The sequence below is a fragment of the Streptomyces sp. NPDC043427 genome, from assembly GCF_056436655.1.
This window is the reverse complement of record NZ_JBWKCC010000007.1, coordinates 134,187-248,135: the sequence shown is the minus strand read 5'-3', so window position 1 is coordinate 248,135 and position 113,949 is coordinate 134,187. Positions and strand designations below refer to the sequence as shown.

The 113,949-nt window shown below is 71.4% G+C and carries 102 protein-coding genes, 2 pseudogenes and 1 riboswitch (1 of these 105 cut by a window edge); of the genes and pseudogenes, 31 read left to right on the top strand and 73 right to left on the bottom strand.

The features are described 5' to 3' along the window. The 3 genes from AC067M_RS15650 to AC067M_RS15640 all read left to right on the top strand — a co-directional run. Positions 1-312 carry the 3' portion of a hypothetical protein gene (locus tag AC067M_RS15650; RefSeq protein ID WP_478697534.1) on the top strand. It extends 18 nt beyond the left edge of the window, so only the last 312 of its 330 coding nucleotides appear in the window; its start codon lies beyond the left edge, outside the window; it ends in the stop codon at positions 310-312. A gap of 46 nt (positions 313-358) precedes the next feature. Continuing rightward, positions 359-556 carry a DUF4236 domain-containing protein gene (locus tag AC067M_RS15645; RefSeq protein ID WP_478697533.1) on the top strand — a complete coding sequence of 66 codons (198 nt, stop codon included), beginning with the start codon at positions 359-361 and terminating at the stop codon, positions 554-556. A gap of 64 nt (positions 557-620) precedes the next feature. After that, on the top strand, positions 621-2,150 hold the full coding sequence (locus tag AC067M_RS15640) for a helix-turn-helix domain-containing protein (protein ID WP_478697532.1): 1,530 nt from the start codon (positions 621-623) through the stop codon (positions 2,148-2,150). Positions 2,151-2,400: 250 nt separating this feature from the next. Here AC067M_RS15640 and AC067M_RS15635 read toward each other — a convergent pair whose 3' ends face one another. The 10 genes from AC067M_RS15635 to AC067M_RS15590 form a co-directional block, all read right to left on the bottom strand. Next, positions 2,401-4,161: an ABC transporter permease subunit gene (locus tag AC067M_RS15635; RefSeq protein ID WP_478697531.1), complete on the bottom strand. Its 1,761-nt coding sequence runs from the start codon at positions 4,159-4,161 to the stop codon at positions 2,401-2,403. Next, positions 4,162-5,685, bottom strand: coding sequence for an ABC transporter substrate-binding protein (locus AC067M_RS15630; protein ID WP_478697530.1), 1,524 nt, complete (start codon positions 5,683-5,685; stop codon positions 4,162-4,164). A gap of 436 nt (positions 5,686-6,121) precedes the next feature. Next, entirely contained in the window at positions 6,122-7,042 is a 921-nt protein-coding gene (locus tag AC067M_RS15625; RefSeq protein ID WP_478697529.1) for a carbohydrate ABC transporter permease, read from the bottom strand. After that, positions 7,039-8,415 (bottom strand): carbohydrate ABC transporter permease, encoded by a 1,377-nt coding sequence (locus tag AC067M_RS15620; protein ID WP_478697528.1) that lies wholly within the window; start codon positions 8,413-8,415, stop codon positions 7,039-7,041. Before AC067M_RS15620 ends, AC067M_RS15625 begins: the two co-directional genes overlap by 4 nt. Positions 8,416-8,424: 9 nt before the next feature. Then, positions 8,425-9,780 carry an ABC transporter substrate-binding protein gene (locus AC067M_RS15615; RefSeq protein WP_478697527.1) on the bottom strand — a complete coding sequence of 452 codons (1,356 nt, stop codon included), beginning with the start codon at positions 9,778-9,780 and terminating at the stop codon, positions 8,425-8,427. Positions 9,781-9,868: 88 nt separating this feature from the next. After that, complete coding sequence (locus AC067M_RS15610) at positions 9,869-11,545, bottom strand: glycoside hydrolase family 13 protein (RefSeq protein ID WP_478697526.1); 1,677 nt, start codon at positions 11,543-11,545, stop codon at positions 9,869-9,871. Positions 11,546-11,985: 440 nt separating this feature from the next. Beyond that, entirely contained in the window at positions 11,986-12,957 is a 972-nt protein-coding gene (locus AC067M_RS15605; RefSeq protein WP_478697525.1) for an ROK family protein, read from the bottom strand. Between the two features lie 190 nt (positions 12,958-13,147). Beyond that, the gene (locus AC067M_RS15600; RefSeq protein WP_478697524.1) at positions 13,148-14,476 is read right to left on the bottom strand and encodes an FAD-dependent oxidoreductase; all 1,329 of its coding nucleotides are present in this window, start codon (positions 14,474-14,476) and stop codon (positions 13,148-13,150) included. Further along, positions 14,473-15,165: an SDR family NAD(P)-dependent oxidoreductase gene (locus AC067M_RS15595; protein WP_478697523.1), complete on the bottom strand. Its 693-nt coding sequence runs from the start codon at positions 15,163-15,165 to the stop codon at positions 14,473-14,475. The genes AC067M_RS15600 and AC067M_RS15595 overlap by 4 nt, the downstream gene beginning before the upstream one ends. Beyond that, entirely contained in the window at positions 15,162-15,941 is a 780-nt protein-coding gene (locus AC067M_RS15590; RefSeq protein ID WP_478697522.1) for a sugar isomerase domain-containing protein, read from the bottom strand. Before AC067M_RS15590 ends, AC067M_RS15595 begins: the two co-directional genes overlap by 4 nt. Positions 15,942-16,192: 251 nt before the next feature. Here AC067M_RS15590 and AC067M_RS15585 point away from each other — a divergent pair, with 251 nt between their 5' ends. Further along, complete coding sequence (locus AC067M_RS15585) at positions 16,193-16,882, top strand: GntR family transcriptional regulator (RefSeq protein WP_478697521.1); 690 nt, start codon at positions 16,193-16,195, stop codon at positions 16,880-16,882. Between the two features lie 65 nt (positions 16,883-16,947). Then, positions 16,948-17,898 carry a phosphotriesterase family protein gene (locus tag AC067M_RS15580; protein ID WP_478697520.1) on the top strand — a complete coding sequence of 317 codons (951 nt, stop codon included), beginning with the start codon at positions 16,948-16,950 and terminating at the stop codon, positions 17,896-17,898. Positions 17,899-18,274: 376 nt separating this feature from the next. Here AC067M_RS15580 and AC067M_RS15575 read toward each other — a convergent pair whose 3' ends face one another. The 3 genes from AC067M_RS15575 to AC067M_RS15565 form a co-directional block, all read right to left on the bottom strand. Next, positions 18,275-18,949: a hypothetical protein gene (locus tag AC067M_RS15575; protein ID WP_478697519.1), complete on the bottom strand. Its 675-nt coding sequence runs from the start codon at positions 18,947-18,949 to the stop codon at positions 18,275-18,277. Between the two features lie 48 nt (positions 18,950-18,997). Further along, positions 18,998-21,037: a serine/threonine-protein kinase gene (locus tag AC067M_RS15570; protein ID WP_478697518.1), complete on the bottom strand. Its 2,040-nt coding sequence runs from the start codon at positions 21,035-21,037 to the stop codon at positions 18,998-19,000. Positions 21,038-21,293: 256 nt separating this feature from the next. Beyond that, positions 21,294-22,325, bottom strand: coding sequence for a diaminopropionate ammonia-lyase (locus tag AC067M_RS15565; protein WP_478697517.1), 1,032 nt, complete (start codon positions 22,323-22,325; stop codon positions 21,294-21,296). A gap of 449 nt (positions 22,326-22,774) precedes the next feature. Here AC067M_RS15565 and AC067M_RS15560 point away from each other — a divergent pair, with 449 nt between their 5' ends. Then, the gene (locus AC067M_RS15560; protein WP_478697516.1) at positions 22,775-22,906 is read left to right on the top strand and encodes a hypothetical protein; all 132 of its coding nucleotides are present in this window, start codon (positions 22,775-22,777) and stop codon (positions 22,904-22,906) included. Positions 22,907-23,016: 110 nt separating this feature from the next. Here the strand turns inward: AC067M_RS15560 and AC067M_RS15555 are convergent, their stop codons facing one another. The 3 genes from AC067M_RS15555 to AC067M_RS15545 all read right to left on the bottom strand — a co-directional run bounded on the left by AC067M_RS15555 (position 23,017) and on the right by AC067M_RS15545 (position 26,264). Further along, positions 23,017-24,543 (bottom strand): serine/threonine-protein kinase, encoded by a 1,527-nt coding sequence (locus AC067M_RS15555; protein WP_478697515.1) that lies wholly within the window; start codon positions 24,541-24,543, stop codon positions 23,017-23,019. Between the two features lie 147 nt (positions 24,544-24,690). After that, the gene (locus AC067M_RS15550; RefSeq protein WP_478697514.1) at positions 24,691-25,995 is read right to left on the bottom strand and encodes a glycoside hydrolase family 43 protein; all 1,305 of its coding nucleotides are present in this window, start codon (positions 25,993-25,995) and stop codon (positions 24,691-24,693) included. After that, positions 25,992-26,264 carry a hypothetical protein gene (locus AC067M_RS15545; protein ID WP_478697513.1) on the bottom strand — a complete coding sequence of 91 codons (273 nt, stop codon included), beginning with the start codon at positions 26,262-26,264 and terminating at the stop codon, positions 25,992-25,994. The genes AC067M_RS15550 and AC067M_RS15545 overlap by 4 nt, the downstream gene beginning before the upstream one ends. Here AC067M_RS15545 and AC067M_RS15540 point away from each other — a divergent pair. Continuing rightward, positions 26,263-27,348: pseudogene (locus AC067M_RS15540) on the top strand (alpha-N-arabinofuranosidase); the annotation flags it as partial. The gene AC067M_RS15545 and the pseudogene AC067M_RS15540 overlap by 2 nt on opposite strands. A gap of 144 nt (positions 27,349-27,492) precedes the next feature. Here the strand turns inward: AC067M_RS15540 and AC067M_RS15535 are convergent. Together AC067M_RS15535 and AC067M_RS15530 are read right to left on the bottom strand one after the other, a co-directional pair. Further along, positions 27,493-28,113, bottom strand: coding sequence for a hypothetical protein (locus tag AC067M_RS15535; RefSeq protein WP_478697512.1), 621 nt, complete (start codon positions 28,111-28,113; stop codon positions 27,493-27,495). Positions 28,114-28,252: 139 nt separating this feature from the next. After that, positions 28,253-29,290 carry an aldo/keto reductase gene (locus tag AC067M_RS15530; protein ID WP_478697511.1) on the bottom strand — a complete coding sequence of 346 codons (1,038 nt, stop codon included), beginning with the start codon at positions 29,288-29,290 and terminating at the stop codon, positions 28,253-28,255. A gap of 119 nt (positions 29,291-29,409) precedes the next feature. Between AC067M_RS15530 and AC067M_RS15525 the strand changes: the two genes are divergently transcribed. Beyond that, the gene (locus tag AC067M_RS15525; RefSeq protein ID WP_478697510.1) at positions 29,410-29,988 is read left to right on the top strand and encodes a TetR/AcrR family transcriptional regulator; all 579 of its coding nucleotides are present in this window, start codon (positions 29,410-29,412) and stop codon (positions 29,986-29,988) included. 71 nt (positions 29,989-30,059) lie between these two features. On the opposite strand, the gene AC067M_RS15520 is transcribed toward AC067M_RS15525, so the two are convergent. Beyond that, the gene (locus AC067M_RS15520) at positions 30,060-30,515 is read right to left on the bottom strand and encodes a DUF6299 family protein (protein WP_478697509.1); all 456 of its coding nucleotides are present in this window, start codon (positions 30,513-30,515) and stop codon (positions 30,060-30,062) included. Positions 30,516-30,750: 235 nt separating this feature from the next. On the opposite strand from AC067M_RS15520, the gene AC067M_RS15515 reads away from it, so the two are divergent. Beyond that, complete coding sequence (locus AC067M_RS15515) at positions 30,751-30,945, top strand: DUF5999 family protein (protein ID WP_478697508.1); 195 nt, start codon at positions 30,751-30,753, stop codon at positions 30,943-30,945. Between the two features lie 28 nt (positions 30,946-30,973). Here AC067M_RS15515 and AC067M_RS15510 read toward each other — a convergent pair whose 3' ends face one another. Then, complete coding sequence (locus tag AC067M_RS15510; RefSeq protein ID WP_478697570.1) at positions 30,974-31,375, bottom strand: RidA family protein; 402 nt, start codon at positions 31,373-31,375, stop codon at positions 30,974-30,976. After that, the gene (locus tag AC067M_RS15505; protein ID WP_478697507.1) at positions 31,372-32,616 is read right to left on the bottom strand and encodes an acyl-CoA dehydrogenase family protein; all 1,245 of its coding nucleotides are present in this window, start codon (positions 32,614-32,616) and stop codon (positions 31,372-31,374) included. Before AC067M_RS15505 ends, AC067M_RS15510 begins: the two co-directional genes overlap by 4 nt. A 184-nt stretch (positions 32,617-32,800) precedes the next feature. On the opposite strand from AC067M_RS15505, the gene AC067M_RS15500 reads away from it, so the two are divergent. Both AC067M_RS15500 and AC067M_RS15495 read left to right on the top strand, forming a co-directional pair. Next, positions 32,801-34,393 carry an AMP-binding protein gene (locus AC067M_RS15500; protein WP_478697506.1) on the top strand — a complete coding sequence of 531 codons (1,593 nt, stop codon included), beginning with the start codon at positions 32,801-32,803 and terminating at the stop codon, positions 34,391-34,393. A gap of 31 nt (positions 34,394-34,424) precedes the next feature. Then, a complete protein-coding gene (locus AC067M_RS15495) occupies positions 34,425-35,237 on the top strand; it encodes a PaaX family transcriptional regulator (protein WP_478697505.1) in 813 nt (270 codons plus the stop codon). A gap of 11 nt (positions 35,238-35,248) precedes the next feature. On the opposite strand, the gene AC067M_RS15490 is transcribed toward AC067M_RS15495, so the two are convergent. Both AC067M_RS15490 and AC067M_RS15485 read right to left on the bottom strand, forming a co-directional pair. Then, complete coding sequence (locus AC067M_RS15490) at positions 35,249-37,666, bottom strand: bifunctional salicylyl-CoA 5-hydroxylase/oxidoreductase (protein ID WP_478697504.1); 2,418 nt, start codon at positions 37,664-37,666, stop codon at positions 35,249-35,251. Then, entirely contained in the window at positions 37,651-38,478 is an 828-nt protein-coding gene (locus AC067M_RS15485) for an enoyl-CoA hydratase family protein (RefSeq protein WP_478697503.1), read from the bottom strand. The genes AC067M_RS15490 and AC067M_RS15485 overlap by 16 nt, the downstream gene beginning before the upstream one ends. Positions 38,479-38,774: 296 nt before the next feature. Here AC067M_RS15485 and AC067M_RS15480 point away from each other — a divergent pair, with 296 nt between their 5' ends. Continuing rightward, positions 38,775-39,227: an ATP-binding protein gene (locus AC067M_RS15480; RefSeq protein WP_478697502.1), complete on the top strand. Its 453-nt coding sequence runs from the start codon at positions 38,775-38,777 to the stop codon at positions 39,225-39,227. An 18-nt stretch (positions 39,228-39,245) separates the two neighbouring features. Here AC067M_RS15480 and argF read toward each other — a convergent pair whose 3' ends face one another. Then, positions 39,246-40,253, bottom strand: coding sequence for an ornithine carbamoyltransferase (gene argF / locus AC067M_RS15475; RefSeq protein ID WP_478697501.1), 1,008 nt, complete (start codon positions 40,251-40,253; stop codon positions 39,246-39,248). Between the two features lie 82 nt (positions 40,254-40,335). Next, the gene (locus tag AC067M_RS15470) at positions 40,336-41,559 is read right to left on the bottom strand and encodes an arginine deiminase (RefSeq protein WP_478697500.1); all 1,224 of its coding nucleotides are present in this window, start codon (positions 41,557-41,559) and stop codon (positions 40,336-40,338) included. A 100-nt stretch (positions 41,560-41,659) separates the two neighbouring features. On the opposite strand from AC067M_RS15470, the gene AC067M_RS15465 reads away from it, so the two are divergent. Continuing rightward, positions 41,660-41,902 carry a hypothetical protein gene (locus tag AC067M_RS15465; protein ID WP_478697499.1) on the top strand — a complete coding sequence of 81 codons (243 nt, stop codon included), beginning with the start codon at positions 41,660-41,662 and terminating at the stop codon, positions 41,900-41,902. Between the two features lie 28 nt (positions 41,903-41,930). Here the strand turns inward: AC067M_RS15465 and AC067M_RS15460 are convergent, their stop codons facing one another. The 4 genes from AC067M_RS15460 to AC067M_RS15445 form a co-directional block, all read right to left on the bottom strand. Further along, positions 41,931-44,495 (bottom strand): polynucleotide kinase-phosphatase, encoded by a 2,565-nt coding sequence (locus AC067M_RS15460; protein WP_478697498.1) that lies wholly within the window; start codon positions 44,493-44,495, stop codon positions 41,931-41,933. Then, positions 44,492-45,961, bottom strand: coding sequence for a 3' terminal RNA ribose 2'-O-methyltransferase Hen1 (locus AC067M_RS15455; protein WP_478697497.1), 1,470 nt, complete (start codon positions 45,959-45,961; stop codon positions 44,492-44,494). The genes AC067M_RS15460 and AC067M_RS15455 overlap by 4 nt, the downstream gene beginning before the upstream one ends. Before the next feature lie 165 nt (positions 45,962-46,126). After that, on the bottom strand, positions 46,127-47,029 hold the full coding sequence (locus AC067M_RS15450; RefSeq protein ID WP_478697496.1) for a DUF4232 domain-containing protein: 903 nt from the start codon (positions 47,027-47,029) through the stop codon (positions 46,127-46,129). 131 nt (positions 47,030-47,160) lie between these two features. Next, on the bottom strand, positions 47,161-48,084 hold the full coding sequence (locus AC067M_RS15445) for an LLM class F420-dependent oxidoreductase (protein WP_478697495.1): 924 nt from the start codon (positions 48,082-48,084) through the stop codon (positions 47,161-47,163). Between the two features lie 241 nt (positions 48,085-48,325). Here AC067M_RS15445 and AC067M_RS15440 point away from each other — a divergent pair, with 241 nt between their 5' ends. Then, entirely contained in the window at positions 48,326-48,508 is a 183-nt protein-coding gene (locus AC067M_RS15440) for a hypothetical protein (protein ID WP_478697573.1), read from the top strand. An 84-nt stretch (positions 48,509-48,592) separates the two neighbouring features. Here the strand turns inward: AC067M_RS15440 and AC067M_RS15435 are convergent, their stop codons facing one another. The 4 genes from AC067M_RS15435 to AC067M_RS15420 form a co-directional block, all read right to left on the bottom strand. Continuing rightward, positions 48,593-49,054, bottom strand: a complete 462-nt coding sequence (locus AC067M_RS15435; protein WP_478697494.1) for a DUF6099 family protein — start codon at positions 49,052-49,054, stop codon at positions 48,593-48,595. Between the two features lie 183 nt (positions 49,055-49,237). Beyond that, positions 49,238-49,564, bottom strand: coding sequence for a nucleotide pyrophosphohydrolase (locus AC067M_RS15430; protein ID WP_478697493.1), 327 nt, complete (start codon positions 49,562-49,564; stop codon positions 49,238-49,240). Next, entirely contained in the window at positions 49,561-50,745 is a 1,185-nt protein-coding gene (locus tag AC067M_RS15425) for an AAA family ATPase (protein WP_478697492.1), read from the bottom strand. The genes AC067M_RS15430 and AC067M_RS15425 overlap by 4 nt, the downstream gene beginning before the upstream one ends. A gap of 159 nt (positions 50,746-50,904) precedes the next feature. Then, complete coding sequence (locus AC067M_RS15420; protein WP_478697491.1) at positions 50,905-51,294, bottom strand: cell division protein SepF; 390 nt, start codon at positions 51,292-51,294, stop codon at positions 50,905-50,907. A 257-nt stretch (positions 51,295-51,551) separates the two neighbouring features. On the opposite strand from AC067M_RS15420, the gene AC067M_RS15415 reads away from it, so the two are divergent. Further along, complete coding sequence (locus AC067M_RS15415; protein WP_478697569.1) at positions 51,552-53,237, top strand: hypothetical protein; 1,686 nt, start codon at positions 51,552-51,554, stop codon at positions 53,235-53,237. A gap of 6 nt (positions 53,238-53,243) precedes the next feature. Here AC067M_RS15415 and AC067M_RS15410 read toward each other — a convergent pair whose 3' ends face one another. Next, on the bottom strand, positions 53,244-53,681 hold the full coding sequence (locus AC067M_RS15410; RefSeq protein ID WP_478697490.1) for a YceI family protein: 438 nt from the start codon (positions 53,679-53,681) through the stop codon (positions 53,244-53,246). A 3-nt stretch (positions 53,682-53,684) separates the two neighbouring features. On the opposite strand from AC067M_RS15410, the pseudogene AC067M_RS15405 reads away from it, so the two are divergent. Both AC067M_RS15405 and AC067M_RS15400 read left to right on the top strand, forming a co-directional pair. Beyond that, positions 53,685-53,993 (top strand): annotated as a pseudogene (locus tag AC067M_RS15405) (MarR family winged helix-turn-helix transcriptional regulator); the annotation flags it as partial. Between the two features lie 89 nt (positions 53,994-54,082). After that, on the top strand, positions 54,083-57,208 hold the full coding sequence (locus AC067M_RS15400; RefSeq protein ID WP_478697489.1) for an FAD-binding and (Fe-S)-binding domain-containing protein: 3,126 nt from the start codon (positions 54,083-54,085) through the stop codon (positions 57,206-57,208). Positions 57,209-57,217: 9 nt separating this feature from the next. On the opposite strand, the gene AC067M_RS15395 is transcribed toward AC067M_RS15400, so the two are convergent. Continuing rightward, positions 57,218-57,871, bottom strand: a complete 654-nt coding sequence (locus AC067M_RS15395) for a sigma-70 family RNA polymerase sigma factor (RefSeq protein ID WP_478697488.1) — start codon at positions 57,869-57,871, stop codon at positions 57,218-57,220. A gap of 156 nt (positions 57,872-58,027) precedes the next feature. Further along, positions 58,028-58,687 carry a hypothetical protein gene (locus AC067M_RS15390; RefSeq protein ID WP_478697487.1) on the bottom strand — a complete coding sequence of 220 codons (660 nt, stop codon included), beginning with the start codon at positions 58,685-58,687 and terminating at the stop codon, positions 58,028-58,030. Between AC067M_RS15390 and AC067M_RS15385 the strand changes: the two genes are divergently transcribed. The 4 genes from AC067M_RS15385 to AC067M_RS15370 all read left to right on the top strand — a co-directional run bounded on the left by AC067M_RS15385 (position 58,686) and on the right by AC067M_RS15370 (position 62,215). Then, positions 58,686-58,892: a hypothetical protein gene (locus tag AC067M_RS15385; RefSeq protein WP_478697486.1), complete on the top strand. Its 207-nt coding sequence runs from the start codon at positions 58,686-58,688 to the stop codon at positions 58,890-58,892. The two genes, AC067M_RS15390 and AC067M_RS15385, sit on opposite strands and share 2 nt — an antisense overlap. A gap of 116 nt (positions 58,893-59,008) precedes the next feature. Beyond that, the gene (locus AC067M_RS15380; protein WP_478697485.1) at positions 59,009-59,446 is read left to right on the top strand and encodes a Fur family transcriptional regulator; all 438 of its coding nucleotides are present in this window, start codon (positions 59,009-59,011) and stop codon (positions 59,444-59,446) included. A gap of 35 nt (positions 59,447-59,481) precedes the next feature. Next, positions 59,482-61,701, top strand: a complete 2,220-nt coding sequence (katG, locus tag AC067M_RS15375; protein ID WP_478697484.1) for a catalase/peroxidase HPI — start codon at positions 59,482-59,484, stop codon at positions 61,699-61,701. 376 nt (positions 61,702-62,077) lie between these two features. After that, positions 62,078-62,215 carry a hypothetical protein gene (locus AC067M_RS15370; protein ID WP_478697483.1) on the top strand — a complete coding sequence of 46 codons (138 nt, stop codon included), beginning with the start codon at positions 62,078-62,080 and terminating at the stop codon, positions 62,213-62,215. A gap of 26 nt (positions 62,216-62,241) precedes the next feature. Here the strand turns inward: AC067M_RS15370 and AC067M_RS15365 are convergent, their stop codons facing one another. The 17 genes from AC067M_RS15365 to AC067M_RS15285 all read right to left on the bottom strand — a co-directional run bounded on the left by AC067M_RS15365 (position 62,242) and on the right by AC067M_RS15285 (position 83,142). Further along, positions 62,242-63,477, bottom strand: a complete 1,236-nt coding sequence (locus tag AC067M_RS15365; protein ID WP_478697482.1) for an MFS transporter — start codon at positions 63,475-63,477, stop codon at positions 62,242-62,244. 2 nt (positions 63,478-63,479) lie between these two features. Then, positions 63,480-64,373, bottom strand: a complete 894-nt coding sequence (locus AC067M_RS15360) for a dihydrodipicolinate synthase family protein (RefSeq protein ID WP_478697481.1) — start codon at positions 64,371-64,373, stop codon at positions 63,480-63,482. Between the two features lie 34 nt (positions 64,374-64,407). Beyond that, on the bottom strand, positions 64,408-65,724 hold the full coding sequence (locus AC067M_RS15355) for an aminotransferase class I/II-fold pyridoxal phosphate-dependent enzyme (protein WP_478697480.1): 1,317 nt from the start codon (positions 65,722-65,724) through the stop codon (positions 64,408-64,410). Between the two features lie 146 nt (positions 65,725-65,870). Then, positions 65,871-67,097 carry an MFS transporter gene (locus AC067M_RS15350; protein ID WP_478697479.1) on the bottom strand — a complete coding sequence of 409 codons (1,227 nt, stop codon included), beginning with the start codon at positions 67,095-67,097 and terminating at the stop codon, positions 65,871-65,873. Positions 67,098-67,481: 384 nt separating this feature from the next. Further along, on the bottom strand, positions 67,482-68,000 hold the full coding sequence (locus AC067M_RS15345; RefSeq protein WP_478697478.1) for a glycosyltransferase family 2 protein: 519 nt from the start codon (positions 67,998-68,000) through the stop codon (positions 67,482-67,484). Positions 68,001-68,095: 95 nt separating this feature from the next. Further along, complete coding sequence (locus AC067M_RS15340; RefSeq protein WP_478697477.1) at positions 68,096-69,082, bottom strand: glycosyltransferase family 9 protein; 987 nt, start codon at positions 69,080-69,082, stop codon at positions 68,096-68,098. Further along, positions 69,079-70,488, bottom strand: coding sequence for a D-glycero-beta-D-manno-heptose 1-phosphate adenylyltransferase (gene rfaE2 / locus AC067M_RS15335; protein WP_478697476.1), 1,410 nt, complete (start codon positions 70,486-70,488; stop codon positions 69,079-69,081). The genes AC067M_RS15340 and rfaE2 overlap by 4 nt, the downstream gene beginning before the upstream one ends. Next, complete coding sequence (locus AC067M_RS15330) at positions 70,485-71,102, bottom strand: D-sedoheptulose-7-phosphate isomerase (protein WP_478697475.1); 618 nt, start codon at positions 71,100-71,102, stop codon at positions 70,485-70,487. Before AC067M_RS15330 ends, rfaE2 begins: the two co-directional genes overlap by 4 nt. A 114-nt stretch (positions 71,103-71,216) precedes the next feature. Next, on the bottom strand, positions 71,217-72,485 hold the full coding sequence (locus AC067M_RS15325; RefSeq protein ID WP_478697474.1) for a glycosyltransferase: 1,269 nt from the start codon (positions 72,483-72,485) through the stop codon (positions 71,217-71,219). Next, entirely contained in the window at positions 72,482-73,450 is a 969-nt protein-coding gene (locus AC067M_RS15320; RefSeq protein WP_478697473.1) for a glycosyltransferase, read from the bottom strand. The genes AC067M_RS15325 and AC067M_RS15320 overlap by 4 nt, the downstream gene beginning before the upstream one ends. A 5-nt stretch (positions 73,451-73,455) precedes the next feature. Continuing rightward, positions 73,456-74,631 carry a glycosyltransferase family 9 protein gene (locus tag AC067M_RS15315; protein ID WP_478697472.1) on the bottom strand — a complete coding sequence of 392 codons (1,176 nt, stop codon included), beginning with the start codon at positions 74,629-74,631 and terminating at the stop codon, positions 73,456-73,458. Continuing rightward, positions 74,628-75,227, bottom strand: a complete 600-nt coding sequence (locus tag AC067M_RS15310; RefSeq protein ID WP_478697471.1) for a D-glycero-alpha-D-manno-heptose-1,7-bisphosphate 7-phosphatase — start codon at positions 75,225-75,227, stop codon at positions 74,628-74,630. Before AC067M_RS15310 ends, AC067M_RS15315 begins: the two co-directional genes overlap by 4 nt. Next, positions 75,227-76,315 (bottom strand): glycosyltransferase family 2 protein, encoded by a 1,089-nt coding sequence (locus AC067M_RS15305; RefSeq protein WP_478697470.1) that lies wholly within the window; start codon positions 76,313-76,315, stop codon positions 75,227-75,229. The genes AC067M_RS15310 and AC067M_RS15305 overlap by 1 nt, the downstream gene beginning before the upstream one ends. Continuing rightward, on the bottom strand, positions 76,312-78,027 hold the full coding sequence (locus AC067M_RS15300) for a carbamoyltransferase family protein (RefSeq protein WP_478697469.1): 1,716 nt from the start codon (positions 78,025-78,027) through the stop codon (positions 76,312-76,314). The genes AC067M_RS15305 and AC067M_RS15300 overlap by 4 nt, the downstream gene beginning before the upstream one ends. A gap of 39 nt (positions 78,028-78,066) precedes the next feature. Beyond that, entirely contained in the window at positions 78,067-79,029 is a 963-nt protein-coding gene (locus AC067M_RS15295) for an NAD-dependent epimerase/dehydratase family protein (RefSeq protein ID WP_478697468.1), read from the bottom strand. 649 nt (positions 79,030-79,678) lie between these two features. Beyond that, positions 79,679-81,022: a class I SAM-dependent RNA methyltransferase gene (locus AC067M_RS15290; RefSeq protein ID WP_478697467.1), complete on the bottom strand. Its 1,344-nt coding sequence runs from the start codon at positions 81,020-81,022 to the stop codon at positions 79,679-79,681. Between the two features lie 74 nt (positions 81,023-81,096). After that, complete coding sequence (locus AC067M_RS15285) at positions 81,097-83,142, bottom strand: APC family permease (protein ID WP_478697466.1); 2,046 nt, start codon at positions 83,140-83,142, stop codon at positions 81,097-81,099. 332 nt (positions 83,143-83,474) lie between these two features. Between AC067M_RS15285 and AC067M_RS15280 the strand changes: the two genes are divergently transcribed. The 3 genes from AC067M_RS15280 to AC067M_RS15270 all read left to right on the top strand — a co-directional run bounded on the left by AC067M_RS15280 (position 83,475) and on the right by AC067M_RS15270 (position 85,933). Next, positions 83,475-84,365 (top strand): class I SAM-dependent methyltransferase, encoded by an 891-nt coding sequence (locus AC067M_RS15280; RefSeq protein WP_478697465.1) that lies wholly within the window; start codon positions 83,475-83,477, stop codon positions 84,363-84,365. A 222-nt stretch (positions 84,366-84,587) separates the two neighbouring features. Then, entirely contained in the window at positions 84,588-85,256 is a 669-nt protein-coding gene (locus tag AC067M_RS15275) for a potassium channel family protein (protein WP_478697464.1), read from the top strand. Continuing rightward, positions 85,256-85,933 (top strand): potassium channel family protein, encoded by a 678-nt coding sequence (locus AC067M_RS15270; protein WP_478697463.1) that lies wholly within the window; start codon positions 85,256-85,258, stop codon positions 85,931-85,933. Before AC067M_RS15275 ends, AC067M_RS15270 begins: the two co-directional genes overlap by 1 nt. A gap of 287 nt (positions 85,934-86,220) precedes the next feature. Here AC067M_RS15270 and AC067M_RS15265 read toward each other — a convergent pair whose 3' ends face one another. The 7 genes from AC067M_RS15265 to AC067M_RS15235 all read right to left on the bottom strand — a co-directional run bounded on the left by AC067M_RS15265 (position 86,221) and on the right by AC067M_RS15235 (position 93,003). Next, positions 86,221-86,958, bottom strand: coding sequence for a DUF3159 domain-containing protein (locus tag AC067M_RS15265; protein WP_478697462.1), 738 nt, complete (start codon positions 86,956-86,958; stop codon positions 86,221-86,223). 3 nt (positions 86,959-86,961) lie between these two features. Beyond that, positions 86,962-87,360 carry an OB-fold nucleic acid binding domain-containing protein gene (locus AC067M_RS15260; protein ID WP_478697461.1) on the bottom strand — a complete coding sequence of 133 codons (399 nt, stop codon included), beginning with the start codon at positions 87,358-87,360 and terminating at the stop codon, positions 86,962-86,964. Positions 87,361-87,426: 66 nt separating this feature from the next. Then, positions 87,427-88,110 carry a response regulator gene (locus AC067M_RS15255; RefSeq protein WP_478697460.1) on the bottom strand — a complete coding sequence of 228 codons (684 nt, stop codon included), beginning with the start codon at positions 88,108-88,110 and terminating at the stop codon, positions 87,427-87,429. Continuing rightward, entirely contained in the window at positions 88,107-90,680 is a 2,574-nt protein-coding gene (locus tag AC067M_RS15250; protein WP_478697459.1) for an ATP-binding protein, read from the bottom strand. The genes AC067M_RS15255 and AC067M_RS15250 overlap by 4 nt, the downstream gene beginning before the upstream one ends. A 406-nt stretch (positions 90,681-91,086) precedes the next feature. Next, positions 91,087-91,851, bottom strand: coding sequence for a DUF3710 domain-containing protein (locus AC067M_RS15245; RefSeq protein WP_478697458.1), 765 nt, complete (start codon positions 91,849-91,851; stop codon positions 91,087-91,089). 1 nt (position 91,852) lies between these two features. Then, a complete protein-coding gene (dut, locus tag AC067M_RS15240) occupies positions 91,853-92,413 on the bottom strand; it encodes a dUTP diphosphatase (RefSeq protein WP_478697568.1) in 561 nt (186 codons plus the stop codon). A gap of 5 nt (positions 92,414-92,418) precedes the next feature. Then, on the bottom strand, positions 92,419-93,003 hold the full coding sequence (locus tag AC067M_RS15235) for a PaaI family thioesterase (protein WP_478697457.1): 585 nt from the start codon (positions 93,001-93,003) through the stop codon (positions 92,419-92,421). 58 nt (positions 93,004-93,061) lie between these two features. Between AC067M_RS15235 and AC067M_RS15230 the strand changes: the two genes are divergently transcribed. After that, complete coding sequence (locus AC067M_RS15230; protein WP_478697456.1) at positions 93,062-93,526, top strand: DUF3093 domain-containing protein; 465 nt, start codon at positions 93,062-93,064, stop codon at positions 93,524-93,526. A 16-nt stretch (positions 93,527-93,542) separates the two neighbouring features. Here AC067M_RS15230 and AC067M_RS15225 read toward each other — a convergent pair whose 3' ends face one another. From AC067M_RS15225 to AC067M_RS15210, 4 genes are all read right to left on the bottom strand, one after another. Then, positions 93,543-94,499 (bottom strand): hypothetical protein, encoded by a 957-nt coding sequence (locus tag AC067M_RS15225; RefSeq protein WP_478697455.1) that lies wholly within the window; start codon positions 94,497-94,499, stop codon positions 93,543-93,545. 13 nt (positions 94,500-94,512) lie between these two features. Then, complete coding sequence (locus tag AC067M_RS15220) at positions 94,513-94,809, bottom strand: DUF4193 domain-containing protein (protein ID WP_003993510.1); 297 nt, start codon at positions 94,807-94,809, stop codon at positions 94,513-94,515. Between the two features lie 395 nt (positions 94,810-95,204). After that, on the bottom strand, positions 95,205-96,437 hold the full coding sequence (locus tag AC067M_RS15215) for a sensor histidine kinase (protein WP_478697454.1): 1,233 nt from the start codon (positions 96,435-96,437) through the stop codon (positions 95,205-95,207). Positions 96,438-96,443: 6 nt separating this feature from the next. Beyond that, a complete protein-coding gene (locus AC067M_RS15210; protein ID WP_007385219.1) occupies positions 96,444-97,097 on the bottom strand; it encodes a response regulator transcription factor in 654 nt (217 codons plus the stop codon). Between the two features lie 415 nt (positions 97,098-97,512). Between AC067M_RS15210 and AC067M_RS15205 the strand changes: the two genes are divergently transcribed. After that, positions 97,513-97,686, top strand: coding sequence for a hypothetical protein (locus AC067M_RS15205; protein WP_166662622.1), 174 nt, complete (start codon positions 97,513-97,515; stop codon positions 97,684-97,686). A 72-nt stretch (positions 97,687-97,758) separates the two neighbouring features. Here AC067M_RS15205 and AC067M_RS15200 read toward each other — a convergent pair whose 3' ends face one another. Then, positions 97,759-98,574, bottom strand: a complete 816-nt coding sequence (locus tag AC067M_RS15200) for an inositol monophosphatase family protein (RefSeq protein WP_478697453.1) — start codon at positions 98,572-98,574, stop codon at positions 97,759-97,761. Positions 98,575-98,582: 8 nt separating this feature from the next. Then, on the bottom strand, positions 98,583-99,710 hold the full coding sequence (locus tag AC067M_RS15195) for a ferrochelatase (RefSeq protein ID WP_478697452.1): 1,128 nt from the start codon (positions 99,708-99,710) through the stop codon (positions 98,583-98,585). Between the two features lie 217 nt (positions 99,711-99,927). Between AC067M_RS15195 and AC067M_RS15190 the strand changes: the two genes are divergently transcribed. From AC067M_RS15190 to sepH, 3 genes are all read left to right on the top strand, one after another. Further along, positions 99,928-101,166, top strand: a complete 1,239-nt coding sequence (locus tag AC067M_RS15190) for an MFS transporter (RefSeq protein WP_478697451.1) — start codon at positions 99,928-99,930, stop codon at positions 101,164-101,166. Then, a complete protein-coding gene (locus tag AC067M_RS15185) occupies positions 101,126-102,445 on the top strand; it encodes a D-arabinono-1,4-lactone oxidase (protein WP_478697450.1) in 1,320 nt (439 codons plus the stop codon). The genes AC067M_RS15190 and AC067M_RS15185 overlap by 41 nt, the downstream gene beginning before the upstream one ends. 479 nt (positions 102,446-102,924) lie before the next feature. Next, positions 102,925-103,956, top strand: a complete 1,032-nt coding sequence (gene sepH / locus AC067M_RS15180) for a septation protein SepH (RefSeq protein WP_478697449.1) — start codon at positions 102,925-102,927, stop codon at positions 103,954-103,956. Between the two features lie 68 nt (positions 103,957-104,024). Here sepH and AC067M_RS15175 read toward each other — a convergent pair whose 3' ends face one another. After that, positions 104,025-104,876: a sulfurtransferase gene (locus tag AC067M_RS15175; protein ID WP_478697448.1), complete on the bottom strand. Its 852-nt coding sequence runs from the start codon at positions 104,874-104,876 to the stop codon at positions 104,025-104,027. 298 nt (positions 104,877-105,174) lie between these two features. On the opposite strand from AC067M_RS15175, the gene AC067M_RS15170 reads away from it, so the two are divergent. Then, entirely contained in the window at positions 105,175-105,978 is an 804-nt protein-coding gene (locus AC067M_RS15170) for a VOC family protein (protein WP_478697447.1), read from the top strand. A gap of 31 nt (positions 105,979-106,009) precedes the next feature. Here AC067M_RS15170 and AC067M_RS15165 read toward each other — a convergent pair whose 3' ends face one another. Genes AC067M_RS15165 through AC067M_RS15150 form a run of 4 tightly spaced genes read right to left on the bottom strand, consistent with a single transcriptional unit; the run spans position 106,010 to position 111,378 of the window. Further along, a complete protein-coding gene (locus AC067M_RS15165; RefSeq protein ID WP_478697446.1) occupies positions 106,010-106,660 on the bottom strand; it encodes a thymidine kinase in 651 nt (216 codons plus the stop codon). 48 nt (positions 106,661-106,708) lie between these two features. After that, positions 106,709-107,905 (bottom strand): alkaline phosphatase family protein, encoded by a 1,197-nt coding sequence (locus AC067M_RS15160; RefSeq protein WP_478697445.1) that lies wholly within the window; start codon positions 107,903-107,905, stop codon positions 106,709-106,711. After that, entirely contained in the window at positions 107,905-108,501 is a 597-nt protein-coding gene (locus AC067M_RS15155) for a DUF5998 family protein (RefSeq protein ID WP_478697444.1), read from the bottom strand. Before AC067M_RS15155 ends, AC067M_RS15160 begins: the two co-directional genes overlap by 1 nt. A gap of 42 nt (positions 108,502-108,543) precedes the next feature. Then, on the bottom strand, positions 108,544-111,378 hold the full coding sequence (locus tag AC067M_RS15150; protein WP_478697443.1) for a bifunctional acetate--CoA ligase family protein/GNAT family N-acetyltransferase: 2,835 nt from the start codon (positions 111,376-111,378) through the stop codon (positions 108,544-108,546). 177 nt (positions 111,379-111,555) lie between these two features. Here AC067M_RS15150 and AC067M_RS15145 point away from each other — a divergent pair, with 177 nt between their 5' ends. Continuing rightward, positions 111,556-111,837: an HPr family phosphocarrier protein gene (locus tag AC067M_RS15145; RefSeq protein WP_016432192.1), complete on the top strand. Its 282-nt coding sequence runs from the start codon at positions 111,556-111,558 to the stop codon at positions 111,835-111,837. Positions 111,838-112,030: 193 nt separating this feature from the next. On the opposite strand, the gene AC067M_RS15140 is transcribed toward AC067M_RS15145, so the two are convergent. Together AC067M_RS15140 and AC067M_RS15135 are read right to left on the bottom strand one after the other, a co-directional pair. Further along, positions 112,031-112,723, bottom strand: a complete 693-nt coding sequence (locus tag AC067M_RS15140; RefSeq protein WP_478697442.1) for a GntR family transcriptional regulator — start codon at positions 112,721-112,723, stop codon at positions 112,031-112,033. Between the two features lie 188 nt (positions 112,724-112,911). After that, a complete protein-coding gene (locus tag AC067M_RS15135) occupies positions 112,912-113,685 on the bottom strand; it encodes a M23 family metallopeptidase (RefSeq protein ID WP_478697441.1) in 774 nt (257 codons plus the stop codon). Positions 113,686-113,699: 14 nt separating this feature from the next. Further along, positions 113,700-113,866: riboswitch (cyclic di-AMP (ydaO/yuaA leader) on the bottom strand. Between the last annotated feature and the right edge of the window lie 83 nt (positions 113,867-113,949).

Genomic DNA, 113,949 nt, shown 5'->3' with positions numbered 1-113,949 from the left:
CTCGACCCCGCACTGATCGGCCGGTGGAGCAGCACCCCCTTCGACATCGGAGTGATGGAGACCTCCGAGATCGAGTTCCGGGCCGACGGGAGCGGGAGCGGGACGCTGTCCAACCTGGCCGGCGAGTACACCGGGGAGTTCCGGTGGAGCTGCCCGGAGGTGGGAATCGTGGAGCTGCGCGAGGATGGGCAGGTGACGCGCCACCACTACAGCGTCGGGCCCGTCATACCGCCGTGCGCCGACGAGGCGGTGACCACGGTCACCTTCGAGGAAGTCGTCCTGTACGCGCCTCAGTTCGTCAAGTGTGGGTAGCCGAGAGGCGAGGGCACGTACACCGAGCTCTTCGAAAGGAGGCACGATGCCCCTCACGTTCCGTAAGAGCTTCCGCATCCTTCCTGGCGTGCGGCTGAACATCAACAAGCGCTCCTGGTCCATCACCACCGGCGGGAAAAACGGTCCGCGTCACACCCGCAGCAGCACCGGACGTCGTACGACATCGATGGATTTGCCCGGACCTTTCGGGTGGCGTCGCACACGGAGCACCAGGGGGCACTGACGCCCTGTCACCCGAATGGACCCCTCAAGAGGCGCCATCTCATATCTGAGATAACCTCGACCTCATGGCAGACGACTACCTCGTACGCATCGGCAAGCTCATCCGTGACGCCCGGCAACATCGTGGCTGGACACAGGCCCAACTTGCGGAGGCGCTCGGAACCAGCCAGAGCGCCGTCAACCGCATCGAGCGCGGCAACCAGAACATCAGCCTTGAGATGATCGCCCGCATCGGTGAGGCCCTGGACAGCGAGATCGTCTCCCTGGGCTACGCCGGACCGATGCATCTGCGGGTCGTCGGCGGCCGTCGGCTCTCCGGCGCCATCGACGTCAAGACGAGCAAGAACGCCTGCGTGGCCCTGCTGTGCGCCTCGCTGCTCAACAAGGGGCGCACGGTGCTGCGCAGGGTCGCCCGCATCGAGGAGGTCTACCGCCTGCTGGAGGTCCTCGGCTCCATCGGCGTCCGTGCCCGCTGGATCAACGAGGGCGTCGACCTGGAGATCGTGCCGCCGGCCGAGCTGGACATGGCGGCCATCGACGCCGAGGCGGCCGTGCGCACGCGGTCCATCATCATGTTCCTCGGCCCGCTGCTGCACCGTATGGACCGCTTCAAGCTGCCCTACGCCGGCGGCTGCGACCTCGGTACCCGGAGCATCGAGCCGCACATGATCGCGCTGCGCCGGTTCGGCCTGGAGGTGGCCGCCACCGAGGGCCAGTACCACGCCACGGTGAACCGCTCCGTGCGCCCGGACCGCCCGATCGTCCTGACCGAGCGCGGCGACACGGTCACCGAGAACGCGCTGCTGGCCGCCGCCCGGCACGACGGTGTCACGGTCATCCGCAACGCCTCCTCCAACTACATGGTCCAGGACCTGTGCTTCTTCCTGGAGGCGCTCGGCGTCCGGGTCGAGGGGATCGGCACCACCACTCTCACCGTGCACGGCGTGCCGGACATCGACGCCGACGTGGACTACTCCCCCTCCGAGGACCCGGTCGAGGCGATGAGCCTGGTGGCCGCGGCCGTCGTCACCGAGTCGGAGCTGACCGTACGCCGGGTTCCGATCGAGTTCCTGGAGATCGAGCTCGCCGTCCTCGAGGAGATGGGGCTCGACCACGACCGCACGCCCGAGTACTTCGCCGACAACGGCCGTACGCGCCTGGTGGACCTCACCGTCCGGCCCTCCAAGCTGGAGGCGCCGATCGACAAGATCCACCCCATGCCGTTCCCCGGCCTGAACATCGACAACGTCCCGTTCTTCGCGGCGATCGCGGCCGCCGCGTCGGGCAAGACCCTCATCCACGACTGGGTCTACGACAACCGCGCGATCTACCTGACCGACCTCAACCGCCTCGGCGGACGCCTGCAGCTCCTCGACCCCCACCGCGTCCTGGTCGAGGGCCCCACCCGCTGGCGCGCCGCCGAGATGATGTGCCCGCCCGCCCTGCGCCCCGCCGTCGTCGTCCTCCTCGCGATGATGGCCGCCGAGGGCACGTCCGTCCTGCGCAACGTCTACGTCATCAACCGCGGCTACGAGGACCTCGCGGAGCGCCTCAACACGATCGGCGCGCAGATCGAGATCTTCCGGGACATCTGAACGCCTTGCGAAAATCTGCCGTCACACCCCTTCTGACCTGTATGAATGCGGGGCGAGAGGGGGCGTGACGGCGCCTCTGGGACTTCTCTGTCCCTTTTGGCCGGGCCCGAGGGCTTCCGGTCTACGCGCACTCCACGTGATGCGTCATCGAAAACATGTCCAGTGGGCGACACCGATGGAACCTGCAGGTCAGGGTGGATTTTCAGGGCCGGCGAGCGGGAGACCGGAATCCCTGAGCGTCAGATGAGCGTCACGGCCGGGATCCGCGCCGTCCCAACGCCGTTCCGGACACCGAGAGAACGGAGAGCAGGACGAGTGCGCATGCCGGGCCGAATACGGTCCAGGGTGCCAGTTCCACGTACGGCTGGTTCTCCGACAGCAGGCGGCCCCATTCCGCGGTGGGCGGCTGCTCGCCCAGACCGAGGAATCCGAGGGAGGCCAGCACGAGGACCGTGGTGGGCAAGCGCAGGAGGGCGTTGCGCAGCACGGCGGGCAGTACGGCGGGCAGCAGGTGATGGCGGAGCAGATATCCCGGGCCGGCGCCGAAGGAGATGGACGCGAGCATGTGGCCGCTGGCCCGTTCCTGTTCGAGCAGGGCCGCGGCCTGGGCGGCGTAGGGGGTCCAGCCGACCAGGCAGACCGCGCACGCGGCGCCCCAGGCGGACGGTCCGGTCACCGCGGTCGTCAGGAGTCCGGCGAGGACGGCCGGCAGCGTGGAGACCACTTCCGTGAGGCCCGCGCCCACCTGTGCCGCCATGCCGAGCAACAGCCCGGTGACGGTGCACACCGCCGTCACCGCGAGGGCCACGCCCACCGTGCGCAGTGCCCCTTGGCCCAGCCGGGCCAGCAGATCGCGGCCGAGTGAGTCCGTACCCAACGGGTGTGCGGCCGAGGGCGGGAGCAGCCGGGCCGCCGTGTCCACGTGCAGGGGATCGCGCAGCAGTCCGGCGAGGACCAGGGTGAGCAGGGCGACGGCACAGGCTCCGGCGGCCCAGCGGGTGGAGCGCCCTCGTGGGAGGGCCGGCGCGTGCAGTGCGGGCAGGGCGCCGTCCCGCAGGGCGGGACCGAGGAGGGCGCGCCGCATGGCCTGGATCAGCAGACCGGCGGCGATGCCCAGCAGGACCAGAACCAGTGTCGCGGTCTGCAGGGGCGGGAGATCCTGAGCGATGGCGGCGTCCAGGGCGAGGCGGCCGAGCCCCGGGATGTTGAAGATCTTTTCCACCGCGACAGCACCGCCGACCAGGGCCACGACGGTCGGCAGGAGTTGCGGAAGCACCCCGGCCAGCGTGCGGCGCAGCGCATGCCAGGCGACGCGGCCTGGAGCGAACCCGTAGGCGTGCCAGGTCCGGGCCCACGGCTCGTTGAAGGCGGCGGGCAGCGACTGGTCGAGCAGACCGCCGATCATCGCCCCGGACGGGACACCGAGGGCGAGCGCGGGCAGCACCATCGACGGCGGCCCCTCCCACCCACTGGACGGGAACCAGCCCAGCCACACCCCGCACACGGTGGCGAGCAGTGAGGCGAGCAGAAACTTGGGCAGCGCGGCGAGGACGGCGGCCCCGGTGGCCCCTCTCCTCCGGCGCAGCCGCCGCCGGGAGCCGAGATACAGCGTGCGGCCACTGACCAGTGCGGCGACTGCGATCGTGACCACGAGCGCGCCGAGCATCAGTGTGAAGGAGACCCCGAAGGCGGCCGTCACCTGCGGCACAACCGCTTCGCCCGACACCCAGGAAGTGCCCGCGTCGCCCCGCGCCAGCCCGCCCAGCCATTGCGCGAGGTGCGCGAACGGCCCCTCGTCCAGGCCCAGTTGTTCACGTACGGCGGCCAGTTGCGCGGGGGTCGGATCCTGGTCGGCGGAGCGGGCCCGCAGGACCGTCAGCGCGGGGTCGTTGCCGGACAGCCAGGGCAGCAGGCTCACGGCCGTCAGCAACGCCGCCCCGGCGGCGAGGCGGCCGATGCCCGCCCGCCACCGCGCCGTGCGGGCATCGACAGAGACCGACGTGACGCTCATCTACTTCAGGCGGGTGTCGACGTCGATCAGGGAGCGCTCGCGAGGATCGAGGAGCACGCCCTCGACCTCGGTGGCGACGCCTTGGACGACCTTCTCGTGGACCAGGGGCACGACGGCGTCGGTGCGCAGGATCTCCGCCTCGGCCGACATGATCTTCTGCTGTCGCTTCGCCGTGTCGCCTTCCTCGGCGGCGGACTTGATGGCCTGGTCCACCTTGGAGTCCTTCAGACCGGCGATGTTGTACACGCCGTCGCTCGTGTAGTCGCTCGCCAGATACGCGACCGCGTCGCCGGTGTCGAGGAGCGTCACGCGAGAGAAGACGAGCGCGTCGTACTTGCCGGCCAGCAGGTCGGCCTCCATCTGCGTGTACTCGCGTACGTCCTGCTTCACCGTGAACCCGGCCTTCTCCAGCTGCTGCTGTACGACGGTCGCGGCCTCGGGCAGTTCCGCGCGGTTGGTGTAGGTGGCCAGGCGCAGGGTCTTGCCCTTCGCCTTGGACTTGACCTGCGCGGTGGTCGCGGCCTCAGCGCGGCCGGTGACGTCGACGCGCTTGCCGGCTGCCCAGGACACGGCGGGCCCGAACAGGCCCTGCGCGGGGTCGGCGTACCCGCCGAAGACCGAGTCGACGAGCGCGGCGCCGTTCACGGCCTCGCGGGCTGTCGCGCGCAGCGCGGGGTCGGTGAACAGGCCGCTGCCGGTGTTGAGGATCAGACTGTCGGTCCGGACGGACGGCACCTCGTGACGGGTCTTCTCGTCCAGCAGCTTCGCCTGGGCGGTGGGGATCCACTCGGCGATGTCGACGTCGCCGCCGCGCAGGGCGTTGGCGCGGGCGGTGCCGTCGGCTATCCAGGTCACGTCGATGCCGGACGCCTTGGCCTTGCCGCCCCAGTAGCTGTCGTAACGGTCGAGTGTGGCCCTGGACTTGCCGGTGAGCTTCGCTATCTCGAAGGGGCCCGTTCCGGTGCCGACCGGGCTGACCGTGCCGTCCTTCGCGTACGCCTTCGGCGAGAGGATGCCCAGTGCCGGGCTGGCCAGCCGCAGCGGGAGCACCGGGTCGGCCGCCTTGGTGCTGATGGTGACGCTGTCAGCGTCCTCGGCCTTCGCGGTGAGGGTCACGTCACTGAGCACGCGGGGCTTGGGCACGGCGGCACCCGCGTGGTCGAGCGCGCTGACGACGGACTCGGCTGTGACCTGTGCGCCGTCCTGGAAGGTGGCCTTGCGCAGCTCGAAGGTCCAGGTGGTGTCGTTCGTCTGCTTCCAGGACTTCGCCAGCGCGGGCACGGCGGCGCCGTTCTTGTCCAGCGCGGTCAGGCCCTCGGTGACGGAAAGCTTGCTCAGCACGGTGGCGTCGTTGCTGTACGGCGACAACGCCTGCACCGGCGGCACCGCGAGAGCCACCCTCAGCCGCCCCGCCGCCCCGCCTTCTGCATCCGTACCCGAGCCTCCTTCGCCGGACACGAAACAGCCGGCCAGCAGCGGGGTGAGAGCAAGCGCCGCGAAGAGGCCACGGGAGGTCGTACGCATGAGGGTCCTGTCGTCCGGGAGAAGACGGTGAGCACCCAGCCACACCAGATGGGGCAGCAGGGCGAGGGCAGCATATAAGGCAAGCCTTACTTGACCTCATCTGGGTAAGTGAAATCTTAACCAATGAGATCAATCCACAAGGCCCCCTGGCCAAGATCGACTGGGCCATCCGGACACCGACGCCTTCAGTGGTGCGTACGCCGTGCTGTCCGACGTCGAGCTGGCCCTTGAGGGGTGTCGTTCACCGACTCGATCAGCCGCCGCAGACGGTCTACGTCATGCACTCATCAAACCACCGCCCGCAGGCGGGTGGGTACGGTGCCGGCTCTGGATGCCGACTCGGCGTCGGCAGGACCAGAGGACCGGCCGCCGGGGTGGCGGCACGGCCAACTGGGAGGGGGCTGTCTCGACGGGCCTGGAGACGCGAGAGCGGCCGCTACTTCAGCGCTCCTGCCATGACGCCGTTGACGAACTGCCGCTGGAAGGCGAAGAAGACCACCAGCGGGATGATCATGGAGAGGAAGGCACCGGAGGACAGGACCTCGATATTGGTGCCGAACTGACGGGTCTGCTGTTGCAGGGCCACCGTGAGCGGCGCCGAGCCCGGGTCGGCGAAGATGAGCGCCACGAGCATGTCGTTCCAGACCCACAGGAACTGGAAGATGCCGAGCGAGGCTATCGCCGGCCCGCCCAGCGGAACCACCACTCGGATGAAGAGCCACAACTCGCCCGCCCCGTCGAGACGGGCGGCCTCCAGCAGTTCGCGCGGGATCCCCGCGAAGAAGTTACGGAGCAGGAAGATCGCGAACGGCAGGCCGAAAGCGACGTGGAAGAGGACGACGCTGACGATGCTGCCAAAAATCCCGAGCTTCCCGAACAGGCTGGTGACGGGCACCAGCGCGACCTGCAGCGGCACCACGAGCAGGCCGACGACGAGCAGGAAAACCCAGTCCCGGCCCGGGAACTCGACCCACGCGAAGACGTACCCGGCGAGCGAGCCGACGACCACGACCAGCAGCGTGGCAGGGACGGTGATCAGCAGACTGTTCAGGAACGAGTGCGTGATCGTCGAGTTGTCCAGCAGGTTGGTGTAGTTGTGCAGGGTCAGCTGCGCGGGCTTGGTGAGGACCGTCCACCAGCCGGACGCCTGGATGTCCAGGGGCCCGCGCAGCGAGGAAAGCAGCAGGCCGACAGTGGGCAGAAGCCAGAACAGGGCGACCGCCAGCAGGACGAGCCGGGTGGATCCGCCGGCCAGCCGGCGAGCCGCACGGGCGGCAGCGCCCGGTCCCGTGCGGCCGGAGGCGGCCCCGGCGCCCCGGGCGGTCCGCGCGGCCTCAGCGGTCTGAAGGGTGGTCACCGTGACGTCTCCTTTCGGAACCGCTTGATGTTGAGGAACATGGCCGGCGCGACCAGGGCGAGCAGGAGCACGGCGAGCGCGCTGCCGGTGCCTTGATCGTTGCCGCCGCCGAAGGAGGACAGGTAGAGCTGCAGGGCCAGTACGTTGGCGTCCTGCTGGCTGGCGCCGGGCGCGATGACGTACACCAGGTCGAAGATCTTCAGCACGTTGATCACCAGCGTCACCAGGACCACGCCCAGCACCGGCGCCAGGAGCGGCACCGTGATGCGGCGGAAGACCTGCCACTCCTTCGCACCGTCGACCCGTGCGGCCTCCAGCAGCTCCCGGGGGATGCCGGCCAGTCCTGCAGCGATGAGGACCATGGCGAAGCCGGTCCACATCCAGACATAGGCGCCGATAATCGACCAGGTGACCAGGGTCGGGCCGAGCCAGTCGACACCCGCGTACTGGGCGGTGAAGTTCGTCGCGGGCAGGCGCAGTTGGATCGGTGACGCGCCGATCCGGGATGCGGGCAGAGTGAAGGTGCCGTCCTTGGCGGCCGTCGCCGTGGCGAGCACACGCCCGTCACGCACAGCCTCCACCCGGACGCCGGCCAGTGCCTTCTCCCCCCGGTCGATCTTCCCGGGAGTGCCGCCGCCCGGCTGGAAATCCAGCCAGACCGTGCCGCACAAGGCGCCCGACGGGCACGAAGCCGGTGCGGCGGCCTGCGTCGCGCCGGCCAGGGTGCTGGGCTGCACTCCGACGAGCGCCAGCGCGGCCGGACCGTCACCGGGGCTGACGGCTTTGCCGGTGTAGGGGCCGCCGACCGGGCCCGCCAGGGTGCTGCCGGGGCCCGCCACCCTCGGATGGGCCCCGGGGTACGCCGATGCTTTGAAGAAGGTGTCGTGGACGCCGGTCACCATCGCGTTGGCCACGCCCTTGCCGGGGTCCTGGTCGTAGACCAGGCGGAAGATGATGCCGGCGGCCAGCATGGAGATGGCCATCGGCATGAAGACGACCAGTTTGAACGCGGTGCCCCAGCGGATCCGCTCGGTGAGCACGGCGAAGATCAGACCGAGCCCGGTGGCCGCGACGGGTGCGACCACGACCCAGATCGCGTTGTTCTTGATGGCGACGAGTGTCTGGTGGTCGGTGAAGACACCGGTGTAGTTGGACAGCCCGACGAAGTGGGTGAAGCCGTCGGGGCCGAAGAGACTGCGCACGACCGACCACACGATCGGATACACCACGAGCGCGCCGAGCAGGATCAGCGCGGGCAGCAGGAAGAACGCCGCGATCCACGTACGGCCCAGGGGCGTCCGCTTCCCGCCGCGGGCGGGTGCCCCCGCCGCCGCGGGGGCGGCGGGGGACGGAGGGGTGAGTGTCTGTGTCATGACGGCCGCTCAGCCGGCCTTGGCGAACGCCTTCGCGGCGTCCCCCTCCAGCTGTTTCTGCGCGCCCGCCACGTCGGAGGGCTTGGCGAGGAAGTCCTGCAGGTCCTTCCACTCTCCTTGGCCCTTGGTTCCGCCGAACGCGGCCGGCGCCTGATCGGACATGTCGACCCGGATGTTGTCTCCCGCCTTGATCAGGTTCTTCGCTATGTCCCGCACGATGTCGTCGCGGTAGTCGGAGAAGGCGACCGCCTTGTTCGGTGACAGGAAACCGCCCTGCTGCACGTCGATCGCCGCCGCCTCAGGAGAGACCAGGAAGCGCATCAGGGCCTGCGCGCCTTTGCCGTCCTTGAGGGCGACCGCGACGTCACCGCTGCTCAGCACCGGTGCCTTGCCGCCGTCCACGGACGGGAAGGGAAAGACCTTGGCGTCGGTGCCGACCTTGGCCGTGGTCTCCTGGGTGATGTTGGTCGCGATGAACTCGCCCTCGTAGACCAGCGCGGCCTTGGGCGGCTTGGCGAAGACCTGGTCGACCGACGTGGGGAAGTCGGTCTGCAGCGCCCCGCGGGTGCCTCCGGCGATCAGATCGGGCCTGCCGAAGAGCTGGCCCAGCGTGGTCAGCGCCTTGGTCACCGACGGGTCGGTCCACTTGATCTGATGCTTCGTCAACTTGTCGTACATGGCCGGGCCGGCCTGGCTGAGGTAGATGTTCTCGAACCAGTCGGTCAGGACCCAGCCGTCGCCGCCGCCTATGGAGAACGGAGGGGTGCCGGAGTCGGAGAGCGTCTGGCCGTCCTTGAGCAATTGGTCCCACGTGGTGGGGGCGGTGGTCAGTCCGGCCTGCTCCCAGGCCGCGGTGTTGTACCAGAACAGCGACTTGTTGGTGACCTTGAAGAACACGCCGTACGGGGTGTTCTTGTACGTGCCGAGGTCGCGCCAGACCTTGCTGTAGTTCTGGTCCAGCTCCTTCGTCACGGCCGGCTGGAGCGGCTTGAGCCAGCCGGCTTCGGCGAACTGCTGGAGCACTCCGGGCTGCGGCAGCAGGGCCACGTCCGGCGGAGAGCCGCCCTGGATCTTGCTGCCGACGAAGGTCGACACGTTGTCGCCGGTGGGCACGAAGGTGGTCTTCGCTCCCGTCAGTTTGTCGAAGCGGGCCAGTACCTTGAGGAAGTTCTTCTGCTCGGCGCCGGTCCAGACGCCGGCCACCTGCAGGTTCTGCCCGTCGAGCCGGGGCAGGTTCAGCGTGGAGGCGCCTTTGGCACCGGTGGCCGCAGGGTCGCCGGCGGCGTCCTTGTCCGAGGAGCCGCACCCGGCGGCCCCGATCATCAGGACGGTAACGGCCGTCAGTGCTGCCGCTCTGCCATTCATTCGGTCACTCCTTTGTGAAGGACGGGCGGAACTTGAAGCGAGGGTCGGAAGGTGTAGCGGGGCGGAACTGGGAGCGGGGAATGGCGGGTCAGCCGGGGAGTCCGTCGGCCTCCCACCAGGCGGCGGTGCTGCCGGGGAGCGTCCCGGGCGGGCAGGGACCGCTCGCGAGCAGCGGGGTGCCGGGGACCGGGGCGGGACAAGGGGCGTCGCCGAAGTTGACGGCGCACACCAGTCCGTCACCGCGGACGAAGGCCAGGACCTGCGGCGGAGATTCCAGCCAGCGCAGGGTTCCGGTGCCGAGCGACGGCAGGCTCGCGCGCAGCCGAAGCGCGTCGTGGTAGAGGTGCCAGAAGGATTCGGGGTCGGCCATGAGCCGTTCGGTGGTGTGTGCGGCGAACCAGGCGGGCTGAGGCAGCCACGGCGTGGCGACTCCTTCGCCCGAGGTGAAGCCGAACGGGGACAGGTGCCCCGACCACGGCAGGGGTACGCGGCAGCCGTCCCGGATTCCCACGCGGCTGCCGCTGCGGTGGAAGATCGGGTCGGTGAGCACCTCGTCCGGCAGGTCGACGACCTCCGGCAGGCCGAGCTCCTCGCCCTGGTAGATGTAGGCGGCGCCGGGCAGGGAGAGCATCAGCAGCGCGGCGGCGCGAGCGCGGGCGGCGGCCGCGTACCGGGTGACGGTGCGGACCTGGTCGTGGTTGTTGAGCACCCAGGTGATGGTCGAGCCGGTGTCGGCGATGTCCCGTAGAGCGTCCTGGATGACCCGGCGAAAGGTGCCGGCGTCCCACGGGGCCGTCAGCATGTGGAAGAAGAACGCCTGATGGAGCTCGTCGGGGCGGACGTAGGCGGCCTGTTCGGCCGGGGTGCGCACCGACACCTCTCCGACGAGCAGCCGGTCGATGCCGTCCTGTGCGGTGTACTCCTCGCAGATGGCACGCCAGGTGCGCCAGACTCCGTGTGTCTCGGGCTGGTTCCACGCCAGGGGGTTGACCGTGTCGCGGGCCCGCGCGTCGGCCGCCGGATCCGGGGAGTCCGGTAGTCCGGGATGCTTGAAGAGGCCGGTGGCCACGTCGATGCGGAACCCGTCGACACCGCGCTCCAGCCAGAACCGCAGCACCTGCTCGAAGGAGGCGCCGACCTCGGGGTTGCGCCAGTTCAGGTCGGGCTGCTCCGGCCCGAACAGATGCAGGTACCACTGGCCCGGCGTGCCGTCGGGCTCGGTGACCCGGGTCCAGGCGGGCCCGCCGAACATCGAGTACCAGTTGTTGGGCGGGAGTTCGCCGCCCTCGCCACGGCCCTCGGCGAAGTGGAAACGAGATCTGGCCGGGCCGCCGTCCGGGCCTTCGGCCAGGGCCTGGAGGAACCACGGGTGCTTGCTGGAGCAGTGGTTGGGGACGATGTCGATGAGCACCTTGAACCCCAGGCGGTGCGCGTCGTCCACCAGGCGTCCGAACTCCGCCAGGTCTCCGTAGACCGGGTCGACGTCGCAGTAGTCGGCGACGTCGTAGCCGTGGTCGTACTGCGGAGAGGGATAGAACGGGTTGAGCCAGATGCCGTCGACACCGAGTCGTTCGAGGTACGGCAGGCCGGCGCGGACACCGGCCAGGTCGCCGATGCCGTCCCCGGTGCTGTCCAGGAAACTGCGGACGTACACCTCGTAGATGACGGCCGTGCGCCACCACTGCGGTCGCGCGGCGTGCTGGGACCGTTCGGAGGGGCCCGGTTCGTTCTGTACCGAGCCGTCGTCCACGTATGCGTCGATCATCGGGAAACCGTCCTGGGCTGGGCGTGAGGGAGACCGACCGCCGCGCGGGGAGAACGGCGGTCGGTGAGAAGGGCGCCGGATCCTGCGCTACGGAAGGCGGGTGGGAAGGCGCGTCGGCAAGCAGGGGCGGGGAAGCTGCGGGCACGTTTTCTCAGGCGGGCGGAGACGGGCGGCTGGGCGTGCCCGCCCGCCGGATGAGACGAAAGGCGATGCTCCGGCCGCTGCGTCCACGAGGCCGTTCACCGGGCTAGGGTCTTTCGTTTGGATCAGGCCGGATCAGGGAGCGGGGGCCGGTGCCGTGCATCGCAAGGCGGAGGAGGGCGGCAGGGCGGAGCCCTGCCGACCGACGACAACGCGGCGAGGCGCGGTGCCGGACCCCGCGAGCCCGGCCTGATCCAAACGAGAGGCCCTAGGCCCCCACCGACGGGTGCGCAAGGCCGTCAGTGCACGGATAACTGAGGCAGCGTCGAATGGGCGGCGAGAGGCTGCCTCGTGGGGTTCAGGGCCGCCCCCATCGCGCCGGCGTGCGGGCCGAGCTCGGCGGCGAGGAGTGTCACCGGCCCTATCAGTGACCGACGGTCACGCAGTGCCAGCTCGACGGCCGGTCGCATCACGTCGAAGGCAGGCGCGACGCCACCGCCGACGACAACGGTCGAGAGGCCGAGTTGGGCCAGCACGCTCCCCAGTACCGTGCCTACGGCCATGGCGGCGTTCTCGAGGATCTCTTGGGCCGTGGTGTCACCGGACCGTGCGGCCCGGACCAGGTCCTCGGGTGTCGCCGGCCGGTCCTGTCTCCCGGTCCCGCGAGAGGCGAGGGCCTGGGACCAGAGGGTCGCGAGTGCTCGGCCGCCCGCCACCGTTTCCAGGCAACCGCGAGCCCCGCATCCGCAAAGCTCACCGCCCGGCTCGGCGGTCATGTGGCCGATTTCGCCGATCCTGTCGCCGGGCCCGCGCAGGACGCGACCGTCCAGGGCGATCGCACCCCCGATTCCAGTGCCCATGGTCATGAACACCACGTCGGTGTGACGGCGCGCGGAGCCCAGAGCGAGTTCCGCCGAGGCGAACGCGCGTGCGTCATTCATCAGCAGGACGGGCTTCGCGGTCGCGTGCTCGAGCGTGTCCGCCAGCGGGAAACGCTGCCAGTCACCGTCGATGTTCGGGATGGTGGTGGTGGAGCGCAGGTCCGGGCTGAGGTGACCGGGCAGTGCCACGCCGATGGCCTCGACGGTGCGTGCGCCCGCTACCTCGGCGATGGTGGCGGCGACCTGCGCGGGGCCGGCGGCGGGGGTGGGCAGCGTGCCCCGCGCGACGACGGCCGTGCCGGCCCGGTGCACCCACTTGATGTTCGTGCCCCCGATGTCCACCCCCAGGGCGGACCCTTCGAGGCGAGGACCGCCCCTGGTCACCACCATGCGATCTCCTGAAACAGGATCAGTATTGCCTGTATAGACTTAACGGGAAGCTAGGTTGCGCACATCAGCGAGTCAATCAGTTGAGCCGTAAAGATACGGAAACTTTGGCTGACTGAGCCGACGCGGCCAACACTCAAATGGCGCCGACGTTCAAGCAAACGACCTGTCTAGCCTTTTCCGGCAGAGCCGGTCAGTCGGGAGAGATCAGGGCCCCGTCGACAGCGAGATGCTCACGCAGTTCCACGACGTCCACATCGCGAGGCCGGTATCCATCGGACACCGTCAGCGCCGCCGCGGTCCCCGCGGCCTGCCCCATCGCCATGCACTGTCCGATGGAGCGAACCGAGGCGTGGGCGTCATGGGTGGCCGACAGGCACCGGCCCGCGACGAGCAGACCGTCGACGCCGCGGGGGAGCAGAGATCGGTAGGGAATACCGTAAGTGCGGCCGGTGGGCGTCTCGTCACCGGAGCCGACGTACTGCCAGATCGTCCGCTGCCCGGCGGCATGGTCCTCGATCGGAGCGCCGCAGCGCGCGATGGCGTCCTCGAACTGACGCGCGCTCAGGACGTCCTCCTTGCCCAGGACGTACTCGCCGATCAGGCGGCGGCTCTCCCGCACGCCGATGCGCGGCGCGGACGCGATGAGGAAGGCCCGTTCATACCCCGGCACCTGCTCGACGAGGAACCGGGTGTACTCGACGACCTGGCGGCGCCCCTCCTGCTCGGCCGCCGAAAGCTGCCACGGGTCGGTCGGGTCGGCGCCGCTCACGCGCGTCACGTTGGTGTGGACGACGCCAGGTTCGGTGGTCCGGTGCACGGACCCTTCGCGCCGGGGCAGTTCGTACGCCCCCGAGTCCGCGTGCAGGGCCATCAGTCGGTGCAGTTCCGCCGTCGGTGTCGCCGCGGCGTCGACACCGGCGAGCCGGAAGGTCTGGGTGAGCGGTTGCACGACGCGGTCCTCGGCGGGCCGCTCCAGCGCCGCCCCCGCACGCCAGGCGACGTCGGCGTCACCGCTTGCGTCGACGACGACCCGGGCGCGTATGTGTCCGGGGCCGGCGACCGTCTCGACGACCACCCCGACGACGTGCTGATCCTCCATCACCACCCGTGACGCCCGGGCGTGGAACAGAACCCGTACCCCGGCACCGGCGGTGAGTTCGTCCCAGACCAGCTTGAGGGTCTCGGGATCGTAGGTGATGCCGGTGCCGGCGCCGTAGGTGTTGGGGCGTTCGAAGGCCGCCTTGCGATCGGTGAGCGCCTGGCACACTTCCCAGCCGACGCCGCCGACGACGCGCTCCCCCGTGCCGGGCGCGTAGAAGCCGTAGAAGGTGTCGAGAACGCTCGCCCCGGTACCGCCCAGGTGAGCGGCGCTCTCCACGAGCAGAGTGGAGGCGCCCCGCCGGGCGGCCGCGACCGCTGCCGCAGAGCCCGCCGACCCACCGCCGACGACCACTACGTCGCCGTCCCACAGGAGCGGATGACGCCGGGCCTCCGCCTGGCTGATGCGTGTGCCGTTCACCTCAGGTGCCACCCTCCGTCTACGGGGACCACCGCGCCGGTCGTGCGGGAGGCGGCGTCCGACAGCAGCCACACGGCGGTCTCGGCGATCTCTTCGGGGCTGCAGGCGCGTGCACCGAGCGGCATCAACCGCGGCATGCGGTCCTGGATCGCGGGATCGGCCATGGCGCGCGCGGCCATCGGGGTGTCCACCAGGCCGGCCGCGACGATGTTGACGCGCACGCCCTTGGGGGCTCCGGTGAACGCGGCCGAGCGCACCAAGGGCACGAGGGCGCCCTTCGCGCTGGCGTAGGCCGCGGTGAGGAAGTCCTCGTCGAGCGTGTTCGCCAGAGCCGAGCCGATGACGACGATCGACCCGCCCGAGCCGGACAACTGCCTTAGGCCGGCGCGCAACAGGTAGAACACCGAGTCGAGATCGACCCGGTGCACTTCGCGCCACGCCTCGTCGCCGCACTCGTCCACCGGCCCGTCGCCGAGACGCCGACCGGACATGCCAACCGCGTGCACGATGCCGTCGAGACCGTCCAGGGCCTCGGCTGCCCGCGCCACGGCCGCGTCGGCACCCGTGGACACCGTGATGTCGTACGTGTCGCGGTCGGCCTCGAAGACCTGGGCACCGGCGGCCCGCGCGGCCTTGACGCACGCGGCGCCGATTCCGCCCTGGGCACCGGCCACCAGCAGGCGCTTCACCGTGCGCCGTCCGCGGTGCGCAGAGCGGCGGCGGAGCGTCGGGCGAACTCGAGGTAGGCGCCCTCGAACAGTTCGTTGCTGCGGTCCGCGCCGACCAGGCGGGAACTGGTGATGACCGGCGGCATGGCACCCCGCTCGGCCAGCAGCTCGGCGACCCTGACCTTGATCTCGTTGACCACGGCGATCGCGGTGAAGGTACTCACCGGGCCGACCGGGACGTCCAGGCCGGGGACCTGGCAGATGGCGTCGCCGACCGGTGATCCCAGATCGATCACGACGTCGGCGTGGTCGGCGAGCCGGGATCCGCTCGGATGCCGTGGTTCGGTGGCGTTCGTCTCCTGCAGCGACGTGGCCGCGATGACGGGCAGACCCGCCTTCTTCGCGCCCATCGCCATCTCGATGGGGACGGCGTTGAGCCCGCTGACACTGAAGATGAACATGCTGTCGCAGGGGCGCAGCCGGAAGTTCTCCAGGATCTGGTCGGCGAGCCCCTCGACGCGCTCGATGAACATCGCCTGCCGCTGTCCGTTGGCCCCCACCACCTGGGTGTGGAACGTCATCGAGAGCTCCACCAGGGGCTGGAAACCGGGGTAGGAGCCGTAGCGGGGAAAGATCTCCTCCACCGGCATGCGCGAATGACCGGTGCCGAAGGTGTAGACGACGCCGTCGTCGGCGATCGACCTGGCCGCGATCTGGGCCGCGGCCTCGATGGCGCCGGCCTGGGACTCGGCAAGCCGCTCGACGATCCCGACTGCGGTACGGATCCACGAAGACACGGGCAGAAACCTCTCGGTGCGAGGGCGGAGACGTTGCGCCCTACCGCGGAGCAACGTTCGGCGAGATATGTATAGACAGGTAGTACATCTCGGGACGCTAGGGCGGCGACCGCTCCAACGTCAAGCACTCGTACTCGCTGATCTTCGCTTCCTACGGGGACGGGCCAGTGTGGACGCGTGCTGGGCGACGGCCTATGCTGCGGAAGGCATACCGGTATAGACAAGGGAGGAAAGCCGTGGCTCGGCGGCCCATGCCGCGACATGAAGCGGTCGAACGGCACATCCGCGGCCGGATCGCCGGGTTGAAGCCCGGAGATCAGATCGAGTCCGACGCGGAACTGTGCGACCTGTTCCAGGTCAGCCGGATGACCGTCCGCCAGGCGACCCAGCGCCTGGTCGCCGAGGGTGCGATCTACCGGATCTCCGGTGTCGGCACCTTCGTGGGGGAACCGCAGGTCCACCGCCAGATGGGCCGACTGCGCTCCTTCACCGAGGAGATGGCCCTGCGCGGCATGACGGTGTCATCGACCGTCCTGGCGAGCGAACGGCGCGCGGGCACCCAGGAGGAGACCACCGCGCTCAGGCTCGCCCTCCAGTCCAACGTCGTTCATGTACGGCGGCTGCGGCTGGCCGACGACCAGCCGATGGCGATCGAGAACGTCGTGCTGCCGCCGTCCTGCGCCTGGCTGTTGCGCGAGGACCTGGCCCACGGCTCACTGCACCAGGCGCTCACCGAGAAGGGTTTCGCCCCTTCCCGCGCGACCGGAACCCAGATCGCGGCCATCGCCACCGACGACGACGCCGCTCTCCTGGACTTGCCCGTCGGCGCGCCCATCTTCGTCGAACGCCGACTGGTCACCACCGCCGACGGCACACCCGTCGAACTCACCGAGTCCCGCTATGCGGGATCCCGTTTCGTGTTCCACATCGAGCTGGCCTAGCCACTGGGGCCCTGGCCGTCGGCATGCCGGCTTCGAACGCCTGCACTTGGCAAAGGAGAACAACATTGCCTGTCGTCGAGACGGTCCTTGGCCCTGTCGCCGCTGCCGAACTCGGCGAGGTGGATGCCCACGAGCACGTCTTCCTGCGCACCCCGGTCAATCCGGGTGACGAGTTCCTCGACACCGACAAGGCGGCGGCCGAGCTCTTGCGTGTCGCGGCGAGCGGCATGCGCACCGTCGTCGACCTGACACCGGTCGGCCTCGGACGCCACCCCAGCCAACTCGCCGAGGTCTCCCGCACAAGCGCCGTTCACATCGTCGCCGCGACCGGCTACCACCGCAGCGCGCACTATCCGGCCGCTCACTGGACCCGCCACGCCGACGACGCGACGCTTCTGGACGTTCTCCTGGACGACCTCCGGGTCGGCATGGACAGCCACGACTGGGACTTCCCCCGCCCCGTCCCCAGCACTCACAAGGCCGGGATCATCAAACTCGGTGCTTCGTACCACCGGATCGACCACCACGAGGAACGCTGGTTCGCCGCGGGAGCGGCGGCGGCCCGGCAGACGGGCGTGGCCGTGGCGGTCCACACCGAGGTCGGGACCGCCGCACATGCCGCCCTGGACCTCCTGGACAAGCACGGCGTGCCGGCCGGACGGGTCCTGCTCGCCCACACCGACCGCAACCCCGATCCGGAACTCCACCTCGACCTGATCGCTCGCGGTGCCCACCTCGTCTACGACACGATCGGGCGAATCAAGTACCGGCCTGACTCGGTCGTCCTGGACCTGCTCGAGCGCATGGCCGAGGCCGGCAAACTGGGCCACATCTGCCTGGGGACCGATGTCGGACGCAAGTCCTCGCTCAGCGCCTACGGCGGCGGGCCGGGGATGGACGTACTCGGCCGGGACTTCGTCCCGCGGTTGCGCCGGCGCCTGGGCGCCGCGGCGGTCGACACCGTGCTGCGGGATGCCCCCCAGTCGCTGCTGGCCAAAAAGACCTCTGCCCTGTGAAGGCCCGCGCGCCTGTGGAGGCCTCCGCACGGGGTTCAGCGTCCTGGCTGTGCCGAGCCGGCCGAACAGGCTTGGGCATTGCACTCGCAGCGACCTGACGTGCCATCAGAACGAGCGTCACCCAACCGTCGAGACTGCCGTGCACGGTCCCTGCCGGGATCGTGGCACCACGCTCACCATGACGCGCAGGTCATCGCCCCTTTTCGACGGGCTCAAGAATCGCCACGCACTCCAATGGGCACCTCCTCGGCGCCGGGTTCGGCTGGATCGCCGGGCGCCACGTCGCGAACCGGGAGCGAGGACCCGGCGTGCACCGCACGGCCGGGGTGGGCGATCGGGCCTTCGCCCGGCGCGGTGACCGGCCGGCCGTGCGGGATCAGCGGCAGGTGTAGGTGAAGGACGCGGACGCCGTGTGCCGGCTGGGGGACTCTATGATCAGCCGCGCTGTCGCCTTGCTGGTGCCCTTGCCGTGGAAGGTCCACAGCAGGCGGAGGCGCGTCTCGTCCTGCCCCCTGCCCAACCGCTCTTCGCGCGGGCCCGAGGAGGTGCCGTCACTGCGGTTCCACTCGTAGGTGAACGCGCCGGCCGCCCCGTTGGTGTTCACCACCGCGACCACCTCGGCTGTTCCGTCACATCCGAGGACGCTGCTCGTCTGCGCCGTCACCTGAGTGATCCGCAGGTCCGCCGTCTGCCGTTGCCACAACAGCCAGGCCAGCACGACGGCCAGGACGGCCGCCGCCAGGCGGTATCTGCGTAGCCGGTGCAGCCGGCCCGGCGGCCCCTTCTGGCTCTTGCGCTTCGCCGTACCGCGCCAGACGTCGACGGCGGTATCCGTCAGCCCCAGGGGCGGGACGCCCGGTCCGAAATGCAGGACGTCGGACTCGGGCGCGGGCTCGGCGCTGGTCCAGTGGGCGTCGAGGGCGGTCGGGACGTAGGTGACGTCGTCGACGTCTCTGATGGTCGGTTGCACATCCGGATCCTGCAGGGTCGGCTCCAGGCCCGGATCCGGTAACTCCCACGGCACCACCGGACGCTCGCCGCGGTCCGTCATCCTCGCCCCTCCGTTCGGCTCGCTGTCACAGACCCCGGTCGACCGACGTCAGCCGGGCTCGCCCTCCACGGCCGCCGGATCCCCTTGCCGCGGGGTCACAGCTGACATCGAACCCGAGCCGGTGCCCGTGCCGGTGCCGGTGCCGGTGCCCGTGCCGGTGCTGCCGGCGGAGTTGCCGAATTCGGTGCTGCTCTGGCTGGTTGTGCTGTGTGACAGGGTGCTGGAGCTGGGGCCCGAGCTCCCGGGTGAACCGGTACCCGCGCCCGAACCGGTGTCACCGCCCGAGCCCACGCGCTTGCCGGATCCGGTGCCGCCCTCTGACGCGGGATCACCGTCGCTGGTCCCCGCGTCCGAGTGGCCGTGCCTCGCACCCAGGTCCGCGCCCCCTCCGGTGCCCGTGCCCCCCTGGTCGGATCCGGCATCGCTTGTGGCTCCTGTGCGGGAGTCCGCGCCGCCATCACCGCCGGCGTGACCGGTGCCGGTGTTGTCCGTCCCGCCGTTCCCCTCGCCGGTGTTCCCCTCGTCGGGGGAGTCCGTGTCGCTGTGGTCGGTGTCGTTCACCGTGTTCGTGTTCTCGTGCGTGTGGTCGGTGTCGTCCTGGGTGCCGGTTCCGGCGTCCTCGTGGCCGCGGTGTTCGGTGTCGCCGTTGCCGGCCCCGTTCTCCGTGCCGGTACCCCCGTCGGTGTTCGTTCCGGTGTCGCCGTGGCCCGTGCTGTTCTCCGTGCCGGAGCCGGGATCACCCTTGTGCGTCCGGGAGTCCGTGCCGCTGTCCCCCGCCCCACCGCCGGACCCCGAGCCGGAGCGGGTGCCGCCATCGGCGGGCGCGATGTCGGCGCCGCCGTCTCCGCGGCCGCCACCGCCCTGGGCGCCAGATGTGCCGGCCCTGTCGGAGTCCGAGACCGACTCGGTCGTGTCGCCGTGCTCGGTGCCCCGCGCCTCCGTCGCCGAGCCGGTGTCCTTCCGTGCGTCGACCCTGGTGACGGCCTGGGCGTGAGCGCCGGCGTGCGCTTCGGCCCCGCCCGCCCAGCCGCTGGGCATCAGGCTCAGCAGCCCCACCACCGCCACGGCGGCCGCGCCGGTGAGCACGTCGCCCCGCCTGCGCAGCCGACTGCGACGCCGTGCGGTCAGCACGGTGCGGGCCAGTTCGGCCGAGGAGCCCACCAGACGGGCGTCCAGGCGTGAGATCGCCAGCGGCACCAAGGCCGCCGCCACCGCGGCCAGTCGGCTCTGGCCGCGTTCCTCCCAGTCGGGTCCGTACGCGTTCTCTGCCGCCCACTCCAATTCCCGCAGGAAGTCGAGGGCGCTGGGGGGCCGGAGCGCCGGGTCCTTGGCCATGCCGTGCCGGACGAGCCCGCGTACCTCTTCCGGCACCCGGTCCATCGGCACCGGCTCGTTGACGTGCTGGCGCTGGAAGTCCCATGGTTCCGGCCCCTCGAACGGGCGCACGCCGGTCAGGCACTCGTAGAGGGTGGCGGTCGCCGCGTACACATCGCCGGCCGGGGTGGCGGCCTCCAATTTCCACTGCTCGGGGGGCATGTACGCACAGGTGCCGCGCAGGCTGTGGCGGTCGCCGATGCGCGCGGAAATTCCGAAGTCCACCAGCTTGGTCCGGCCATCCCAGTTCACCAGCACGTTTTCGGGCTTGTAGTCGCGGTGCACCACGCCGACGCCGTGCGCGGCGGCCAGCCCGAGCAGGGACCCTTTCAGCACGACGAGCGCGGCCTCGATGTCGGTGGATCCCTCCTTTTTCAGCAGCGCACGGAGTGCGGCGCCGTAAACCAGTTCCATGACGATTGCCGCGCCCTGCTCGGCTTCGACGTACTCGTAGAGCCGCGTCACATGAGGCGATGTCAGGCCACCGAGAAGCCGGGCCTCGGCTCGCAAGGCAGTGCGAAATTCCACCTTCGAACACAGTTCGTCATTGAGGTACTTGATCGCGACGTTCCGGCCGGTCCCGGTATGGCGGGCGATCATCACCCGACCGCCACCACCATTGCCCAGTTTCTTCAAATCGACATAGCCGGGGACGGTCCATGAATCGTCATCCCCTTCGACTTTCCACCCGTCACGATCGGTCGCCCCTGCCATACTTCCCCCTGGCGTTCAGTTGTTCGAGGTCCCCCGGAAGAGGCGCCCAAGAGAAGATTCTTCCAGCGGGAAAAGATCCAATACAGCAAGAAATTTCACAGTTCTGCAACCGTCATCACTGACGTCAATTCAAGGAATAGTGACAAGAGTGGCCTTCTGTGCAGCGGATCGGAACTGTGTGGCACTTGTGACGATTGCGGGGGGCGGCATTTCAGGGGCGGTGGTTCAACGCAGGGGGCTTTCAGGTTTCGCGTGTTCAGTGGTCGGCGGTGGAGTGCGGATTGGCGGCCGTGCCTTCGGTACTCAGCAGCACGACCACCGAGGTTGCATCGAGCCCCAGTGCCGTACGTCGTTCGTCGGCGCTCTCACCGGTGAGTGCCGCGCGGAGACCGGCGAGTGCCGCGGCCCCGCAGGGGCCCGAGGAGACGCCGAGGGCCGCGAGGCGGGCGGCCGCGCGGGCGCTGTCGGTGTCCGCGACGGCGATCGCGGCGTCCAGCCCGCCGCGTAGGTACGGCCAGGCGATGCTCGACGGGGTGCCGCAGTTCAGACCGGCCATGCTGGTTTCGCGAGTGGTGACGCTGACGGGGGCACCGAGGACGAGGCTTTCCAGGACGCAGGCCGCGGCCTCCGGCTCCACCGACAGCAGCGCCGGAGCATGCCCCAAGGGGCGACTGCGGTAGTGGGTGACCACGGCCTGGGCCAAAGACCCAACTCCCACGGGTATGGCGACGAGGTCCGGTCCTTCGACGACCCCTTCGGCCGTTAGTTGTTCGTCGATCTCGGCGCAGAGGGTGGAGTAACCCTCGACGATCCACCCCGGGATCTGCTCGTAGCCCGGCCAGGCGGTGTCCTGGACCAGGACCGCGTCCGGCACGGCAGCCGCCTCGGCCGCCAGGCGTACGGCCTCGTCGTACGGCCCTGAGACCTCGGTGACCTTCGCCTGTTCGGCGACGATGGCCGCCACGGCCTGCGGATGCACGCCCCGGGGAACGAAGACGTGGGCGTGCTGTCCGAGCAGGCGGGCCATGCGGGCCACGGCGCGGCCGTGGTTGCCGTCGGTGGCGGTCACCAGGGTGACCGGGCCCGGTTCTTCGTCACCCATGGCCCGCTCGGTAAGGGTGCGGTGGACCGCCCAGGACGCACCCAGCGCCTTGAACGCGGGCAGCCCAAGGCGGCACGACTCGTCTTTGACCAAAACCCGGCTGACCCGCAACTCCGATGCCAGCGCAGGAAGTTCGGTCAGTGGGGTGGGTGAGTAATCGAGCAGCGTGGTGTGGAACTCACGCACTCCGGCAGGGGCGGGTTCACACCGCCAGCTGCGGGCGCTGGGCCGCGCGAGCCACGACAGGGTACGAGGGGATGAGGAGGTCTCAGGCACACGATCAGGGTGCGGCCCCCTCCTGCAATCGGTCCAGCGAATGTTTCCGACCAATACCGATCAGAGAAAGGACGTCGGACGCGTCGGACGAGTCCGGCGGTGGGGCGTCGCCCGCCCCGGGGAGCTGCCCGGAGACGTGCGCGGCCGCCGTTGGTGCGCAGGCGTACGTGCTCGATGACGTGCGCGCTTCCGCTCGGCCGGAGCAGGCTGCGGTACAGGCCCGCGTACTCGGCGAAGTGCGTGGCCAGGATGAGCAGGGCGCTCCGTGTGCGGGTGGGACGTACTCACGCGCGCAGCTCCTCCATCAGGACGCCGCGCAAACGAACCGCACGGCAGTCAACGGTTGGCCAGGACTTGTGGTGCGGCGCAACGGGGAGATCGACAGCGTCGTGGCGATGCGGATCGAGGACGGCCTCATCACCGGGTTCTATTACGTACGCAACCCCGCGAAGTTGTCGCGTGTGGAGCAGGAGACCTCGCTGAGCCGCTGAGCCTGGACACGCCGCGTGAGGTGATCCCTGAGAGGGGGTCACCTCGCCCTCCGCCCACTTGGCGACTAACAGGCCCGCCCTGGTATGCGGCGGCCGGCGTCAGGCGGTGCTCAGTTCTCGTGCGTCACACTCACCCGCACGGTCAGCGTGCCTCTGTTGTCCTCGGAGCAGGAACCGGCGGTGTCGTTCATGCCCAGTTGGAGCGTGCCGCTTCCGGTGGCCTTGAAGTTCAGCTTCCGTCCGACGGTGTGGACAGGGGTGTTCTTCTCGCCCGCGAGGACCGCCAGCAGAGCTGCGAACGGTGCCGTGGGCTTGACCTTGCAGTCCTTCGCGCCCTCGAGCAGCTTGTCGGTTTCCGTGTCGTAACCGGCCGAGCCGGTCATGGGCATGTTCCGGTGATCGGCCGTCCATTCTCCCGAGACGAACCGCACGGTGACCCGGTCTCCCCGCTGCACGGACACACCGGTCACCGGCTGCCAGCCGGTCGCCGACTGGACGACCTGGCTGACCGTGGTCGTCGTCGGGTCCTCCTTGAACGGCAGCACCCCGGCGAGGTACAGCCCTCCCACGGCCCCCGCCGCCAGCACCGCCGTACCGGCCAGTGCCCACCACAGCCGCTTCGGGCCCGCCGAGCGGGATGTGGTGCGCTGAGTCGTCGGAACGGGCTCCCCCTGCGCGACGATGTGCTGCCGTCCCCTGGTGACGGTGTCCGCGTCGGCCAGCGGGGCCGAAGCCTGGAGCCCGCGCATGGTCGCCGGTGGCAGCGGGCCGGTGCCCGCCTCCCCCACCGCGACGCGCCGCAGCTCGGAACGCAGGACGCCCGCCGAAGGGCGCTCGTTCGGGGCCTTGCGCAGCAGTGCCTCGACGAGGGGGCGCAGGGGACCCAGCCGCTCGTGCAGGACGGGTTCCTCGTACGCCACCGCGTGCAGGGTCGCGGGCGCTGCCGGCCTGCGGAACGGGGACTGACCGCCGCAGACCGTGGCGAGGGTCACGCCCAGTGACCACAGGTCGGAGGCAGGGCCGGCCTCCGATCCCGTCACCCGCTCTGGCGCCATGAACTCCAGGGAGCCGACGAGTTCACCGGTGGTGGTGAGGAAGTCGCCGTCGTCCAGGGCCGCGATGCCGAAGTCGGTGAGGACGGCGTTGCCGTCACGGCGCAGCAGGACGTTGGCGGGTTTGACGTCGCGGTGCAGGGCGCCGACCGCGTGGACCGCTTCCAGTGCGTCGAGCAGTTGCAGCCCGATGGCGGCCGTGCGCTCCGGCGCGAACGGTCCGGTCTCGGCGATCCGGCTGGCCAGCGAGGGCCCCTCGACGAGTTCCATGACGATCCACAGCCGGCCCTCGGACTCGACCAGGTCGTGGACGCCGACCACGTGCGGGTGCGGCACCCGGGCGACGGCACGCGCCTCACGGGTCGCCCGGCGCAGCCGTATGCGGTGTTCCTCGTCGCCGACGGTGAGGATGTGTAGTTCCTTGACGGCCACCGGACGGTCCAGCAGCTGGTCGTGGGAGCGCCAGACCGTGCCCATGCCGCCTCTGCCGAGGACTTCGTGGAGCTGATACCGGTCGGCGATCAACCGCTCCGAACCGCGTCCGGGATTCGCCGTCGCCTGCTGATCACCATCTCCGGCTGTCACGCGCTCGCTCACGTTTCCTTCCCGGCGGGATGGGCGCCCACCGGCCGTCGTCCGTTCGAACGCCTGAGCATAGCGGAGTGCACAGGAGCCGCCTGTGGTCAACTGCCCTGCTCTGAAGAGCCTTTGGGACCCTCGCTGAGCGCTGGTTCAGTAACCGACGTGGAACGTGGCCTCCTCGCGCTCCGTCGCCGTGAGGACCGGATCGACCCGCAGTGCGTCGTCGGCGTGCCGGATGTAGCGGTCCGGGGAGTTGTGCGAACGGAACGACGACCAGGTGGAGTCGGCCAGGCCCGGGGTCCGGTGGAACGTGACGTGCTGGTCGAAGGTGACGGTGCCGTCGTGGGCGTCCAGCCTGAGGGTGTGGTCGTGGTGGTGCCGTAGGTAGCGGGTCGGGTCGGTCAGCGACTGGAAGGAGACGCCCGAGGCGTCGGCCAGGCCGGGCACGAGCTTCCACTGGGAGTCGGTGTGCGGGTCGAACGGATAGGTGTCGAGGCGGGCCACGTGGTCGGCGTGGCGGACGTAGCGGTCCGGGTGGCGGTAGGACTTGAGCCGGTTCCAGGCGGGTTCGCCGTAGTGGGCGACGAGGTCGTCGTACTCGGCCCGGGTGATCGTCTCCATGGCGCAGTGCTTGGAGTTGAGCGGCTGGGTGTAGTCGCGCTGGTTCACGGCGGTCCAGGTGCCGGACGCCAGGTCGGTCGTCTGCCAGGCGTAGAAGACGCCGTTGGGGGTGTAGGTGTCGCCCCACATGAACCAGGTGTTCGAGCCGCGTGGTCTGATCACGGCGGGGGCCTCGGTGCCGCCCTGGGCGACGGCTTCGCTGAAGGCGGTGAAGCTGCCCGGGTCGAGGGACGTGGACCGGGCGCCCACCAGCGTGTGGTCCGAACTGGTCTTGAAGTACATGTAGTTGACGCCGTCGACGTCCAGGGTCATGTTGGCGTCGATCACGTCGTAGCCGGGGTCGAAGAAGACCTGCGGGGGCGACACCGTCCTGAAGTCGGTCGTGTAGTTGACCATGATCACGTTGTGGCCACTGGAGTCGACCGAGGAGTAGAGGATCGCGTACTGGCCGCGGCCCGCGTCCCAGTAAGCCTCGGGTGCCCAGCTGTGGGTGACCATGTCGTGCAGCTTCAGCCGCCGGTAGCCGGTGAATCCGCGCAGGTCGGCGGAGTCCCAGACGTGGATGTACTGACTGACGTAGTCCCAGTCGAAGCCGACGAGGTCGGTGGCCAGGACGACGAAGGTGCCGTCCCGCTTGCGCAGGACGAACGGGTCGCGCAGTCCGCCGGCGCCTTCGGTGGGCGTGACCACCAGGTTGTTCTGGTTCAGCGGCGTCCAGTGGCGGGAGTCGGTGCTGACCGCCAGGTGCAGGCCGTGGTCGGTGCCGAGCCCGTCCGGGGACTCGGTGAAGTACGACATGACGTAGGCGGAGTCCGGGTGGGGACGTGCGCTCATGTGGTCTCCGTGGCACATGTGGGCGTGAGAAGAAGGTTGGGGCGCCAGGCCGCCAGCGAGCCGTCCGTGTTGCGCCGGACCGGGTTGCGCCAGCGGTGGCCGCGCTCCGCGGCGGCGCGGACCGCGTCCTCGTCGATGGTGATGCCGAGGCCGGGCGCGGGCGGGCGGTCGATGTAGCCGTCGCGGAAGGTGAAGGGTGTGGTGTCGGCGAGGTAGTCCAGCAGTCCGCTGCTGTCGCCGTAGCCGATGCCCAGTGCCTGTTCCTGCAACCACCCCGGCGGCACCGAACTGTCCGAGCGCCGCGTCGCCCACGGCGGCAAGGAGCCGTACGGCATCCGGATGTGGTGTCTGGGCAACGAGATGGACGGCCCCTGGCAGACCGGGCACAAGACGCCCGAGGAGTACGGCCGCCTCGCCGCCGAGACCGCCCGCGCCATGCGGCAGATCGATCCCGGGCTGGAGCTGGTCGCCTGCGGCAGCTCCAGCTCCTCGATGCCGACGTTCGCGTCCTGGGAGGCGACCGTCCTCGAGGCCACGTACGACCTCGTCGACCACGTCTCCCTGCACGCCTACTACGAGGAGACCGACGGCGACCGCGACTCCTTCCTGGCCTCCGCCGTGGACATGGAGCACTTCATCGCGTCGGTCGTCGCCACCTGCGACCATGTCCGCGCCCGTCTCAAGGCGAAGAAGCGCGTCAACCTCTCCTTCGACGAGTGGAACATCTGGTACGGGAGCCGGCCCAACCCGCACCCGGTGGAGGACTGGCAGCAGGCGCCCCGTCTGCTGGAGGACATCTACACCGTCACCGACGCCGTGGTCTTCGGCTCGCTGGTGATCGCCCTGCTGCGGCACGCCGACCGGGTCACCGCCGCCTCGCTCGCCCAGCTCGTCAACGTCATCGGGCCGATCATGACCGAGCCGGGCGGCCCGGCCTGGCGGCAGACCACGTTCTACCCGTTCGCCCAGGCGTCGACGTACGGACACGGCCGGGTGCTGCGCGTCGAGGTGGACAGCCCTACATACACCACCGCCAAGTTCGGCGAGGTGCCGCTGCTGCACGCCACGGCGGTCACCGACGACGAGACCGGCGCCGTCACCGTCTTCGCCGTCAACCGCAGCCAGACCTCCGGCCTGCCGCTGGAGGTCGACCTGCGGGGCGTCGACGCCCACACCGTGGTCGAGCACCTCGTACTGGCCGACGCCGACCCCGAGGCCCGCAACACCCTGGACCAGCCCGACCGCGTCACCCCGCACCCCGCCACCGGGACCACCGTCACGGACGGCGTACTGCGCGCCGAACTCGAGCCGATGTCCTGGAACATGATCCGGCTCTCACGCCCGCGGACCTGACGCACCGGCAACACACCCTTCTCCGGGTTCGACGAGCCCAGGTGCCGGAAACATCGCGTTCACGACAACCGGCGCTGCCGGCGGCCACCTGAGGCGGCCCACCGCGTGCCGAACCGGTGCCGCGGGGGGGGAACAGCGGTCCGGCTACTGGGCCGAGACGAGGAAGTAGTTGACGGCCACGTCGATACCGAAGGCCGTCCCCGCGGGGAGCACGCTGCCGCTCACGGACCCCAGCGTGCTCAGGCGGCTGCCCACGATCTCACGTGCGGCGTCGGCCAGTTCCGTGGCGCTCCGCCCGCGCAAGGAACGGGCTATCTCCGGCCCGTATTTGACCACTGGTGTGAGCTGGACGGGCGCGCTCGCCGGATGGGTCAGCAGCAGGAGAGCGAAGAGGCGCGTCCGACTACCGCCGGCGGCACGGGCCTTGTCCAGATCACCGGCTATTTTCCGCGCGTACTTTTCGACCGTCGGCCGGCCCTCCTGCGCGAAGTCGAAGGTGTAGGCGGCTGTCGTCTCCAGGAGGGCGAGTGCTTCATGACTGTTCTCGTCAAGTATGGCGAGGTCGCTGCGAGCACGGTCCCCGTGGGGACTCCACTCGCGGGCGGTGACGCATCCGGGCAGGTCGGTGTGCAGGGCCCACGCCAGGCGGTCACGGACCGGGTGCTCCGGTTTCGAGGTGAGGGCAAGGTAGGCAAGCTCGTTGGGAGCGAAGGACTCGCCTGCTCTCCTGAGTGCCTGGGTGAGCAGTTCGGCGGAGATCAGCATGAGGTTGTCCAGCCTACGAGGCGGCGCCGGACCTGACGCCACCGCGAAGGCCAGTGGCTACGGCCAGTCGGGGCGACCAGGGTCTTTCGTTTGGACCAGGCCGGACCCCGCGAGCCCGGCATGATCCAAACGAGAGGCCCTAGCGGCGGCGCGATGCCCGCTCGAGGGCGGACGTGCTGGTGTGCCACATGTTGTCGGCGATGTTGACGGTGTGTCCGGGGGGCACGATCTCGTCGATGCGGTCGAGCAGGTCGTCGGGCAGGTGGATGCCGTCGGCCGCCAGGTAGGAGTCGAGGTGGTCCATGGTGCGGGGGCCGACGATCGCGGAGGTGACCGCCGGGTGACGGGTGACGAACGCGATCGCCATCTGGATGAGCGACATCCCGGCCTCGTCGGCGAGCGCCCCGAGGGCGTCGGCGGCGTCGAGCTTCGCCGCGTTCGCCGGGGACGTGGCGTCGTAGAGGCCGGCGAAGCGGCTCTGCCGGACGTTCGAGCCCGGCCCGGCGACCTCGTGGCCCTTGCGGTAGCGGCCGGTCAGCCAGCCGCCGGCGAGCGGGCTGTAGGTCAGCACGCCCATCCCGTGTCGCCGACAGGTCGGCAGCACGTCGTACTCGACGGCGCGGGCCAGGAGGGAGTATGGCGGCTGCTCGGTGCGCAGCCGTTCGCGGCCGCGGCGCTCGGCGGTCCACTGCGCCTCGACGATCTCGGATGCGGGGACCGTGGAGGCGCCGAACATTCGGATCTTCCCGGCGTGGACCAGATCGGACAGGACTCCCAGGGTCTCGTCGATGTCGACCGCAGCGTCGAGACGGTGGACCTGGAAGAGGTCGATCCAGTCGGTCCCCAGCCGGCGCAGCGAGCCCTCGACCGCCTGTGTGATCCACCGACGCGACGTGCCCCGCTGGTTGGGGTCCTCCCCGAAGGGCAGTCCGGCCTTCGTGGCGAGGACGACGTTCTCACGCTGTCGGCCGGCGAGCGCCTTTCCGACGATCCGCTCCGACTCGCCGGCGGAGTAGAAGTCGGCGGTGTCGATGAAGTTGATCCCGGCGTCGAGGGCGCGATGGATGATCCTGATCGAGTCGTCGTGGTCGGTGTTGCCGAAGGCGCCGAGCATCATCGCGCCGAGGCACAGCTGGCTGACGGAGACGCCGGTGCGTCCGAGGGGCCGGTAGTCCATGGAAGAAACTCCTGAGTCGCCGCGAATCGCGCGCGGCAGGTGGATAGAATCGGGCTCCCCACAGAAGCGGACAGCCTGTCCACTTGAACGTACCGGATAACCTATCCATTTAGGAAGTCATGACCTCGGACCAGCAGCCTTCACCGACCAGGCGTGCCGACGCCGAGCGCAATCGCGAGAAGATCCTCGCGGCCGCCCGCGCCGCGTTCGCCGAACTCGGCGCCCAGGTGTCGATGGCCGAGATCTCGCGCCGGGCCGGGGTCGGCATGGCGACGCTCTACCGCAACTTCCCCGGCCGCCGAGAGCTTCTGGAGGCCCTCTACGTCGATGAGGTCAACGCCCTCTGCGAGGCGGCGGCGACCGTCGGTGGCGAGACGCCGGGAGCGGTGTTCACGGCCTGGCTGCACCGGTTCTTCGCCTACTTCACCAGCAAGCAGGACATCGCCTCCGAGCTGCTGGTGCACTCCGACAGCGACGACTCCGTCTTCAGCCGGAATCGCTCCCGGGTACTGGCCGCCGGCGGACCGCTCCTCGTCGCCGCGCAGGAGGCTCACGAGGTCCGCGGCGACCTCACCCTGGAGCAGATCTGCGACATGATCATCGCCATCGCCACGATTCACGGCGACGCGGGTTACGTCGAGCCGATCCTGCGGGCGGCGCTCGACGGTCTGCGCCCGGGGAAGGAGGGGGAAGTCTGAGGGGGCGCAGGGAAGCGGAACCGCGCCCCTTCGGGAGGGGCGCGGGGGGTGTGGGGGTGTGGTCTGGGGGATCAGACCGCGGTCAGCGTGACAGCCTGCTCATGGGCCGCATGGAGGAGGGGCAGCGGAAGGCCGCCCACGGGGTGGAGTTCCAGGGTCCTGGCGTACACCCGGGCCGAGCCGGGCTTGAGGGTGTCGGCCGAGGCGAGTGAGGGGCGGCCGGTGTTCTGCCAGCGGTGTTCCGCGCCGTCGCACACCGCACGGCTGCCGCCGATGCCGTAGCGGATGTCCGGGGAGGCCTGGGACACGGAGGAACTGATGAACACGGTGCCCGTGTTGCCGAGGCAGCGGTAGGTGCCGGAGAGGGTGACGGTGCCGTCAGCTGCGAGGGTGCCGGTGGGGTCGACGGTCAGGGTGCCGGTCTCGTAGGAGGCCGCGGCGGGGGCGGGGACGGCGAGCAGGAGCAGGGCGGCACCGGCGGCCGCGGCGAGGGCGGACCGTGGGGAGCGCAGGGGGCGCAATGACATGGGGAGACCTCCTGTGATGGGGGTTCCACTGGTACCGGGCGCGTGCGCCGACAGCCGTGATCGTCATCCTTCGGTGGCGAGTCCGGCACGGCCGTCGTGGAACGGTCGTGGAGTTGTCCTGGTGTTGTCACGCTTGGCGTCCGGCCGTTCCAAGGGCTTCGCGACAGGAGGATGGTCTGTTCACAGGGATACGGACTCCTACGGCCGTCCGGCCCCATCGACGTGGAGGTGCGTCATGTGTTCCCACCAGCCCTCGTGCCCCTCGGCCGACGCCTACGCCCCGCACGTCGTCGCCGGCCACCCCGAGCAGGGGTGGAACCTCCTGTGCGACGGCACCATCGCCTTCGACGACACCGGTGAGCTGCTGCCCGACGGCCGGGTCGTCGCACCGCACCGGGTGCCGGTCGAGCGGCTGGCCGCGGCGGCCTGATCGGCCGGCGCCCTGGATCACGGCCCGGTCAGTCCCCCAGCACCGCGAACCCGTCGAGTTCGACGAGTGCCTGCTCGTCCCACAGGCGTACGATCCCGACGACCGCCATCGCCGGGTAGTCCCGGCCCGCCAACCTCCGCCACACACGGCCGAGTCGGGGGGCGTGGGCGCGGTACGCGGCGACGTCCGTGGTGTAGACGGTGACGCGGGCGAGGTCGGAAGGGGTGCCGCCGGCGGCCGTCAGAGCGGTCAGCAGGTTGGTGAGCGCTCGCTCGAACTGCTCCGGCAGCGACTCCCCCACGACCTTGCCGTCGCCGTCCAGTGCGGTCTGGCCCGCCAGGAAGACCACGCGGGAGCCGGTGGCGACGACCGCGTGGGAGAAGCCGGTGGGCGGCGACAGCTCCGGCGGGTTGACGCGTTCGGCGGTCACAGGGTGGCCTCCCACGCCTTGTACAGCTCCTTCGCGATGATGCCCCGCTGCACCTCGCTCGCCCCCTCGTAGATGCGCGGCGCGCGCACCTCCCGGTAGAGGTGTTCCAGGACGTGGCCGCGTTGCAGTGCCCTCGCGCCGTGGAGTTGGACGGCCGTGTCGACGACGTACTGGGCGGTCTCGGTGGCGAGGAGTTTCGCCATCGCGGAGCGGCGGGGGACGTCCGGGTCGCCGGTGTCGTACGCCGTCGCCGCCGCGTACACCATCAGCCGCGCCGCCTCTGTCCGCAGCGCCATCTCGGCGACCTGGTGGGCGACCGTCTGGAGGTCCCGCAACTTGCCTTCGAAGGCGTCGCGTCGTGCGGTGTGGGCGAGGGTCGCGTCCAGCGCCGCCTGCGCCATGCCGACGGCGAAGGCGCCGACGCTGGGCCGGAAGAGGTTGAGGGTGCCCATGGCGACCCGGAACCCGCGGTCGACGTCGCCCAGCACGTCGTCCGCCGTGACCGGGACGGCGTCGAAGTCCAGGGCGCCGATCGGGTGCGGGGAGAGCATGTCCAGGCCGTTTCCGGTGAGGCCGGGCCGGTCTGCGGGCACCAGGAACGCGGTGACGCCCCGGGCGCCGGCCCCGGGGGTGGTCCGTGCGAAGACGGTGTAGAAGTCGGCCTCGGGAGCGTTCGAGATCCAGCGCTTCTCCCCGGTCAACCGCCAGCGCCGGGGGCCGTCGGGCTCGGCGGCGGGGGCGGGAGCGGTTGACCGCAGGCCGGCGCTTCGCACCCCCGGTGACAGGCGCGGCCCCGCGCTGTTCACCACTCCCGCGCCCCCCGGGCACCCGTCCGCCCGCTCCGCCCGTAGCCGCAGTGCTGCCGCGTCCGACCCCGCCCCCGGCTCGCTCAGTGCGAACGCGGCCACTGCTGTGCCGTCGTGAAGGTGGGGGAGCCAGCGGTCGCGCTGGGCCGGGGTGCCGTGGGCGTGGACGGGGTGGGCGCCCAGGCCCTGGAGGGCGAGGGCGGTCTCGGCCTCCGTACAGGCGTAGGCGAGGGACTCGCGCATCAGGCAGAGGTCCACGGCGCCGGAGGTGAACAGGCGGGACAGCAGGCCCAGTCGGCCCAGTTCGGCGACGAGCGGGCGGTTGACGCGGCCGGGTTCACCCTTCTCCGCGAGCGGGCGCAGCCGGTCGGACGCCAGCGTGCGCAGCTGTGCGCCCCAGGCGATCCGTTCCGGTTCGAGCGAGAATGCGGGCATCGCCGGTCCTCTCTCCCTGCGGCCGTACGGGCAGCCACACCTCGACGATATCGCGCCCCGTTGACTGTCGTCACCAACGCGATACGCTCGGTGCGCGAGCCCAGCACGAGAAAACGGGTCCGGCACCACGAGACCGCCCCACCCCGACCGCGCGAGCCCACCACGACCCAGGGGGCGAACCGCCATGAACGTCTCGGCCCACGTCGACACCTTCGCGCGCGACCACCTCCCGCCACCAGAGCAGTGGCCCGAGCTGCGCTACGACCTGCCGGAGCTGCGCTACCCCGCACGGCTCAACTGCGCCGCCGAGCTCCTCGACCATCACGCCGACCCGGACCGCGTGGCGTTCCGTACGGCCGCCACGACCTGGACGTACGGCGAGCTGCGCGCCCACGTCGACCGGCTCGCGCACCTCCTCACCGGGGACCTGGGCATCGTCCCCGGCAACCGGGTGCTGCTGCGCGGCCCCACCTCCCCGTGGCTGGCCGCCTGCTGGCTGGCGGTGCTGAAGGCGGGCGCGGTCGCCGTCACCGTGCTGGCCCAGCAGCGTCCGCAGGAGCTGACGACGATGTGCGAGATCGCGCACGTGCGGCACGCGCTGTGCGACATCCGGGCCGTCGACGACCTCGCCAAGGCGGAGATCCCGGGCCTGCGGATCACGACGTACGGCGGGGACGCCCCGGACGACCTGCTGAGCCGTCCGGCGCCCGGGACGCCGTACCGGGCCGTGGACACCGCGGCCGACGACGTGGCGCTGATCGCGTTCACGTCGGGGACCACCGGGCGTCCGAAGGGGTGCATGCACTTCCATCGGGACGTGCTGGCGATCGCCGACACCTTCTCGCGTCACGTCCTGCGCCCCCGACCCGACGACGTGTTCGCGGGCAGCCCCCCGCTCGGCTTCACCTTCGGCCTGGGCGGGCTGGTCGTCTTCCCGCTGCGGGCCGGCGCCAGTGCGCTGCTGCTGGAGGAGGCGGGCCCCCGGCAGCTGTTGCCCGCGGTCGCCGCGCACCGCGTCTCCGTGCTGTTCACTGCCCCCACCGCCTACCGGGCGATGCTGGACGGGCTCGACTCGCACGACCTGTCGTCCCTGCGCCGGTGCGTATCCGCCGGGGAGAACCTGCCCGCCGTCACCTGGCGGGCCTGGCGGGAGCGGACCGGGCTGCCGATCATCAACGGCATCGGGGCCACCGAGCTGCTGCACATCTTCATCTCCGCCGCCGACGAGCACATCAGACCCGGCACGACCGGGCTCCCCGTACCGGGGTGGCACGCGCGCGTGGTCGACGAGGAGGGGCGGGAGAAACCCGACGGCGAGCCGGGGCTGCTCGCCGTGCGCGGGCCGGTCGGATGCCGGTATCTCGCCGACCCGCGGCAGGGGGAGTACGTGCGCGGCGGCTGGAACATCACCGGCGACACCTACGTCCGTGACGGCGACGGCTACTTCCGCTATGTCGCCCGCGCCGACGACATGATCATCTCCGCCGGGTACAACATCGCCGGGCCGGAGGTCGAGGAGGCACTGCTGCGGCATCCGGACGTGGTCGAGGCGGCGGTGGTCGGGCGGCCCGACGAGGCGCGCGGGCATGTGGTGGTGGCGTTCGCCGTCCTCAGGGAGGGCGCGGCGAGGGACGCGGAGGCGCTGCGGGCCTTCGTCAAGGGCGAGCTGGCGCCGTACAAGTGTCCGCGGGAGATCGTCTTCCTGGACGCACTGCCGCGCACGGCGACCGGGAAGCTCCAGCGGTTCCGTCTGCGGACCGGAGGTGACCAGCGGTGACGGTGACCAGCAGTGATGCCGACGACCTAAGATGATCAACGTGTCCGACCAGCATGCTCCACGGTCTCTGATCGTCACGCTCTACGGCGCCTACGGCCGCTTCATGCCCGGCCCGGTGCCCGTCGCCGAGCTGATCCGGCTGCTCGCGGCGGTCGGCGTGGACGCGCCCTCCGTACGCTCCTCGGTGTCCCGGCTGAAGCGGCGCGGCCTGCTGCTGCCGGCCCGCACCGCGCAGGGCGCGGCCGGGTACGAGCTGTCCGAGGAAGCGCGGCAGATGCTCGACGACGGGGACCGGCGCATCTACGCCACGGCGCCGTCGGAGGACGAGGGCTGGGTCCTCGCGGTGTTCTCGGTACCGGAGTCGGAGCGGCAGAAGCGGCACGTGCTGCGCTCACGCCTGGCTGGTCTCGGCTTCGGTACGGCGGCGCCCGGCGTGTGGATCGCCCCGGCCCGCCTGTACGAGGAGACCCGGCACACCCTCCAGCGGCTGCGCCTGAACCCGTACGTCGACCTGTTCCGGGGCGAGCACCTCGGCTTCGCGCCGACCGCCGAGTCGGTCGCCCGGTGGTGGGACCTGGCGGCGATCGCCAAGGAGCACGAGGCGTTCCTCGACCGCCACGCGCGCGTGCTGCACACCTGGGAGCGGCGGCCGGACACCCCGCCCGAGGAGGCGTACCACGACTACCTCCTCGCCCTGGACTCCTGGCGCCACCTGCCCTACGCCGACCCCGGTCTGCCCGCCCGGCTGCTCCCCGCGAACTGGCCGGGCGTGCGCTCGGCGGCGGTGTTCCTGAGGCTGCACGAGCGACTCAGGGACGCGGGGGCGGTCTTCGTCGAAGGGTGAGCGGCGGTGCGTCAACTCCCCAGTTCCAGCCGGGGCTTGGGTGCGTCCGTCCGGCCCGTCTGCGGTGGCCTGCTGCCCGCCCGGTACGGCGCGGGCCAGGCGACGCCCGGTCCGTCGTAGCCCTGCTCGGCGGCCGCGTGCAGGGTCCAGTGCGGGTCGTAGAGGTGCGGGCGGGCGAGTGCGCACAGGTCCGTACGCCCGGCCAGGATCAGCGAGTTGACGTCGTCCCAGGATGAGATCGCGCCGACCGCGATCACCGGGATGCCCACCTCGTGCCGGATGCGGTCGGCGAACGGCGTCTGGTACGACCGCCCGAACTCCGGCCGCTCCTCGGACACCACCTGCCCGGTCGACACGTCGATGGCGTCGGCGCCGTGCGCGGCGAAGGCGCGGGCCATCTCGACGGCCTCCTCGGCGGTGGTGCCGCCCTCGGCCCAGTCGGTGGCGGAGATGCGCACGGTCAGCGGCCGCTCCTCGGGCCACACCGCGCGCACGGAGTCGAAGACCTCCAGCGGGAAGCGCAGCCGTTTCTCCAGTGAGCCGCCGTAGGCATCGGTCCGTCGGTTGGTCAGTGGGGAGAGGAAACCGGACAGCAAGTAGCCGTGGGCGCAGTGCAGTTCGAGCAGGTCGAAGCCGACCCGTGCGGCCCGCCAGGCTGCGGACGTGAACTGCTCGCGGATGTCGGTGAGTTGGGCCCGGGAGAGCTGTCGGGGGACCTGGCTGCCCGGCTTGTACGGCAGTGGGGAGGCGGCCACCAGCGGCCAGTTTCCCTCGGGGAGCGGCTCGTCGATGCCCTCCCACATCAGCCTCGTCGAGCCCTTGCGGCCGGAGTGGCCGAGCTGCACGCCGATCGCGGTGCCCGGCGCCCGGTCGTGCACGAAGCGGATGATCCGGCGCCACGCCTCGGCCTGGCGGCCGGTGTAGAGGCCGGTGCAGCCGGGGGTGATGCGGCCCTGCTCGCTCACGCACACCATCTCGGTCATCACCAGACCGGCGCCGCCGAGCGCCCGGGCGCCCAGGTGGACGAGGTGGAAGTCGCCGGGGACGCCGTCGGTGGCCTCGTACATGTCCATGGGTGAGACGACGACCCGGTTGCGCAGGGTCAGGCCGCGCAGCCGGAACGGGGTGAACATGGGAGGCGTGCCGGGCGGGCAGCCGAAGGAGCGCTCCACGGCGGAGGTGAAGTGGGCGTCGCGCAGCCGGAGGTTGTCGTGGGTGACGCGTCGGCTGCGGGTGAGCAGGTTGAAGGCGAACTGGCGGGGCGGCTGGCGCAGGTACAGGCCGACGTTCTCGAACCACTCCAGGCTGGCGTGGGCGGCCCGCTGGGTGGAGGCGACGACCGGCTTGCGCTCCTGCTCGTAGGCCGTCAACGCCTCGGCCACAGTGGGCTGTTCGTCCAGACAGGCCGCCAGTGCGAGGGCGTCCTCGACGGCGAGCTTGGTGCCGGAGCCGATGGAGAAGTGGGCGGTGTGGGCGGCGTCGCCGAGGAGGACGACGTTTCCGTGCGACCAGCGCTCGTTGACGACCGTGCGGAAGGTGGTCCAGACGGAGTTGTTGGACTTCAGAGGGCGGCCGCCGAGGGCGTCGGTGAAGATCTTGGCGCATCGTTCGACCGACTCGCGCTCGTCCATCGCGTCGAACCCGGCCGCCCGCCACACCTCCTCGCGCATCTCGACGATCACGGTGGAGGCGCCGCATTGATTCGGTGGACCGGAGGCCCGCGTCGAGGGGTGGTGGTCGGGCGACGGGCGGGCGTAGGGGTAGCCGTGCAGTTGCATCACGCCGTGCTCGGTCTCGGCGATCTCGAAGCGGAAGGCGTCGAAGGCGAAGTCGGCGGCGAGCCAGATGTAGCGGCAGCGGTGGGTGGTGATCCGCGGCCGGAAGACCTCGGCGAAGGCTTCGCGGGTGGAGCTGTGCACGCCGTCCGCCGCGATGACGAGGTCGTACGTCTCCGCCAGCCATGCGGGGTAGGGCGCTTCCGTGGAGAAGCGCAGCTCTACGCCGAGGGAGCGGCAGCGGTCGTGGAGGATCTCCAGGAGGCGTTGCCTGCCGAGGGCCGCGAAGCGGTGTCCTCCGGAGGTGTGGCGGGTGTTGCGGTGGGTGATCTGGATGTCGTCCCAGCGGATGAAGTCCTGTTGGAGGGCCTGGTAGACCACTGGGTCGGCATGTTCGATGCCGCCCAGGGTTTCGTCGGAGAGGACTACTCCGAAGCCGAAGGTTGTGTCGGGGGCGTTGCGTTCCCAGACGGTGATTTCGCGGGTGGGGTCGAGGCGTTTGAGGAGGGCGGCGGTGTAGAGGCCGCCGGGGCCGCCGCCGATGATCGCTATCCGTTGGGGGTAGCTGGTCCTGTCGGGCGACTGCGGGCCGGATGTGGCTGGTCGCGCAGTTCCCCGCGCCCCTGAGGTGGATGCAGTCACCGTCCGCTCCATTTGGGAGGGCGCTTCTCGGTGAACGCCGCGTGGAACTCCGCGTAGTCGTCACCGTTCATCAGCAGGGCCTGGGTGGCGGCGTCCAGCTCGACCGCCGCCGCCAGCGGCATGTCCAGTTCCGCCGTGAGCAGGGCCTTCGTCTGGGCGTATGCCAAAGCCGGGCCCTCGGCCAGGCGGTGGGCCAGTCGGTGGGCGGCCTCGTCGGCTTGGCCCTCCTTCGTCAGTTCGCTGATCAGGCCGATGCGCTCGGCCTCGGGGGCCCGTACCGGGTCGCCCAGCATGAGGAGGCGGGTGGCGTGGCCGAGGCCGACCACTCGGGGCAGGAGGTAGGCCGCGCCCATGTCGCCGCCGGAGAGGCCTACGCGGGTGAAGAGGAAGGCGAAGCGGGCGGTGGGGTCGGCTACGCGGAAGTCGGCGGCGAGGGCGAGGACGGCTCCCGCGCCGGCCGCGACGCCGTGGACGGCGGCGATCACCGGGAACGGGCATTCCCGTACGGCCCGTACGACCTGCCCGGTCATCCGGTTGAAGTCGAGGAGCTGGGCGGTGTCCATGGACAGGGTCGCGCCGATGATCTCGTCGACGTCACCGCCGGAGCAGAAGCCGCGCCCCTCGCCGGCCAGCACCAAGGCGCGTACCGACCGTTCGCGGGACAGCTCGGCGAGCAGGTCGCGCAGGTCGGCGTAGGCGCCGAAGGTGAGCGCGTTGAGCTTGTCCGGGCGGGCCAGGGTGACGGTGGCGACGCCGTCGGTGTGCTCGACGCGCAGATGGTGCCAGTCGGAGGTGTGGGGGGCGGAGCCGGTGAAGGGACTCATGACGTGCGGCCTCCTCGGACGGTGGCGCGGGCACTGCCTCACAGGAGCTCTGTCCCACGAAGTTATCACTCCTCTGTGACTGTCGTCACGACTGCGCGATAGCGTCGTCACGATGTGGCCGAACCCCGTCAGATCGGCGACAGGGCGGTAACAGCGGGAGCGCTCGTGAGCGGCGGATCGTTGCCGTGGGTAAGCCGCCGGTACCGGGGTCGAGGGATTCCGGGACGGCGCCGACCGAGTCAGTCGGCCGGTTGCGCCGTACCATTCATAAAGTTGAAAGCAGGACAGCCTGCGCCATGAACGGACCCGCCTTGCAAGAACGCCCCTCCGCCCCCGCCTCCTGGCGCATCGCGCTGCCCCACTCCGCCGCGGCGGTCCCGGTGGCGCGCGCTCTGGTCCGTACGGCGCTGGCGGAGCTGGAGCACGGGGCCGACAGCGACACCGCGGAGCTGCTCACCGCGGAGCTGGTGGCGAACGCCGTGGAGCACACGGCCGGCCAGTCCCCCATAGAGCTCGTGGTGGAGCTGCTGCCGACCGGCTGCCAGGTCGAGGTGCACGATCCGGACCCGGCGCCGCCCGGCGATCTCACCCGCCCGCACGGCGGACCGCCCGACCCCTGGCAGGAGCACGGGCGCGGCCTGCTGCTGATCCGCGCCCTCAGCTCGTCCTGCGGCCACCGGCCCACGGAGACGGGCAAGGCGGTGTGGTTCAGGCTGCCTATGGTGCCGCATCAGCGGCGCCACCCGTAGCCGGCCCGCCGGAGTCCGTCAGGCGAGGGTCGCGACCAGGACCGCCTTGATGGTGTGCAGGCGGTTCTCGGCCTCGTCGAAGACGACGGAGTGGGCCGACTCGAAGACCTCGTCGGTCACCTCCAGGGAGTCCAGGCCGTAGGTCTCGTGGATCTCCCGCCCGACCTTGGTGCCGAGGTCGTGGAAGGCCGGAAGACAGTGCAGGAACTTCACGTCCGGGTTGCCGGTGGCGCGCAGGACGTCCATGGTCACGGCGTACGGCGCCAGGGCGCCGATGCGCTCGGCCCAGACCTCCTTGGGCTCGCCCATGGAGACCCACACGTCGGTGGCGACGAAGTCGGCACCCAGGACGCCCTCGCTCACGTCCTCGGTGAGGGTGATGCGGGCACCGCTGCCCTCGGCGAGCTTGCGGGCGTCGGCGACGACGTCCTCGGCGGGCCAGTACTCACGCGGGGCGGCGATCCGGACGTCCATGCCGAGCAGAGCGCCGGTGACCAGGTAGGAGTTGCCCATGTTGAAGCGGGCGTCGCCGAGGTAGGCGAAGGTGATCTCCGCAAGGGGCTTGGCGCAGTGCTCGGTCATGGTGAGCACGTCGGCGAGCATCTGGGTGGGGTGCCAGTCGTCGGTGAGACCGTTGTAGACGGGCACACCCGCGAAGGCGGCGAGTTCCTCGACGTTGGCCTGACTGTCCCCGCGGTACTCGATCCCGTCGTACATCCGGCCGAGCACCCGCGCGGTGTCCCGCACGGACTCCTTGTGCCCGATCTGCGAGCCGGAGGGGTCGAGGTAGGTCGTCGAGGCGCCCTGGTCGGCGGCGGCGACCTCGAAGGCGCAGCGGGTGCGTGTCGAGGTCTTCTCGAAGATCAGCGCGATGTTCTTCCCCCGCAGGTACGGCGTCTCCGTCCCGGCCTTCTTGGCGGCCTTCAGCTCGGCGGCCAGCTCGATCAGACCGCGGAACTCCTCGCCCGAGAAGTCGAGTTCCTTGAGGAAGTGGCGGCCGGCGAGGGCGGTCGGGACTGTCGCCATGGGGGCGCTCCAGGGTTACGGCAGGAACAAAGACCTTGGAACTCTATACGATACTCAGCATTTATATACAGGCACGGTCTCGCTATACGGGATCCCGTACCACCGGACAGCTCATGCAGCGCGGCCCTCCCCTCCCCCGCCCCAGTTCGCTGCCGGGGATCTCGATCACCTCGATACCCTGCTTGCGCAGATGGGTGTTGGTCGTGGAGTTGCGTTCGTAGGCAATGACGACGCCCGGCTCGACGGCCAGGACGTTGCAGCCGTCGTCCCACTGCTCGCGCTCGGCCGCGTGCACGTCCTGGGTCGCGGTCAGCACCCGGATCTCGCTCAGCCCGAGGGCGGCGGCGATCGCGCGGTGCATGTGCTCCGGCGGGTGGTCGGTGACCTTCAGTTCCTTGTCGCCGGCGCCCGGTTCGATGGTGTACGAGCGGAGCATGCCGAGCCCGGCGTACTGGGTGAAGGTGTCGCCGTCGACCATGGTCATCACGGTGTCGAGGTGCATGAAGGCGCGCGCCTTCGGCATGTCCAGCGCCACGATCGTCTGCGCGGAGCCCGCCGCGAACAGCTTGTGGGCGATCATCTCCACGGCCTGGGGCGTGGTGCGCTCGCTCATGCCGATCAGGACCGCCCCGTTGCCGATCACCAGCAGGTCCCCGCCCTCGATGGTGGAGGGGTAGTCGGCCTGCCCCCTCGACCACACGTTGAACGTTTCCTCGCGGAACAGCGGATGGTGCCGGTAGATCGCCTCGAAGTGCACGGTCTCGCGCTGCCGGGCCGGCCAGCGCATGGCGTTGATGGAGACGCCGTCGTAGATCCAGGCGGAGGTGTCCCGGGTGAAGAGGTGGTTGGGCAGGGGGGCGAGCAGGAAGTCGTCGAGCTCCATCACGTGGAACCGGACGGAGGTCGGCTCCGCGTGCGCGTCGAGGAACTCCCGCTTGGTCATCCCGCCGACGAGACTGTCGGCCAGCTCGGGCGCGGGCATCTCCTCGAAGGCGGCTCTGAGGTGGTCGGTGGCGAGCGGCCCGTACTCCTTCTCGTCGAAGATCCGGTCCAGGACGAGCGATCTGGCCTCCGGGATCTCCAGGGCCTCGGCGAGCAGGTCCCCGAAGAGATGGACGGCGACACCGCGGTCGCGCAGCACGTCGGCGAACCCGTCGTGCTCGGCGCGCGCCCGGCGCACCCACAGCACGTCGTCGAAGAGCAGGGAGAACTTGTTGCTCGGGGTGAGCCTCTTGAGCTCGAGATCGGGCCGGTGCAGGATGACGCGGCGCAGCCGCCCGGCCTCGGAGTCGACTTGGAATCCCATGCCTCCATCCTGACCACAGGGCGGCCTCTTCACCCACTGCACGGAGGGTTCCGGGACAGCTTGTTTTCGTCTCACCGACGACAAGAAGGAGGACGCGCGTGTGGTCGGGATCCTGATGAGCACCCGGGGTCTCACCGAACTCATCGCGCTCAACGCGGGACTGGAGGCAGGGCTGGTGAGCACGCAGCTCTACTCGGTGCTGGTCTTCATGGCGCTGACCACCACGGTCCTCACCCAGCCGTTGCTCGAGCTGGTCCGCCGCACGGGTCGACGGGAGCGCACCGGCCGGGCCCCGCGGGCCGTGGCCGACGGGACCGCGCGCCCCTGGGCGGACATCGGCTGACGTCCACCCGGGCGGCGATCTCATCTGCTCACAGGCGGGGGTCCACCGGCTCCGACTCCAGGGCCAGTACGCCGAACACCGCCTCGTGCACCCGCCACAGCGGCTCGCCCTCGGCCAGCCGGTCCAGGGCCTCCAGTCCGAGCGCGTACTCGCGGATCGCCAGGGAGCGCTTGTGGTTCAGGAAGCGCCGGCGCAGGCGAGCCAGGTTGTCGGGGCGGGTGTATTCCGGACCGTAGATGATCCTCAGGTACTCGCGGCCCCGGCACTTGATGCCGGGCTGGACCAGACGGCCGTGCTCGCTGCTGCGGACCAGCGCGCCAAGTGGCTTGACGACCATGCCCTCGCCGCCCCGGCCGGTCATCTCCAGCCACCAGTCGACGCCCGCCCGCACCGACTCCGGATCGCCGGTGTCGACGTACAGGCGCCGGGTTGTCTGGAGCAGGCCGCTCGCGTCGTGCTCCACCAGCCGGTCGAGCAGGGCGAGCTGCTCGTCGTGGGGCAGGGCGGCGAGGCTGCGGCCCTGGACGGCGAGTATCTGGAACGGGGCCAGGCGGACGCCGTCCAGGCCGTCCGTGGTCCAGCAGTAGCGCCGGTACGCCTCCGTGAACGCGGCAGCGTCCGACGCCCGTTCGCGCTGGCGGGCCAGCAGGTCGGACACCTCGACGCCGCGGGCAGCGGCGCCCTCCAGCGCGGCCAGCGCGCCGGGGAACACCGCTCCGGACGCGGCGCCCACCGCCGCGTACTGCGAGCGCAGCAGCCCGGAGGCCTTCAGCGACCACGGCATCAGCTCGGCGTCGAGCAGCAGCCAGTCCGTGTCGAGTTCGTCCCAGAGGCCGGCCTCGCCGATCGCCGCCCGCAGGCGGCCGAGGATCAGCTCCGTCACCGCCTCGTCGTCGAAGAACGGACGGCCCGTGCGCGTGTAGATGGACCCGGTGGGCGCCGTGGGGCCCTCCACGCCGAAGCGCTTGCGGGCGGCCTCCGCGTCCCGGCAGACCAGGGCGACCGCCCGCGAGCCCATGTGCTTCTCCTCGCACACGACCCGCTCGACGCCGTCCTCCTTGTACTGCGCGAACGCCTCCTCCGGGTGCTCCAGGTAGCCGTCGACACGCGAGGTGGCGGTCGGCGCCATGGTCGGCGGCAGGTACGGCAGCAGCCGCGGGTCCACCGCGAAACGGCTCATGACCTCCAGGGCCGCGGCCGCGTTCTCCTCCCGGACCGACACCCGGCCCGCGTGCCGGGTCTCGACGACCCGGCGGCCGTGCACGTCCGCGAGATCCAGCGGCCGCCCGTCCTGCCCGCCGGGCGCCTCCGCCTTCAACGGCTTCGTCGGCTCGTACCACACCTGCTCGGCCGGTACGTCGACCAGTTCGCGCTCCGGCCAGCGCAGCGCGGTCAGCTTGCCGCCGAAGACGGCGCCGGTGTCCAGGCAGATCGTGTTGTTGAGCCAGGTGGCCTCCGGGACCGGGGTGTGGCCGTAGACCACGGCCGCCCTGCCCCGGTAGTCCTCGGCCCACGGGTAGCGCACGGGCAGGCCGAACTCGTCGGTCTCGCCGGTGGTGTCGCCGTACAGGGCGTGCGAGCGGACCCGGCCCGAGGTACGGCCGTGGTACTTCTCCGGCAGACCGGCGTGACAGACGACCAGTCGGCCGCCGTCGAGGACGTAGTGGCTGACGAGCCCGTCGATGAACTCCCGTACCTGCTTCTTGAACTCCTCGCTCTCGCCCTCCATCTGCTCGATGGTCTCGGCGAGGCCGTGCGTGTGCTGGACCTTGCGGCCCTTCAGGTAACGCCCGTACTTGTTCTCGTGGTTGCCGGGCACGCACAGCGCGTCGCCCGACCCGACCATCGACATCACGCGGCGCAGTACGGCGGGGCTGTCGGGGCCGCGGTCGACGAGGTCGCCGACGAAGACGGCCTGGCGGCCGTCCGGGTGGACGCCGTCGACGTAGCCCAGCTTGTCGAGCAGCGACTCCAGCTCGGAGGCGCAGCCGTGGATGTCGCCGATGATGTCGAAGGGGCCGGTGAGGTGGGTCAGGTCGTTGAAGCGCTTCTCGGTGACGACGGTGGCGTTCTCGACATCCTCCACACCGCGCAGGACGTGGACCTTGCGGAAGCCCTCGCGCTCCAGGTGCCTGAGGGAGCGGCGCAGTTCGCGGGTGTGGCGCTGGATGACCCGGCGGGGCATGTCGGCCCGGTCGACGCGTGCCGCGTTGCGCTCGGCGCACACCTCCTCCGGGACGTCGAGCACGATGGCGATGGGCAGCACGTCGTACTGTTTGGCCAGGTCGATCAGCTGTCGGCGGGCGTCCTGCTGCACGCTGGTCGCGTCGACGACCGTGCGCCGGCCCGCCGCGAGACGCTTGCCCGCGATGTAGTGCAGGACGTCGAAGGCGTCCCGGGTCGCGCTCTGGTCGTTCTCGTCGTCGGAGACGAGGCCCCGGCAGAAGTCCGAGGAGATGACCTCGGTGGGCTTGAAGTGCTTGCGGGCGAAGGTGGACTTGCCCGAACCGGAGGCGCCGACGAGGACGACGAGGGAGAGGTCGGTGACGGGGAGGATCCGCCCCTGCTTCTGGGAAACGTGAGTCTCGGTCATGCTGCCTTCGCCTCCTTCGCGTTCACGTTCTTGATGGCGAACACGGCCATCTGCGTGGGCGGGCCCACCTCGGGGTCGTCCGGTCCGACCGGCACGAACTCCACGTCGTAGCCGTGCCGTTCGGCCACCGATTCGGCCCAGGTGCGGAACTCCTCGCGTGTCCACTCGAAGCGGTGGTCACCGTGCCGGACGTGCCCGGCCGGGAGGCTCTCCCAGCGGACGTTGTACTCGACGTTCGGGGTGGTCACGAGGACCGTGCGCGGGCGGGCCGAGCCGAACACCGCGTACTCCAGGGCGGGCAACCGCGGCAGGTCGAGGTGCTCGATGACCTCGCTGAGCACGGCGGCGTCGTAGCCCTTGAGCCGGTTGTCGGTGTAGGCGAGCGAGCCCTGCATGAGCTTCACGCGGGAGGCCTGCCGCTCGCCCATCCGGTCCAGCTTCAGGCGCCGGGAGGCGATGGTGAGCGCCCGCATCGACACGTCCACGCCGACGATCTCGGTGAACCGGACGTCCTTCAGCAGCGCCTGCACCAACTGGCCCTGTCCGCAGCCCAGGTCGAGCACCCGGGCGGCGCCGGACGCGTGCAGCGCGGCGACGATCGCGTCCCGGCGCTGCACGGCGAGCGGGGTGGGCTTCTCCTCGGTCTCCGCCTCGGCCTCAACCGCGTTGTCGATCTCCTCGACCTCGCTGTCGTCCGCCTCCGCGAGCCGCACCAGTTCCAGCCGCTCCATGGCCTGCCGGGTCAGCGACCAGCGGCGGGACAGATACCGGCTGGTGATCAGCTTCTGCTCCGGGTGGTCGGGCAGCCAGCCCTCACCGGCACGCAGCAGCTTGTCGACCTCGTCGGGGGCGACCCAGTAGTGCTTGGCGTCGTCCAGGACGGGGAGCAGCACGTAGAGGTGGCGCAGCGCGGCAGCGAGGGTGAGGTCCTCGGACTCCAGGACGAGGCGTACGTAACGGGACTCGCCCCACTCCGGGAACTTGACGTCCAGCGCCACGGGCTCGACGGTGACCGCCCAGCCGAGCGGCTCGAAGAGCTTGCGTACGAGGTCGGGGCCGCCCCGGGCGGGCAGCGCGGGCACCTCGATGCGCAACGGCAGCGGCTGCTCGGCGCGCTCGGGCCGGGCGTTGCACACGCCCCGCATCGCGCTGGAGAACACGCCGCTCAGCGCGACGGCGAGCAGTGAGGAAGCGGCGTACGGGCGGTCGTTGACGTACTGCGCGAGCGCCGCGTCCGGGGCGCCGCCCCGGCCCTTGCCCTTGCCGCGCCGGACCAGTGCCACCGCGTCCACCTCCAGCAGCAGCGCCGCCGTGCAGCGCTCGGCGTCCGCCTCTGGGTAGAGGACGTGCGCCTTGCCGTAGGAGGTGGAGAACGCCTGCGCCTTCTCGGGATGCTTGTGCAGCAGGAAGCCGAGGTCGGTCGCGGGGCGTTCGGGGGTGCCGGCGGTACTGATGGTCAGGAACATGCGGAGGGCCCCTCCGGCGGGTCGATGTCGTGGACGAGTTCGCTGGTGCCGTGCGCGCGAAAGCCCCCAGGACGGTGATCCTGGGGGCTCGGCAGGACGACTCGTCCTACGATCGCACACCCCGGCCGACCGGCGCTTTCGTTTAATCGAGCCCGTTGTTCGGGCCTACTCCTCCGGGATCTTCCAGGGGCTCACGCCCAGCTTCCCGGTGGTGCCGAGGTCGAGGTGCGGGGTGACCGTCACGGGTGCGGCGCCGGGCTTCGCCACGACCCGGACGTAGGGGGCGTTGACCGGGGTGCCGAACTGGGTGGTGTTGCGCCACTGGATGACGGACCGTGCGCGCTCGCCGGGCTTGAGGGTGACGAGCCGGGGCGGGGCGTCGGCTCCGGGGTCGGCTGCGATGCCGCCGCTGCCGTGCAGGATCTTCACTCCGTCGACCTGCTTGTGCTCCTCGTCGAGGAGCGTCAGTTCGGGATAACCCTCGATCTTGTACGCGCGGGTCCCGCAGTTCTCCAGCCACAGCCCCACGACCCGCAGCCCCATGGCCGCGTCGCCCTGGTCCGCCGTGACCCGGATCCCGGAGGACGGGCACGCGCCCGGGTCGGCGGGCGCCTCGTCGGCGGGGACGCTGGTGACCTCGGAGACCTTCACCTGGGTCACGGAGGACGCACCCGACATCACCGACCCCATGTCGACGCTCCGGCGCACCGTCTTGCCCGGGGCGACATCGCGCACGGTCTCCCGCTTGTTCGTCATCACCCCGCCGCTGGAGGAGATGAAGTCGAACAGGATGCTGTACGTCCGCGCCTCGGCGCCGTCGTTGCTGACCTCGTAGGTGGCGGACACCTCAGGGGCGGCGGAGACCGCGTAGTCGGGGGCGGCGCGCGACGGGATACGCAGGGCGACGATCCGCACGCCGTCCTTGCCCGGGTCGGAGACCGGCGTCTGCCCGGCGGGCACGCCGCTGCCTCCACTTCCGGCACTCGGTGAACCGGCGTTTTCGGATCCGCATCCGGCGACCAGCAGGACGGCGGCGAGGGCGGGGAGTAAGCGGGTGGCTCTTCGCATCCGGCCACCTCATCAGCGCGGGACCCCTCCCACTGTGGCGGAGGCCATAGTTCCGGTCACAGGCCTGTCACAGAGGGGGCGATTCCCGGTCGGCGGGGCCCCACCGACCGGGAATCGCCCGTGGCGCGGTGCTACGACAGCTGCGACTGGACCTGGGCGGAGATCAGCTCCAGGTGGTCGAGGTCGTCCAGGTCGAGGATCTGGAGGTAGATCCGCCGGGAGCCGATCTCCGCGTACCGGCCGATCTTCTCGACGACCTCGGCGGGGGTGCCGGCCAGACCGTTGGCCTTCAGTTCGTCGACCTCGCGGCCGATGGCGGCGGCACGGCGGGCGACCTCCTGGTCGTCCTTGCCGACGCAGGCCACCAGGGCGTTGGAGTAGACGAGTTCGTCGCCGCTGCGGCCGATCTCCTCGGCGGCCGCCCGGACCCGACCGAACTGGCGCTCGCTGTCCTCGACGGAGCAGAAGGGCATGTTGAACTCGTCGGCGTAGCGGGCGGCGATCCGTGGGGTGCGGGTCGCGCCCTGGCCGCCGATCAGGACCGGGATCTTCTTCTGCGCGGGCTTGGGCAGCGCGGGCGAGTCAGTGAGGTCGTAGTACGTGCCGTGGAAGTCGAAGGTCTTGCCGGCCCCGGTCTTCCACAGCCCCGTGACGATCGCCAGCTGCTCTTCGAGGCGGGCGAACTTCTCCTTGGGGAACGGTATGCCGTACGCGGTGTGCTCCTCCTCGAACCAGCCAGCGCCCAGGCCGAGTTCGACCCGGCCGCCGGACATCTGGTCGACGCCGGCGACCTGGATGGCGAGCACGCCGGGCAGCCGGAAGGTGGCGGCGGTCATCAGCGTGCCGAGCCGTATGCGCCGGGTGTCGCGGGCGAGGCCGGCCAGGGTGATCCAGGCGTCGGTGGGGCCGGGGAGGCCGTCCACGGAGCCCATCTTCAGATAGTGATCAGAGCGAAAGAAGGCGTCGAACCCGAGGTCCTCGGTGGCCTTGGCCACGGTGAGCAAGGTGTCGTAGGTGGCCCCCTGCTGGGGCTCGGTGAAGATGCGCAGATCCATGCCTTCCATCCTGCATCCCGTCCCTCGCGTCAACCCCACCGGTCCCCCGCGCCCCCGCGCTCCCCGGTCGGGTGAATCGGGTCCACCGGGCACACGGGCAGTGCCCCGGGCCAGTGACCGGGTTCGGCGGTGATCGTTGGTCGGGCGGAGCCGGACCGCCCGGCGCCCGCGCCCGGCTGGTCAGCGCCGGGGCGTCACCCGCATCGGCCTCCACGGAGGGGCCAGGCCGAGGAGGCCGTACATGTCCGGGATGTCCGAAGAGACCGTGCCACAGCAGGGCGGGGGCCCGGCGGGGCAGCCGAGGGGACTGCTGCAGCAGATGGAGGAGCTGATGGCGGCGCTGAACGCGGACCTGTCGGCGTTGGACGCGGATCTGCAGTCGGCCGGGGGATCGGGACGGGCGCCCGGTGAAGAGGGCGAGTAGCAAACAGCCCCTCCGGCGTTTCTCGAGGAGCGGGGGGTCCAGGGGGCAGAGCCCCCTGTGACGGCCGGTCGAGCGGGTCCGGCCTCACCGCTCCGGCAGTACCTGATCCCGGTCCGCCAGCTTGCGCAGCATCTCCAGGACACGGTCCCGCGACTCGTCCGCCGCGTCGATCGCCTCCATGCACTGCCAGTACGTGCCCTCGTCGTCCGCTGCGCTGGCGACGCCGACGAGGGCGATGCCGACCTCGCCGAGGAGGCCGCCGAGGCCGAGGAGGGCTCGGCGGGCGTCGTCGAGGGCGGTGAGCTGGGCGGCGCGCAAGTCCCCGGGATCGAGGGCCGGCGCGTCCAGCACACCGCAGCCTCTGCCCGCCAGTTCGGTCAACCCCAGTGCCTCGCCGCGCAGTTCGGGCGGACCGGAGACCGCGAGCCGACTGCCTATCGCCTGTGCCAGGGCCTGCGCCTGCCACACCTCCGCCAAGATCTCCGGCACGTCCCGGCTGCCCGCGAGGGCGAGCCTGCTCGTGAGAATGAGCCGCACAGCGTCCATGCGCCGCCCCCGTCTGTCCCGACGCGCTTCTCGCACGTCCGCCCGAACACCCTTGTCAACTACCCAGAGTGAAGGCGTGTGGGACAAAAAGCCAGAGGAAGGGGGAAATCTGCGGACAACAAATCGGTTTCGGTCGGCTTTTTGAACACGGAGCGTGATAGTGGACCGGGTGGCTCCCCCGCACTACGGTGCCGGGAACCTCCGCTCGTTACGGTCGATCTTCGCGTCCAGTGCCGCCAGCGGATCGATGCCGAGCACGGTGCACAGTTGCAGCAGATACGCGAGCACGTCCGCGACCTCGTCGGTGACCCGGTGCGCGGTCTCGGGGGCGTCCATGACGCGGGCCGACTCCTCGGGCGTCAGCCACTGGAAGATCTCGACGAGTTCGGACGCCTCCACGCTGAGGGCGGCGACGAGGTTCTTGGGGGTGTGGTACGGCTGCCAGTCGCGGGCGGCCGCGAAATCGGCCAGCCTGCGTTGCAGCTTCGCCACGTCGCGGTGTTCTGTCACGGGTTCAGGTGTACCACCGTGACGCCGTCCGCCCCGGCGGCCCAGGAGGCGTCGCTCACCGCGCCGACGAGGCGGATGTGGCCGCGGTCGCACATCCGTGCCGCGAGCCGCAGCAGTTCGCCGCGCTGGCGTACGTCCAGGCACCGGTCGAAGCCGTCGGCGAGCACGGTGAGCGTCTGCAGGGCGGCGGGCACCTCGCCGGCCGGGTCGACCTCCAGCACGCCCGGGCCGGTGAGCAGGGTCAGCGCGAGGGCGACGTAGCGCAGTTCGCCGTCGCCCAGCCGTCCCAGCGCCGTGCGCGTGCCGTCGCCCCGGTCGAGCAGTGCGCGGATCCTGCCGTCGCCGAGGGGTTCGGCGTGTACGTCGACGATCTCTCCGGTGCAGCCGGCCCGTACGGCGGCTACGAGCTGGGCGTACCGTCGGCCGCACTCGGCGCGGGTGCGCCACAGGACGTCGGCGAGGTTGTCGCAGCCGCCGAGCAGGCGTCCGGAGCCGGTGGGGACAGGGATGCGCATACGGGCGGGGCGGGGGTCGCAGGCGAAGACGGAGCGCAGGGCGACCACCATCTGTTCGGCGGCGGCGAGCACCCGGCGCTGTCCGCCGGTGCGGCCGGCCACGCGTAACGGGAGCAGCGCGGTGCCGAGCCGGTCGTCGGGCAGGGTTGCCCGGGTCACCGGTGACGAACCGCCCGTGTACCAGGCGGCCTGCACGCCCCGCCGACCCGGGTCGCACAGGGCGGTCTCGAGCAGCACCAGCCCGTCGGCCGTCAACCGCTCGCCCGCGAGCCGCAGGTGGGGCTCTGCCTGCACGGCCACGTCCAGCCGGACGGGCCCCTCGGGGCCGTCGGCCGTACAGCCGATCCGGAAGCCGCGTCGGCGCTGTCCGTCGGGCCGGGCCCGGTCCGGGACACAGGCGACCGGATCGGGGAACGTCTCCCCGAGCTCGGCCCCACCGCCGAGCCGCGCCAGCGCCGCGTAGGCCCGCAGTGCGCTCGTCTTGCCACTGCCGCTCGGCCCGGCGAACAGCGTCAGCGGCCCCAACGGAAACCCGGCCCGCCGATGCCCGGCGAAGGCGGACAGCCTCAGCTCGGTGATCCGGGGCCGGTCGGGGTGCCCCTCGGCCACCGCTGCGGGCACCGAAGGCGAGGGGGACGGGGGCACGGACGTGGACGGCGAGACCATGCCCGGACCGTAGGCCGCCGCCCCAGGGCCGAACCGTTCCGCCCAGCCACGGTTCCCACGAACGAGCGACCACGCGGGTTGCCGAACACATGGGCGGACCCGTTGCCCGGCACACCGGTTCCGCCCGCACGCACCCAGCGCGCCGGACGGCGGCCGCCCTCACACCCCCGGCATCCCCGCCCCCTCCATGAGCCCGCTGACCTCCGTGCCCGGTGGGGTCAGGAGGAACACGTTGCGGTCGACGCGGTGCATGCCGCTGGCCAGGCCGAAGACGACGCCGGTGCTGAAGTCGAGGACGCGTTTGGCGACCTCGGTCTCCGCGCCGGTGAGGTCGAGGAGGACCGGGATGCCCGCCATGAGGGTCTCGGCGACCTCGCGGGCGTCGGCGAACACGTTGACGCGGAGGACGACGAAGCGCCGACGGGTCTCCGTCTCCGCTTCCGGGAGGGTGCGGTGGCCGACGGCGGACGGCCAGGCGTCCCGGCCCCGCAACGGCACGACCTGGGCGAGCCCTTCCCACTGCTCATCGGTGACGTCGTAGCGGTTCACCGGCTCCCCCCGAACTGACTCGCCTTCAATGCCTGCACCAGCCAATTCTTACGCCAAGTCACCCGTTCAGCCCAACAGCGACACGGTGCGCGACCGTCACAGGGGCCGCATCGCGTCACGCCTTACCCCCCTCACACCGGACTCTTCACCTTAGACGGCAACCCGCTCACCGGCCCCGATTACCGTCCGGTGGCGTGCAGTTGGCAGAGAAACGGGCGCAGACGCAGCCGGTGACGCCCGCCCGACGGATCCGTCCGATGCCGTCCGTCGTCGTGGAGGAACCGGCCCCCGCGCAGTGGCACCGCGTCCTGACCCTGCTCGCCGACGTCAGTCTGTTCGTCGGGACGCGTTCGGTGTGGACACAGGCGGCCACCCACCGGCTCCCCGTGGCCGCGGTCATCTCCGTCTGCTACGCCTCGATCCTGGTGTGCGGCGTGCTCACCCTCGTGGTGCGCGGCGCCCGCTCGCTGGCACGCCTCGACCTGTGCGTGCTGGTGACGGCCGTGACGCTCACCCTGTGCGCGTGGATCATGCTGCACAGCGGCGGCGACGAAGCGGACCTCACCACCCAGGCGGCACGGGAGCTGATCGCGGGCCACGCCGTCTACGGGCAGCCGTGGCCCTGGCTGTTCGGCCACGGCGTCGCCCTCACCCCGACGGTCTCCGGCGGCTACGACTTCACCTACGGCTATCCACCCCTGGCCCCGCTGCTGACGGTGCCGCTGCTGTGGCTGGGCCACGGCGGCGCCCCGGCGACGGCCGTGAGCACCGGGGCGCTCATCGTGGCCACCGTGGCGCTGTGGCGGATGCTGCCGGTGCCGTGGCGGTCGGCGGCGACCATGGCGTGCCTGGGCTTCGCCTTCCTCCCGTCGTACGGGCGACTCGGCTATCCGGCGATCCTGGCCCTGGCGCTGCTGGTGCCGGTCGTGGTGCGGTGGCCGCGGATCGGGCGGGGCGGGCGGCTCGGCCCGGACGGCATCGCGCGGGCGGCGTGTCTGGGGGCGGCGTGCGCGGCGCAGCAACTCCCCTGGTTCCTGGCACCGTTCCTGCTGGCCGGGATCTACGCGGTGCGGCGGGGGGAACTGGGGCCACGGGCGGCCGGGGCGGTGGTGCTGCGGGTGCTCGCGGTCGCCGTCACCGTGTGGGTGCTGATCAACGCGTACTTCGTCGTGCGCGAGCCGCGGACCTGGCTGGAGGGCGTCGCGCTGCCGCTGACGCAGGGCGCGGTGCTGCACGGCCAGGGCCTGGTCGGCGTCTCCCTGTACCTGACGAACGGCGGGGACCGGCTCGACTGGTACTCCCACGCGAGCATGCTGCTGGCCGCGGGGCTGCTGGCGCTGTTCGTGCTGTTCGTCCGCCGCCTGGGGCCCGCGGCGACCGTGCTGCCCTGGTGCGCGTTCTACGTGGCGACCCGGTCGCAGGACGGCTACTACCTGATGATGACGCCGCTGTGGCTGGCGGCCGCCGTCACCGCGCCTCTTCAGGAGTTCGCCGGCGCGTGGCAGCCCCGCCCGCGCCTGCTGTCCGGGCCGCGCCGACCGGCCCGGCCGGCCGCGGCGCTGCTCACTCTGGTCCCGGCGCTGGTGAGCGCGGCGGTGGCGGTGACGGGGTCGCCACCGCTGCGGATGCAGGTCGTGGCGGTGCGCCGGGCCGGGCCGGGCGCCGTCTCCCAGGTGGCGCTCCAGGTCACCAACACGGGAGGGCGAGCACTGGCGCCGCACTTCACCCTCACCACCGGGCAGGGCATGGACCCGTACTGGTCGATCGCCGCGGGCCCGGCCGCGCTCCCCGCCCATGCGACGGCACGCTATGAACTGCGGCCGCCCTCGGGGAGGTTCGGTCTGCCCCGGCCGGGCGTGCGGATCAGGTTGCGTGCCTTCACGGCCGACCCGCAGACGTTGTCGAGCACGGACGTGCGAGGGGCCCTGGAACCCTCGGGGTGACGTACGTCAGGCCGGCGTACGGGTGAAGCGGAGCGTTGTGGTGACCGCCGTCAGACCACGCATCATGCCGAGCTGGTTCCAGTCCAGCCCGAACTGCGCGCGGTCGACGGTGAGTTCCGCCTGCAGCGTGAGCGCGTCGGCGTCCGACTGCGCCAGGCGGGCGGTCAGGGTCTGCGGGCGGCTGATGCCGCGCACGGTCAGCTGGCCGACGACCTGCACGGTGGAGTCCGCGCGGAGCTCGGCGCTGCGGACCGCGAAAGTGATCTCGGGGTGGTGGTCGGTGTCGAAGAAGTCCGCCGACCTCAGGTGGGTGTCGCGCTTGGCGTGCTTGGTGTCGAGGGAGGCGGCGTCCAGGGTCAGGGTGCCGACGGCGGACCCGTCGGACCTGACCTCGCCCTGGCCTGCGACGCCGGTGAAGGTGCCCTTCACGTCGCGGACAGCCACAGCCTGCGCATGACCCGGATCGCGGAGCTCCTCGGCCGCCCCAAGACGCGGCTCACCTACCAGATCGCCTGCCTCCAGCACGCCGGCCTGGTCACCCGCCGGTCGGTCTGCGGCGACAAGCGCGGCGTCGAGGTCGCCCTCACCGCCAAGGCCCGTCAGCTGCTGGAGGAGACCTCCGGGCCCCTCGCCGAGACGGTCACCCAGGCACTGGAGAAGTTCACGGGCCCGGCCCAGCGGGAGGCGGTGTCGGCGCTGCTGCCGGACCCCGCTGCGGGCTGCCCGGCACCCGTACCGCCCGTGGCGGAACGCTGAGGTTGCCCGCCCGGCCGCCGGGGTACCCGGCGCCTGCCGTGCCCCGGGCGCGGTCGTCGTTCGTTGCCGGGCTTTCGCAGGAGGACTCCATGGGCGCGCCGAGCCTGCCCGATCCCGTCGTTCGCCCCTCGGCCGCTCCTCCGGTGGACCCGGCGGCACTGGCGCGGGCGCTGCGCGACCGGGTGGACGGGGAGGTGCGGTTCGACGCCGGGAGCCGGGCCGCGTACGCGACGGACGCCTCCAACTTCCGCCAGACACCGATCGGCGTGGTCGTCCCCCGGACACCCGAGGCGGCCGCGGAGGCCGTCGCCGTCGCCCGGGAGCACGGCGCGCCCGTGCTGTCGCGGGGCGGCGGGACGAGTCTGGCCGGGCAGTGCACCAACACGGCCGTGGTGATCGACTGGTCCAAGTACTGCCACCGGCTGGAGTCCGTGGACGAGGACGCCCGCACCTGTGTCGTCCAGCCCGGCATCGTGCTGGACGAGCTCAACCGGCGGCTCGCGCCCACCGGACTGCGCTACGGCCCGGAGCCCGCCACCCACGCCAACTGCACGATCGGCGGCATGATCGGCAACAACTCCTGCGGCGCCACCGCACAGGCGACGGGCAAGGTCGTCGACAACATCGCCCGCCTGGAGGTGCTGCTGTACGACGGCACCCGCTTCTGGTGCGGCGAGACCGGCGACGAGGAGTACGACGAGATCGAGAAGCACGGCGACCTGCGCGCCACCGTGTACCGGCAGTTGCGCGCCCTGCGGGACACCTACGCCGACGAGATCCGCCGGCGCTACCCGGACATCCCGCGCCGGGTCTCCGGCTACAACCTCGACTCGCTGCTCCCCGAGCACGGCTTCGACGTCGCCGGACTGCTCGTCGGCAGCGAGTCGACGCTGGTCACCGTCCTGCGGGCGGAGCTGGAGCTGGTGCCGGTGGTGAAGGAACGGACGCTGGTGGTGCTGGGGTTCGAGAACATCGACCGGGCCGCCGACGCCGTACCGGCGATCCTGCCGTACGAGCCGATGGCGCTGGAGGGCGTCGACGCGCGGCTGGTCAGGGACGAGCGGATCAAGCGGATCAACACCAAGGCGCTGGCCGAGATGCCGGACGGGAACGCCTTCCTGATGGTGCAGTTCGGCGGGGACACCGTCGAGGAGGCCGACGAGCGGGCGCACCGGATGCTGGACGGGCTCGACGAGAGCGAGCACGACCCGGAGGTCGCGTTCCTCGACCAGCCCGCCCACGAGGACGAGTTGTGGCAGGTGCGCGAGGCCGGTCTCGGCGCCACCGCGCACATCCCGGACAAGCCCGACACCTTCGAGGGCTGGGAGGACTCCGCGGTCCCGCCCGACCGGCTGGGCGACTATCTGCGCCGACTGCGGGGCCTGTTCGAGGAGTTCGGCTACCAGAGCGACACGGGGCCCAGTCTGTACGGCCACTTCGGGCAGGGCTGCGTGCACACCCGTATCCCCTTCGACCTGTACTCCGCCGACGGTGTGGCGACGTATCGCCGGTTCATGGAGCGGGCGGCCGATCTCGTCCTGGAGTTCGGCGGGTCCTTCTCCGGGGAGCACGGGGACGGGCAGAGCCGGGGCGAGCTGCTGCCGCGGATGTTCGGGGACGACCTGGTGGAGGCGTTCGGGCGGCTCAAGGCGGTGTTCGACCCGCTGGACCGGATGAACCCCGGGAAGGTGGTGGCGCCGTACGGGCTCGACGAGAACCTGCGGCTCGGCGCCGACTGGGCGCCGTACGACGAGCGGGAGCTGCACTTCCGGTTCCCGCACGACGGGAACTCCTTCGCGGAGGCCACGAACCGGTGCGTCGGGGTGGGCAAGTGCCGGCAGCACACCAACGACGGCGGTGCGGTGATGTGCCCGTCCTACCAGGTGACCCGGGAGGAGGAGCACTCCACGCGCGGGCGGGCCCGGCTGCTGTTCGAGATGGTCGACGGGCACGGCGACAGCGCGATCCGGGACGGCTGGCGGTCGGAGGCGGTCCGGGACGCCCTCGACCTGTGTCTGGCCTGCAAGGGGTGCAAGAAGGACTGCCCGGCCGACGTCGACATGGCCACGTACAAGGCGGAGTTCCTGTCCCACCACTACGAGGGCCGTCCCTGGCGCAGGCCCCGCTCGGACTGGTCGATGGGCTGGCTGCCGGCGGTGGCGCAGGTGGTGGGCCGCGCCCGGCTCGGGCCGGCCGTGAACGCCCTCACCCGCACGCCGGGCCTCGCGCGGGCCGCCACGGCGGTCGCGGGCGTCGAGGACCGGGAGATGCCGCTGTTCGCGGCTCGGACTCTCCAGCGGTGGCACCGGCGTCACGTCCCGCGGGGCGACGGCTCCCGCGGGACGGTGATGCTGTGGCCGGACACGTTCACCAACTCCTTCCACCCGCACATCGGCCAGGCGGCGGTCCACGTGCTGGAGGAGGCGGGCTGGCGGGTGGAGATCCCGCAGGAGCCGTTGTGCTGCGGCCTCACGTGGATCTCGACCGGCCAACTGGCCACCGCCGAGCGCGTCCTGACCCGAACCGTCCGCCGTCTCGCCGGGCATCTGCGGGAGGGCGGTCTGCTGGTGGGCCTGGAGCCGAGCTGTACGGCCGTCTTCCGTTCCGACGCCGGTGAGCTGTTCCCCGGCGACCGTGACGTGCGCAGGCTGAGCAGCCAGACGGTGACCCTCGCCGAGCTGCTCACCGAGCACAGCCCCGGCTACGAACCGCCGCAGGTCCCCGCCCACGCGGCCCGTGCCCTCGCCCAGGTCCACTGCCACCAGCACGCGATCACGGGCTGGGACGCCGACCGTGAGCTGCTGCGGCGCGCCGGAGTCGACGCCGAACAGCTGGAGTCCGGTTGCTGCGGCCTGGCCGGCAACTTCGGCTTCGAACGCGGCCACCTGGACGTCAGCGAGGCCTGCGCGGAACGCGTCCTGCTCCCCCGCCTGCGCGAGGCCGACGCCGGCACGGTCGTCCTCGCCGACGGCTTCAGCTGCCGCACCCAGATCCACGAGTTCGACAGCGGCGGCCACGAGGCCGTCCACCTCGCCGAGCTGCTGGCCACCGCACTCCCCCACACCCCCGCCAGCGCCTACGCCACCGCCCCGAACGCCCGCCCCACGCCCCCCGGCCGCACGGCCCGCGCCCTCGCCGTCGCGGGGGCGGGGCTGGTGGGTGCGGGAGCGGCAGCGGGGCTGGGCGGGGCGGTGCGGCGGAGGTTGGGGCGCTGAGCGTGCCGGTCAGGCAGCCCCCCTGGCCTCTGGGCCGGGCCCCTCCGCCTCGGCCAGGAGATCCGTCAGGGTCGCGCGGGCGCGGGCCACGCGGGAGCGGACCGTGCCGACGGGGCAGCCGCCGGCCTCGGCCGCCTCCGCGTACGGCACACCGAGGAGCTGCGTCATGACGAACGCCTCGCGGCGCTCCTCGGGCAGCGCGGCGAGCAGGTCGAGCAGCACGACCCCGTCGTCGAACCCCGGCAGGCCGCACGGCTGCGCCCGCTCGACCGCCGCCTGCCAGTCCGGCACGTCGGCGGGGCGGGGCCGCGCGGACGCGTACCGGTAGCTGTCGATCACCGCCCGGCGGGCGATGGACAGCAGCCAGGTGCGCGCCGAGGAACGGCCCTCGAAGCGGTGCAGGCTGCCCAGCGCCCGCAGGAACGTGTCCTGGGCCAGGTCGTCCACCGCCTCGGGGTCGGCGCAGAGGTGAGCGACGTAGCGCAACACGTCCCGGTGCAACGCCCGCACGAAGTGCTCCCCGGCGGTACGGTCGCCGCCGCGGGCGGCAAGGGCCCACGCGGTGATGGAGGCGTCACGGGACTGTGCCTCCTCCATGTCGGACTCGCTCTTCTTTGCCCTCGCGGCGTTCTCCGGGGCCGTCGGCAGGACGGTAGCGATCACCTGGGGTCCTTCTCGGTCGTCCCGGGGGCGGGCCGGCCCGGGTGTGGGCACGGCGGTCCGCGGTCCGGGAGTGGGGAGGCGGCCGTACGACGTCCGTGGTGGGCGTACGGCCGAGGCCCGAGGCGCACAGGGGCGGCCTCGGGTTGCCGGCTGTCGTCAGGCGACAGCGGTCCCCACCGGGGGACCCCGGGAGATGATCGAGTGGACGAGGAGGAGAAGCCGAGGGGCGCTCGTGGCGCGGCGTCGGCGGAGCGGGCGGGGGTGGTGCGGCGGGACGGGCAGCGCGAGCAGCAGTCGTAGCGGCGCGGCGAGCCATCCGGCGAGCGCCCGCAGCATGCGGAAGGCGGCCCGCTCCCCGTACGCCAGCCACAGGCCGCACAGCAGCGCGGCCAGGAGGTGGGCGACGAGCATGCCGAGGGACGAGGAGCCGTCACTCACGCCCGGGACCGGGGAGTCCATGTGGTCCATGTGCCCCATGGAGCCCATGTGCCCGTGGCCCATGTGTGCCATGTCCAGGGAGTCCATGGCCATCGCGCCCATGACATGGCGCATGGCACCCGTGTCGGGCTGCGCCAGCGAGAACCCCGAGTGCAGTGCCGTCTGGGCGGCAACCACGACCGACACGATCAGCGGCAGCCCGCGTTCCCGCCCGGCCAGGCCCCAGCCCACCGCGCCGGTCACGACGAAGGCGGCCGCCAGGGTCCACCAGGGCACATGGACGCCGGACATCATGACGTGGCCCAGGGCGGCGAGCAGCACACAGACGGCCGCGAACACCGCGGCCCGTACTGCGCGAGCGCCCCACCCTGGCGTCATGGCGCCTCATCCTCGCATCGCGACGTCGATCCTCGTGACCGGATACGGAATCCGGCCCCGTTCCACTCAGCGTGGGCCAGTCGTCGGGGACGCCTGTTCCGCTGGGGGCGGGGACGGTCCGCTCGGGGCGGGCGAGGGAGCGGGCGTCCAGGCGGAACTGGTCCTCTCCGGCCAGGCCCCGCGCGCGCTGCGCGACCTCGGCTGACTTCGGCGCGCCCTGCGCCGGGATGCCTCGCGCACCCGACGTATGCCGACACGCCATCTGACTTAAATCATTCATTCTCTTGAATCGTTCGTGTTTAAGGAGGTAGGTTCACCTCCATGACTGCACCCCAGCCTCCGACGACCGCCGAGGAGATGCGTGGTGCCGGCCTGCGGGTGACGGCGGCCCGGGTCGCGCTGCTGGAGACCGTCCGGGCCGGTGATCACCTCGGCGTCGAGGCGGTCGCCGCCGGTGTGCGCGACCGCGTGGGCCACATCTCCCTGCAAGCCGTGTACGAGGCGCTGCACGCGCTCACCACGGCGGGACTCGTGCGCCGCATAGAACCGCCCGGCAGCCCGGCCCTCTTCGAGGGACGTGTCGGGGACAACCACCATCACCTCGTGTGCCGGTCGTGCGGTTCCGTCGCCGACGTCGACTGCGCGGTCGGCCACGCCCCGTGCCTGAGCGCTTCCGACGACCGCGGCTTCGCGATCGACGAGGCCGAGGTCATCTACTGGGGCCTGTGCCCCGCCTGCTCCACCGCCCGCAGTTCCTGAGCACCGTGTGATCCACCCAGTTCGGAAGGATTTCCATGACTGAGAACCACGACGCGATCGTCACCGACCCCAAGCCGGAGGAGACGAGCGGCGGCTGCCCCGTCGCGCATGGGCGCGCCCCGCACCCGACACAGGGCGGTGGCAACCGCCAGTGGTGGCCGGACCGACTGAACCTGAAGATCCTCGCCAAGGACCCCGTCGTGGCGAACCCGCTCGGCGAGGACTTCGACTACGCCGAGGCGTTCCAGGCGCTCGACCTGGCGGCCGTGAAACGGGACATCGCCGAGGTACTGACCACCTCGCAGGACTGGTGGCCCGCCGACTTCGGCAACTACGGCCCGCTGATGGTCCGTATGGCCTGGCACAGCGCCGGCACCTACCGCATCAGCGACGGCCGCGGCGGTGGCGGCCGCGGCCAGCAGCGCTTCGCGCCGCTGAACAGCTGGCCGGACAACGGCAACCTGGACAAGGCCCGCCGTCTGCTGTGGCCCGTCAAGAAGAAGTACGGCCAGTCCATCTCCTGGGCCGACCTCATGATCCTCACCGGCAACGTCGCCCTGGAGACGATGGGCTTCGAGACCTTCGGCTTCGGCGGCGGCCGCGCCGACGTCTGGGAGGCCGACGAGGACGTGTACTGGGGTCCCGAGACCACCTGGCTCGACGACCAGCGCTACACCGGCGACCGTGAGCTGGAGAACCCGCTCGGCGCCGTCCAGATGGGCCTCATCTACGTCAACCCCGAGGGCCCCAACGGCAACCCGGACCCGCTGGCCGCGGCCCGCGACATCCGCGAGACGTTCCGCCGCATGGCGATGAACGACGAGGAGACCGTCGCCCTGATCGCCGGTGGTCACACCTTCGGCAAGACCCACGGCGCCGGCCCGGCCGACGCGGTCGGCGACGACCCCGAGGCCGCCTCCATGGAACAGCAGGGCCTGGGCTGGAAGTCCACCTACGGCACCGGCAAGGGCGGCGACGCCATCACCTCCGGTCTCGAGGTGACCTGGACCACCAAGCCCACCCAGTGGAGCAACGACTTCTTCGACATCCTCTTCGGCTACGAGTGGGAGCTCACGCAGAGCCCCGCCGGCGCCAACCAGTGGGTGGCCAAGGACTCCGAGGAGATCATCCCGGACGCCCACGACCCGTCGAAGAAGCGTCGGCCCACGATGCTCACCACCGACCTCTCGCTGCGCTTCGACCCGATCTACGGTGAGATCTCGAAGCGCTTCCACGAGAACCCGGACCAGTTCGCGGACGCCTTCGCCCGCGCCTGGTACAAGCTGACCCACCGTGACCTGGGCCCGAAGTCGCTGTACCTCGGCCCGGAGGTCCCGGCGGAGACGCTGCTGTGGCAGGACCCGCTGCCGCAGGCCACGGGCGAGGTCATCGGCGCCGGTGACATCGCGGCCTTGAAGGCCAAGCTCCTCGAGTCCGGCCTGACGGTCTCGCAGCTCGTGTCCACCGCGTGGGCGTCGGCCTCGACATTCCGCGGCAGCGACAAGCGCGGCGGTGCCAACGGCGCCCGCATCCGCCTGGAGCCGCAGCGCGGCTGGGAGGTCAACGACCCGGACGAGCTCGCCCAGGTCCTGCGCGTCCTCGAGGGCGTCCAGGCCGACTTCAACTCCGGTGCCGCCAAGAAGGTCTCCCTGGCCGACCTGATCGTCCTCGGCGGTGCCGCCGCGGTCGAGAAGGCCGCCAAGGACGCCGGCTTCGACGTGGAGGTCCCCTTCACGCCGGGCCGTGTGGACGCCACCGAGGAGCACACCGACGTGGAGTCCTTCGCCGCACTGGAGCCGACCTCGGACGGCTTCCGCAACTACGTCGGCAAGGGCAACCGCCTGCCGGCCGAGTACCTGCTGCTCGACCGCGCCAACCTGCTCACCCTCAGCGCCCCCGAGCTGACCGTCCTCGTCGGCGGTCTGCGCGTCCTCGGCGCCAACCAGGGCGGCTCGTCGCACGGCGTCTTCACCGACACCCCGGGCAAGCTGACCAACGACTTCTTCGTCAACCTGCTCGACCTGGGCACGACGTGGAAGTCCACCTCCGAGGACCAGACCACCTTCGAGGGCCGCGACGCCTCGGGCCAGGTCAAGTGGACCGGCACCCGTGCCGACCTCGTCTTCGGCTCCAACTCCGAGCTGCGCGCTCTCGCGGAGGTCTACGCGAGCGACGACGCCAAGGAGAAGTTCGTGAACGACTTCGTCGCGGCGTGGGTCAAGGTCTCGAACCTCGACCGGTTCGACCTGGTCTGATTCCTCGACCTGGTCCGACGCGACCAGGTCTGATCAGCCACCGTCCGGGCCGGCCCTCATGGGCCGGCCCGGCGTTTTTGTGGCCGCCGTTCGACGGGGCCGGCTCCTGGTCACCTCCACGGCATGGATGAGCCGGATACGGGATTCCGATCGCCTGGAGGATGGCGGCAGGCCCGCGGGACCGCTTTGGCCGGCTCTCCTCACCGGCGGTCGGCAGCCTCGCCGGTGCGGTGGGCGTACCGGTGCTGGCCGCCGCTGCCGTAGCAGCGGGCCTGCGGCCGGCCCGGCGCCGCGCGGACGCCCGCCGAACACCGGGCGCTGCCGGGAGCAGCCGGCGTGAGAGGTGACACCGGGCGGGGCGACGCACCGAAACCAGGTGCGCCGGCCCGCCGTCGTACACCCGGCCCCACTCGACGTCACCCCCGAGGGCCTCGTACTCGTGGAGTGCGGGCCGGGAGTGACCGCCGAGGAGATCGCGGCCGGCACGGACGCACCGCTGATCCGGAAGCCGTAACCGAACCCTGCCTTCACCGTGGGCTTTCAACGGGTTTCCGGTCCCCGGCAGGTGGCCGCCACAGCCGCCGTGATCGCGGCGATGCCGAGGAGGAGCGGCAGACGTACGTCCAGGCCCGTAAGAGACCCGGCGAGGGCGGTGCCGGCGGATCCTGACGTGATCTTCAAGGCAGCCACCCAGATGAAGACCTGACCGCGTGCCTGCGCGGGCGCGTACTCGGTGCGGGCGGCGAGCGTGGCGGCGAAGAAGAGGGCGTTGAGGATGCCGGTCAGGCCGTACGCCGCCACGGACAGGGCGAACACGTGACTCGTGGCGACCATGCCGAGGCCGACGACGACCCCCAGGGCGAGGCGGCGCATGAGACGGTCGGGTTCGCCGGTGAGCGGGGAGACCATCAGCACCGCGGAGCCGGTGAGGTTGCCGAGGCCGTAGGCGGCGGTCAACACCGCTGCGGTGGAGGTGTCGACACCCAGGATCTTCGTCATGTGCACCGCGGTGATCGGCAGCGCGGCGACGCTGAGCGCGACGATCATGGTCAGGCAGACCGTGCGCCGCAGACGGCCGGTACGGGCCATCAGGGCCAGTGTGGGCCCTGGCCTGAGAATCGCGGCCCTGTCCCCGCCGTGAGCGGGAGGCGCGTAGGGCAGGAGGAGCACACACCCTGTCGCCACCCCGGCCCCACCCGCCAGAGCGAGGGCCGCGGCGGAGGGCGAGACCCAGCCCGACAGCGCGGCCACCAGGGACGGACCGACGGTTCCGCCGATGCCGTACGTGGCCACGTCCCAGCCCTGCGCCCGGCGCTGGGTGCGCAGTCGAGGTCCGACGATGGCGGGCAGCCGGCTGCTGATGCCGCCGGTCAGCAGGGGGCCGCAGGTGCCGGCCATGGCCAGCAGCAGCCCGGTCACCGGAGCGGGCACACGGGCGTACGTCAGGACGCCCGCGGTCAGCGCGAGGGCATACAGCAGGCAGGCCACCGCGATGACCTTGCGTCCGTCGTGCGCGAGATCCAGCGGGCGGGCGACGAAGGGGCCGAGCAGGTGCGGCGCGGTGACGCATGCGCCCAGCGCACCCGCGAGCGTCCCCGAGCCACCCGACGAGGTGACGAGCAGGACGACGGCGACGACCGCACCGCCGTCGGCGGTACGGGCCAGGGCCGCGGCGACGACGTAGCGCGGCAGGCCACCCTTGCGGTCGGCCGGCGCCGACGACCCGCTCTCCGTGTGCGTTCCGGTCGCCCTGTGCCGGCGGTTCACGGCGCGCATGCTCAGACGGTGAGCCCGAGGGCGTTCAAGGCGGCGACGACATCCTGACGTGCGGCCTCGTCCAACCCGCGCAGGGGACGCGGCAGGTTGGGCTCCCCCGCCAGGCCGAGGTGGGACGCTGCGGCGGACATGACGCGCAGGCCGCCGTGGCGGCGGAACAGGGCCCACAGCGGCTCGAGTTCGTCGGACAGTTCCGTCGCCCGGCCCGCGTCACCAGCCTGGGCGGCGCGGGTGAGAGCGAGAGCGGTCCGCGGGAACATGCCGCCGAGGACCGAGTACCAGGCGTCGCACCCGGCGTTCAGGCCGCGGGCGGCCGCCCAGTCGCCGCTCACACCGATGGTGACCGTTTCCGGGACCAGCGCCCGCAGCGCGTCGACGCGGGCCTTGGCCTGTGCCGGGTCCTCGGGCAGAGGGGGGATCTTGATCGAGGCGATGTTCGGCAACTGGGCTATCCGGCCGTGCAGTTCGTCGGTGAAGTCGACATGCGTGGTGCGGGGGTTGTCGTACACGCACAGCGGCACGGACAGCTCGCGGGTGACCTCCTCGTACAGGCCGAACACCTCGTCTTCGGTGAGCGGCTGATACGTCATCGGGGCGAGCAGCACTCCGGAGGCCCCGGCCTGCTGCGCGTCCTCGACCAGCGCGAGGACGTGCGAGGTGCGCAGCGCGCCGACACCGACCAGGACGGGCACGCCGTCGGCGGCCTCCACCGCGATCTTCACGGCGTGGGCGCGCTGCTCCCGGGTGAGGTAGGCGTAGCCGCCGGTGGAGCCGAGCGCGCCTATGGAATCCACGCCGGCCGCACCGAGGCGGGCGACGAGCGCGGCGAACGCCGTGTCGTCGATGCCGTGCTCGTCGGTGGGGGTGAGGGGGAAGGCGCTCAGGCCACGGAACATGATGGCTCCTTGAAGGGGGAAGGGGGCACGGTCATCAATTCGCTGTGCGCAATTCCGCTACGACCGCGGCGAGTTCGGCTGCGAACGCCTCCGCCTGCGACTCGGTGACGGTGGAGCTGGTGATCCGGATGGCGCCCGGGTGGGTGGACGGATCGCGGACGAAAATGTGGCCGGACCGCACGGCCCAGCCCCGCTGGGCCAGGGCTTCGACCACCGACCGGCCGTCGACGTCGAGTTCGACCCATACGTTCAGCCCGTCGGGCCGGTCGGGGACCTCGATGCCATGGGCGTGCAGCCGCTCGACGAGCAGGCCGCTGCGGTGTGCGTATGCCTCACGGGCCCGCTCGTGGAGTTCCTGGACTCCAGGGTCGAGCAGCAGTTCGCGAGCGATGTGCTGCAGCAGGCGGCTGACCCAGGTGGTACCGGCGCTCAGCCGCGCCTCCAGGCGCACGCTGGTCTCGGCGTCGGCGGCGACGAGGGCGAGACGCAGGTCCGGGCCGAGGAACTTGGACAGCGAGCGCACCAGCGCCCAGCGCGCGGTGGTCGGCGGGGTGATCCGGTGGTACGGGCGTGCGGAGACCGCCGAGAAGTGGTCGTCCTCGATCACCAGGACCTGGGGGTGGTCCGCGAGGATCGCGCGCAGCTCGGCCGCACGTTCCTCGGTGAGGCTCGCACCGGTCGGGTTGTGGGCGCGGGGCGTGCAGACGACCGCGCGGGCGCCGTCCTGCAGCACGGCCCGCAGAGCGTCGGGACGCATGCCGGCGCCGTCGACCGGGACCGGTGCCGACCGGTAGCCGTTCAGCCGCAGTGTGCCGATGCTCGCCAGGAAGCAGGGGTCCTCGATCGCCACCGCGTCGCCGCGGGCGAGGTGTGCGTTCAGGAGCCGCTCGGTGGCGTCTACCGCTCCGTGCGCCACCAGCGTGCGGAACGGTTGCTCGATGTCCTCGGCGAAGTCGGCGGAGGCCCAGTCGCTCAACCCCGCGTCGACGGCGGGCGTGCCGTACAGGGGCGGGCGGTAGTGCCCCCGGCGGGACGCGGCCAGGAGGTCGGGCAGTAGTTCCGGATCGGGGTTGCCGCTGGCCAGGTCGACGGAGTCGCCACCGACGCCTGCCCCCTCGCGGGCGAGCTGCGGCACCGCCGCGATCACCGTGCCACCGCGGCCCCGGGTCTCGGCCACCCCGGCCTCGACCAGCCGCCGGTACGCCAGGGCGACGGTGTTCCGGTTGACCCCCAGCTCGGCGGCGAGCGCCCGCACCGACGGCAGCACCGCCCGCGGCGCCAGTTCACCCGAAGCGACCTGGTCCCGCACACTGCCTGCGATCTCGGCCGCCGTCGTACCGCTGATGCGCACGCGATCACCTCCGCGGCCACCTTAACACTTTGTCCTATGCCAAAGTTGTCGCCGTCGCAGGGAGGATGGGACAAGGTCCACCGTCCTGCCCCGGACCAGGACGAGCTCCGGGACTCGACGTCCACGGCAGGCTGCCGTCGGCCCCGTCACGCCGACTGTTGGGCGGGGATGAGCACGACGGGAGACGGCCGGGTCGTGGCCCGGTGCCGGGCGGCCCCAGCGGCCAGTCCGCCGATGATGATCAGACCGCCGGTCACCAGAGCTCCGCGGGCACCCGCCCATTCGAGCAGGAGGCCGAGCAACGGCGGCCCGGCCAGCCCCCAGACGGTGCTCGCGCTGCGCCAGACGCCGAGGGCCCTGCCGCGCAGGTGAGGCGGTGGATCGGTCTGCAGCACCGTGGCGCCGGCCGTGTCCGAGACCGACTCCAGCACGGCCATGGGCAATACCAGGACCAGGAGCATGAACAGCGTGCCGGACAGGCCGGCGGCCACCTGGAGGAGAGCACCCGCCGCGGCGAGGGCGGCGACCAGACGTACGGACGGGCTGCGCAGGCGCCCGGCGACGACCGCCCCGGCGATTCCACCGACGGCCAGGACGGTGGACACCACGCCGTACGCCTCGGTGCCGCCGTGCAGCGGTCCGGTCACCAGGACAGCGAGGGTCAGCGTGTAGTTGCGGCCGAAGACCGAGCTCAGCGCGGTGATCGCGGTGAGAGCGACCAGCCGGGGCCTGCGCACGAAGAACGCCAGGCCGCCCGGTTCCGGCGCCGCATCCTCCTTGAGGGCCTGAGCCTTCTCCTTGGGTGCCGGGGCAGTCGGCTGTGTTCCGGGGGCGGGCCGCAGAAAGGGGATCACGGCGGCGACAGCGAGGAAGGACAAGCCGTCGGCCACATAGGCCGTGGCACTGCCGAACAGGCCCACGACCACGGCGGCGGACGCGGTGCCGGCGAACCGGCCCACGCTGTGCACCGCGGAGCCCAGGGCGATGGCGGACGGCAGGTCCTTGGGGGGAACCAGGTCGTTGCCCAGGAGAGCGGTCGCCGGGCCGTCGACCGTGGCGACCAACCCGGTGACGGCGGCGAGCACCAGCAGACCGCCCGTACTGAGCTGGTCGAGGGCCACCATGGCCGCGGTGACGAAGGCCACCAGGGCCAGCAGCGCCTGGCTCACCAGCGCGGTGTGCTTGCGCGGCCAGGCGTCGACCGCCGCGCCTCCGGCGACTCCGAGCAGGAGGCCTGGGGCGGCCTGGACCGCTAGTGACAGGCCCGTCGCGGCGGCCGAGCCGGTGATCTGCAGCACCAGCAGGTTCTGCACGGTCAGCTGCATCCACGTACCGGTGTTCGACAGCAAGTTGGCGGCCGACCACCAGCGCATGCTGGGGTACCTCAGACAGCGCCAGGCGGCGCGATCGCCGCGGGGGCCGAAGCGTATGCGGAAGCGGGTGCGGGCGCGGGGGTGGGCGACGGGGGGTGTGGATTCAGAGGAAAGTGACACGTCAGAGCGCTTCGTGAAGCCCCAGCGGGGCGAGGTACGGGCACAGGGGACAGCAGCCCGAACCGGGGCGAGACACGCATCGTTCGGGTGCCGGGCCCTCGCTGCTCGCGATGCCGCGCTCGACGGTGAGGCAGGCCGGGCCCTCGGGCCGGGCCATCCTCACAGACGGTCACCTGGATACGGAATCCACCCTTCCGATCCTATTGCCCGGACGGGCCGCTTCCCCCCTGTTCACCTGGTCTTACGCCGCCGGGGTGGACTTCCTCACAGGCCTCGCCGCCGCACGCTCAGGCGGGCCGCCAGGAGTCGTCGGAAAGGACTGCGTTCGCAGCCCTCCCGTCGGACTCGTGCACGTGGTCCTCCAGGACCGCCGGGCCCGGCGGATCCGCTGGAGTATCCGGCGGCGGTGGGGAGAGGACGTCGTTCAGTGGATCGGAGCGCCCGTCGGGGCCTACCCGGATGGCGGCGGCCATCAGTGCCGGCCGCGGGTGGACCCTCGAACAGGTCGGCCGCCCGGGTGAGGGCGCCCGGCTCCCACCAGGAGTCGTCGTCGCTGCAGGCGACGTACGGCATGGCCAGCGTGGCGACGCCCGGGCTGCGGCCGACGGCGCCGAGGTTGCGCCCGGTTTCGATCAGGCGGACCGCCGGGGGGCGGCCCGTACGGCCTCGGCGGTGCCGTCGGACGACCCGTTGTCGACGACGGCGACCGGAGGCTGTTCGGCGAGCGCACGCAGCCGCGCCAGGGTCGCCGACCGTTCGGGGCGTGCGGCTGAGGGGGCTCACTCCTGCTCAGTCCCAGGAACGGTACGCAGCAGACCGGTCGGAACCGTCGCGGGTGATCACGACCACCCCGGTCCCGGAGCCCGTGACGCCGACGGTCATGGCAGGCGCCCGGCGGCGGTCAGCCGGCCGCGCCCGGCCCTCGGCAGCAGGTGCACCGCGTCGATGACTTCCGTGGGGGTGATGCGCAGCAACCGCTCGTCGGCCCGGTCTCCATGGGCGTCACCCGGGCGGGGCGCGCCCTCGGGGTCGCCGTGCCACAGCACGCGGTGCCGAGGATCGGCGGGCGGCCCCCACAGCCGGGGGGCGACCGGCCCGAACAGCACCACGGACGGGGTCCCGAGGGCGGTGGCGAGATGGGCGAGTCCGGTGTCGCCGACGACGATCGCGCGGGCCCCGGCGACGAGGGCGGCCAGTTCCTCGAACGGCACGTCGGCGCGTCCCCCGAGGACCGACGAAGGCGGCAGCCCGGCGTGCCGCGCGACCAGACGGGCGAGGGGCCCCTCGCCCGCACCCGCCGTGACGACCACCTGGTGTCCTGCCGTGTGCAGCGCGTTCGCGACCGCTGCAAAGCGTTCCGCGGGCCAGCGGCGGGCGGCGGCGTCCGCGCCCGGGTGGACCACCGTCGCCCTCGGAAGGGGTGACGGGCCGTCGGGCGCCGGGATGTGAAGATCAGTGGGATCGGCGGCGATTCCGTACCAGTCCAGCAGCCGGCACCAGCGGTCCCGTTCGTGCTCGTCCGCCTGCCATGCCGGCCCGTCCGGTTGCGCGTACGCAAGCAGCCCGGAGGGGTTCAGCGCCCGCAGCAGGTCCCGGCTGAGCGGGCCGTTGCCGTGCAGGTCCACGGCGAGGTCGGGCGGCGGCCAGGGCCAGTAGATCCCGGCGGGCACCGCACGGCCGGGTGCCTCGGCGGGCAGCAGCCGGTCCACGACCCCGGTCGCGGCGACCGCGGCCGCCAGCCGCGCGGGTGCCACCAGTACGGTCTCGTGCCCCGGGAAGGCCCGGCGCAGCGCACGCAACGCGGGCACGGCGGTCAGCAGATCGCCCAGCCCCAGTGCGCGCAGCACCACCAGCCGCCCGATCATCGTGGGGGTTCCGGCTTCTCGTTCCGGACGCGGGAGAGGGCCGCACGGTGGGCGAGTGCGGTGGTGGAGCGGCCGTAGAGGTAGGGCAGGACGACGGCCTGGCCGCCCCACTCCCGCAGGGCGGCGGCTTCCGGGAGCGTGTCGGCCGTGTAGTCGCCGCCCTTGACCCAGACGTCGGGGCGGAGTTCGCGCAACAGGTTCTCCGGGGTGTCCTCGTCGAACACCGCGACGGCGTCCACGCAGCCCAGCCCGTCGAGGATGCGCCTGCGGTCCGCCTCGGGTGTCAGCGGGCGGCCCGGCCCCTTGAGGCGGGCGACCGAGCTGTCGGAGTTGAGACACACAATGAGGCAGTCACCGATACGACGGGCGCCCTCCAGCAGGCCGACGTGCCCGGCGTGGAGCAGGTCGAAACAGCCGCCGGTGGCCACCACCGTCCCGCCCCGCGCCCGGACCTGCTCGGCGAGGGCGAAGGGATCCACGGGCCGGGTCGGTGGTACGGGTGGCGCCTCCGAGGGGGTCTGCCAGAGCGCGTGGTCACCCGCCCCCGCCCCGGCGACGAACGCGGTGGCCTCGGCGACGGCCCGCTGCACGGCCTCCTCGGGCAGCGCCCCGTCGGCGAACGCCCTCGCGGCGGTCGCGGCGAAGCAGTCGCCCGCACCGCACGGGTCGCCGTCGGCACGGTAGGGGGCGGGCACCAGCATCGGGCTGTCGTTGCCCGCACGGGTCAGCATCGCGCCGTGCTCGCCCAGGGTCACGGCGACGGCCGCCACCTGCCAGCGGTCCGCCAGACGGGTGCCCCGCATGGCGTGCGCGTGCAGCGAGTCGTCGCCGACGCGCGTCATGGCGTACGCCTCCGCCCCGCTGGGCGTGACCAGGCGCGCGCCGTGCACGGGTGCCTCGCCGCGCAGATGCGGGTCCCACACCAGCGGCAGCCGCCGCGCCACCCGCTTCAGGTGCTGCCGTACGGCGGTGGCGGTGCCGCGACCGTAGTCGGCGACCAGGACAGCGCCCGCGCCGTCAAGGGCGCCCCGCACCGCCTCGTCGGGTTCGCCGGGTCTGCCGCCACCGTCGTCCACCCGCACAAGGGGACGGCCGCCGACCCGTACCCGGGTCTTGACGGGGAGAGTCCCCTCCAGTGCCAGTTCGATCAACCGGACCCGGGAACGCAGCGCGTCCCGCACCGTACGGCTGGCCGGGTCGTCGCCGAGCGCGGTGATCAGGACGACCTCACGGCCCTCCCGCGCCGCCAGCGCCGCGGCGAGCCCCGCGCCGCCGGGACGGCAGCGGTCGTGGACGACGTCCACCACCGGGACCGGGGCGTCCGGGGCCAGCCGGGTCGTCTCCCCGTCGATGTCCCGGTCCAGCAGCGCGTCCCCCACCACGACAAGCGGCTTCCCTGCGCTCATGTGACCGGCCTCCGTACCGTTGCGGTGAGGCGCTCCGGCGCGGGGCACTGGGCGTCGAACGCCTCGCAGAGCAGGTGCACCGCGACGAGGTGGGCCTCCTGGACGGTGGCGGTGTCGGCCGAGTCGACGCAGAGGGCGTCGTGGGCACGGGCCGCCAGTGGATTGGGGCGGGGCCCGGTGATGGCCCACACCAGCAGACCGACGGCACGGCCGGTGTCGGCGGCGGCCAGCACATTGGGGCTGCGTCCGGACGTGGACAGCAGGACGAGTACGTCGCCGGGGCGCCCGTGGGCGGCGACCTGGCGGGAGTACAGCTCCTCGAAGCCGTAGTCGTTGGCGATCGCGGTGACGCTGGATGTCTCGGCGTGCAGGGCGATCGCGGAGTACGCGGGGCGTTCGTCGTGGTAGCGGCCGACGAGTTCGGCGGTGAGGTGCTGTGCCTGGGCGGCGCTGCCGCCGTTGCCCGCGGCCAGCAGTCTGCCGCCGCCCGACAGGACGGCGGCGAGGTGCCGGCCCCAGTCCGTGATCCGGCCGAGTTCCTGGCGGCCGAGGCCGTCGAGTGCGTCCTGCAGCGACCGGCAGTGCTGCCGTGCTGCGTGGAGGGGATCGGGCATGGTGGTCGGGCCCGGTCCGCGAGGGCCGGGTCCTGCCTCCTTTCCACGGGATACGACGATTCGGCACCGCGTCGGGCTCAGGCGGACAGCGGTCGAGACCGCCCTACGGCCCGGTCAGGCCACTCCCACGGCGGCGGGCCGTCGTAGCAGCACCTCGCGGTAGACGTCCTCGGTGGCCTTCGCGATCCGGTTCCAGCCGTAGTGGGCGAGCACCCGGCGCCGGCCGGCCGCACCGCAGGCGGCGGCCCGCGCGGGGTGGGTGAGCAGCGCGGTGATCGCCTCGCCCAGCGCGTCCGGGTCGCCGGGTGGGACCAGCCGGCCGGTCGCCGGGTCGTCGATGGTGTCGAGGTGGCCGCCGACGGCACTGGCGACCACCGGCGTGCCGGAGCCCATGGCCTCCAGCGGCACGATCCCGAAGGGCTCGTAGTCCGCCGGGCAGAGCACGACATCGGCGGCCCGCAGCAACGCCGGTATCTCCTCGGGGGGCAGTCCCCCGGTCAGCCGCACCCGGTCCGCGACCCCCGTCCGTGCGGCGAGGATTCGTAGCCGCCGGGCCTCCGGGTCCATGTCGAGCCGGTCGGCGGGCGGGCCCCCGACGACGACCAGTTCGGCGTCGGGAACACCGGCCAGCGCCTCGATGGAGACGGCGGCTCCCTTACGGGGCACCAGACGGCCGATCTGCAGCAGTTGCCGTGCGGCGCCGCGGGGTGCGGCGGGTCCGTGCGGGGTGAAGCGTGTGGGGTCGACGCCGCAGGGCACCACGGCCGCCTTGGCGTAGGGGATGCCCATGGCGGAGAGCTCGCGGACCTCGTCGTGACAGGTGGCGATGATCCGGTCACAGCTCAGCCCGACGCGCGTCTCGATGGGGATCCGCTCCGGGGGACTGGTGTCGTCGTCCTTCTGGTGACGCCTCTTGACCGTGCCGAGGGCGTGGTAGGTCTGGACGAACGGCAGGCCGAGCTCCCGGGTGGCGCACAGCGAGGCGTAGCCGGACATCCAGAAGTGGGCGTGCACGAGATCCGGCGGTGCCTTCTCCCATACGTCGGCCAGGAACCTGCCGAACTGCGGCATGTGCGTGAGCAGTTCGTCCTTCGGGATCCGCCGGGCAGGCCCGGCGGGCACATGCCTGATCTCGACCCCGGGACGCATCAGGACGCGCCCGGGCAGGTCCGACGCGTCCCGCCGGGTGTACACGGTGACCCGGTGACCACGATCGGCGAGCGCTCCGGCGAGGTGGGCCACATGGACGTTCTGGCCGCCCGCGTCGACACCGCCCAGAACGGCAAGGGGACTGGCATGCTCCGAGACGAGCGCGATGTCGAGCATGTCGGGTTCGTACGCGCGGCCCGTCACGTCGGTCCCTTCGGGGGGCATGGGCGTCATCCGTGGGTCACCTCTTCCATCACGCGTTCCCAGTCGTCCAGGAAGCGCTTGAGTCCATGGCGTTCGAGCGCGGCCCGACGGGCGCGCGCTCCGTCCTCGGCCGCCGCCTGTGGTTCCTCCAGGTAGCGGCGGGCGGCCGCGGCCAGGACCTCCGGCCGGGTGGAGAGCACCCCCGCTCCCGGCGGGACCGCCTCGCTCACTTCGGTGGTGGCCAGGGCGACGACGGGCATACCGAGATGCATCGCCTCCAGCAGGGACAGCCCGAGCGAGGTCCAGCGCACCGGGTGCAGGTACAGCCGTCGCTCGGCCATGGCGTCGTGCAGGTCGCGCTGCGGCAGGTCCGCGGTCCGGCAGCGGTCCGGGGTCAGCCCGAGGTGTCCGGCCAGGCCCTCGGTGCGCATGCCGAACACGTCGAGGGGGACGGCCTCGGCCAGGGCTGGCAGCAGGTCGGTGCCGGTGAAGCGGCCCCGGCGCTCCGGGTCGTTGACGACGACGGCGGCCCGGTCCAGCCGGCCGGTGTAGCGGTGGCCGGGGTCGACGACGCCGTGCTCGATCACCGCGGTACGGGTGCCGCCGTTGTCCCAGAAGAGCCGGTTGAAGTGAGTGACGTGCACCAGCAGGAGGTCGTCGCGGTCCGCGCAGGGATGCCGCGTGTTCGGGACGTCGTCGTCGGGGGCGTTGTGTTCGAGGTACACGGCGGGCACGTCCCGCCCGGGCCGGCGCCCGCCGAGCCAGTCCTCGGCGAGGGCCGCCTCGTGGGGCCGCTGGAGTACGACCAGGTCGACCGGGGCGTCCCTCAGCTGAGCCGGCGTCACCTCTCGCACCGAATCCGGCCAGGCGAACGTCCTCGCCCGGCCCAGCCCGTCAGGACCCCGGCCCGGCAGGACCGGCACCAGGTAGGTGTGCGGGCCCTGGACGAACGCGGTGGTCCAGGAGCCGTGCACATGCCACACCAGGATGTTCACGCGGCTCACCTCCGGAGGTCGCGGGAGTCGGCGGCAGTCGGGTAGTCGGTGGTCGGGTAGTCGGTGGTCGGGTAGTCGGTGGTCGGGTAGTCGGTGGTCGGGTAGTCGGCAGTCGGGTAGTCGGTGGTCGGGTAGTCGGTGGTCCGGAGGTCGCCGCGTTCGCCGCGGTCGCCGACGGTCAGGGAGGCGACCGCCGCGAGCACCTCGTCGTCGGTCACCGAGTCGAGGCAGGGGTGCCCCGCAATCGGGCAGAGCCTGGCCCTGCTGCCCGCGCACGGCGCGTCGTGCCGTCCGAGCAGCACGCTGCGCACCCCGTACGGCGCCCAGCGCTCGGCCGGTACGACGGGGGCGAACAGGCAGACGACGGGTGTGCCGACCGCCGCCGCGAGGTGGCAGGGGCCGGTGTTGCCGACCACGACGGCCCGCGCCCGCGCGAGCACTCCGGCCAGTTCCGCGAGCGTGGTCCGGCCGCCCAGGTCCAGGGCGTGGCTGTCCGCGACCGAGTCGGTCAGTTCCTTCTCACCGGGCCCGCCGGTGACCACGACGCGGTGGCCTGCCGCGGCCAGGGCGGCCACCGCACGCGCCGCCCGGCCGGGTGTCCAGGCGCGGGCCGGCACCGCCGCGCCGGGATGCACGACGACGTACGGCGCGGCCCCGGTGAGCGGGGTGGTGTCCGGCGGGGCGGTGATGCGCAGCCGTCCGTCGTCGCCCGGCGGCAACGGGTGCCCGGCGGCCTCGGCGAGGTCCAGCGCGGCCTCGGTCTCGTGCCGGTGGGGTGCCCGGTGATGGCGCAGGTCCAGCAGCGAGCCCGGATAGTGCTCGCTGTCCGCGGCCACCCACGGCACACCGGCCGCCTTGAGCAGCAGGGCCATGGGCAGCGGGCTCTGGTGGAAGGAGGCAAGCACCAGCGCCCGGTCGAAACGGCGCCCGGCGAGCACCTCGGCCACCGCGTCCAGGTCACCCCGGCGTACCGGTGGCGGGTCGAATCCCACCCAGGGGGCGTCGTAGACCAGCACCTCGTCCAGACCGGGCAGCAGCCGCGCGGCCCGTTCTCCGAGGGGACCGCACAGCATCGCCGTATGGGCGGACCCGGCGGCCACGGCCCGCACCGCCGGGCCTGCCAGCAGCACATCCCCCGCGCTGTCCAGACGGACCACCAGGGTGCGCGGCCCGCGGGTCATCGGGCCCCTCCCGCCCCGGGCGTCCGCCCCAGCGCCTTGAGCACCGCGGCGCGCAGGTCGTGCGCAGTCTCCCTGGCGGCCCTGACTTCCACCGGAAGCGTCAGCGGGGTGGGTACGAGGACACCCCGGGCACCGGCGGCAGCCGCGGCGGCCATGTCCGCTCCGATGTCACCGATGACGACGGTCCGCCCCGGGTCCACGCCGAGCCTGCCACAGGCGGCGACGACCAGCCCCGGAGCAGGTTTGCGGCAACGGCAGCCGTCGTCCGGTCCATGGGGGCACACCGCCCACACCCCGAACGGGCCGAGCAGGGTTTCCACCCGCAGACGGACCGCGTCCACCTGGTCACGCGTCAGCAGCCCCCTGGCCACCCCCGACTGGTTGCTCACGACCCCGACCGACACGCCCGCGGAGCGGACCGCGTCCACGGCGGCCCGCGCTCCCGGCATCGGCCGGACCGCACCGGGGTCCCCGTTGTAGGGCACGTCCTCGATGAGCGTCCCGTCACGGTCGAACAGCACCGCCTCGGGAAGCGCCGCGTGGCGGCGCGCCGACGCGGGCCCCCGGCCCTCGCCGGACAACCAAGGGCCGGACATCACACCGGGCGTCTCACGCACGACTGGCCGTCGCATACCGTCCGTTCACCTCCTCCTCCCCCGGCCGCGCCGATCGGTGAGCGGTCGTGAGCAGCGCGCGGCCCCCTTGGGCCGGTCAACCCCCGCAAGCAGTGGTAGGCGGCGACCGGTGGGATCAGAACGCTGGTCAGGACCATGGCGCTGATCTCGTCCGCCGTACGGGGTCCGGGCCTCACCCGGGCGAACGCGAACTCGGCGGTCCCGGCGAGCCACAGGGCCGCGCAGGCGACGGCGGCGCGTGGCCGTCGTGCCGCAGCGCAGACGAGAGCAGCGGTGGCGGCGGCCGTCACCGTCAGGTGGCGGGGCAGCCGGCCGCGCGGGGCTCCGGCGCGCTTCCACCAGTCCCGGCCGTGCAGCCGGTTCATGAGGACATCGTCCGCGTTGCCCGCCTGGGCGCGCACGGAGACCCAGCGGTCGCAGGGCCGTACCGGGTGGGTGGTGCGCCGGTTTCCGAGGGTCAGTCGCCAGCCGCGGTCCAGGACGCGCAAGGCCAGGTCGGCGTCCTCCCGGAAGGCCCGCGGGAAGCGTTCGTCGAAGCCGCCGGTGTCCTCCAGCACGGCCCGCCGGTACGCCATGTCCGCGGTGATCCACCGGGCCGTGGCCAGCCCCGCTGTCACGCGCTCCCAGTCGGTGGGTCTGCGGTGCTCGGGCAGCGGGACCTCGATCCGCCCCTGGACACCGGCGGTGCGGGATCCGGCCTCCGCCAGGTCGGCGGCGAGGTCGGCGGCCCAGGTCGGCCCGGGCACCACGTCGTCGTCCAGGAACGCGATCCACGGCTCCCGGACGGCCCGCCAGCCGGCGTTGCGCGCCGCCGCCGGTCCGCGCCCGCCGGTCCGGACGACCTCGACGAGCCCGTCGAGATCGCCGGGGACTCCGGCGGGCAGGGGGGCCGGGGCGTCCGGCCCTCGGTCGTCGACGAGCACGATCCGCCGGGGACGCGGACCTGCGCATCCGGCCAGGGCAGCCAGCAGTACGGTGAGGCTGGGGCGGCCGAGCGTCGGGATCACCACCGCGTACGCCGGGTCGAGCGGGGGTCGGCGCGCGCTCATCGGCCGCTCCCGCGTCCATCGGCGCTCCCGCGTCCATCGGCGCTCCCGCGTCCATCGGCGCTCCCGCGTCCGTCGGCGAAGAGAGCGCCGCGGCGGACGACGAAGGGCCCGAGGGCCAGCATGTCGACCGGGGTGGAGCCGAAGCACTCCAGGGCGTCACGCGGATCGTCGACCATCGGCCGGCCGGCGGTGTTCAGGCTGGTGTTGACGACGACGGGCAGGCCGGTCAGCTCCTCGAAGGCACTGAGCATCCGGGCGACCAGCGGCTCCTGTGCGGGGTCCACGGTCTGGATGCGGGCTGTGCCGTCCACGTGCACCACCGCCGGTATCCGCTCCCGCCACCGCTCCGCGACGTCGTGCACGAAGAGCATGTACGGGCTGGGCAGCGGACCGTCGAAGATCTCGGCCGCCCGATGGGCGAGCACCATCGGCGCCACCGGCCGGAACTGCTCACGGCCCTTGACGTCGTTGAGCCGCTCCAGGTTGCCCGCGTGCCCCGGGTGGGCCAGCAGCGAACGGTGGCCGAGGGCCCTCGGCCCGTACTCGGACCGGCCCTGGAACCAGGCCACGATCGCGTCGTCGGCCAGCGCCCGGGCGACCGTGGCGGCCAGGTCCGGCGGTCGCTCGAACGGCACCGCCGCCGTCTTGAGCCGCCCTTCCAGCTCGGCGTCCGACCAGCAGCGCCCGAGGTCCGCGCCGGGCATCGGTTCCAGCTCGTCCCCGCCGTGCGCGGCCAGCAGGAGGGCCCCGCCGAGAGCGGTACCGGCGTCACCGGCGGCCGGCTGCACCCACACCCGCCGGAACGGGCCCTCCCGGGCGACGCGTGCGTTGGCGACGCAGTTCAGCGCCACACCGCCGGCCATGGTCAGCACCTCGTCGTGGGTACGTCCGTGCAGCCAGCGCACCAGGTCGAGCAACGTCTCCTCCAGGCACGCCTGCGCGCTCGCGGCCAGGTCCGCGTGCGCTTGCGACCACTGCTGCCCGGGGCGCAACGGAGGGCACAGCTCGGACCAGGGCACTCCGGTGGCCCGGAAACCGCCGTCACCGGTCGGATGGATGCGGGAGCGCAGTTCGGCGAGGAGGCGTGGTCTGCCGTACGAGGCCAGCGCCATCACCTTGTACTCGTCACAGGAGCGCAGGAAGCCGAGGTGTTCGGTGAGCTCCTCGTAGGCGAGCCCCAGGGAGTGCGGCAACCGCTGCGCGTACAGCGGTTCCAGCCGGTCGCCGATGCGGCGTGCGGCGAGGTGGGAGGCGGATTCCCCGCGGCCGTCCAGGACCAGCGCGGAGGACGGCTCGGCGTCCGGTGCCGCGAACGCGCCGGAAGCGGCGTGTGCCATGTGGTGCGGGACGAACCGAACGATGTCCGGGTCCAGTCCCGGCAACGCCGTGCTCAGGAACAAGGGGGCTTCGCGGGCATAGGTCAGGCGCAGATGGTCCCAGGGGTCGTCCAGGCCCAACTCCCCTGCGGAGCGGGCGAGGGCGGGATCGAAGGAGTACGCCACGGCGTCCAGGTCCTGGGGCCGCAGTCCCGCCTCGGCGAGGCACCAGGCGGCGGCCTTTCCCGGAACTTCCCAGGCGGCGAACGGTACGGGGCGCTTGCCGTGCTTGCGCCGGGAGAAGCGCTCCTCCTCGGCCGCGGCAACCATGTGCCCGTCGATGACCAGTGCTGCGGCGGGGTCGTGAAAGAGGGCGTTGATTCCGAGTACGCGCATGGTGCGAGGCCCTTCGACGAAGGTCGGGCGTCGGGTCGGTCAGGCGTCGTGGTGCGCGCGGAACCAGGCGACGGTCCGCGCGAGCCCCTCGGCCGCGTCCACCCGGGGCTCCCACTGGAGCTTGCCGCGGGCGAGGGTGAGGTCGGGACAGCGCACGGCGGGGTCGTCCGTGGGCCGGTCGACGAAGCGGATCTCGGAGGACGAGCCGGTGAGCGTGATGATCGTGCGGGCCAGGTCGAGCATGGTGATCTCGGCCTGGTTGCCCAGGTTGACCGGCCCGCGCAGATCCGAGGCCGCCATGGCGAGAATGCCCCGTACGGTGTCGTCGACGTAGGCCAGGGACCTGGTCTGCAGCCCGTCTCCGGTGACCGTGAGCGGCTCCCCCGCCAGCGCCTGACGGATGAACGTCGGTACCGCCCTGCCGTCGTAACCACGCATCCGCGGACCGTAGGTGTTGAAGAGCCGCACGATGCCGGCGTCGGTCCCGTGCACGTTCGCCTCCGCCACGGTGAACGCCTCCCCGAAGCGCTTGGCCTCGTCGTACACGCTGCGTGGCCCGACGGGGTTGACGTTGCCCCAGTACCGCTCGTTCTGCGGGTGCTGCTGCGGATCGCCGTACACCTCGGAGGTGGAGGCGAGAATGAAGCGCGCCCCGTCCCGGCGGGCGAGGGCCAAGGTGTTGCGGGTGCCCAGGCTGCCCGTCTCCAGAGTGTGCAGGGGCAACCGCAGATAGTCGGCGGGAGACGCCGGCGAGGCGAAGTGCAGGACCAGGTCCACCGGCCGGTCCACCTCGAAGGGCTCTGTGACGTCCGCGTTCAGGAAGGTGAACCCGGGCCGCCCGGCGAGGTGCGTGACGTTCTCGACCGTGCCCGTGGAGAGGTCGTCGACACAGGTCACGATGGCGCCTGCCGCCACCAGCGCGGTGCAGAGGTGGGAGCCGACGAAGCCGGCACCACCCGTTACGACAGCGTGTCTCCCCGTGAAAGCGGCGGTGGGACTCATGTGCTGGTCCTCCGTGTTCCGTGGAAGGCTGGGGGCGGAAGGGCGCCGTCGGGGGCGCCGGGAGCCGGCGGGCCTGGCGCAGGCCGCGAGTTCGTGCCGAAATAAAGTCAAGGACGCTCAGCTGCGTTTCGCCCGCAGGGTCGGCCATTCGGGTGAACGATGCTGAGGCAAACCTGCGATCGGACGTCGCCGCATGCACGACCGCCGTCAGCCACGGCCCGACCTGTGCCGCTCACCGTCGGCGCCTCCCTCATGAACCGCTGCCGACACCCGGCCGACCAGGGCGCCTCCGGACACACCGCGGGATCGGCCTGCCCATCGGCTGCCCGACGGCGTCCCCCGGCCGGTCACCACCCGCGGCCTGGCTCCACCCTCGAACCCGGCCGCATCCGGCCGGTCACCGCCTGCGGCCTGGCTGCACCCTCGGACCCGGCCCACCACCCCCGACACCGCGGCGCCCGCGAACAGCCGACGATCATCCGTCCCTGCCCGCAACGAGCACGCGCTCACCCGCAAGCCACGTCGCCCGCGCGACCCGCGCCAGCCCTTGAAGCTGCAGCTCAGACCGTTCTGCACCAGCGAACCTCAGTCGACGCATTCTGCGAGCGAAAACAAGTCGAACTCACCACCTGAATTACAAAACAGCAGGTCAGACGCCCTCTCGGACCGGCTCCAGAATCGCCACGCACTCCACATGATGCGTCATCGGGAACAGATCGAACGCCCGCAACGCCCGCACCCGATACCCCCCGTCCCGGAAGTACCCCAGGTCCCGCGCCAACGCAGCCGGATCGCACGCCACGTACGCGATCCTCCGCGCGCCCAGCGAAGCAAGATGCTCCACCGTCTTCCGCCCCGCCCCGGCGCGGGGCGGGTCCAGGACGATCAGGTCGACCTCCGTGATCCCGGTGCGCGGCAGCACGCTTTCGACCTTGCCCTGCTCGATGCGCACACGGTCGAAGGCGGCGAGGTTGTGGCGGGCGTCCTCGACGGCGCGCTTGCCGGACTCGATGCCGAGTACGGCGCCCTTCTCGCCGAGGCGGTCGGCCAGGGCGCCCGCGAAGAGCCCGACACCGCAGTAAAGATCCAGCGCCATGTCGCCCTTGCGTGGCAGCAGGCCCTGCATGACGGCCGTCACCAGGGTGTCCGCGGCCTTCGGGTGGACCTGCCAGAAGCCGCCGCTGCCGACGCGGTACGTACGGTCGTCCGCGCGTTCGCGGACGAAGGGGCGGCCGTGGACGCGGTGCACGCCGCCGTCCTTCTCGCCGACCCGCATGACCGACACGGGCCGGTCCAGCTCGACGATCGGCAGGCGGGCGCCCGGGCGGGGCGTCAGGATGACCTGGCGGTCCTGCGAACCCGTCGCCGCGATCGCCTCGACCGACTCCATGCCGGTCCAGTCGCGCTTCTCGATGCCCAGCTCGTCGACGCCCGGCGCGGCGATCCTGCAGTGGTCGATCCGCTCCACCTCGTGCGAGCGGTGCCGGCGCAGACCTGCGTGGCCCTCGGCGTCGACGGCGTACTGCACGCGCGTCCGCCACGCGGGCACCTCACCCGCAGGCAGCTTGTCGCCATCCGCCGGCATGACCGTGCCGTCCCAGCCGGCCTCTTCGGGTGTGAGGCCCGCGAGGCGCTGGAGCTGCTCGGCGATCACCTCGCCCTTCAGGCGGCGCTGGGCGCCCGGCTTGGCGTGCTGCCAGTCGCAGCCGCCGCAGCGGCCGGGGCCCGCGAAGGGGCAGGGTGCCTCGACGCGGTCCTTCGACGCCGTCAGCACCTCGACCGCGTCCGCGCGCAGGAAGCGGGCCCCCTCCTCGCCCTCCGTCACCCGTGCCACGACCCGCTCACCCGGCAGGGCGTGCCGGACGAACAGCACCTGTCCCTCGGACGTACGGGCGATGCAGTGGCCGCCGTGGGCGACGGGGCCGATCTCGACCTCGTACTCCTCCCCGACCAGGGAGTTCCCCGCCTGAGACTTCTTCGGTTCTGCCTGCATGGCGGGGTGACTCCACAACGTCAAGGGGGTACGGCCGGACAACAGCCCACCAGTCTACGTGCTCCCCGCACACGTCAGTTCTTGCCGCTGGACTCCTTCGCCCGCTCCGCGGGCCCCCGCCGCACCGACCCCGGCGCGTTCCAGTCCTGCCGCTTGCGGGCCCGCTTCTTGGCGACCTCGGAGGACTGCAACTGGTACGGCACCGACGTCACCATCACGCCCGGCGTGAACAGCAGCCGGCCCTTCAGCCGCAGGGCGCTCTGGTTGTGCAGCAGGTGCTCGTACCAGTGGCCGACCACGTACTCGGGGATGATCACGGAGACCGCGTCGCGCGGCGACTCCTTGCGCAGGCTCTTGACGTACTCGATGATCGGCCGCGTGATCTCGCGGTACGGCGAGTCGAGCACCTTCAGCGGTACGTCGATGCCGCGCCGCTCCCACTCCTCGCGCAGCGCCTTCGTCTCGGCCGGGTCGACGTTGACGGTGAGCGCCTCCAGGGAGTCCGAGCGCATCAGCTTGGCGTAGGCCAGGGCGCGCAGGGCGGGGCGGTGGATCTTGGAGACGAGCAGCACCGAGCGGACGCGGGAGGGGCGGACGCTGTCGTCGCTTGGGCCGTCGGGGGCGGCGAGCTCGGCGGAGACGCCGTCGTAGTGGCGGCGGATCGCGGTCATCGTCGCGTAGAAGATCACCATGCCGAGCAGGGCGACCCAGGCGCCGTGGGTGAACTTGGTGACGAGGACGACCACCAGGACCAGGCCGGTGAAGAAGGCACCGAAGGCGTTGATGACGCGCGAGCGCACCATGTGGCGGCGCTTGGCCTGGTCCGTCTCCGTCGCCAGATGGCGGTTCCAGTGCCGGACCATGCCCGTCTGGCTGAGCGTGAAGGACACGAACACGCCGACGATGTAGAGCTGGATCAGACGGGTCGAGTCGGCGCCGTAGATCCACACCAGCAGCGTGGCCGTGCCGGCAAGGAGCACGATGCCGTTGGAGAAGGCGAGGCGGTCGCCGCGCGTGTGCAGCTGGCGCGGGAGGTAGCGGTCCTGGGCGAGGATCGAGCCGAGCACGGGGAAGCCGTTGTAGGCGGTGTTGGCGGCCAGGAACAGCACCAGGGCCGTCGCCGCGGCCAGCACGATGAACAGGAAGCTGCCCTTGCCGAACACGGCCTCGGCGACCTGGGTGATCACCGGGTTCTGGACATAGCCCGAGCCGACGGCGACACCGTTCTTCAGCAGGTCGGTGGCCGGGTTCTCCGCCATCCGCACGTCGGTGACCAGAGCGAGCACGATGATGCCGCAGAACATGGTGACGGCGAGCAGGCCCATCGCGGCCAGCGTCGTCGCCGCGTTCTTCGACTTCGGCTTACGGAAGGCGGGGACGCCGTTGGAGATCGCCTCGACGCCGGTGAGCGCGGCACAGCCGGAGGAGAAGGCGCGCAGCAGCAGGAAGACGAGGGCGAAGCCGGCGAGGCCCTGGTGCTCGGCCTCGATGTGGAACTGCGCCGTCGGCGCCCGCATGGTGTCGCCGAGCACAAGCCCGCGGAACGCGCCCCACGCGATCATGATGAAGACGCCCGCGACGAAGACGTACGTGGGAATCGCGAAGAGCTTCCCGGACTCCTTGACCCCGCGCAGGTTCATCAGCGTCAGCAGCACGATCACCGCGACCGCGCAGGCCGTCTTGTGTTCGACCACGAACGGGATCGCGGAGCCGAGGTTCTCGATGCCCGAGGCGATCGACACGGCGACGGTGAGGACGTAGTCGACGAGCAGTGCGCTGGCGACCGTCAGGCCCGCCCTGGGCCCGAGGTTGGTGTTCGCCACCTCGTAGTCGCCGCCGCCGCTGGGGTAGGCGTGGACGTTCTGCCGGTAGGAGGCGACCACCGTGAACATCAGCACGACGACCGCGAGTGCGATCCAGGGGCTGAAGTGGTACGCCGACACACCCGCGATGGACAGGACCAGCAGCACCTCGCCCGGCGCGTACGCGACGGAGGACAGCGGGTCGGAGGCGAAAACGGGTAGGGCGATGCGCTTCGGCAGGAGCGTTTCCCCGAGCCGATCACTGCGCAGTGCGCGCCCGATCAGAATCCGCTTGGGCACGTCGGTCAGTTTGGACACAACAGAGGATCGTACGGCGTCGAACACGGGCAAGCCCACCTGCCGTCCCTGTTCTGCCTCACGAGTGAAATCGGGGACCCGGATCGCGAGGAATTCCGGGGCCGCGGTCACCCCCGTGCCTAGATGTCTGGACCCTGCCAGTCCTCGCCCTCGGGAGGTTCCATGCCCGCGATCGCCGTCCTCGTCGGGGCCGCCGCCGCGCTCCTCGGTCTCGGACTCCTGACTCTGTGGAGCGTTCGGAGCATCACTCGCCGCTGAACGGGAAGGCCCGTTACGGAAGCGGCCGAGGGCGGCCGCTGGGGAGGCCGGCTGTGCCGGACGGGAGGGCGGCTGTGCCGCATCAGGAGCACGCGGGACATCAGAGCCATGCGTGGAATCCGGAGCATCCGCAGGACGCCCCTCTGTTCCAGGCATGGGACGACCACCTGTTCAAGGGAGTGGCCGAGCACTACGAGCGCGGCCGGCTGCCGTACGCGGACGGCCTCGCCGACGCCCTGGCCGACGAGCTCGGTCTCGACGGCACGGGAACCCTCGCGGATCTCGGCTGCGGACCGGGCACCCTCGCCCGCCCGCTCGCCGTGCACTTCGCGCGGGTCGTGGCCGTTGATCCCGACCCGGACATGGTCGAGCGGGGCCGGGAGCTCGCGGCCGCGGCGGGGATCACGACCATCACCTGGCTCACCCGGCCCGCCGAGGACGTCTCGTTCGACGACGATGAGCTCGACACGGCCGTCTTCGCACAGTCGTTCCACTGGATGGACCGTGCCCGCGTCGCCGGCCACCTGCGCCGGGCCCTGCGGACCGGCGGCCACCTCGTGCACATCGCCGATGTGAAGACCGAGCGGCGGGAGGACGGGGGCATCCCCCGGACGGAGATCGACGCGCTCGTACGCGAGTTCCTCGGCGAGGTCAGACGCGCCGGCCGCCATCTGCTGCCCCAGGGAACTCCCGGCGGCGAGGAGGCCGTACTGGCACGGGCGGGCTTCGTCGGCCCGCGCCGGATCGTGGTGAAAGGCGGGGGAACGCTGCACCGGAGTGTCGACGACGTCGTCGCGGAGCAGTACTCCATGTCGTTCTCGGCGCCCCACCTGTTCGGCGAGGCCCTTCCGGAGTTCGACGCCCGCCTGCGGGCGCTGCTCGCGCGCCACGCCGTCGACGGGGGCTTCGAGGTCGGTCTCCCGAGCACGGACGTACGCGTGTGGACCAATCCTCCGCAGCCCTGACACTTCGGGCCCCTCGGCCCCGTTTCCGCCCTGCCGATACGTTGGAAACGGGCAGTCGGCGGCGGTGTCCTGACCCCGAGCAGGAGCACGGCTGGGAATCACCGGCATGATGGTGCCTGGCGGCCCGCACAGGCCGCGCCCGTTGCCCGGCAAGCCGAGAGAGGGACATGAGGAAGACGTTGACGCAGGCCGGACGGCCTGCGGGGAGTGTGGTGTAAGGCCGTGCATATCGTGATCATGGGCTGCGGCAGAGTGGGTTCCGCTCTCGCCCAGAACCTGGAGCAACAGGGGCACACGGTCGCTGTGATCGACCAGGACCCCACCGCCTTCCGACGCCTGGGCTCCTCCTTCGGCGGCCGCCGGGTCACCGGAGTCGGTTTCGACCAGGACACACTGCGCGAGGCCGGCATCGAGGAGGCCGGCGCGTTCGCCGCCGTCTCCAGTGGCGACAACTCCAACATCATCGCCGCGCGCGTGGCCCGCGAGATGTTCGGCATCGAGAACGTCGCCGCCCGCATCTACGACCCCCGACGGGCCGAGGTCTACCAGCGCCTGGGCATTCCGACGGTCGCCACGGTGCGCTGGACCGCCGACCAGATGCTGCGCCGCCTGCTGCCGTCCGGCGCCGAGCCGCTGTGGCGCGACCCCACCGGCGGCGTACAACTCGCCGAGGTGCACGCCTCGGCCGCCTGGGTCGGCCACAAGATCAGCACGCTGCAGGAGGAGACGGGCGTCCGCGTGGCGTTCCTGACCCGCCTCGGCGAGGCGATCCTGCCCACCTCGCAGACGGTGCTGCAGGAGGGCGACCTGGTGCACGTGATGATGCGTACGGACGACGTCGAGAAGATCGAGGCGGCGTTCGCCGAGGGCCCGCAGGAAGGCGGTCACTGATGAGGGTCGCCATTGCCGGAGCCGGTGCGGTGGGCCGCTCGATCGCGGGCGAGCTCCTGGAGAACGGCCACGAGGTCCTGCTCGTCGACAAGGCGCCGACCGCCATCTCGGTCGAGCGCGTCCCGCAGGCGGAGTGGCTGCTCGCCGACGCCTGCGAGATCACATCGCTCGACGAGGCGGCGCTCCAGCGCTGCAACGTCGTGATCGCCGCGACGGGCGACGACAAGGTCAACCTGGTCGTCTCCCTGCTGGCCAAGACGGAGTACGGCGTTCCGCGCGTCGTCGCCCGCGTGAACAACCCGAAGAACGAGTGGCTGTTCAACGAGTCCTGGGGCGTCGACGTCGCCGTCTCCACCCCGCGCCTGATGTCGGCCCTGGTCGAGGAGGCGGTGAGCGTCGGCGACCTGGTCCGGCTGCTCCGATTCAGCCACGGCGACGCCAACCTCGTCGAACTCACCCTCCCCGAGGAGTCCGCCCTGGCGGGCACCCAGGTCGGCGACGTGGAGTGGCCCGAGGACACCTCCCTGGTCACCATCATCCGCGGCACCCGCGTCCTCACCCCGTCCCGGGAGGACTCCCTGGAAGCGGGCGACGAACTGCTCTTCGTGGCCGCGCAGGCCCGGGAGGAGCAGCTGGAGGACCTGCTGTCGGTACGTCGGGAAGACGCGTCGAGCTGACCTCTGGTGCTGTGACCGGAAAGGTTCACCGGCTCGCGACGCCCGGCACGGCTCCTCGCCGCGTTGTCGCATGACCCGAGTACATCCAGTACGCGGGTCATGCTCCGCCTTACGAGGCACCGCACCGGACGCCGCGAGCTTTCCGGCAAACCTTTCCGGTCACAGCACTGGACGCCGGTCGGGCCATCTCTTCTCAGCCCGTCCGGCGTTCGAGGACGTGGCCGTTCAGGCCGAAGCGGGGGTCTGGGGGCGGCAGCCCCCAGGCACGGCCGCCCACACACCGCGCACTACGCGTCCCGACGGTGCCGCCCACCCGCCTCCGCGGCCGTGCGCTCCTCCTCCGCCTTCTCCGCAGCCTCCATCTCGGCGAACACATCAATCGGCGCGGGCGCCTTCGCCAGGAACACCCACGTCAGCCACACAGCCAGCAGGAACGGCGGAATCTTCAGAGCCACCAGCACCCAGCCCAGCTGCGCCGTGTTCGCCCACCAGTACAGCGGGAAGAGGATCGCGCACTTGGCGAGCAGGATCAGCCCCCAGGCCCAACTGGCCTTGGTGTACGCCTTCTTGCGCCCCGGATTCCGTGTGCGCCAGGAGAGGTTCTCCTTGAAGACCGGTCCGAGCATCAGCCCGATCAGCGGCACACCGCACAGCGCCGTGATGATGTACGCCAGCGACAGCCCCAGCGTGTAGAGCATGCCGGGCAGATAGAAGTCCTTGGCGTTGCCGGTCATCATCGCGAAGACCACACCGAAGGCGACACCGAAGACACCGCTGAAGGCGTGCTTCACCGTGTCCTTCATGACCAGCCGGACCACGACCAGGACCAGCGACACCGCGAGCGCGGCGATCGCGGACATGTGGAGGTCCTTGTTGATCGTGAAGATGGTGACGAAGAGGAGGCCGGGGACCACCGTCTCAACCATGCCCCGGACCCCGCCGAACGCCTCGAACAGCGCTGCCTCCGTCACCGCCCGGGCATCCTGCTGCTGAGTCTCTTCGGTCGGCTTGTCGAGCGACGTCACCGGCTACTCCCGTCCGAGGGGCCTGAGTTCGTACTTGGGGTTGAACAACACCCGGCGACCGCGGCTCATCGAGATCCGGCCGGATGCGATCAGCCTGCGCCCGGGTTCTATCCCCACTATGGAACGCCTGCCGAGCCACACCACGTCCAGCGCGGCGGAGCCGTCGAACAGCTCGGCCTCCAGGGCCGGGACGCCCGCGCGCGGTCGCAGGGTGACCGTGCGCAAGGTACCAGTAACCGTCACGATCTGCCGGTCATGGCAGTCGCCGATGCGCGTACATCCGGTGGTCTCGGCGTCCTCGCGCAGCTCCTCCGACTCCAGGTCCTCCTGGGACGAGGAAAGCCGGTCGAGCATGCGCCGGAACCGGCCCACCGGCTTTTCGGGGCGAGGAACAGCAGTCATATCTGAAGCGTACCGGGGCCCGCTGACGGCAACGTACTCCTGGGCCGGGGCCCCGTAGGACGCTGCTCACTTCTCGAACCGGTACCCCATTCCCGGCTCCGTGATGAAGTGCTTCGGGTGCGACGGATCGGCCTCCAGCTTTCTTCGCAGCTGGGCCATGTAGACCCGCAGATAGTTGGTCTCCGTCCCGTACGACGGCCCCCACACCTCCTGCAACAGCTGCCGCTGGCTGACCAGCCGCCCCGTGTTGCGCACCAGCACCTCCAGCAGATGCCACTCCGTGGGCGTCAGCCGTACGTCCTTCCCGCCCCGGTTCACCTTCTTCGCCGCCAGGTCGACGGTGAACTCGCCCGTCTCCACCATCACGTCGTCCTCGCCGGCCCCGGCCGGTTCGGCGCGGCGGACCGCTGCGCGCAGCCGTGCCAGCAGCTCGTCCATACCGAAGGGCTTGGTCACGTAGTCGTCGGCGCCCGCGTCCAGCGCCTCGACCTTCTCGTCGGAGGAGTGCCGTGCGGACAGCACCAGGATCGGCACACGCGTCCAGCCGCGCAGGCCCTTGATCACCTCGACGCCGTCCATGTCGGGCAGGCCCAGGTCGAGGACGACCACGTCGGGGTGGCGTGCGGCCGCCAGCTCCAGGGCGGTGGCGCCGTCGTGCGCCGCGTCGACCTCGTACTTGCGCGCCTTCAGATTGATCACGAGGGCGCGCACGATCTGCGGCTCGTCGTCGATCACGAGCACCCGGGTCATGAGACCTGCCTTTCCGGTTCCACGGGACGGGCCTGTGCGGCGTCCGCTTCGAGAGGCTCCGCGCGCGATCGGGCCGCACGGAGCGTCAGCACCATGGTGAGGCCGCCCCCGGGTGTGTCCTCGGCGTTGAGCGTGCCGCCCATGGCCTCGGCGAACCCGCGCGCGACCGCGAGGCCGAGGCCCACGCCCGCACCGCGCGGGGCGTCACCGTAGCGCTGGAAGGGCTCGAATATGCGCTCCTTCGCCTCGTCCGGCACACCTGGCCCCCGGTCGACGACCCGCACCTCGACCCGGTCGGCGATGGCGCTGGCGGCGACCAGGAGGGTCCCGCCGGGCGGGCTGTACTTCACGGCGTTCTCGACCAGGTTGCCCACCGACCGCTCCAGCAGCCCCGGATCCACGGCCACCATGGGCAGGGTCTCCGGGATGTCCAGTTCCACACTGTCCACGCTGTCCTCGGGCACCCCGCCCAGCGCCATCGGCACCACCTCGTCGAGGTCGATCTCCCGGATCAGCGGGGTGACCGTGCCGGTCTGGAGCCGTGACATGTCCAGCAGGTTGCCCACCAGGTGGTCGAGCCGGTCGGCCCCCTCCTCGATGCCCTCCAGGAACTCCGACTGGTCCTCCTCCGACCAGGCCACGTCGTCGGATCTCAGGCTGGAGACCGCCGCCTTGATCCCCGCCAGGGGCGTACGGAGGTCGTGGCTGACGGCGGCCAGCAGCGCTGTGCGGATGCGGTTGCCCTCGGCGAGCGCGCTGGCCCGGTCGGCCTCCTCCTGGAGGCGGCGGCGGTCCAGCACCACGGCGGCCTGCGCGCCGAACGCGCCCAGCACCCGGCGGTCCTCGGCGGGCAGCACCCGGCCGGTGAGCGCCAGGGCCATGTGGTCCCCGACCGGCACATCCACGTCCGCGGCCTCGGGCCGGTCCACCGGCCGCCCCAGGCCGACGTGTCCCGCGCAGGTCCACGGGTCGACATCGCCGCGCCGCTCCAGCAGGGCCGCCGACTCCATGCCGAAGGTCTCGCGCACCCGCTCGAGCAGCGCCTCCAGGCTGGTCTCGCCCCGCAGTACGTTGCCGGCGAGGAAGGAGAGGATCTCCGACTCCGCGCGCAGCCGCGCCGCCTGGTGGGTCCGGCGGGCCGCCAGGTCCACCACCGACGCCACCGACACCGCGACGCCCACGAAGATCGCTATGGCGACGATGTTCTTGGGGTCGGCGATCAGCAGCCGGTGCAGGGGCGGTGTGTAGAAGTAGTTCAGCAGCAGCGAGCCGAAGGCCGCCGAGGCGAGCGCCGGCAGGAGCCCGCCGAGCAGCGCCGCCGCCACCGTCAACGTCAGGAACAGCAGCATGTCGTTGGCGAGGCCGAGGTGGACGGTGTTCAGCAGCACCGCCAGGATCGCGGGTCCTGCCACGCCGACCACCCACCCCCAGATGATCCGGGCCCGCCCGAGCGGGGCGCCCCGCGCCACCGGCAGACCGCGCCCCCTGGCGACCTCGTCGTGGGTCACGATGTGCACGTCGAGGTCGGGCCCCGACTCCCGTGCGACCGTCGCGCCGACACCGGGTCCGAAGACGTACTGCCAGCTCTTTCGGCGCGAGGAACCGAGGACGATCTGCGTGGCGTTGGCCCCGCGGGCGAACTCCAGCAGCGCGGCCGGTATGTCGTCGCCGACGACGTGGTGGAACGTACCGCCGAGATCCTCGACGAGGGTGCGCTGCAGGGTCAGTTCCTTGGGTGAGGCCGAGGTCAGCCCGTCGCTGCGCGCTATGTACACGGCCAGCACCTCGCCGCCGGCGCCCTTCTGCGCGAGCCGGGCCGCCCGCCGGATCAGCGTGCGCCCCTCGGGGCCACCGGTCAGACCGACCACGATCCGCTCCCGCGATCCCCAGATCGCCGACACCTGGTGGTCGCTGCGGTACTGCTTGAGGTACTCGTCGACCCGGTCGGCCACCCACAGCAGCGCGAGCTCCCGCAGCGCGGTGAGGTTGCCCGGCCGGAAGTATTTCGACAGGGCCGCGTCGACCTTGTCCGGCGTGTAGATGTTGCCGTGTGCCATGCGTCGGCGCAGCGCCTGCGGCGACATGTCCACCAGCTCGATCTGGTCGGCGCGGCGGACGATCTCGTCGGGCACGGTCTCTCGCTGCCGCACCCCCGTGATCGACTCCACCACGTCCCCCAGCGACTCCAGGTGCTGGATGTTCACCGTCGAGACCACGTCGATCCCGGCGACGAGCAGTTTCTCCACGTCCTGCCATCGCTTGGCGTTGCGCGAGCCCGGGACGTTGGTGTGAGCCAGTTCGTCCACCAGGGCGACCTGGGGATGGCGGGACAGGACGGCGTCGACGTCCATCTCGGTGAAGGCCGTGCCCCGGTATTCCAGTTCCTTGCGCCGGACCTGCTCGAGCCCGTGCAGCAGCACCTCGGTGCGCGGCCGGCCGTGGTGCTCCACGAAGGCGACCACGCAGTCGGTACCCCGTTCGACCCTCCGGTGCGCCTCGGACAGCATCGCGTAGGTCTTGCCCACGCCCGGTGCCGCGCCGAGATAGATCCGAAGTCTGCCGCGTGCCATGGCCTCATTGTCTTCCGGTAACCCCTGCCTACGCAGCGTCGACCTTACGGCCAACGATGCCGACAAAGGGGGCGAGGAAGGGCTCAGGGGACACCTTTGACGCAACCCTGACGCCCCGGACGCGAACCGGTGCCTGTCTGCAATCCCCCGCCTCATGTGCTCTCCCCGTGATCCCCCTGGCCGGTGCCGGTCCCGCGCTCGCGGCTGGCGTCCGGCCCCTCGGCGGCTCCTCCGCCCTCACTCCTCCATCGGACGAGCCCACCGAATCGGTTCACACGAAATTCTCACCGTGCGTGAGTGTCTCCCGGACGAGGAACGTGAGCGTCTCCCGGACGAGCCCGAGCCGAGCCCGGACCTGCGAAAGGGCCGCACCCCGAGGGGTACGGCCCTGTGTTGCTTCTGCCCGCTAGCGGACCTCGGTGATCTCCGGGCCGCGCTGCAACTGCCCCATGCCGCCGGAGAAGCGCGACCCGCCCTCGTCCTGCTGCACGCCCTCGGGCACCATCTGCGCGTCGTTCGGCAGCTTCAGGACAATCGGGTCGCGAGGCGCCATCGGGCCTTCACCGCGGACCACGACCGTGTCCCGGAAGATCTGCTCCAGCAGACCGGCGGCCTGCGGCTGCACCGCGCCCTGCCCCGAGATCACACCGCGCAGGAACCAGCGGGGCCCGTCCACACCGACGAACCGCACCACCTGGAAGCCGCCCGTGCCGTCCGGCAGTTGCACCGGCACCTGAGCGCGCAGTTCCCAGCCCAGCGGGCCTTCGACCTCGTCGATGATGCCGCCCTGCTGAGTGATCCCGGCGCCGATCTCCTCGCGCACCTCGCCCCAGATGCCCTCGCGCTTGGGCGCCGCGAAGGCCTGGAGCTGGATGGCGCTGTCGCGCAGGACGACCGTCGCCGCGACGATCGCGTCGCCCGCGACCTCGACCCGCAGCTCCATGCCGTCGACCCCCGGCACGAACAGACCGCCGAGATCCACCCGGCCCTCGGCCGGGTCACGGACCTCGGAGCTGTCCCAGGGCCCGTCGGGCCGCGGCTCCGGCTCGAGCTTCACACGCTCGCGCTCACCGTCTTCCTCGTCCGCCTCAGTGTCGACACTGTCGACGACCTGCTCGGCCTCGCCGGCCGCGTCCTCGGCGGCATCCTTCTTCTTGCGACGTCCGAACACGTCACTGTCCTTCCCGGTCGGATACGACCGATGCGTATCGATTCCCACCCGTCGCGCCGCCCTCGGCGGCCTGACCCCTTGTGTCACTTGCGCCGTCCACCGCGGCGTGGCCACCGGTGGACCCGAAGCCCCCCTCGGCCCGCGCCGAATCGGGAAGTTCCGCGACCTCCTGGAAGCGGACCCTCTCGACCTGCTGGACGACCAGTTGGGCAATCCGGTCGAAGCGCTCGAACCGCACGGACTCGCGCGGGTCGAGATTCACCACGATCACCTTGATCTCCCCACGGTACCCGGCGTCAACCGTCCCCGGGGCATTCACGAGAGCGACACCGCACCGGGCGGCGAGCCCCGAACGCGGGTGCACGAAGGCCGCGTACCCCTCCGGCAGCGCGATGGACACCCCCGTGGGCAGCACGGCCCGCTCGCCCGGCCTCAGTTCACAGCTCTCGGTGGTCCGCAGATCGGCCCCCGCGTCACCGGGGTGCTCGTACGCCGGAAGCGGTACGTCGGGGTCGACGCGCCGGATCAGGACGTTCAGGGACTCACGGCCGACGGGGCTCACGGGGCTCACGGGTTCACCTCGAAGGCGCGGGCGCGCCGGACCTGGTCCGGGTCGCTCATCGCGGCCTGGATCTCTTCCTCGCGGCCGTGGTTGACGAAGTGCTCCACCTTGACCTCGATGAAGAGGGCGTCGGCCCGGACGGCCACGGGCCCCTCGGGGCCGCCGATGCGGCCGGTGGCGGTCGAGTAGATCTTGCGCCCGGCCACGGCGGTCACCTCGGCCTCCACGTACAGCGTGGTGCCCACGGGCACGGGCCGCACGAAGTCGGTCTCGAGGCGGCCGGTCACGGCGATCGTGCGCAGCAGCCAGTTCAGCGAGCCGAGGGTCTCGTCGAGGGCGCTCGTGAGGACCCCGCCGTGCGCGAGCCCGGGAGCTCCCTGGTGGGCGGCCTGCACGGTGAACTCGGCGGTGACGGTGACCCCCTCACCGGCCCGTGCCTCGACGTGCAGCCCGTGCGGCTGCTCACTGCCGCACCCGAAACACTGTTCGTAGTGGGCACCGAGGAGCTCACCGGGCGCGGGAGCGTCGGGGTGCCGCACCGGTCGCACGGCGTCGGCGGGAGGATCGACAGCTGCGGAAGTACCACTCACAGCCGCAGACCTTACCCGCGCGTCGGCCATATACGGACACCGTGCCAAGCTTGGCTCCATGCAGCTCTCCGCGGCCCCGTACGAAGAACGTCTCACCGCCCCCCGCTCCTGGTGGTTGATCTCCTTCCTGGTGGGGGTTTCGTTCGCCCTCGTCCTGCTTCCCTTCGGCACGCTGCCGATGCTCGGCGGCCTGGCCGGCGGCACCGCGGTCGCGGCCGTCGCAGCCAGTTCGTACGGCTCGATCCGCATCCGAGTAGTGGGCGACTCCCTGCTCGCCGGCGAGGCGAAGATCCCGGTGGCGGCCCTGGGCGAGGCGGAGGTCCTGGACGCGGAGGAGGCCAGGGCCTGGCGCACCTACAAGGCGGACACCCGCGCGTTCCTGCTGCTGCGCTCCTACATCCCCACCGCCCTGCGGGTGGAGGTCACCGACCCCGAGGACCCGACGCCGTACCTGTACCTGTCGACGCGGGAGCCGGAACGCCTGGCGCAGGCTCTTGAGGCCGCCCGGACGGCCGCCGCGTAGGACCGCCCGCGCGCCGTCAGCCTCTGCGGTTCTTGCGCCGGCCGAGTTGTTTGGGGATCTCCCCCATCGTCAGGGGGTCCGCCGGTGTCTCCAGCGGCGGCAGGGCGGGCAGCTCGTCCCACGGCACCTGCATCTTCCGCAGGTCCGTCCGGATGCGTGCCGCGACCTTCTTCGTGTCCCGCCGGTTCATGACCGCCCCGACGGCGGCTCCCACCATGAACGGCATGAGATTCGGCAGGTCGCGCACCATCCGCTTCATGATCTGCTGGCGGAGTTCGCGCTTCATCGGGCCCCCGAGGGCCGAGTTGAAGGACGACGGCTTCATCACGTCGATCCCGCGCTCTCCCGACCACGAGCCGAGATAGGCGGTGCTGCGGTCCTTCAGGTTGCCCGGCGGCCGCAGGCCGTACACCTCGTGCAGTTCGGCGATGAGTTTCAGCTCGATCGCCGCGACCCCGGTGATCTCCGCGGCCAGTTCGGCCGGCATGGCGGGTGGCACCGGCAGCATCGCCGCCGCTCCGACGCCCGCTCCGACCGTCGCCGTGGCGCTCGCCGCGCCCGCCACGAGCTTGTCCGCGAGCTCTTCGGGCCCCAGGCCCGGGAACTGCCTGCGGAGCGTCTCCAGGTCGCGTACGGGCACGCGCGGGGCGAGTTCGACGATCCGGTCGGCGAGGTACGCCAGACCCGCCTTTGCCCGGTCCCCGCCCTTACGGACGCCTTCTCTGGCCATCTCGCCGGCCTTGCCCCGTATCACCGCGGCCCGTCGCCTGGCGACGGGCGCGGGGCTCTGCACCGGCACCGGGAGGTCAGCCCGGTCGTTCGCCGGTTCGAGCGAGGCTTGTCCCCCGGGGACCGCTTCCCCGCGGGATGAGCCCCGCTCGTCGTCACGCACGCCGTGAGGGCCGTCGGACGGCCCTTTGTCCGCTCCCCACAGGGGGAAGCGGCGCTTCCGAGGAGGGGTCGAGCCAGTCACGGCCGACCCGTCCTCAGTCGCAGTCGCGGCAGATCGGCTGCCCGTTCTTCTCGCGGGCCAGCTGGCTGCGGTGGTGCACCAGGAAGCAGCTCATGCAGGTGAACTCGTCCTGCTGCTTGGGCAGCACCCGGACGGCCAGCTCCTCGTTGGAGAGGTCGGCGCCCGGCAGTTCGAGGCCCTCGGCGGCCTCGAATTCGTCCACGTCGACCGCGGAGGCCGACTTGTCGTTACGACGAGCCTTCAGTTCTTCAAGGCTGTCCGAGTCGACGTCGTCGTCGGTCTTGCGTGGGGTGTCGTAATCGGTTGCCATTGTCGCTCTCCCCCTCTGGGTGTCTGCGTTGTCTCCAGCGCACGTAACGCGTGAGAGGCCGGACTTGTGCCCGACCCGAGGCGGAGATTTTGCCTCACATCAAGGTCTGTTACTCAATCGACACCCAACCCGACTCCTCAAGAGTGGTCGGCATGGATGGCGATCGGGACCGTACACGGTCCGAATGCCGCACTTCAAAGGCGTCTCACCGTGTACTTCCCGTGATCAGGACCCCCGAAAACCCGGATTTTCCCGGCTTTCCGGCAGGCCTCATGATCACGCAGAGTAGATGGCCAGAAAATCGCCCTTGTGATCGATCACACACGGGGGCGCCGGAACAGGGTCCCGAAAATTCCGCGTACAGCGAACATCCTCGCGTGTGTCGCGACATGATCTCAGACGGGCAGGGTGACTCGCATCACCAGCCCTCCCCCTTCGCGCGGTGTCGCCGCGATATGCCCGCCGTGCGCCCGTGCCACGGACCGGACGATGGACAGGCCGAGGCCGACGCCCTTGTCGCTGCCCGTGCGCTCCGTACGCAGCCGCCGGAACGGCTCGAAGAGGTTGTCGATCTCGTACGCCGGCACGACCGGCCCAGTGTTCGAGACCACCAGAACCGCCTGGCCGTGCTGGATCTCGGTGAAGACCTCGACCCAGCCGTCCTCGGGCACGTTGTACCGCACCGCGTTCTGCACCAGGTTCAGGGCGATGCGCTCCAGCAGCACGCCATTGCCCTGGACGACCGCGGGCTCACGCTTGCCGCGGATCTCCACGCCCTTGGCCTCCGCCTCGCCGTGCACCTGGTCGAGGGCCTGGGAAGCCACCTCCGCCAGATCGACCGGCTTGCGCTCGACGATCTGGTTGTCGCTGCGGGCGAGCAGCAGCAGCCCCTCCACGAGCTGCTCACTGCGCTCGTTGGTCGCCAGCAGCGTCTTGCCGAGCTGCTGCAGCTCCACCGGCGCGTTGGGGTCGGACAGATGCACCTCGAGCAGCGTGCGGTTGATCGCCAGCGGAGTTCTCAGCTCGTGCGAGGCGTTCCCGACGAAGCGCTGCTGAGCCGTGAAGGCCCGCTGGAGCCGCTCCAGCATGTCGTCGAAGGTGTCGGCCAGCTCCTTCAGCTCGTCGTCCGGGCCGTCCAGCTCGATACGACGGGACAGGTCCGAGCCCGCCACCGCCCGCGCGGTGCGGGTGATCCGGCCGAGCGGGGACAGCACGCGCCCGGCCATGGCGTAGCCGAAGGCGAAGGCAATGATCGCCAGGCCCAGCAGGGCCAGCAGGGAGCGGCTGAGCAGGTCGTCCAGCGCGTGCTGACGCTGCTCGTTCACACACCCGTTCATGGCGTGGTTGAGCTCGGTCGCGGTCGGTTCCGCCGGGAAGTTGCAGACTTCGCTGGCCACCTGGCCCGAGAGGATCTTGAAGGGCAGTTCACTGCCCACTTTGAGCGCGTTCGCGGCCAGCAGATAGATGATCGACAGCAGCAGGATGCCGGCGATCAGGAACATGCCGCCGTAGAGCAGCGTGAGCCGTATCCGGATGGTCGGGCGCAGCCACGGGAACGGGGGCTGCGGCCTCCTGGGGTCCCACGTGGGCTTCGGGGGCGCCTGGGCAGGCGCGGGCGTCGCGGCCACCGGGGATCAGATCCGGTAGCCGGAGCCGGGGACGGTGACGATCACCGGGGGCTCGCCCAGCTTCCGGCGCAGCGTCATCACGGTGACGCGCACGACGTTGGTGAACGGGTCGGTGTTCTCGTCCCAGGCCTTCTCGAGCAACTGTTCCGCCGAGACGACCGCGCCCTCGCTGCGCATCAGCACCTCCAGGACGGCGAACTCCTTGGGAGCGAGCTGGACCTCCTTGCCGTCGCGGAAGACCTCGCGGCGGTTCGGATCGAGCTTGATCCCGGCGCGCTCCAGGACCGGCGGCAGAGGCACGCTCGTACGGCGGCCCAGGGCACGCACGCGTGCCGTCAGCTCGCTGAATGCGAAGGGCTTGGGAAGATAGTCGTCGGCGCCGATCTCCAGACCCTCGACACGGTCGCTGACGTCGCCGGACGCCGTGAGCATCAGCACGCGCGTGGGCATGCCCAGCTCGACGATCTTGCGGCAGACGTCGTCGCCGTGCACGAGCGGGAGGTCTCGGTCGAGGACGACGACGTCGTAGTCGTTGACGCCGATGCGCTCCAGGGCGGCCGCACCGTCGTACACGACGTCGACGGCCATGGCCTCCCGGCGCAGTCCGGTGGCCACCGCATCGGCGAGCAGTTGCTCGTCCTCGACGACGAGTACGCGCACGTCGCTTGTCCTTCCTGTGTCCACCCGCGTAGCGCTCGATGAGCGCACGCGGGCAGGAGTGTTGACGGGTGTGTGGCTCCATCCTGCCCTTTTCAGCCATAAGTCGGCTGTAAGACGGTGAGCGCGGTCCGAAGGACAGGTATGAGGCGGGGGAATGCGAGATTTTCTCGTTCCGTTGAGGTTTCCGCGGAAGGGAGCGGGGGGAGGACGGCTTTACACCCCGCGATCACGCTCTGCATGTGCCGTACCACCATGCGGCACGCCGCGACCCGCTTGCAGCAGAGTGGGCGTGGGTGTCCGGCACCGTCGCCGCCCGGCCTGGGCAGCGCTGGGCACCTACTGGAGACGTGATCGCCCCTTCCGAACGGCACACCCCCGTGCCATCGACCCACGACCCAGGACGAGGGGGCGCAGCATGGACGCATTCACCGCAGGACTTCTGCAGCGCATAAGGGCGACCGAGTCCGACCTGACGCGGGCTCGCGACGAGGGCGACGACTTCCTCGTCGAAGTGGAGCAGGGCGAGCTCGACGACCTGCGCCGCCTCGCCGCCGACCACGGTGTGGAAGTCGGTGCGTTCAGCGTCTGATCGGCGCAGCACAGCGGGGCCCCGGCGAATCCAGCGCCGGGGCCCCGCTGTTTTGCTCGATCGCCTGCGGGGTCAGTCGTGCCAGGCCCCGAAGTCCTCCAGAAGGCGCTGGAGGGGCTCGAAGACGCCGGGGGTGCCCGCGACTGCCAGGCCGCGTGACGGGCGCTCTCCGGGGCGTCCACCGGTCAGCGCGCCCGCCTCCCGGGCGATGAGGTCGCCCGCGGCGAGGTCCCAGGGGTGCAGGCCGCGCTCGTAGTAGCCGTCCAGGCGGCCCGCGGCGACATCGCACAGGTCGACCGCGGCCGAGCCGGCGCGGCGGATGTCACGCAGGAGGGGGATCAGCTTGTGGGCGACCTCCGCCTGGTGGGCGCGGACCTCGGTGACGTAGTTGAAGCCCGTGGAGACCAGGGCCTGCTCCAGGGGCGGGGCCGGGCGGCAGGACAGCCTGCGCTCGCCCTCCCAGGCGCCGGTGGCCCAGGCTCCGCCGCCGCGAACGGCGTGGTACGTCTCGCCGCGCATCGGGATGACGACCACGCCGACGACGGTCTCGCCGTGCTCCTCGGCCGCGATGGAGACGGACCAGGTGGGGAGCCCGTACAGGTAGTTCACGGTGCCGTCGAGGGGGTCGATCACCCAGCGGATGCCGGTGGTGCCCTCGGTGGCGGCGCCCTCCTCGCCGAGGAAGCCGTCGTCGGGACGGTGGTCGGCGATGAGGCCGGTGATCAGCCGCTCCGCGGCGATGTCCATCTCGGTGACCACGTCGATGGGGCTCGACTTGGTCGCTGCGACCGCGAGGTCGGCCGGGCGGCCGTCGCGCAGCAGTTCGCCGGCCCGGCGGGCGGCCTCGTGCGCGAGCTTGAGCAGGTCCGAGTGCAGGGAGTCGGTCACGGGGCTCCTCAGGCGTAGGGGCTGTCGGCGCCCGCGGCGGCGGGGCGGGGGGCGCGGGCCGGGCAGCAGCCCACGGGGCAGAGGTCGTGGCTCGCGCCGAGGGCGCCCAGGGCGCAGGGCGTGGCCTCGCGGCCGCTCTCGACCGTGGCGCGCTCGAGGACGAGCTCGCGGATCGCGGCGGCGAAGCGGGGGTCGGCGCCCACCGTGGCCGAGCGGCGCACCGGCAGGCCCAGTTCTCCTGCCTTGGTCTTGGCCTCCGTGTCGAGGTCGTAGAGGACCTCCATGTGGTCGGAGACGAAGCCGATGGGGGCCATCACGACGGCGGGGACTCCAGCGGCGTGGCGCTCCTCGAGGTGGTCGCAGATGTCGGGCTCCAGCCAGGGGATGTGGGGGGCGCCGGAGCGGGACTGGTAGACGAGTTGCCAGGGATGGTCGACGCCGGTGCGCTCGCGGACGGCGTCGGCGATGAGCTGTGCCACGTCCAGGTGCTGTCTGACGTACGCGCCGCCGTCGCCGTGGTCTTCGAGCGGGCCTGAGGTGTCGGCGGACGCCGTCGGGATGGAGTGGGTCGTGAAGGCGATGTGGGCGCCGTCCCGGACCTCCTCGGGGAGGCCGGCGAGGGACTCGATCACGCCGTCGATCATGGGCTCGAGGAAGCCCGGGTGGTTGAAGTAGTGGCGCAGCTTGTCGACCTTCGGCAGGTCGAGGCCCTCGGACTCCAAGGCGGCCAGTGCGTCGGCGAGGTTCTCGCGGTACTGGCGGCAGCCGGAGTACGAGGCGTAGGCGCTGGTGGCGAGGACGAGGATGCGTCGGCGGCCGTCGGCGGCCATCTCGCGCAGGGTGTCGGTCAGGTACGGGGCCCAGTTGCGGTTGCCCCAGTAGATCGGCAGATCCAGGCCGTGGTCGGCGAAGTCCTTGCGCAGGGCGTCCAGCAGGGCACGGTTCTGGTCGTTGATGGGACTGATCCCGCCGAACAGGAAGTAGTGCTGACCGACTTCCTTGAGGCGTTCCTTGGGGATGCCGCGCCCTCGCGTCACGTTCTCCAGGAAGGGGACCACGTCGTCCGGGCCTTCCGGGCCGCCGAAGGAGAGCAGGAGCAGGGCGTCGTAGGGGGTGACATCGAGCGCGTCTGGCATGAGTCGATCCTGCCACCCGGCACCGACAGCCGGGAAACGGCGGGGTGACCAGTGGGGTACCGGTCCGTTTTCCCGGTAGCCGTACCGACCTGTTTCCCATTGAGTTAGGGTTGCCTAACTCTCGTAAGTTGTATCGGCCGCATACGGGCCTTACGAGCCACTTCGTTCACGCCGCGCCGAGCCGTCGCGCGCGTGACCGGACCCATCGGAGAGCCACGTGCCCAGCCCCTACATCGCATTGTTCGCAGCGCCCGGCTCCAAGGGTTTCTCCGCTGCGGGGTTCATCGGCCGGATGCCTCTGTCGATGATGGGCATCGGCGTGGTCACGATGATCTCCCAGCTGACCGGACGCTACGGGCTTGCGGGCGCGCTGTCGGCGACCATCGCGCTGGCCGCCGCGGTGCTCGGGCCGCAGATCTCACGACTGGTGGACCAGTACGGGCAGCGCAGGGTGCTGCGTCCCGCGACCCTCGTCGCGCTCACCTCGGCGGCCGTGCTGCTGCTCGCCGCGCACTACCGCTGGCCGGACTGGGTGCTGTTCGTCTGCTCCGCCGGCGTCGGCTCCGTGCCGAGCCTCGGGGCGATGATCCGCGCGCGCTGGGCCGCGCTGTACCGGGGCACCCCGCAGCTGCACACCGCGTACTCCTTCGAGTCCGTGGTGGACGAGGTGTGCTTCATCTTCGGGCCGATCATCTCCATCGGTCTGTCGACGGCCTGGTTCCCGGAGGCGGGGCCGCTGCTGGCGGCCTGCTTCCTCGCCGTCGGCGTCTTCTGGCTGACCGCGCAGCGCGCCACCGAGCCCGCGCCGCATCCGCGCGAGCACCGCGGCGGCGGCTCGGCGCTGCGCTCGGTCGGCCTCCAGGTCCTGGTGGCCACCTTCGTGGCGACCGGGGCGATCTTCGGGGCCGTCGACGTGGTCACCGTCGCCTTCGCCGACGAGCAGGGCCACAAGGGCGCCGCGAGCGTGGTCCTCGCCCTCTATGCGGCGGGATCGTGCGTTGCGGGCATCGTGTTCGGGCTGATGCGCTTCAAGGGAGCGCCCGAACGTCGCTGGCTGCTGGGCGTCTTCATGATGGCCGTGAGTATGATCCCCCTCCTACTGGTCGGAAACTTGCCGCTTCTGGCCGTGACGCTCTTCGTTGCGGGACTGTCCATCGCACCCACGATGATCACGACCATGTCCCTCATCGAGGAGCACGTACCACGCGCACAACTGACCGAGGGCATGACCTGGGTGAGCACCGGGCTCGCGGTCGGGGTCGCGCTCGGCTCCTCCGCGGCCGGCTGGGTGATCGACGCGGCCGGTGCGCGGGCCGGGTACGGGGTTCCGGCGGTGTCCGGAGCCGTCGCGGTCGCGGTCGGTTTCCTGGGGTACCGCCGGCTCAGCAGGCCGGCTCCGCGTCGGGGAGGCACCGTTGAGCAGCACAGCGAGCGGCAGGAACGGCACGTGGCGTAACTGGGGAGGCAATGTCTCCGCGCGCCCCGCGCGGGAGGCCACGCCCGCCTCCGTCGAGGAGCTGGCCGCGGCCGTACGCAGGGCCGCTGAGGACGGTCTGAAGGTCAAGGCGGTCGGAACCGGGCACTCCTTCACGTCGATCGCCGCCACCGACGGTCTGTTGATCCGCCCTCAACTGTTGACGGGCATACGCGCCATTGACCGGGAGGCGATGACCGTCACGGTCGAGGCCGGCACCCCGCTCAAGAGGCTCAATGTGGCGCTCGCGCGGGAGGGCCTGTCGCTCACGAACATGGGCGACATCATGGAACAGACGGTCTCCGGAGCTACCAGCACCGGCACGCACGGCACGGGCCGCGAGTCCGCCTCGATCGCCGCGCAGATCAAGGGGCTGGAACTGGTCACGGCCGACGGGTCGGTGCTCACCTGCTCCGAGAAGGAGAACCCCGAGGTCTTCGCGGCCGCCCGGATCGGCCTGGGTGCCCTCGGCATCGTCACCGCGATCACGTTCGCCGTGGAGCCGATCTTCCTGCTCACGGCGCGCGAGGAGCCGATGCCGTTCGACAAGGTGCTCGCCGACTTCGACGAACTCTGGGCGGAGAACGAGCACTTCGAGTTCTACTGGTTCCCGCACACCGGCAGCACCAACACCAAGCGCAACAATCGCAGCGCTGGTCCGGAGAAGCCGGTGCCGCAGCTCCAGGGCTGGTTCGAGGACGAGTTCCTCTCCAACGGCGTCTTCCAGGTGGCCCAGTGGGTCGGCCGGGCAGTGCCCGGCACGATCCCGACGATCGCCCAGATCTCAAGCAAGGCCCTGTCCGCGCGCACCTACACCGACATTCCCTACAAGGTGTTCACCTCTCCGCGCCGGGTGCGGTTCGTGGAGATGGAATACGCCGTCCCGCGCGAGGCCGTGACCGAGGCGCTGCGCGAGTTGAAGGCCATGGTCGACCGCTCCCCCCTGCGGGTCAGCTTCCCGGTCGAAGTGCGCACCGCTCCCGGCGACGACATCACCCTGTCCACGGCCTCCGGGCGCGACAGCGCCTACATCGCCGTCCACATGGCCAAGGGCACGCCCTACCAGGGGTATTTCACGGCCGCGGAGCGCATCTTCACCGCGCACGAGGGTCGGCCGCACTGGGGCAAGGTGCACACGCGGGACGCGGACTACTTCGCGGGGGTGTATCCACGCTTCGGCGAGTTCAGGGCACTGCGGGACCGGCTCGACCCCGACCGGCGGTTCCAGAACGACTACTTGCGCAGGGTCCTGGGGGCGTAGAAGGGCCAAGAGGGGCGCGCATGAGTCGAGGGGGCGCGGGGAAGCCGAGGGGGCGTGAGGAATTACCCAGGGGGCAACGATCGCTCCGTTTCTGTCGATTGCGTGAAGTACGCCACTTTCAAGATCTCGAAAATCACGTGACAGACGGCCGGGCCCCATGTCTTGCGAGAAGTTGGGCGGCGCGCCAATCCACGCACGTGGCCCGAATGGAGTACTGTTGCGAGCCCTGGGCCCGGTCTCCCACCAGGGTGTCCCGGGCCTTGCTGGACCGCCGGGAGGGGGGCTAGTTGCACAGGGTGACGGAGTTGGTCACTTAGCGTTGCGAATAGGTAACCGTGCCATAACGGCGATCCAGGGCCCGTGCCCGACACGCCGGGCAACTCGGCAAGGTTGTGGCAGGCTGCACCCGGGCAGGCCACACTCGACTAGCGGAAGCAGCGACGCACGTGACGTCGGCAGGCACCACCCGGGAGGTCCCCATGCCCGAACTGCGTGTCGTGGCCGTCTCGAATGACGGCACACGGCTGGTGCTGAAGGCTGCGGACAGCACGGAGTACACGCTTCCGATTGACGAGCGTCTGCGCGCCGCCGTCCGCGGCGACCGTCCCCGCCTCGGCCAGATCGAGATCGAGGTGGAGAGCCATCTCCGCCCCCGTGACATCCAGGCGCGGATACGTGCTGGCGCGACGGCGGAAGAAGTCGCCCAGATGGCCGGCATCCCCGTCGATCGCGTACGCCGCTTCGAGGGCCCCGTGCTGGCCGAGCGGGCGTTCATGGCCGAGCGGGCCCGCAAGACACCCGTCCGCCGCCCCGGCGAGAACGCCGGACCCCAACTCGGCGAGGCCGTCCAGGAGCGACTGCTGCTGCGTGGCGCCGAGAAGGACACCGTGCAGTGGGACTCCTGGCGCCGCGACGACGGCACCTGGGAGGTCCTGCTGGTCTACCTGGTCGCGGGTGAACCGCACTCGGCGAGCTGGACCTACGATCCGCCACGCAGACTCGTCCAGGCCGTCGACGACGAGGCACGCTCACTGATCGGCGAGTCCGATGACCTCGCCGCACCCGAGCCCAGTTTTCCGTTCGTACCGCGTATCGCCCGGCTGCCGCGCGACCGCACGCTCGATCGCGCCCCCGACCGGCCGAGTCTGCCGGCGCAGGCGTCCGAGCCGGCCGAGGAGAGCACGGGTGAACGGGACTCGCTGACCAGCCTGTTGGAAGCCGTGCCGAGCTTCAGAGGCGACCTGGTCGTCCCGGAGCGCCCGGTGGAGACCTCGGAGGAACCGCCCGACGAGCCGGTCGCCGCCGAGGAGGAGCCCCCGGCTCCCGCCGCCTCCGCCGGTTCCGCCTACGCGGACGTGCTCATGCCCCGCTCGGTCGGCAGCCACCGCGACCGGCTGGTCGGCTCCACCGACCGCCAGGCCGAGGCGGACGGCGTCCGCCCCGGTCGCCGGGCCGCGGTCCCCAGCTGGGACGAGATCGTGTTCGGCACCCGGCGCAAGAAGCAGGAGTAGCCGACCGTACGAGGACGACGGGCCCGCGCCGAAGTCGACGCGGGCCCCGTCCGCTTGTGTTGCCGCCGCTACTGGGGATCGGGTCCCACGGCGACCGGTCGGGAGCGGTCCGAGGACCATTCCGACCAGGAGCCGACGTAGAGCGCCGCCGGCACCCCGGCCACGGCCAGCGCCAGCACTTCGTGCGCCCCTGACACGCCCGAACCGCAGTAGACACCCACCTCGGTGCCGTCACCGGCCCCCAGCGCCTTGAAACGCGCCCTCAGCTCCTCGACGGGCAGGAACCGGCCGTCCGACCCCACGTTCTCGGTGGTGGGCGCCGAGACCGCCCCCGGAATGTGGCCGCCGACCCGGTCGATCGGCTCCACCTCACCGCGGTACCGCTCCCCCGCGCGCGCGTCGAGGAGCACTCCGGCGCGGGCCAGCGCCGCGGCGTCATCGGCGTCGAGCAGGTCCGCGGGCGCGGGCACCGGCTCGAAGTCGCCCTCGGCGGGCGTGGGCACCTCCACCGACAACTGTTCCTGCCAGGACGGCAACCCGCCGTCGAGGACCCGCACGTCCGGGTGACCCGTCCAGCGCAGCATCCACCACGCGCGGGCCGCCGCCCAGCCCTGTCCGCCGTCGTACACGACGACCGGCGTCGCGGCCGACACACCGGCCCGGCGCATGGCCGCGCCGAACTCCGCCACGTCGGGCAGGGGATGGCGGCCCCGCTCGCCGGGCGGGCCGGCCAGCTCCCGGTCCAGGTCCACGTAGACCGCGCCGGGGATGTGCCCGGCCTCGTACTCGGCCCGGCCGTCGAAGGGCGGCTCCCCGGCCGCCTTGGCCACGCTGAGCTGCCAGCGGACGTCGAGCAGCACCGGTGGGTTCTCCCCCGTCAGGGCGCCCTCGAGTTCGGATGCGGAGATGATGGCGTTCATGGCCCCATCCTCGCGCACGGGGTGGCCGCATCGTCCAGGTCCGGTTACTCTGCTCCGCCGGACAGGCCCGATCACGGGGCGTACCGTATCGGGCACGTGCGGTACAGCCGATCGACACCCGTCGGCAAGCGCGCGGAAACGGACCGGGAACCGCACACAGGGCACTCTACGGTCACGGGGCGGCATACCGGCGGCACGCCCGAGCACCCGGCACCACGGGTGCTGCGAGCATCGGCACGGGGTCCGGACAGCGGAAGCGAAAACGCGGCCACCGCGAGGGGCCGAGAAGAGAGTGACGATGACCGAGGCACGGAGGTCGGCCGGCCTGAACGACGAGGCGCACGCCAGGTACGTGCCCGGCACGCCCTGCTGGGTGAGTCTGATGGTGCACGGGCTGGCCGCGACCCAGGAGTTCTACCGTGAGCTGTTCGGCTGGGAGTTCGAGCCCGGCCCTCAACAACTCGGGCCCTACGTAAGAGCCCTGCTCGACGGCCGCGAAGTGGCCGGCATCGGGCAACTTCCCCCCGACCGGCATCTCCCCATCGCCTGGACGCCCTACCTCGCCTCCGACGACGTGGACCTGACGGCTGAAACGGTACGGCTGTGCGGCGGCACCATCGGCGTCGGACCGCTGGACGCCGCCGAGGCCGGGCGCCTCGCGATCGGCTCGGACCCCTCGGGCGCCGTCTTCGGCATCTGGCAGGCGGGGGCACACGGTGGCATCCGTGTCACCGGCGTGCCCGGGACGCCCGCCTGGAACGAACTGCTGACCTCCGAGACCGTGAGCGTCACCAAGTTCTACAAGACGGTGTTCGGCTACGAGGAGGAGCCGGTGGTCTCCGCCGACTTCGACTACGTCACCCTGCACGTCGACGGCCGCCCGGTCGCCGGTGTCCACGGCGTGGGCCACGCCCTGCCCCGGGAGCGGGGGCCGCACTGGCTGACGTACTTCGAAGTGGCGGACACGGACGAGGCGCTGGACCGACTCGTCGGCCTGGGCGGGCATGTCCTTCAAGGGGCCCACGACAGCGCCCACGGTCGCGTGGCCACCGTGGCCGACCCGGAGGGCGCCCGCTTCTCCCTGATCCAGGGGCCCCGCTGACGCCGAGGGCGCCGTCGCCCGCAGCGGCGTTCTAGGAGACCGAGGACACCGGCAGCACGTCCGGCGACAAGGCCGCCGCGCGGGCCGAGGCGGCTGTCATGCGGCGCCTGTGGTGCCGACGGCACAGCACCTCGTAGCCGATGGCGTCCGCCTGGTTGACGTCGCCGACGACGACCTGGGCGCCCTCGACGACCATGACGCCCCCTACCGTGCGGGCGTTGTGGGTGGCGCGGGCGCCGCACCAGCACAGGGCCTCGACCTGGAGCACCTCGACCCGGTCGGCGAGTTCCACGAGGCGCTGGGAGCCGGGGAACAGCTTGGAGCGGAAGTCGGTCGTGATGCCGAAGGCGTACACATCGATGCTCAGATCGTCGACCACGCGCGCGAGCTGGTCGATCTGCTCCGGCGCCAGGAACTGCGCCTCGTCCGCGATCACATAGTCCGCGCGGCCGCCGTGGGAGAGGTGGTCGACGATGTACGCGTAGAGGTCCTGTCCGTCCTCGACCTCGACCGCGTCGGTGACCAGGCCGAGGCGCGAGGACAGCTTGCCCTCGCCCGCGCGGTCGTCGCGGGTGAGGATCACACCCTGCAGACCGCGCGCGGAGCGGTTGTGCTCGATCTGGAGAGCCAGCGTCGACTTCCCGCAGTCCATGGTTCCGGAGAAGAAGACCAGCTCGGGCATGGCGAGTTGAGCACCTTTCGGCGAAGAGGGCGTGAGGAGGCGTGTAGGTCAGGAGCGTACTTCGAGCAGGGGAATCAGTTGCTCGGCAGGGGTCATGGAACCGTGGTTGCCGACCATCGCCGACTCCTTGGGCTCCCGCTCCGAGGCGATGAGCAGGACGTCGTCGTGGGCGGCCGCGACCACGTCACCGATACGGGCGTACACGCGTTCGTCGAAACGGTCGGGCGGACCGAACCAGCCCGCCGCGATCGCCTCGTCCCGTGAGGCCACCCAGAACTGCTCGCCGAGCACCTCGCGCCAGCAGGTCACGACGTCGTTCTCGGCGCCCGGAACCGCGTAGACGTGGCGGGCGCGGCCCTCGCCGCCCAGCAGGGCGACTCCGGCGCGCAACTCCCAGTCCTCGTCGAAGTCGATGCGGTGCTGCTCGTCGAAGGGCACGTCGACCATGCCGTGGTCGGCGGTGACGTAGAGCGCGGTGCGCGGCGGCAGCTGCTCGGCCAGGCGCTGGACGAGCCGGTCGACGTACATGAGCTGGCCGCGCCATGTGTCCGACTCCATGCCGTAGCGGTGGCCGGCGCCGTCGAGCTCGGCGTAGTAGGTATAGACGAGGGAGCGGTCACCGGCGGCCAGTTGTTCGGCCGCGAGGTCCATGCGCTCCTCGCCGGCCAGCCGCCCGAGGAACGTTCCGCCACTGAGCGCGACCTTGGTGAGCGGGGTGTTCTCGAAGGTGGGGGACGACACCTGGGCGGCGTGGATGCCCGCCTGATCGGCCAGCTGGAAGACGGTGGGGTACGGCTGCCAGACGCGCGGCGACGTCCACGGCTGCCAGCGCAGCTGGTTCATCAGCTCGCCGGTGGCCGGGTTGCGGACCGTGTATCCGGGCAGGCCGTGCGCGCCCGGCGGGAGGCCGGTGCCGACGGAGGCGAGGGAGGTCGCGGTGGTCGCCGGGTAGCCGGCGGTGAGCGGGCGGCCGGTGCCTCCACGGGAGCTCGCCAGGAGCGAGGTCATGAAGGGGGCCTCGTCCGGGTGTGCCTTCAGCTGCTCCCAGCCCAGGCCGTCGATCAGGAACACGCAGTTCCGGTCGGCGGGGGTGAGCTCCTGGATGGCGGCCTTCATCGCCGGTACGCCCATGCCCGCGGCCAGCGTGGGCAGCAGGTCGGCGAGCGAGCCGCTGCCGTACTCGGGGAGCGGCGCGGAGCCGAGGGCGAGAGGTTCCGGGTGGTCCCAGGGGACGGACTGGACCATCAGCGGGTTTGGTCCGCGGTCGCCTCGGAGAGCGACTGCGCGAAGGCGAGGGCCTGGCGCACCGTCTCGGGGCCGTCCCCGGCCTCGCTGACACGCAGGCTGAGGTCGTCCGCGGTCGAGTTACCCGCGTAGCCGTGGTCGGCTTCGCAGTTGGGGTCCCCGCAGGCGGCGGGCTCCAGATCGATGCGGGAGACGGCGCCCCAGCCGATGGTCAGCACCACCTCGCGGGGCAGCGTGCCCGGCGTGTACGACTCCGGGTTGGCGACCACACGGCTGACGACGACCGAGGAGATCCGGCTGAGTTTCACGGACTCCGTGGACGTGGTGGCGTACGGCGTCGGGGAGGTGCTGTCGGCGGCCTGCTCGTCGGTGTGGCTGACGATGAAGCGGTTGCCGGTGAGGACCAGCACGGTCACGTGCCGCCGCACCTCGTTCTGGTCGAACGTCGTCTCCTGGTGGACCAGGTACGACCGGATGGGCTCACCGCCCACGGCGGTCTCCACCGCCTCGGCCACGAGGGCCGGGTAGTAGCCGCTGCGCTCGATCGCCGCTCGCAGCCCCTGGGTCGTCGTACTGGTCTTGGCCATGTCGTCCATCCTACGGGGGTGCACTGACTGCGAGGGACCGCTCGTCGCCGCTCAGTACACGGGAAGTGTCCGAGGGCCGAGGTCGTCGCGGGCCGGGGGTGGCGCCAGGCGTACGGAGGCGCCGAGCACGCTCAGACCGCGCGGGGCGACGACGACCGGCTCCAGGGTGACCGCGACGACCTCCGGATGGTCGTCGACCAGCCGCGAGACGCGCAGCAGCAGCTCCTCCAGCGCGGGCGTGTCGACGGGGGTCGAGCCGCGCCAGCCGAACAGGAGCGGCGCCGTCCGGATCGAGCGGATCAGCGAGGTCGCGTCCCGGTCGGTGACGGGCACGAGCCGGTGCGCCATGTCCCCGAGCAGCTGGGAGGCCGCACCGGCGAGTCCGAAGGAGACCACCGCGCCGGCCGCCGGGTCGATGACCGCGCGGACAACCGTGTCCACCCCGCGCGGGGCCATCCTCTGCACGACCGGCCGCAGCTCCTCCGGCTTCCCGAACAGACCGGTCAACTCGGTGTAGGCCCGTCGCAGTTGCTCCTCGTCGGCGAGGTCCAGCCGTACGCCGCCCAGGTCGGCGCGGTGGCGCAGGTGTGGGGCGGTGGCCTTGAGGGCCACGGGGTAGCCGAGGGTGCGCGCGGCGGCGACAGCGTCCTCGGCGGTGGGTGCGGCCACCGCGCGGTGCACGTGGACGCCGTACATCCGCAGCAGCTCGCACGTCGCCTCCGTGCCGAGCGTGAGGCCCTGCCCGCGCGCGAGCAGCCCGCCGATCTTCTCGGCGGCCCCCCTCTCGTCGATGTCCTCGTACTCGGGCACCTTCCCGGGCTGGGCGGCATCGCGCCGCCACTGGGCGTACTTCACGCCCTCGGCAAGCGCGCGAACGGCGCGTTCGGCGGCGGGGTAGGCGGGGATGAGACGGGAGTCGGCCGGGGTGGCCGATGGTTCCGGTGCCGCGGTGGCCCATCGGTCCAAGGGGCGGAACGGGTGGGCGCCGCCCACGATGCCGGGTGCGTTCGCACCGGCCTGTGGTGCGGTACTGGCAGCGGCCGACAATGCCTCCGCAAGCCCGCCCAACTCGACGTGCACCACCAGAACCGGCTTGGCAGGCGCCGCCGCAGCAGCGGTGCGCAGCGCCTCCGCCAGCTCCGCGTCCCTCGGCGACGCCTCACCGATCGCCGGGATCGCCGTCACGATCACCGCGTCGCTCGTCTCGTCGGCCAACGCCCGCGCCAGCGCCACCCGGAAGTCCTCCGCCGACGCGCCTGTCGTCAGGTCCAACGGCGGCAACGGCCGAAGCCCCTCGGAGAGACACGCGTCGTACGTCAGCTGCCCCAGGGACTCGGAGTTCCCGAGGATCGCCACGCGCGGGCCTGTCGGCAGCGGCTGGCGTGCGAGCAGCAGCCCGGTGTCGACGAGCTCCGTGATGGTGTCCACCCGGATCACCCCGGCCTGCCTGAGCAGCGCGGACACCGTCGCGTGCGGCAACCGCGTCGCCCGTACGGTGTGCCCTTGTGGAGCGGAACCGGCGCCCTGCACGACGACCAGCGGCTTGGCGGCCGCCGTACGGCGTGCGAGGCGGGTGAACTTGCGCGGGTTGCCGATGGACTCCAGGTACATGAGGACGACGTCGGTGTCGGCGTCGTCGTACCAGTACTGGAGGACATCGTTGCCGGAGACGTCCGCGCGGTTGCCGGACGAGACGAAGGTGGACACGCCGGTCACTCCGGTGACGCCTCCCCCGCGGCGGTGGAGCCGGGAGAGGAGTGCGATGCCGATGGCGCCGGACTGGGCGAACAGTCCGATGCGCCCGGGGCGGGGCATCTCGGGGGCGAGGGAGGCGTTCAGCCGTACGCTCTGGGAGGTGTTGATGATCCCGAAGGCATTCGGCCCGATGATGCGCATGCCGTACGCGCGTGCGTGCCGGACGAGTTGGCGTTGACGCTCGCGTCCTTCGGGGCCGCTCTCGGCGTATCCGGCGGAGACCACGACAAGCCCCTGGACGCCGTGCTCACCGCACTCGGCGACGACCTCGAGCACATGGTCGGCGGGCACGGCGACGACCGCGAGGTCGACGGGTCCGTCGATGTCCCGCACCGAGCGGTGGGCAGGCACCCCGTCGAGTTCCTTCAGCTCTTCGGGGAACGCCTTGTTCACGGCGTGCAGGCGTCCGGTGAACCCGGCGTCCCGGATGTTGCCGAGGACGCTGCGGCCCACACCGCCGGGCGTGCGGCCGACGCCGACGACGGCGACGGAACCGGGCGTCAGCAGCCGTTGCACGGACCGCGCCTCGGCGCGGTGCTCGCGCGCGTACTGCACCGCGAGTGAGCGTTCGGTGGGTTCGAGGTCGAACTCCAGGCGTACGACGCCGTCCTCGAAGCTGCGCTTCTGGGTGTACCCGGCGTCCGTGAACACCTTGATCATCTTGGTGTTGGCGGGCAGCACCTCGGCGGCGAAGCGGCGGATGCCACGCTCGCGCGCGACCGCTCCGATGTGTTCGAGGAGGGCGGAGGCGACGCCGCGCCCCTGGTGGGCGTCCTGGACCAGGAAGGCGACCTCGGCCTCGTCGGCGGGGGCGGAGGCGGCCATGCCGTCGGCGCCGATGCGGTCATAGCGTACGGTGGCGATGAACTCGCCGCCGACCGTGGCCGCGAGTCCCACCCGGTCCACAAAGTCGTGGTGCGTGAAGCGGTGGACGTCCTTGGCGGACAGGCGCGGGTAGGGCGCGAAGAAGCGGTAGTACTTCGACTCGTCCGAGACCTGCTCATAGAAGCTGACCAGGCGCTCGGCGTCATCAACGGTGATGGGGCGGATGCGTGCGGTGCCGCCGTCGCGCAGCACCACGTCGGCCTCCCAGTGGGCGGGGTACTCGTGCCGGTCCGACGCGCTCTGCATGGGGCCCAGAGTACGGCTAGCGCTCGACAGGGGCGCGAGGCAGTCTGTGGAGGACGGAAGTCGGATCGAGGCCGAGGTTCGACGACCACATGGGGAACGGGACGCAGGACCGTTCCTGTCACGCTTCACGTGTGGAACACTGGTCTAGACAACCTGAGCACCGAAGGGCAGCATCACATGGCTGAGCGCCGCGTCAACGTCGGCTGGGCCGAGGGCCTCCACGCCCGCCCCGCATCCATCTTCGTCCGGGCCGCCACGGCCGCAGGCATCCCCGTGACGATCGCCAAGGCCGACGGCAACCCCGTCAACGCGGCCTCCATGCTGGCCGTTCTCGGCCTGGGCGCCCAGGGCGGCGAGGAGATCGTCCTCGCCTCCGACGCCGAGGGCGCGGACGCCGCGCTCGACCGTCTGGCGAAGCTGGTCTCCGAAGGCCTCGAGGAGCTGCCCGAGACCGTGTGAGCGTCGCTCGCAGCACGCGCGAAGCCGCGTCGCCCCTTCCGGGCGGCGCGGCTTCGCCGTTTCTCACGACGCTTTCAGGAGGAATTACCGCGGGCACACCCGGACGCGCGACCGGAAATTCTCGGCGCGCCGAAAAAAGGGCAGCGGAAATATGTCCCCACCGAATATCCCCCCTTTGTATACGGCCCCCGTGTTAATGCCGCTGGCCCGACATGTTTACGGGATGTTGCGAAGTCCTCACACGCTCCGGGCGCTCCCCGCCCAAAAAGCGCAGCCGGTGCGCGGCGGTCGCGCGCTCGGTGTGCAGCGCCGTGATCGTCCGCGCGCGCTCGCCGTCGCCGCGCGCCACCGCGTCCACGATCGCGCCGTGCTCCGCCCAGGACTCCACGGGGTCGGCCGGGGCGTCCACCGCGTACATCCAGGCGATCTTGTGGCGCAGCTGAGTCAGCGTGGAGGTCATCGCATGGCTGCCGGAGGCCTGGGCGAGCGTCTCGTGAAACCAGCTCCCCAAGGAGCGCAGGTCCTCGCTGTTGCCCCGTCTGGCCCGTTCCTGGCCCAGCCTGACGAGCCCGCGCAGCACCTTCAGGTGGGCCTCGGAGCGCCGCTGGGCGGCCCGGGAGGCACCGAGCGGCTCCAGGAGCATGCGCATCTCCAGCAGGTCGGCGGCCTCCTGCTCGGTGGGTTCGGCGACGCACGCGCCCGCGTGCCGCCGGGTCACCACGAAGCCCTCGGCCTCCAGCGTGCGCAGGGCTTCCCGCACGGGGACGCGAGAGACGCCGTAGCGGCGCGCGAGGAGTTCCTCGGTGAGCCGGCTACCGCGCTCGTAGACACCCGCGACGATGTCGTCCCGGATGGCCGTGCATACCGAATGCGCCGGAATACGCATGACCGACCTCCGCCTTAATCCCCGTGAAACGTCGACGATGGACGTGTGGTCAGTGACTCTATTGCAATGAGCCGGAATTTCCGATGGCGGGCCGGAATCCATGGATATTTTTTGGACAGCGGGGTCCCTGAAAACGCGAAAGCCCCGGCTCGGGGAGCCGGGGCCGCGGGATGTTCTGCGGTCTGTCGTCAGACGTTCAGGCCGTGCTGGCGGAGGTAGGCGACCGGATCGATGTCCGAGCCGTACTCCGGAGTCGTACGGGCCTCGAAGTGCAGGTGCGGGCCGGTCACGTTGCCGGTCGCACCGGACAGGGCGATCTGCTGCCCCGGGGTGACCTGCTGGCCCACCGAGACGCCGATGGACGACAGATGGCCGTACTGCGTGTACGTGCCGTCGCTCATCTTGATCACGACCTGGTTGCCGTAGGAGCCGCCCCAACCCGTCTGCACGACGGTGCCGGAGCCGACCGCGTGCACCGTGGTGCCGCTCGCGGCGTGGAAGTCGACGCCGGTGTGACTGCCGGAGGACCACAGGGAGCCGCCGGACTTGTAGCCGGTGGAGATGTAGGAGCCGGAGATCGGCGCCACGAAGGCGTTGAGGCGCTTGCGCTCGGCGGCGCGCACGGCACGGGCCTTGGCCGCGCGGACCTGCTCGGCCTCCTCGCGCGCCTTCTTGGCCTCCGCGGCGGCCTTCTTACGCGCGGCCTCCTCAGCCGCCTTCAGCTGGGCGGCCTCCTTCTGGGCGGCGGCCTGGGCGTCGACCCGGTCGGCGACCGCGTCGCCGACGGTGACGACGGGCATCAGGCCGGTCTGCTCGACGGCAGTGTCGGCGGCGAGCGCCGGTGCGCTCAGGGTGCCGATGACTCCGGTGGTGGCGAGCGCGGCGACGCCCGCGGCGCGGGCGGTGGTGCGCTTCATGCGGCTGGGACGACGGTGCTTCCCGGTGGCGCAGGTGAACGCCATGAAGATGAGTGGTCCTTTCCTTCCTTCTCGCCTACCGGGTTAGCTGACGGGTTCGGAGCAGGAAGGTCTCCTACGGGCCCCCTCGCGACACGCGCGGGCGTCCGATTCACCCCAGGGACTGCCTAGTTGGGTCCCCGGCTCCCCTGGCTCGCGCCGTACGGGGACTCGGCGATGACTGTCCGGTGCCGCGGTTGCGACGCATTGCCCGACGAACAGCCCGGATGACGCTAAGCGGGACCACTTTCAATCCTCAAACGGATCACG

Bases quoted from the DNA above. Each gene is read 5' to 3' on its own strand.
- AC067M_RS15645 (WP_478697533.1), top strand. From the start codon at position 359: ATGCCCCTCACGTTCCGTAAGAGCTTCCGCATCCTTCCTGGCGTGCGG.
- AC067M_RS15640 (WP_478697532.1), top strand. From the start codon at position 621: ATGGCAGACGACTACCTCGTACGCATCGGCAAGCTCATCCGTGACGCC.
- AC067M_RS15635 (WP_478697531.1), bottom strand. From the start codon at position 4,161: ATGAGCGTCACGTCGGTCTCTGTCGATGCCCGCACGGCGCGGTGGCGG.
- AC067M_RS15630 (WP_478697530.1), bottom strand. From the start codon at position 5,685: ATGCGTACGACCTCCCGTGGCCTCTTCGCGGCGCTTGCTCTCACCCCG.
- AC067M_RS15620 (WP_478697528.1), bottom strand. From the start codon at position 8,415: ATGACACAGACACTCACCCCTCCGTCCCCCGCCGCCCCCGCGGCGGCG.
- AC067M_RS15615 (WP_478697527.1), bottom strand. From the start codon at position 9,780: ATGAATGGCAGAGCGGCAGCACTGACGGCCGTTACCGTCCTGATGATC.
- AC067M_RS15610 (WP_478697526.1), bottom strand. From the start codon at position 11,545: ATGATCGACGCATACGTGGACGACGGCTCGGTACAGAACGAACCGGGC.
- AC067M_RS15605 (WP_478697525.1), bottom strand. From the start codon at position 12,957: ATGGTGGTGACCAGGGGCGGTCCTCGCCTCGAAGGGTCCGCCCTGGGG.
- AC067M_RS15585 (WP_478697521.1), top strand. From the start codon at position 16,193: ATGCCGCGACATGAAGCGGTCGAACGGCACATCCGCGGCCGGATCGCC.
- AC067M_RS15575 (WP_478697519.1), bottom strand. From the start codon at position 18,949: ATGACGGACCGCGGCGAGCGTCCGGTGGTGCCGTGGGAGTTACCGGAT.
- AC067M_RS15570 (WP_478697518.1), bottom strand. From the start codon at position 21,037: ATGGCAGGGGCGACCGATCGTGACGGGTGGAAAGTCGAAGGGGATGAC.
- AC067M_RS15550 (WP_478697514.1), bottom strand. From the start codon at position 25,995: ATGAGCGCACGTCCCCACCCGGACTCCGCCTACGTCATGTCGTACTTC.
- AC067M_RS15535 (WP_478697512.1), bottom strand. From the start codon at position 28,113: ATGCTGATCTCCGCCGAACTGCTCACCCAGGCACTCAGGAGAGCAGGC.
- AC067M_RS15530 (WP_478697511.1), bottom strand. From the start codon at position 29,290: ATGGACTACCGGCCCCTCGGACGCACCGGCGTCTCCGTCAGCCAGCTG.
- AC067M_RS15525 (WP_478697510.1), top strand. From the start codon at position 29,410: ATGACCTCGGACCAGCAGCCTTCACCGACCAGGCGTGCCGACGCCGAG.
- AC067M_RS15520 (WP_478697509.1), bottom strand. From the start codon at position 30,515: ATGTCATTGCGCCCCCTGCGCTCCCCACGGTCCGCCCTCGCCGCGGCC.
- AC067M_RS15515 (WP_478697508.1), top strand. From the start codon at position 30,751: ATGTGTTCCCACCAGCCCTCGTGCCCCTCGGCCGACGCCTACGCCCCG.
- AC067M_RS15505 (WP_478697507.1), bottom strand. From the start codon at position 32,616: ATGCCCGCATTCTCGCTCGAACCGGAACGGATCGCCTGGGGCGCACAG.
- AC067M_RS15500 (WP_478697506.1), top strand. From the start codon at position 32,801: ATGAACGTCTCGGCCCACGTCGACACCTTCGCGCGCGACCACCTCCCG.
- AC067M_RS15495 (WP_478697505.1), top strand. From the start codon at position 34,425: ATGATCAACGTGTCCGACCAGCATGCTCCACGGTCTCTGATCGTCACG.
- AC067M_RS15490 (WP_478697504.1), bottom strand. From the start codon at position 37,666: ATGGAGCGGACGGTGACTGCATCCACCTCAGGGGCGCGGGGAACTGCG.
- AC067M_RS15485 (WP_478697503.1), bottom strand. From the start codon at position 38,478: ATGAGTCCCTTCACCGGCTCCGCCCCCCACACCTCCGACTGGCACCAT.
- AC067M_RS15480 (WP_478697502.1), top strand. From the start codon at position 38,775: ATGAACGGACCCGCCTTGCAAGAACGCCCCTCCGCCCCCGCCTCCTGG.
- argF (WP_478697501.1), bottom strand. From the start codon at position 40,253: ATGGCGACAGTCCCGACCGCCCTCGCCGGCCGCCACTTCCTCAAGGAA.
- AC067M_RS15470 (WP_478697500.1), bottom strand. From the start codon at position 41,559: ATGGGATTCCAAGTCGACTCCGAGGCCGGGCGGCTGCGCCGCGTCATC.
- AC067M_RS15460 (WP_478697498.1), bottom strand. From the start codon at position 44,495: ATGACCGAGACTCACGTTTCCCAGAAGCAGGGGCGGATCCTCCCCGTC.
- AC067M_RS15455 (WP_478697497.1), bottom strand. From the start codon at position 45,961: ATGTTCCTGACCATCAGTACCGCCGGCACCCCCGAACGCCCCGCGACC.
- AC067M_RS15450 (WP_478697496.1), bottom strand. From the start codon at position 47,029: ATGCGAAGAGCCACCCGCTTACTCCCCGCCCTCGCCGCCGTCCTGCTG.
- AC067M_RS15445 (WP_478697495.1), bottom strand. From the start codon at position 48,084: ATGGATCTGCGCATCTTCACCGAGCCCCAGCAGGGGGCCACCTACGAC.
- AC067M_RS15440 (WP_478697573.1), top strand. From the start codon at position 48,326: ATGTCCGGGATGTCCGAAGAGACCGTGCCACAGCAGGGCGGGGGCCCG.
- AC067M_RS15435 (WP_478697494.1), bottom strand. From the start codon at position 49,054: ATGGACGCTGTGCGGCTCATTCTCACGAGCAGGCTCGCCCTCGCGGGC.
- AC067M_RS15425 (WP_478697492.1), bottom strand. From the start codon at position 50,745: ATGGTCTCGCCGTCCACGTCCGTGCCCCCGTCCCCCTCGCCTTCGGTG.
- AC067M_RS15415 (WP_478697569.1), top strand. From the start codon at position 51,552: ATGCCGTCCGTCGTCGTGGAGGAACCGGCCCCCGCGCAGTGGCACCGC.
- AC067M_RS15400 (WP_478697489.1), top strand. From the start codon at position 54,083: ATGGGCGCGCCGAGCCTGCCCGATCCCGTCGTTCGCCCCTCGGCCGCT.
- AC067M_RS15385 (WP_478697486.1), top strand. From the start codon at position 58,686: ATGGCGCCTCATCCTCGCATCGCGACGTCGATCCTCGTGACCGGATAC.
- AC067M_RS15390 (WP_478697487.1), bottom strand. From the start codon at position 58,687: ATGACGCCAGGGTGGGGCGCTCGCGCAGTACGGGCCGCGGTGTTCGCG.
- AC067M_RS15380 (WP_478697485.1), top strand. From the start codon at position 59,009: ATGACTGCACCCCAGCCTCCGACGACCGCCGAGGAGATGCGTGGTGCC.
- katG (WP_478697484.1), top strand. From the start codon at position 59,482: ATGACTGAGAACCACGACGCGATCGTCACCGACCCCAAGCCGGAGGAG.
- AC067M_RS15365 (WP_478697482.1), bottom strand. From the start codon at position 63,477: ATGCGCGCCGTGAACCGCCGGCACAGGGCGACCGGAACGCACACGGAG.
- AC067M_RS15360 (WP_478697481.1), bottom strand. From the start codon at position 64,373: ATGTTCCGTGGCCTGAGCGCCTTCCCCCTCACCCCCACCGACGAGCAC.
- AC067M_RS15350 (WP_478697479.1), bottom strand. From the start codon at position 67,097: ATGCGCTGGTGGTCGGCCGCCAACTTGCTGTCGAACACCGGTACGTGG.
- AC067M_RS15340 (WP_478697477.1), bottom strand. From the start codon at position 69,082: ATGATCGGGCGGCTGGTGGTGCTGCGCGCACTGGGGCTGGGCGATCTG.
- rfaE2 (WP_478697476.1), bottom strand. From the start codon at position 70,488: ATGAGCGCAGGGAAGCCGCTTGTCGTGGTGGGGGACGCGCTGCTGGAC.
- AC067M_RS15330 (WP_478697475.1), bottom strand. From the start codon at position 71,102: ATGCCCGATCCCCTCCACGCAGCACGGCAGCACTGCCGGTCGCTGCAG.
- AC067M_RS15325 (WP_478697474.1), bottom strand. From the start codon at position 72,485: ATGACGCCCATGCCCCCCGAAGGGACCGACGTGACGGGCCGCGCGTAC.
- AC067M_RS15315 (WP_478697472.1), bottom strand. From the start codon at position 74,631: ATGACCCGCGGGCCGCGCACCCTGGTGGTCCGTCTGGACAGCGCGGGG.
- AC067M_RS15310 (WP_478697471.1), bottom strand. From the start codon at position 75,227: ATGTCCGGCCCTTGGTTGTCCGGCGAGGGCCGGGGGCCCGCGTCGGCG.
- AC067M_RS15305 (WP_478697470.1), bottom strand. From the start codon at position 76,315: ATGAGCGCGCGCCGACCCCCGCTCGACCCGGCGTACGCGGTGGTGATC.
- AC067M_RS15300 (WP_478697469.1), bottom strand. From the start codon at position 78,027: ATGCGCGTACTCGGAATCAACGCCCTCTTTCACGACCCCGCCGCAGCA.
- AC067M_RS15295 (WP_478697468.1), bottom strand. From the start codon at position 79,029: ATGAGTCCCACCGCCGCTTTCACGGGGAGACACGCTGTCGTAACGGGT.
- AC067M_RS15290 (WP_478697467.1), bottom strand. From the start codon at position 81,022: ATGCAGGCAGAACCGAAGAAGTCTCAGGCGGGGAACTCCCTGGTCGGG.
- AC067M_RS15270 (WP_478697463.1), top strand. From the start codon at position 85,256: ATGAGGGTCGCCATTGCCGGAGCCGGTGCGGTGGGCCGCTCGATCGCG.
- AC067M_RS15260 (WP_478697461.1), bottom strand. From the start codon at position 87,360: ATGACTGCTGTTCCTCGCCCCGAAAAGCCGGTGGGCCGGTTCCGGCGC.
- AC067M_RS15255 (WP_478697460.1), bottom strand. From the start codon at position 88,110: ATGACCCGGGTGCTCGTGATCGACGACGAGCCGCAGATCGTGCGCGCC.
- AC067M_RS15250 (WP_478697459.1), bottom strand. From the start codon at position 90,680: ATGGCACGCGGCAGACTTCGGATCTATCTCGGCGCGGCACCGGGCGTG.
- AC067M_RS15230 (WP_478697456.1), top strand. From the start codon at position 93,062: ATGCAGCTCTCCGCGGCCCCGTACGAAGAACGTCTCACCGCCCCCCGC.
- AC067M_RS15220 (WP_003993510.1), bottom strand. From the start codon at position 94,809: ATGGCAACCGATTACGACACCCCACGCAAGACCGACGACGACGTCGAC.
- AC067M_RS15205 (WP_166662622.1), top strand. From the start codon at position 97,513: ATGGACGCATTCACCGCAGGACTTCTGCAGCGCATAAGGGCGACCGAG.
- AC067M_RS15195 (WP_478697452.1), bottom strand. From the start codon at position 99,710: ATGCCAGACGCGCTCGATGTCACCCCCTACGACGCCCTGCTCCTGCTC.
- sepH (WP_478697449.1), top strand. From the start codon at position 102,925: ATGCCCGAACTGCGTGTCGTGGCCGTCTCGAATGACGGCACACGGCTG.
- AC067M_RS15175 (WP_478697448.1), bottom strand. From the start codon at position 104,876: ATGAACGCCATCATCTCCGCATCCGAACTCGAGGGCGCCCTGACGGGG.
- AC067M_RS15170 (WP_478697447.1), top strand. From the start codon at position 105,175: ATGACCGAGGCACGGAGGTCGGCCGGCCTGAACGACGAGGCGCACGCC.
- AC067M_RS15165 (WP_478697446.1), bottom strand. From the start codon at position 106,660: ATGCCCGAGCTGGTCTTCTTCTCCGGAACCATGGACTGCGGGAAGTCG.
- AC067M_RS15160 (WP_478697445.1), bottom strand. From the start codon at position 107,905: ATGGTCCAGTCCGTCCCCTGGGACCACCCGGAACCTCTCGCCCTCGGC.
- AC067M_RS15155 (WP_478697444.1), bottom strand. From the start codon at position 108,501: ATGGACGACATGGCCAAGACCAGTACGACGACCCAGGGGCTGCGAGCG.
- AC067M_RS15150 (WP_478697443.1), bottom strand. From the start codon at position 111,378: ATGCAGAGCGCGTCGGACCGGCACGAGTACCCCGCCCACTGGGAGGCC.
- AC067M_RS15145 (WP_016432192.1), top strand. From the start codon at position 111,556: ATGGCTGAGCGCCGCGTCAACGTCGGCTGGGCCGAGGGCCTCCACGCC.
- AC067M_RS15140 (WP_478697442.1), bottom strand. From the start codon at position 112,723: ATGCGTATTCCGGCGCATTCGGTATGCACGGCCATCCGGGACGACATC.
- AC067M_RS15135 (WP_478697441.1), bottom strand. From the start codon at position 113,685: ATGGCGTTCACCTGCGCCACCGGGAAGCACCGTCGTCCCAGCCGCATG.